The following is a 115,343-nucleotide window of genomic DNA, read 5'->3' on the forward strand; positions in this document are numbered from 1 at the left end:
TCGGGTCGCCGTCGCCGGCTAATAAGGTGGTAGCCGTAATGGTATATTGGGCCGGCGTTGCCAGGTTTGCTTTCTGGCTGAAGCAGTACGTGTATGTGCCAAGCGGCGCGATGCTGGCCGTTACGGTTTCGGTAACTACCGGGCCGCTGCCGATCTGGTAGCTTACCGGGAAATTAGATTGCGCGGCAATGCCTTTGTTGGTAATGGTCACGCAAACGTTTTCAGTTGCTGTTAACGCACAACCAGAATTCGGGGAAGTAAAAGCCGTTAATTCTAAATCTAAAGAAGGGGTTTCAATCACGGCCACATCGTCGAAAGCGAATCCCTCGTAGGTTACGCTAAAATCGGAGCCGAATGAGATGCGAAGCTTTACGTTAGCCTGGCCGCCCAAGCCTGTGAGCGCGTGTTTGGCGATTACCCAGCCCCCGCTGCCAGTTGTGCCGTTCCCGCTCCAACCCATAGACTGGGCACCCGGCGTTCCACTTATGCTGCTATTGTTGTACCAGTTATTGGGTGCGCCAACCGTGCCAACAGTCTGCCAGGTACTTCCATTATCGATAGAAGACTGCAGAACAGCACCATCCCAGCCATTTTCAGTATGCCAGAAAATTTTAGCCGAAAAAATTGGCGCTACTAGGCTTGTGAAGTTGAAGCAGGGGCTCATCACGTATGAATCTTCCTGGTCGTTATAATTTCCGCTGAGGTTGGTTACCCAGGCATTGGGAGCGGAAGGCGCCGAATTAATGGTAGCGCCGGCCGGAGCCCCTAAAGCCCACGAATTTGCTCCTACAGCTCCCGGAAGCGAGCCGCTGGTCCAGCCGCCTGCTCCGGTATCGAAGTTTTGAAAATAAGGAAAGGTGGAAATGGTGGTTGTGCAGGTTTGCCCCCAGGCTTGCCCTACGAGTATCCACATAAGCAGTGAAAAGGGTATTAGTTTTTTCATGTGCAGTAGGTTTAAAAAGTGGAGTAATGCAATGTTAGCGTGCTAATTTATAGATAAATATAGTATTATAAAATATAAACCGTTTTCTTTTGTTAATAAATTGACAAGATTGTGTTTGAAGTATGTTTTTTGATTGTGTTTTTAAGATGAATGTTTTTTTATAAGTTTCTGAAAAGCACTGAAATAATGCTTTATTTTGTTTTAAAGGTAATTGTGTTATATTGGTGCGTGTGGTGGTTTTGTACTGCTTTCTGCTTGTTGTTAACGTAATTTTTTTTAAGATGCAGAAGCTTGTTGTATGTAAATTGAAATGCAATTGTATAACATAAAAATGGTTTATATGTTTGACTGCTGGTTAAAGAATTTCATTCGTAGGTTTAAGGCAGATATTATCCGGAAATGAAGTGCAGCATTGCTGGAGTTTTGCAGCTTCCGTTTTTCATCTTTTGCAGGCAGATTTAACTACCGTTTTTAAGCCAAGTTTTGGATTAATATTCTGAAATTCCGGGCTTTGCTTTTTTTCTTTAGGAAGCACGGTGATGCATACTTTTTAAGCTTAAAACCCTACCGTTTTTCACTTGGAAACTTTTACCTGGCTGGAAACAAAAAAAAGCCCCGAAATTAATTTCGGGGCTTTTGAGTTTTGGAAGCTAAAACGATAGCGTTTTTTGCTTTAAAGTTTGCTTTATGAATTATTCCACGATCAGCTTGCGGGTCGCTACGTTTCCTTCAGAAGCGATCTTCAAGATGTAGATTCCTTTGGCCGTGCCGTTCAGGTTCAGTTGGGAAGTACCGGCGTTGTTGGTTACGGTTTGCTGTTTTACCAGTTTGCCGGTCAGGTCCATTACTTCTACCGAGTAGTTACGGGTAGTAGCCGGCACTTTCAGGTTGAATAAACCAGTAGACGGGTTCGGGAACACTACTACGTTGCTTTGCAGGATGTTCTCTTTTACGCCGGTTGGACCAGCCACTTTAAAGATCTCAATGTTGTCGATCAGGTTGGCGGTGCCGTTACCGTTCGCAAATTCTTCTTTCACGCTGCTTTCCAGCCCGATCTCGATGCTGCCCAAGTGCTTATACTGCTCCAGATTGATTTGGATAGTATCCCAGGTTGCCCCCAGCGAATCGTAGCCCCCAAAAGGAGGGGTATACGTTGGCCCTTCCTGTTTGCCGTTTACCGTAACCCGGAAGTTGGTATTCAGGTGCGAGTCTTTGTAAAGCTGCTTCAGGTTGAAGGTCAGGAATAAAGTATCCTGTGGAGCGGTGTTTGGGGTAAAGCAGAAATAAACGGCCGAAAAATGATCCGGATTGTTCGTCCAGGGATTTACGGTGCCGGCCGGAGTTGCCCATTGTGTACTGCTTACGCCCTCCATGATCATGCCATTGGCAGAACCGGAACCGTTGCTGGCGGCAGCGCCTTCGGTAATATTGGAGTTGCTTTTTGTAATTACCCGCAGCGCGCCGGTGCCATTAGCCGTTGTTTCAAAATCGAAAACAATTGGCATATTCGTTAATAAAGCGTTGCCAATGGTTGCAGAAAGGGTATCGTTTGCCGGGTTGGCGTCGGTGGCAAGGGTGGCTTGCGCAGTAATTACATAAGCGCCGCTGGTGGCCAGGTTTGCAGTCTGGGTGAAAAGGTAAGTAGCTGTTGCATTCGGCGCCAGGGTACCGGTCCAGGTGCCGGTGCCAATGGTGGTGCCGTTTACTTTATAGTTTACCGGAATGCTGGTTTGGGTAGCAGAACCAAAGTTACGGAGCGTAATGGTAATGGCTTCGGCAGTAGTCAGGTTACAGCCCGAAACCGGGCCCGAAATATTGGTAACGGCTACATCGTTGGCAGGAATAGTAAACTCGAAGGCACCCGGGTCCGGCGTAGTGGTGCTGCGGGTTGCACCCGTTATATCGGTGGTAACGGCCGGTAAAGCCTGGCCGGTATTATCGAGGGCTGCAGCGTTAGGGCGCAGGTTTCCGCCGGCGGCATTAATAAATACCGGGTCTGCGGCAATACTGGCCTGGTCGAAAGCATTGCTGTTGGCAGTTTTCCAATCGACTAAAGTAGTTTTATTGCCTGAATAGTAACCTGTGTGCGCATTGCTGAGGCCCGGCGCGATGTAAAGCACGTTGTTGTTGCTGGTAATGGCCGACGTCGTGGTGTTGAAATACAAAGCATGTTTCGTGCCGGTGGCGCCGGCGTTCAGGTTGATCACGTTGTTGATAAAACGAATGTTGCTTGCAGCAGCCGTTTGGTGGAAACCCCGTACCGAGCCGGTATTGCTGGCATTATCAAGATCGATGGTGTTGTGGTAATAATGGGAGCCATCGGAATTTGAATTGTAAATGCCGTAGATCGTGCCGGTAGAGTTGAAATTGTAGATCAGGTTGTTTTTGTAAACGTTTTCCGAACCCGCCGGTGCATCGGCACTGGTAGTGTTAATACCGTAGCTAACCGAAGTTGGGGTAAGATCGCCGCCGGCTACGTTATGGATGCGGTTTTTGCTCACTACTGTTAACTGGGAGTTATCGCCGAGCTCAATTCCGGTAAAGGTAGTAGTGGTGGCGCGGGTTGGACGGCTGATGTCGTTTCCTTCTACCAGGGTGCCTTTTGCTGCATTTATTTTAATACCATCGGCATAAAAATCTTTTATAGTGTTGTTTATGATCTGGTTATTGCTTGCGGTGGTAACTACGCTGTTTACATGAATGCCTTTGTAGCCACCAACAATGGTATTGCCGGAAATTACGTTGTTGTTACCGGTGTTTCCTGCAACCGTTACAGATGTAAGCGAATTTGAGAATATAATACCACCCGTACTTGCTTCGGTAGTGCTGGTAGAAGTAATGGTAATGGTGTTGTTGCTGATGGTGTTGTTATCGGCGCCGTTCAATAAATGGAAGCCCCAACCATACGTAGCATCGGTAGCCTCAATCTTAAAGTTATTGAAAGTGGTATGGTCCATGCCGTCTAACTGCACTACCGCGCGGTTGGCAGAACTAGGCGCAAAGGCGATCTTGTTGCCATTGCCGTTAAAGGTCAGGGTGTTGGTAGCGCTTATGCCGGTAATATTGGTAAGTATAATCTGTTCGTTGTAAGGTCCGGAGCCGGTAGCTACGTTAACTGTTACTGGCGCGGAAATGCCACGGCAAGCCAGTTCTTCAATCAGAGCCTGGAAGCTGGTAAAGTTAGTGGTTGTAGAAGCGCTGTTTTTATCGATGGTATACGTTCCTGCCAGTGGAGTAGGGTTGGTGTAAACCTGTACGCTGTTGGTGTAAGCAGTCTGGCCGCTGCAGGTTACTGCCAGGCGGTAAAAGTTGGTGGAAGTTTGCGAAGTCGTGAAATAAGGGATGGCAGCCGGCGTGCCAACCGGGGTCCAGGGAGCTGTTCCGGTAGCCGATTTTTCCCACTGGTAAGTCTGGCCAAGGCCATAAGAAGTGCCGGCTACGTTCAGGTTGAAATTCGTGTTGGAGCAGATCGAAGTTACGCTGGCCGTTGCAGTGCCGGGAGTTGGCGGCGTGGTGCAGGGCGTATTAGGCGTAATGGTAAACTGTATATTCGGGCGGTTGCTTTGTAAAAACATGGTCTGGCTTCCAAGTTCCGTAGAATTAACCCGCGACATATTCATATCAGTAGCAACGGTATATTGCCAGGTCATGTTGGCCGTTAAAGTAGTAGGGTGGTGAAAAGCGGTTATTACTTCCAGGTTGCTGGTGCCATCCCAAAGAAAAGGGGTCTGGAGGTGAATTTCATTCCAGCCGGTGCCCGTCATAAAGCTGTGGGTGGTAGAAGAATAAACCAGGATCGCATTTCCCCGATTGGTATGAAAGTCCAGCGAGGCGCCGGCCTGTGTGGTTTTAGTTACCGCTTTAATGTAAATATTCAGGTGGGCATTGCCATGGGTATATTCACCAGAGCCCTGCTTGTTCCAGGCAATTTTAAAGATATTTCCTGCACTGCCGCCGGCGGCAATAATTTCTGCAGCGGTATACAACGAGGCCGATTTAGACCACAGGTTGCTGCCCGTATTGGTAGAGAATAAAACGTTTGCTCCCGAAGCCGAGGTGCCAGTACCAATGGTTATTGGCGACTGTGCCTGGCCACTCCGGCCGAAGAGCAGAAAGACGCATAAAAGAAAAAGCGGAGTAAATTTGTTCATGTAAAAAGCGTTAGATAATGATAAAATATTTTGATGCCTTAATTTATTAATTATTCCCTGGAATTGAAAATATAACTCATTAATAGTGAGTATTTTCCCTAAAAAAAAGGCTTTTTGTACTCTGAAGTCCAATTTGTTTCGCTGTTATTTACATTTTATCAACATAAATATTTGGTTATTACAAAGAGATTTTTAGAATTGGTAAATGGTGATTTTATATGGGTGAAACTCTATATTTAGCAGGTGAGAGAAATTGGTTGATCTAAATCCGATTTTTATAAGGTCGCAAAATAAAGCCTGATAGCAAGGAGTTTTTTGCTCCTAAACCCTACCGTTTTTCATCTTTTGCAGGCAGATTTAACTACCGTTTTTAAGCCAAGTTTTGGATTAATATTCTGAAATTCCGGGCTTTGCTTTTTTTCTTTAGGAAGCACGGTGATGCATACTTTTTAAGCTTAAAACCCTACCGTTTTTCACTTGGAAACTTTTACCTGGCTGGAAACAAAAAAAAGCCCCGAAATTAATTTCGGGGCTTTTGAGTTTTGGAAGCTAAAACGATAGCGTTTTTTGCTTTAAAGTTTGCTTTATGAATTATTCCACGATCAGCTTGCGGGTCGCTACGTTTCCTTCAGAAGCGATCTTCAAGATGTAGATTCCTTTGGCCGTGCCGTTCAGGTTCAGTTGGGAAGTACCGGCGTTGTTGGTTACGGTTTGCTGTTTTACCAGTTTGCCGGTCAGGTCCATTACTTCTACCGAGTAGTTGCGGGTAGTAGCCGGCACTTTCAGGTTGAATAAACCATTAGACGGGTTCGGGAACACTACCAAGTTGCTTTGCAGGATGTTTTCGGAGATGCCAATGCCGCCCATGCGTCCTGCTATTCGCTCAACTTCAATGTTATCGATCAGGTTGGCGGTGCCGTTTCCGTTGTTATATTCTTCGCTTACGCTGCTTTCCAGTCCAATTTCTATAGTTAGGCTGTTCAGGTATTTAGAAAGATCAACTTCTACGTGGGTCCAGGGGGCTGCGCCGCCGCCATAACCGCCAAAAGGAGGATTATAGGTTGGCCCTTCCTGTTTGCCGTTTACCGTAACCCGGAAATTGGTGTTGTAGTGCGTGGTTTTATAAAGCTGCTTCAGATCGAAAGAAAGCCGTAGCGTATCGTTGGGGCCACCGGTGTGTGGGGTATAACAAAGGTACACGGCCGAGAAATGGGTCGGGTTGTTTAACCATGGATCTGTAATACCCACCGGAACCACCCAGCCTGCATTGTTTACTCCCGCCATGATCATGCCTTTGGTAGAGCCGGCGCCAGTGGCAGCATTCGTGCTTTCTGTAATGGTAGAATGGGCATTGGTAACGCTGCGCATGGCATTGGTGCCGGTTGTCGGGGTTTCGAAATTCAGGTTAACCGGGCCTTGCGGCAAAAGCGAATTGGTAATATAGATGGTGTCGGCATCGTTGCTTGGGTTAGCATCATTTGCAAGCGTTTTGCCAATGATCTGGTAAGTGCCGGCAGCAGCGAGGTTAACGCTGGTCGGGAAGGTAAACGCAGCCGTTGCATTCGGCCCTAAAGTTCCTGTCCAGGTTGCTGTAGCTGCTGGGTTTCCATTTACTACGAGGCTTACCGGAATGGTGGTTTGCGTTAAGGTGCCGTAGTTTTTAATGGTAAGCGTTATTGTTTCGCTGGCCGTAAGTCCGCAGCCGCTTGGCGGGCCGGAAATGAAAGAAACGCCCACATCGTTCGGGAATACGCTGAATTCATAAGCACCCGGATCCGGGATCGGGCCACGCGCAGCACCAGTAATATCATCGGTTACGGCGGCCAGCGGCGTGCCCATATTTTCTACCGCCACCGAAGAAGGCCGGTAATTTCCCGCGGCAGGATTCACAAAAACCGGATCGGCCGCAACGCTGTTCTGGTCGTAAATGCCCCCGTTCGCCGTCCGCCAGTTCGCCAGGGTTGGCCGGTCGGTGCTGTGAAAACCCACACTGCCCATCGTCATGTTAAATACGTTGTAGTTGCTGACAATAGCAGTAGTGGTGGTGCCCAGGTAAATGCCGTGCTTACTGCCTGATGCCCCGCCCATAGAAATAATGTTGTTATTGAATTTCAGGTTGGTAGCGGCAGTAGACTGGTAGAATGCGCGTACTGTACCGCTGTTGGTCGGATTGTTAAGATCTATGGTGTTGTTGAAAACGTAAACCCCATCGGAACCGATATTATAAATGGCGTAGATCGTGCCGTTGGTATTGATGTTGTAGATCAGGTTGTTCTTTACAATGTTTTCGGAGCCGGCGGGCGCGTCGGTGCTGGAAAAATAAATGACGTAGGCAGCGTTGGTAGTGGTAGGGTTGGCGCCGAAAGCATTATGGAAACGGTTTTTAGCGATCAGGGCATTTTTAGTTGTACCGGTAGTAAACAAGCCATAAAAAGTGCTTACAGAACTGCGGGTAGGCCGCGAAATATTATTTCGCTCTATCACCGTGCCATCGGTATTGTTCAGGTAAATGCTGTAGATATACGTGTCGCGGATCTGGTTATTGATGATCTGATTGTTTAGCGCATCTGCTCCGCCGGTACTTCCATTCAACCTGATGCCGTAGTACCCGCCGTTTATAACGTTGTTCTGGATCAGGGTATTGCTGGCATGGTTTCCGGTGGTAGAGATAGTGGTTCCCCAGCCAATGCCGTTAATATTGGAACTGGTGGACGCGGGAGGCAGGTTTATGGTGCAGTTTGAGATCGTGTTGTTATTAGCGGCATTCATTAACTGTACGCCCCAGCCCATGGTTGCAGAAGCATCCAGGTTCAGAATAAAACCATTGAACCGGGTATAATCTGTGCCATTAAGGGTAATAATGCCCAGGTTGGTTGCTCCCGGATTTACCGTAATAGTATTGCCGTTGCCGTTAAAAGTAATGGTATTGGTTGCGTTTTGGCCGTTTATTGAATTTAAGACAATCTGCTCTGTATAGGGGCCGCTGCCTGCTACCACGTTAAACGTAACCGCCCCGGTAATGCCGCAGGTATTCAGGATCTGGATGGCCGAAGCAAAGCTGGTGAAATTGGTAGCAGTTGCCGGGGCATTTTTATTGATGGTATAAGTGCCGCTTAAGGCGTTACAGGCAATAATGGTGGTGTAAGTAGTGTCGTTATACGCATTGCCGTCGGTTGCGCCGTTCGGGTTCTGGGTCCAGGCTTTCAGGGTATGGGTACCGTTCGGAAAGTTGAAAGTACCGATGTTTACCGGGTTGCTTTCGGCGAGAGAAGCCAGGTTGCCCGACCAGGAAAATGGCGTACCGGTAGTATTGCCAACTTTCCAGTTTACCTGCGTGCTGGTTAGCGGGCCGCTGCCGTAGTTCTTTATTTTAACCTGAATATTCTGGTTGCCGGGCGTAGTAGGTGAAACCGGTCCGGTAATAGCCGAAACCCCTGCATCGTTCGGCGATACTACCAGCGGGAGCGTCTGGTTCCAGGTAGAGGCAATTTCAGCCGCCGTAAGCGCCCGGTTATACAACCGGAACTCATCCAATTTTCCGCCGCTTGGTAAGCCGTTGTTCGTGCCATAACCGCCCACCAGGAAAGGCGTGGTGCCGTTTATGCTCAGGTTGGCTGGCTGGGCTACTGCGTTGTTAAATACGCCGTTCACATAAACTTTAATATCCGGAACGGTTGGATTATATACAAAGTGAATGACTACCGGCGTACCGGTGGCATCAAAAACGTTGTTGGCAAAAACGTCGGTCATGCCGGTGCTTCTTATTTCCAGGTTACCGCCGCCGGCTACTACTCCGGTGCCGGTTAAAGCCCGGAAAGTAGTACCGCTGGAACTCCCGAAAAAGTAATTGCTGCTTAAAGTGTTGGTAATGCCGCTAAACCACATCGACATTGTCCAGGGGCCGGTCAGGTTCGGATTCCAGCCGGTATTTACGGCATTGCTCCCCGAAGCGCCGCCGTTTCCGGCTAAGGCGCTGCCAAACTGGCCGGGGCTGGCAATGGTAGCGCCGCTTATGGTTGCCGGATTGGTGCCGACCGGAGTGCTGGCGCTGTTTTGTACTGTGGAACCCGGACTATCGAATTTGTAATACATCAGCTCGGGCACGTTCTGCGCACTAGCTTCAGGACTTATTATAAAACCTAAAGCGCTAATGAAGAGCAAAAGAAAATGGGGTAATCTTGTCGTCATAGTATAGATTTTAAAGGGTTGATAATATGTTTGCAATAAATATATGATTTTTTATTATATCAAAACAATTTGATAATCAGGCTTATGTAAGAATTTATCCTGATATCTGCCCTTGTAAACTGCAAAGCACTTTTTCTCCCGCAAACCCTACCGTTTTTTTTAACATTAAACCACAGCTAATAAAAATATTATGCATAAAAAAAGCCCCGAAGTATCTTCGGGGCTTTTGAGTTTTGAAAGCTAAAACGATAGCGTTTTTTGCTTTAGGTTTGATCTATGAATTATTCCACGATCAGCTTGCGGGTAGCTACGTTTCCTTCAGAAGCGATCTTCAAGATGTAGATTCCTTTGGCCGTGCCGTTCAGGTTCAGTTGGGTTGTACCGGCGTTGTTGGTTACGGTTTGCTGTTTTATCAGTTTACCGGTCAGGTCCATTACTTCTACCGAGTAGTTACGGGTAGTAGCAGGTACTTTCAGGTTGAATAAACCATTAGACGGGTTCGGGAACACTACTACGTTGCTTTGCAGGATGTTCTCTTTCACGCCGGTTGGGCCAGCCACAGTGAATACTTCAATGTTATCGATCAGGTTAGCGGTGCCGCTGCCGTTCTGATAACCTTCTTTCACGCTGCTGCCGAAGCTGATCTGGATCACGCCGGTGTTTCTGTACGGAGTCAGGTCAACTTTGATCGCTTTCCACGGAGCACCCTGGGAATCGTAACCACCGAAAGGAGGGTTCAGCGTGTTCTTCAGTTTGCCATTCTCATAAACCGGAATCTGTCTGCCATTAACCGCAATGCGGAAGTTGGTGTTGTAGTGCGTGGTTTTATACAGCTGCTTCAGGTCGAAGGTCATGATGATCGAGTCATTTCCATTAACAGCAGTATTTAAGCACATTCTGATAGCGGAGAAGAAATCCGGGTTGCTGAGCCAAGGATCAGTAATGCCTACCGGAACTTCCCAGCTCGAATGATCGATACCTTCCATGATCATGCCTTTGGTAGAACCGGTGCCTTTGCTTGCCGCAGCACCTTCCGTTATCATAGAGTATTTGTTTGTCACTACTACAGCTGCATCCAGGCCACTCAGCGGGGCTTCGAAGTTTAAGGTAACCGGCATGTTTGGCAGTAATGCGTTGGCAACGGTTAAAGTAGTAGCATTGTTGGTGTTATCCTGATCACTTGTCAGGTTGGTAGAACCTTCAATATCGTAAGTGCCACGGGCCGCTAAGTTCGCTTTGGTAGTAAAGGTATGGGTAGCGGTTGCGTTTGGAGGCAGGGTGCCGGTCCAGGTGCCGGTACCTGTTGCGGTACCATTTACTTTGTAGCTTACCGGAATGGAGGTCTGGGTGTTTGAACCGAAGTTCTTAATGGTAACAGTAACGGTTTCCTGGTTGGTCTGGCCGCAACCTGATACCGGGCCGGAAACAGCAATTACTGCTACATCATTAGGTGGTACAGAGAATTCGTAAGCCCCTGGGTCTGGAGTAGTAGTGCTGCGAACTGTGCCTACAATGTCGTTTGGAACGTTCTGGCCGCTGATGCCGGCGTTATCGATTGCTACCGAGTTAGGGCGCAGGTTACCGGTTGCCAGATTGAAGTATAACGGATCGCTGGAAACGCTGGCCTGGTCGTAAGCATTGCTGTTAACAGTTTTCCAGTCGGCTAATGTATTTCGGTTTGAAGAATAATAGCCTACGCTGCCGCCCGGTACATAATAGTTATTGCCATTGCTTACCAGGGAGATAGTAGTAGAGCCTAAGTAGATAGCATGTTTTGTACCGGTAGTGCCGGCATCGATGCTGATGATGTTGTTGGTGAACTTCACGTTGGTAGACGCAGACAGGAAGTACATGCCGCGTAACGTACCGGTGCCGGTATAATTCGGGTTGTGTAAAGCTACCGTATTATGAATGTAATGGGTGCCGTTGCCGCCGCTGTTGTAAAAGCCATAAGCAGAACCCTGGTCTGGTACAACGTTATAGATTGCGTTGTTTTTCACCACGTTTTCAGAACCAACACTAGAACCTACGGCAATATAAATGCCGTAAATGGTACCGTTCTGGGTACCTGAAACATCATTAACGTTGTGAATCCGGTTCTTGCTGATGGTGTTGCCGGTAGAGGCAGTTGAGAAATACATGCCATACATCCAGCCGCCATTGGTGCGGGTAGCACGGCTGATGTCGTTTCCTTCTATCAGGTTGTTCGCACCGTAATAGAAATACATACCATAATAGTATGGGTCTCTGATCTGGTTGTTGATATATTGGTTGTTGTTTGCCGGAGCAGCGGAGCTACCGTAATTATAAACGCCGTAGTAACCACCTTTCACAATGTTGTTCTGGAAGAGGTTGTTGGTGTTGGCACCGGTCTGTAAACGGATACCATACGAAGTGCTGGTGGTAGAAGTGCTTAGGGAAACAGTATTGCCAGTAAAGTGGTTGTTCTGCGCGCCATTCGTTAAATATAAACCAGAGCCGCTAAGAGAGTTCGGGTCAGCATTCAGAACCAGGTTGTTAAAACGCATATACTTTGTACCGTTCAGCGTGATCATAGCATCAGTGCTTGAAATGCCGCTGCTAAGAACGTTGCCATTGCCGTTAAAAGTAACGGTATTTAATGCAGTGGTGCCCGGTACGTTCCCGATGGTAATCTTCTCGTTGTAAGGGCCTGAACCAGCTACAACGTTAAAAGTTACCGGGCCAGAGATACCGCAGCTGCTAATGGCCTGAACAGCCGAAGCAAAACTGGTAAAGTTAGTGGCCGAAGAAGGTGCATTTTTATTAATGGTTAATGTACCGCTTAAAGCGTTACATGCAATAACCGAAACTACGGTAGTATCATTAAAAGGAAGTCCGTCGGCAACGCCGTTTGGTAAACGGGTCCAGGCTTTAACAGTGTAAGTACCTGCGGCAAAGTTGTTGCTGCCAATGGTAATAGGGGTAGAAGAAGCGTTAAGCGCCAGTGGCGTAGTAAAGGTATGGTTAATGGTAGTTACCGGGCCATTGCCGATGCGGAAACCAAGTGTAGCAGAAGTAAGGGGTGAAGTACCGTAATTTTTAACCGTTACTTGTACCGGGGTAGCTGCTCCTGGAGTAACAGGGGTAGCCGGGGAGTTGATCACAGTTACACCTGCATCGTTTGCCGGGGTATCGTAAATTGTGAAATCATCGAAAGCAACACCATCGTAGCTGTTTACGCTAAGGTCGGAACCGAATGCAAGGCGCAGTCTTACGTTAGCTTGTCCGCCCAAGCCGGTTAAAACGTGTTTGGCTGTTACCCAGCCGCCGCTGCTCAGGGTGCCGGAGCCGCTCCAGCCAATAGACTGCCCGCCCGGGGCACCGCTGATGCTGCTGTTGTTGTACCAGTTGTTCGGGGCACCTACCGTACCAATGGTCTGCCAGGTTGTGCCGCCGTTGGTGGAAGCCTGTAGTACAGTTCCGTCCCAGCCGTTTTCCGAATCCCACCAGATCTTCATCTGCACAATAGGAGCGATCATGGTGCTCATATTGAGGCAAGGGCTCAGCACATAGCTGTCTTCGTCGTTGTTGTAATTTCCGGTTGGGTTGGTGGTCCAGGCTTTTGTACCGGAAGCTGCGCCTGTGATCGCAGATTTTGCTGGTGTTCCGAGGGCCCAGCTATTATTCGAGCCGCCCGTTGTCCAGCCATGGTTCGCTCCCTCAAAATTTTCGAAATAAGGGAAAGTAGTGATGGTTGTGGTACAGGTTTGCCCCCAGGCAACCCCTGTCAGCATCCACAGAAAGAGTGATAGCGGTAAAAGTCTTTTCATTAAACAGAAATTAAGAAGTGATAGGAATGATTGTTCGCTCAATTTATGATTTCTATAATAATAAGCAAAACATAAGCAACTAATTTCCAAGGTTTTTTAGTGAAGAAAACATAACATAATGTTAATGTGTTTTGTGTGCGATGTTGTCATGTTAAACAGAATTTTCAGGGATATGTTTATATGTTGGCCGGTTAAAGTGCTGTATTGGTGCCGGGCTTTTGCCACTTTTTAAGTAGTTATCAGCAAGCAGGTGTACCTTCTTTTTAATTTTTATTTCCCTTTTATTTAAAGCAGCATTCAGAAAATTATTGATTTCGCTCCGGAAGCGGAAACCCGAAACGGACAGTTTATCAGCTTCTATTGAGCTGGCTAAGCTTTAAACCGGAACTTCCTTCCATACTTTTTGCGGCCAAAACCCTACCGTTTTTAATTGGAATGGTTAAAAAACGCTATCCTTTTTGGATTAAAAAGAAACCTGCCGTAACTTGCATCTGTTTATACTGAGTCTAAATAAGAATAAGCGGCTGTGCAGAAAGAAAAAAGCGTTCGGGATTTAAAGGTCGGGGAATCAGGCACTATTTGGCGGCTGAAAGATCCGGAAATGGGGTTGAAACTGCTCGAGATGGGCTGCATTCCAGGCACTACGGTTAAACTCAACAGCCGCGCCCCGCTTGGCGATCCGATCACGATTATTATAAACGATTATACGCTTTCCCTGCGTTTAGATGAAGCAGAAACCATTCTGCTGAAAGCTTAGTCTATGCCAGAAGTTCTCATTTCACCGGAAGAAAAACGGGCGAGCCAGAGTGCGCCTCAACCCCGTGTTCCCCGGATCGCGCTTATAGGTAATCCGAATTCCGGCAAAACCTCGCTTTTCAACCAGCTTACCGGCTTAAACCAGAAAGTAGGCAACTTCCCTGGCGTAACCGTCGATAAGAAAACCGGCATCAGCCAGCTTACGCCTAACCTCAAGGCCCAGATCATTGACCTTCCCGGCACGTATTCGCTTTACCCGAAGTCACTGGATGAAAAAGTGATCATCGATCTGATCCACAACAAAAGATCGGAAGCCTATCCGGATCTGATCATTGTAACGGCTGATGCTTCGAACCTGAAACGCAACCTGTTACTTTTTACCCAACTCGCTGATCTGGGTTTGCCTTTGGTGCTTGCCCTGAACATGATGGACGTGGCCGAAGAGCACGGCGTGCAAATAAACGTAGAGCAACTGCAGCAGGATCTGGGCGTGCCGGTTATTCCGATGAATGCCCGCAAAGGCATTGGCATTACGGCGCTGAAAATTCTGGCCTCGCAGCAGCTTGCCGGTTTAAACCAGCCTTTCTATCAGATTCCCGAAGAACTGCTTACCCTGGTGCGCCAGATCCGGTATTACTTCGAACTGAAAAACGATTACCTGGCGCTGCATTACGCGCACCAGTACAAAAAATTAAGCTTCCTTGCCGACGACGATAAAAGCTACATCGAAGACCTGCTGAAGGAAAATAAATTCGATTCGAACACGCTGCAGGCTACCGAAACCATTGAACGCTACACCGTTATAAACGAGTTGCTGCTCGATTCGGTGCGGGTGGTAAAAGCGGAAACGAACGAACAGTTCAGCAACAAACTCGATAAGGTACTAACCCATAAGGTTTTCGGTTATCTGATTTTCTTTGCGGTTTTGTTCCTGATGTTCCAGGCTATTTTTGCCTGGGCCAGCTATCCGATGGATCTGATCGATGCCGGTATCGGGGCTTTGAACGGCTTTATTCACGAGCGCGTTAGCGGCCCTTTGGTCGATCTTTTAACTGAAGGCATTATTGCCGGTCTAGGCGGGATTTTGATCTTTATTCCGCAGATCGCCATTTTGTTTGCCTTTATTGCCATTCTGGAAGAAACCGGTTACATGGCCCGCGTGACGTTTATGATGGACAAGATCATGCGTAAATTCGGGCTCAGCGGTAAAAGTGTGGTGCCCTTAATTTCCGGCGCTGCCTGTGCCGTGCCAGCCATTATGAGCACGCGCACCATCGATAACTGGAAAGACCGCATGATCACGATCTTCGTGACGCCGCTCATGAGTTGCTCGGCCCGCATCCCGATTTACACGGTTATCATTGCCCTGATCATTCCCGAAAAGTATTACTTCGGCTTCCTGAATTTGCAGGGCATTGTGCTTATGGGTATGTATCTGCTCGGTTTTGTGGCGGCATTGCTTTCGGCCATGGCGCTGAAATTTTTCCTGAAAACCAAAGAGCGGAGTTTCTTTATCATGGAATTCCCTACTTACAAAATGCCGCGCTGGAAAAATGTGGGTTTAACCATTGTAGAAAAAGTAAAAGCGTTCGTTTTCCAGGCGGGTAAAGTGATCCTAGCTATTTCGGTTATTCTGTGGGTACTGGCTACTTACGGCCCCGGAAACGCTATGGAAAATGCCGAAAAAACTGCCACCGCCGAAGCGCAAAAACTGAACCTGACCGAAGAAGAGACCGCTAATAAAATTGCTTCCTACAAACTCGAATCTTCCTACGCCGGAGAGTTCGGTCACTTCATTGAGCCGGCCATCCGCCCGATGGGTTACGACTGGAAAATCGGCATTGCCTTGCTGACTTCCTTTGCTGCCCGCGAGGTGTTCGTAGGAACCATGGCCACCATTTACAGCGTGGGCGCTGAGGAAGAAGAAGCCACGATCCAACAGAAATTAGCGATGGAAAAAGACGAGAACGGGGAGATGTTCTTCAACCCGGCGCGTGGTTTTTCTTTGCTGCTGTTCTACGCGTTTGCCATGCAGTGCATGAGTACCATTGCCGTAGTGTACCGCGAAACCAAAGGCTGGAAATGGCCGATCCTGCAAGCTCTCTACATGACCGGTTTAGCCTACGTTTCGGCCTGGGCAGCTTATAGCTGGCTGTCGTGACCCCACCCAGCCCTCTCCTGATTCAGGGGAGGGCTTTTTTGCTACTGCAGCAATGATTTAGCGACAGAGATTGCACACAAGGATTAAAGGTTAAAGCATGTCGCAAGTTTAGGCGCAGCCGTAACTTGTGACTTTCCTGATAGCCAGTTTAGAAAGGCGGGAGCTGCTGATCAATTATTTCAAAATTTCATAGCAGCGACTTTGATTGCCTTGCAGGCAAGGCCAGTTGCAAACTGGCCAATGATTTACGGCTGCGCCTAAACTTGCCGCATGCATGGGGCAAAACGCTATGCTTTCAGGCTTCAAAACTCAATAGCAAACTTTATTACCAACCGGATGAGATCTGGCAAGGCCGAACCTGCGGTTTCACCTCACGTCGACATGACCGGATAAAAAAAAATCCCTGCAAGTTTACCCTTTGGAGGAGTAGGAAGGGATCACTATTAGGATAAAACAAAAGCGTCTGCAGGATTTATGCCTGCAGGCGCTTTTGTTTTATCCAGCTTACAGAATTACTGAAGCTGCGCCAGGAAGTTTTCCAGTTTCGAAAGCATTTCGGAGATTTCTTCGGTTTTGCTGGTGCCTACGCTCAGGCGGTACCAGGGCGAATCGGGGCTGGCACCGAAGGCGTAGAACGGTACAAGGGCCAGTTTGGCTTCGCTTAAAAGCAGATCGGTAACCATGCCCTGGTTTTCAAGCTTTTGTCCCTGATAAGATTTGCCTACCAGATCCATCCGGATGGTGAGGTAAATGGCGGCTTGGGGAGCAACGGCATCCAGCGCATAGCCTTTCTCTTTCAGGTCGATTATGCCTTGGTAAAACGCCAGTAAACGCGCTTCAAGCCTGGCTTTAAATTCCGTCAGGAAATTATTTATGGCATCTGGCTGAAGCAGGAAATCGGCGGCGGCTTTCTGCTCCGCCATGGGTGCCCAGGCCCCGATATGGCTGAGCAGGGCTTTCATTTTGCCTATCACATTGGCCGGCCCCAGCGACCAGCCTACCCGCACCCCGGTTGCCGCAAACGCTTTCGACATGCCATCGATAAAAATGGTGTAGGCTTTCATTTCCGGCCGTAAGGAAACCGGGTTGTAGTGTTGCGTTTCGCCGTAGGTCAGGGTGAAATAGATCTGATCGAACATGACGTAAAGCTTCTTTTCTTCCGGGCTGCGGCGCGCGTTTTCTGCAAGCACCAGGTCACAAATTTTTTCCAGTTCTTCTTTGCTGAAAGTGGTGCCGGTCGGGTTTTGCGGAGTGCAGAGGCAAAGCAAGGCGGCCCCTTGCATGTGCGGTTCCAGCTGGGCGGCCGTCGGCATAAAATTGTTTTCCGGCAGGGCTTCTATTACGCAATGAGTGCCGCCGGTCATGTGCACGTAATGGTTGTTGTTCCAGGAAGGTACGGCGTAAATCACTTTGTCTCCCGGATCTACCACCGTGCGGAAAAGGGAGTAGATCAGCGGCCGGCCGCCGCTGGCGATCTGGATCTCGGATATATCGTAGGTAAGGCCTTCCCGTTCCTGAATGAATTGCACCACCGCCTGCCGGAGCTCCAGTACGCCTTCGCCGGGAGGATAATTGGTATAATGATGCTGATAACTGTCGATGATGCCGGCTTCGAGTTCTAGGGGAATGGGGAAAATGTTCGGGTCGAAATCGCCGATGGTGTAGTTGTAGATCTTTTCGCCGTTGCGGATGCGGGCGCTGATCTGGTTGCCTAAGCGGACGATTTCGGAGCCGATAAGGGTTTCGGCAAGCTGGCTTAATCTGGTCATGGTAAGAAAATAAGGGTGCTAGGAAGAGAACATAAAAAAAGCCCGCCAGTTTTGGCAAGCTTTCGGTTTATGCGGAAAAATAATTTTCTGACGTTACGCTGGCAGGATTGTCTGAACACGATTTTATGGATTGAAAAGATGAACAGGATTTCATTTCGAAAAAAAATATTCAAATTCAGGAGAAAAGCTGGCTAAGTCCATAAAGAGAAAATTGCGATCAAAGCACGGTGAAAGTTTTGAAATGAATACTAATTTTAAAGCAGGGGTTTCGGTTACCTTTTAACTTTCATTTCCTGATTACACTCTGAGGCTGAAATAATTCTTTTAGCGAAAAATCAGGTGAATCCTTTAATCCTTAAAATCGCGTTCAGACAAAAAGAACGTGGAATAATCGCAAACCAGGACTTTTCGCGCCCCAAACCCTAGCGTTTTATACGCCTTTGTAGATCAGGAAAACCGTGGGGATCTTGTGCAGGTCGGGAAGTTTTTGTTTCCATTCCGCTACGGTTTTGGTTTGCAGCAATTCGTCCGGTGCGGTAATGTTGGCGGCAACGCACAACATTGTTCCGGGGCTCAGGGTGCTCATCAGATCGGAGAGAAGCTGATTGTTGCGGTAAGGCGTTTCCATGAAAATCTGGGTCTGGTCGCGTTTCAGCATTTCCGCTTCCAGATTTCTGATGGCCTGAAACCGCAATTTTTTATCGATGGGAATGTAACCGTGAAACGCAAAACTCTGTCCGTTGAAACCCGAACCCATTAGCGCCAGCAAAATAGCCGAAGGCCCTACCAACGGCACCACTTTTATCCCGAACTGGTGCGCATATTTGGCCAGTTCCGCTCCCGGATCGGCAATGCCCGGACAACCCGCTTCGGAAATTACGCCGCCATCTTTTCCATCTAAAATCGGCTGCAGGGCTTTCTTGACTTCCGCCGGCGGCGTGTCTTTATCTACCACCGTAAACTGCAATTGCTCGATCACTTTTTCCGGCGAAATGGTTTTCACGAACCGGCGGGCCGTACGCGCGTTTTCCACCAGGAAATAATCCAGATCAGCTACGGTGTTTATAACCTGCGGCGGAATTACTGTGGCGGCCGTGTCTTCGGCGAGAACTGTGGGGATGAGGTAGAGGATGCCTTTGTTCAAGGAGTGGAGATTTTAATTTAAGTGAAGAAAAATTTATTGCGTCATTCTGAGCTTGTCGAAGAAACTTACCGGTACTACTAGGGAGCTTTAAGCGACTGAGCGATAAATTCCTGTTGCTTAAGAACTGAGATTAGTTTTCGTGCGGGTTCGGTACGCGTGAGTTCCCTCGGCTTCGCTCGGGATGACGCAATAATGTAGGAGGGTTCGACTCAATAACAAGAGTCTGGTCTTTGACTTTTCAGGCCAAAAACGCTACCGTTTTTACTCAAAAAGTCCAGATACCAAAATCCTGCTACCATCATCCAAAACCTACTTTACCAAATTCAGGAAATTCATCACGATGTCGTAGAATTTATCCGGAGCTTCGGCGTGTACCCAATGGCCCGCTTCTTCGATGGTTTCGATCTCAACGTTCGGGAACAAATGGCAGATCACGTCGAATTCGTCTTCGGGTTTAATGTAGCGCGATTTTCCGCCGCGAACGAACAAGGTTGGTTTGGTAAACGGAGCATCGGAAGCGATGGCGGCACCCAGTTTATCGATGTTTTCCTCTACCGATCTCAGGTTTACGCGCCAATCAAAAGTATTGTCTTCTTTGCGGTACAGGTTCTTGAGCAAAAACAATCGTGTATCGGCTTCCGGAACGAAAGGCTGGAGTTTTTCATCGGCTTCGGTGCGGCTTTTTAAGCTGGCTAAGTCCACCGATCTCAGGCCTTCAATGATCTGGTCGTGATGAACCGGATAAGCTTTCGGCGCAATGTCTACCACAATTAATCTTTCCAGCATATCCGGGTTTTGCAGCGCGAAATTCATGGCTGCTTTGCCGCCCATGCTGTGGCCCATGATGATCGGGTTCTGCAGGTTTTCGCTTTGCACAAATTCTTTGATATCGTCGGCCATGAGCTGGTAATCGAACTCGTGGCTGTGGTCGGAGCGGCCGTGGTTGCGCATGTCTACCAGGTAAACTTTGTGCGTTTCAGAAAAGCGGCGGCCCAGGGTTTGCCAGTTATCGGAGGTGCCGAAAAGGCCGTGCATAATTACAAATGGCTGGCCTTCGCCGATGGTGCGGAAGTGTAGTTTCATAGTTGGGTTACTTAACTTGAATGCGTTCGGTTGCACCGTTGGCGGCGGTCAGTTTGCCAAAGGCTTCTAAATGCAGGCCAAATTTCTCAAAAATTTCCAGAACTTCCTCCCGGTTATCCGGCGAAACGGCTACCAGTAAACCGCCGGAAGTTTGTGGGTCGCAGAGGTAATGTTTCTGTTCGTCGGTTAAAGGGCCTACTTTGTGACCGTAGCTGTCGAAGTTGCGGTTGGTGCCGCCGGGAATGGCTTTCTGCAAACGATATGCTTCGGCTTCTTCGATTTTCGGTACTTTGCTGAATTCAATTTCGGCGTTCAGGTTGCTGCCTTCGCACATTTCGGTTAAGTGACCTAAAAGTCCGAAACCGGTTACGTCGGTCAGGGCTTTTACACTTTTAAGTTGTCCTAATTCCGCGCCGATCTTGTTCAACTGCATCATTTGCTTTGGCGCAATCTGGATGTGTTCGGATTTTAGAATGCCTTTTTTCTGCGCGGTGGTTAAAATGCCTACGCCCAGCGGTTTGGTCAGGTAAAGTTCGCAGCCTGCGGTAGCGGTGTTGTTCTGTTTCAGGTTTTCGATCTGTACCATTCCTGTAACCGCAAGGCCAAAGATCGGCTCCGGCGAATCAATGGAATGCCCGCCGGCTAATGGAATGCCGGCCTGGTGACACAAATGCCGGCTGCCTTCAATTACTTTTCGGGCTACTTCCGGCGCTAACTTATCAATAGGCCAGCCCAACACCGCAATAGCCATCAGTGGTTTCCCGCCCATCGCATACACATCGGAGATAGCATTGGCTGAAGCAATTTGCCCGAAATCAAAGGCATCGTCTACGATCGGCATGAAAAAATCGGTGGTGCTGATAATGGCTTGTCCGTTGCCGAGGTCGTAAACCGCTGCATCGTCGCGCGAATCGTTGCCCACCAGCAGGTTTTTATCCTTCGGAATTACAATGGCGGAATGCAGGATCTGGTCAAGCACTTTCGGGGAGATCTTGCAGCCGCAACCGGCACCATGGCTGTATTGCGTTAATTTTATTTCGGCTATTTCTATATCAGACATGGGTTCTGTTTTTATTTTATTGCTCACTTAAGAAGGCTTTTCGTTTTTGATTCTTCACTTGTGGGGAGTTATAGGGTGCTTTATGTTATCAGATTTTTTTTCTAAATGTGTAAAACACCCCACCGGCTCCCCTCAAGGGGAGAGTCTCGAATAACTACTTTTTCACCTCAAAAGCATACCGTTTTTCTTCGCCACCTCCAATACAATTTCGGCATTTTCGGCAGCATTGGTAGTTTCCAGCGGTACGTTTATGATTTGAATATTTTCTTTGTGATCGAGTTCGAACTGGTAGGCTTTATCGTAGTAAACCAAAGCAATTTCTACCATTTTTTCCATGTCGCCTTCTTCGATGGCGGCTAAGGCTTCTTTGGTGGCTAAACCGCCGAGGCGTTTCTGAATTCTGGTAATTGAGTTTGCTAATACTGCTTTATCAACTTTACAGTATTCTTCAGCCAGCTTTTTCACTCTTACTTCCCGGGGAATTTCCAGTTTCAGAACGGTAGCGGCGCGCATCTGGTCGTAAAAAGGGCGTGGGATATTTACTTTGCCAATGCTGATGCTTTCATCTTCGAGCCAGGTGGTTTTGCTCAGGTCTAAAGCTGCCAGCTCCAAAGCCAGATCATTCTCAAATTGCTCGATGCTGCCTTGTGGTGGCATACCAATGGTACCAAACGCGGAGCCTTTGTGGCTGGCCAGCTTTTCCAGATCGATTACCGGTTCGTCCAGCTTTTGAAGTTCCGTTAGAATATCAGTTTTTCCGCTGCCGGTGGCGCCGCCTAAAATCAGCAGCGGATATTTCTGGGCAAAAGTTTCCAGCGCAAAATGCCGGTAACTTTTATAACCGAAATCCAGCAAATGAACATTGAAACCAGCCAGGTCCAGGAGCCAGGCTACGCTTTGACTCCGCATGCCGCCGCGCCAGCAGTGCAGCAAAACTTCCTTCTGCGGCGCCAGCTTTTTTGCCTGTTTTACCATGGCGCTCATATTCGGCCCAAAGAAATCCAAACCCATCAGCACCGCTTTTTCCTGGGAAATCTGCTTGTAAGCCGTGCCGATCTGGTGGCGTTCTTCGTCGGAGAAAAGCGGAAAACTTAACGCACCCGGAATATGACCCGCCGCAAATTCCTTCGGTGAACGAATGTCCAGCAACGGTAGGTTTTCTTTCAGGCGAAGAACTTCGGAAATGGGAATTTTATTGATCAAAATTTTCTAACTGACGCAAGTAAAGCTGAATGGTGTTTTCCAGGCCGAAATAAAGCGCATCGCAGATCAGGGCATGCCCGATGGAAACTTCCAGCAGGCCGGGTAAATTCTGATGCAAATATTTCAGGTTATCCAGATCAAGGTCGTGGCCGGCATTTAAACCGAGGCCGAGTTTTTGAGCTAAAATGGCTACCGTTTTGTAGGGCTCCAGGGCGGCTTCGCGGTTCTGGTGATAATTTTTGGCGTAGGCTTCGGTATAAAGTTCAATGCGGTCGGTACCGGTTTCTTTGGCAGCTTCTACCATTTCGGCCACCGGATCTACGAAGATGGAAACGCGCATGCCCAGATCCTGCAGTTCTTTGATGGTCAGTTTCAGGAAAGCCTGGTGTTTTACGGTGTCCCAGCCGGCGTTGGAAGTAATGGCGTCCGGGGCGTCCGGCACCAAGGTTACCTGTTCAGGTTTTACGCGTTTTACCAGTTCCAGAAAGTCCGGGGTAGGGTTGCCTTCAATATTGAATTCGGTGGTAACTACTTTTTTCAGGTCCAGCACGTCCTGGTAGCGGATGTGGCGTTCGTCGGGGCGCGGGTGCACGGTTATACCCTGCGCACCGAAACGTTCGCAATCCAAGGCCACTTTTATCAGGTCGGGGTTGCCGCCGCCGCGGGCGTTCCGGATAGTGGCAATTTTGTTTATATTTACGCTCAGTTTAGTCATTTTTTCGAATGTTAGGTGGTTCGAAGTTCGAATGATCGACAAATTGGTATGGATTATCCTGGAAAGAGTCGAATAATCGAATACCAGACGGTTGAAAAATCGAGAACAAAATTACGGTCTTTTATTCAGAACTTTTACGGCTTTCTCCGTACTTTCCAAAACGCTAGACTTTTGGGCCGGAAAAGTGCCTGAATTGTTGATTGCTAATTGTTGATTGTGAATTGAAATAAACTGACTGAAAAGGAAATTCATTTTCAAATTTCCAAATCTGCAAATTTCCAAATAATAAAAACTATGAGCTTAAAAGAAAGAATTGAAGCCGATATTAAGCAGGCGATGCTGGCCAAAGATAAAGTGCGTTTGCAGGCCCTGCGCAGCATAAAAAGCCAGATCATGCTGGCCGAAACCGAAAAAGGCGCGGCCGAAGTCCTGACGCCCGATCAGGAACTGAAGCTGCTGAACAAAGCCGCCAAACAGCGCCGGGAATCGGCGGAAGTGTATAAAAAGCAATACCGCTCCGATCTGGAAGAAGTAGAGTTGGCGGAACTGGCTATTATTGAGGAATACCTGCCCGAGCAGCTAAGCGAAGGCGACCTGCGCATTAAGATCTACGAGATCATTCAGCGCGTAGGCGCTTCCAGCCCATCGGACTTAGGTAAAGTTATGGGCGTAGCTGCCCGCGAACTGTCCGGACAAGCCGACGGAAAAGCGATCTCTAACGCCGTAAATGCGCTTTTGAACAATACCGACGTTTAATTTTTGAACCGTTTTTAAACCTCACAGGTTTTTAAAGCCTGTGAGGTTTTTTTTAGAATAGCTTATTTTTTTCTGACGTGACAACATTCGACTGGTTTCTGGCCGTGCCCATTGCCTACGGCGCATTCATGGGTTTTCGAAAAGGCTTGCTGCTGGAAATCGTTTCTTTGGTAGCTTTGATCATCGGCGTTTTGGGTGGGCTGAAACTCCTGAATGTGGCCATTCCGGTCATGAAAAGTTTTATCGGCGACGTATTTGGTTTGCTGCCGCTGCTAACATTCCTGGTAGTTTTTGTGCTTATTATTCTGGGCGTAAGAATGGTAGGCATTTTGCTCAAAAAAGTCATTGGTCTTACGCCGCTTGGTTTGTTCGATAACGTGTTGGGTGCCGGCATCGGCGCTTTGAAATGGTGCATGGCCATTGGTCTGTTGCTGTACGTTTCCCAGATGGCCGGTATCAGCATTGCCGAAAACGCCTCCCGAACTTCCGTAATTTATCCCTACGTGGTAAAAGCTACGCCGCTGGCTTTAGATATGATCGGTTTTATGTTGCCGTTTGCGAAATCGCTGCTAAGTGTTTTGAAAGGGTTGTTTTAAGGGGAGTTTAATTCTTTTGATTAACAGTATTCTTAATATTAAGTTGAGTGAGGAAAATTTTACACCTTAAACATTGGCAGATTTTTCTGGTTTTGTTCTTCTCGTCGCTGCTGTCTAACACTACAATTGAGGGCCATTCAGTTATAGACATGGCTTTAGGACTTGTTGGCTTTATACTTTTCCTCTCAATTCTAATTACATATGGACATTGTCTTTATATTCTTTTGCAAAAAAAAGTTGAGTTGAATTATTCTCTGTTTGTTATAAATGGATTTTTGGTCATTACTTCCTTTATAGTTATGTCTGTTCTGGCCGGGACCAATAAAGTAAGTTTAACTGGGGTCTATGCTTTACCAGGTTTCTATCTTATTTATGCTTTTTATTATACAATTGCTTTTCCTGCTAAAGTTTTAAAAACAATTGAATTGAATAGGGAAGCGAAGTTTGGAGAATATATTGGATTATTCTTTATGATAATTTTTTGGCCAATTTGTATTTGGTTTCTTCAGCCTAGAGTAAATAGAGTTGCTAATTTAAACTCATTCTTAGATTCATGATAAATTTTTAGGCCATTTCTTAATTTCCTCATTTTTAAATCTTCTAATCTCCAAATTAATCCTTGCTTCTCCTCCTCGATAACTTCGATTCCTTCACCTACAACCTGCGCGACTATTTCCAACAGTTGGGCCAGCAGGTTTTGGTTTTGCGCAACGATGTTTCTTTAGCCGAAATTCAAAAGCATACTTTCGAGGGGATCATCCTTTCGCCCGGTCCGGGAAAACCAGGCGAAGCCGGCGTGCTGATGGAAGTAATAAAATACTATCACGATAAACTGCCCATTTTAGGCATCTGCTTAGGGCACCAGGCCCTGGGCGAATTCTACGGGGCAAACCTGGAAAAAGCAGCCAAACCCATGCACGGCAAAATTTCCGAAATTTTTTGCCAAAACGATTCGCTTTTTTTGAATTTGCCCCCGCAGATGCCGGTAACGCGCTATCACTCGCTTTTACTCACGGATCTTCCGCAAAACCTTAAACCATTGGCTTTAACAAAAGCAGGCGAATTGATGGCTTTCCGCCACAACGAACTTCCAATCTTTGCAGTACAGTTTCACCCGGAAGCCTTGCTTACCACGTATGGTTTGGATATACTCCGAAATTGGATTAGTATTGCAAAAATTGTCGGCTAGCAGCGCGCTTTCAGCCGGCTTAAGATCATTCTCGAGATGGAACTCACGATAAAGCAGGAAGGCGAATTTCAATTCATAGACGAAGGCAGCGGCGAGGTTTTGTTGCTTTTACACGGTTTATTTGGCGCATTAAGCAACTGGGAAGGCGTAATTCAGGGCTTTGCTGGTAAATACCGCGTGGTAATTCCACTCATGCCCATATACGAAATGCCGCTGAGCAAAGCCGGGGTCTCGGGTTTGTGTAATTTTATCGAAGATTTTGTAGCGTTCAAAAACCTGGACCAGCTTACGTTATTAGGCAACTCCTTAGGCGGCCATGTAGGGCTGGTTTATACCCTGCGCAACCCCGATAAAGTAAAGCGGCTGGTGCTTACCGGCAGCTCCGGTTTGTTCGAAGATTCCATGGGCGGCACCTTTCCCAAACGCGGGAATTATGCCTACGTGGAAGAGCGCACCGCCCACACGTTTTACGACCCCAAAGTAGCTACCAAAGAACTGGTAGACGAAGTTTTCGATATTACCAACAGCAACTCCAAGTGTCTGCGCATTATTTCCATTGCCAAATCAGCGCAGCGCCACAACATGGCCAAAGATATTGCCTCTATCGAAAAACCAACCTTATTGGTCTGGGGCCTGAACGATACCATTACGCCGCCGCTGGTAGCGCACGAGTTTAACCGTTTACTCAAAAAATCGGAGCTTCACTTTATAGATAAGTGCGGCCATGCGCCTATGATGGAACATCCTCAGGAGTTTAACCGCATCTTAGCCAAATACTTAGCCGAACATCCGTAGAAAACGGTATGCTTTTAGGTGAAAAAAGTAAACTTTCCCTGCTTAGTTCCGGTATTATTCCCGACCTTTAGCTGTACGCCTTCCGTATTAAACTTATGATCGCCGAAGAACTGATAAACCCCATGATTCCCCCGCTCAAGCTTTCCGATTCCACGGAGAAAGCCGTGAAGTGGATGGAAGAATTCCGGGTAAACCAGTTGCCGGTGGTTAAAAACCGCCATTATCTGGGCCTGATCACCGAAGACGATATCATCGAGAAAGATCAGAATTACAAAAGCCTCGAAAATGTAAAATTCGGCTACGACGACGTGTACGTAATGTACAACCAGCATTTTTACCGGGTTATGGAAGTAGCCATTAAAAACAAAGTGCAGGTGGTGCCGGTCTTAGACGAACACCAGGAATTCTATGGCGTTATTACCGTAAACGATACCATTTCGGCTTTCGGGCAAATGTCGGCTTTGCAGGGGCAGGGCGGTATTCTGGTGCTTTCCATGCCCGAACGCGATTATTCCCTGAGCCAGATCAGCCGCCACATCGAAAGCAACGACGCCAAGATTCTGAGCGCTTACGTTTCGCCCGATGAGCTGGACCCGTACAAGATCAAGCTCACACTCAAAATCAATACCACCGACCTTACCCGCATCATCGCCACGCTGGAAAGGTTCGATTACCGCATTATTGCCCAGTTTCAGGAAGCCGGCGATCACCAGGCCGATAAGGACCGTTACGACCTGTTGCTGAAATACCTGAATATGTAATTTGCTTTCGTGCTGAACTGCCTGCTTGTTTTACTGCTGACTTTTTTTGCCCCACCCGATACCGTTTTCAAAAAGTTGCCGGGCAGCTTACCCGCTTCTCCCTCCAGGCTCGAGCTTTGCCCCGATACCAATTCGTTTGAAATTGCCGCCATCGCTTTTGTAGGCAACCGCAAAACCAAGGAACGCGTGCTGCGCGCCGAACTCGATTTTACCGAAGGCGAAAAAGTTACCGCCGAAGGTTTGGAAAAACGGCTGGAAGAAAACCGTTTGCGCCTTTTCAACCTCCAGCTTTTTTTATGGGTGCGTTACGAAACGGTTTGTCAGAACGGCCGCCTCACCATTATTTTCGAAATGCAGGAACGCTGGTATCTGTTTCCGGTGCCCATTTTCTCGCTTGCCGACCGCAACTTCAACGCTTGGTGGGAAAAGAAAGATTTCAACCGCATCGATTATGGTTTGCATTTGGTGCAGCAAAATTTCCGGGGAAGAAACGAACTTCTGAAAGCAAATTTCCAGCACGGCTTCAACCGCAAATACGAGCTTTTCTATACCGTTCCGTACTTCAATAAAAAGCGCGACCTGGGTTTCAGTATTGGGGGTTCCATTTACCAAAGCCATTCGGTAGATTATAATACCGTTAACAACGAGTTAGTTACGCTACGGCAGGAAGATAAATTTCCCATTCAAAAACGCTATGTTTCCGGGGCTATAATCTGGCGCGAGAATGTGCAAAAGCAAACCAGTTTTACCACGTCGTACCACCAGGAACAAATCTCCGATTCTGCCTTTACTTTAAATCCGGATTTTTTTAGCGGTCTTCAGAACCGGAAATACCTGGAATTTGAAATTATGCGGACGTTAAATTTCCGGAACACGTTTTCTTATCCGCTATCGGGGCATTTTCTGCAACTGGGTTTAGGGCAGCAGGTCGCGCTTCACGGCAACCAGCACCACACCACGGCTTTCGTCAAATTCTCCGATTATGTGCCCCTGAAAAAGAAATTCTACTACAGCTATTCGCTGGAAGGGCAAAGCCGGCTGGCTTCCAACCTGGCCTATGCCGATAATGTGGCTTTGGGTTATAAAAGCTATATCCGGGGCTACGAACTTTACGTAATAGGGGGGCAGCACTACGGGGTTTTCAAAAACGGACTTTCGAAAGAACTCCTGGATCTGAACCAGATAAAACTAAAATTTATCCGCAACCCGAAATTTAACCGTATTCCTGTTACCTTGTACCTCAATTGGTTTGCCGATGCCGGCTACACGTTTGAAAACCGTTTTGAGCAAACCAATTTTCTGACAAACCGCTTGAATATGGCCACCGGCTTAGGGCTTCACATTGTTACTTATTACGATCGCGTAATTACGCTTGAATATTCCCTGAACCGCGAAGGCGACCGGGGTTTGTTTATTCACACGGCTTTTCCGTTCTAGAAAAATGAAAATAGCAATACTCGGCAAACCTTTTAAAGACGAAATAATCCCGTTCATGCAGGGCCTTTTCGACGATCTGGCGAGCCGCCATGCCGAAATAACCATTGTAGAATATTTTAAAACGTACCTGGAAAACCGCCTCACCCTACCCGAAAATGTTGGTACGTTTTCTAGGGGAGATGATTTAAAAGGTGTAAATTTCGTCTTTAGTATTGGCGGAGACGGTACCTTGCTCGATACCGTAACTTACGTAGGAGCAAGGCAGATCCCGATCCTGGGCATTAATACCGGCCGGTTAGGTTTTTTGGCTACGGTAGCTTCCGATCAGATCCCGCTCGCGCTCGATGCTTTGTATAAAGGTCATTTTGTGATCGACGAACGTTCTTTGATCCGGGCTGATTCCGATCAGGAAGTTTTTGAAGGCGTGAATTTCGGGCTGAACGAATTTACGATCGTTAAAACGGATACTTCCTCTATGATCGTGGTGCATACTTATATAGATGGCGAGTATCTGAATTCGTATTGGGCCGATGGCCTGGTAGTTGCCACGCCTACTGGTTCCACCGGCTATTCGCTGAGTTGCGGTGGTCCGGTTGTGCTGCCACAAACAAACAATTTTGTGATATCGCCCGTATGCCCTCATAACCTGAATGTACGCCCACTGGTGGTGTCAGATAAGAGTGTCATTTCGTTTGAGGTGGAAGGCCGGAGCAATAATTTCCTGGTTTCGCTGGATTCGCGTTCTAAAATTGTGGAAACGGGTGTGCAGCTTGCTGTGCGCCGCGAAAACTTTAACGCCCGGTTGGTGAAGATTAACCAGGTGAATTTTTTATCTACACTTCGCACAAAATTAAACTGGGGTTTAGATAAACGAAACGAATAATATTACGTTAAAGAAAAATTTGCGAAAAGATTTGAATATAGTTGCTAATATTTCAGACTAAAGTCTTACTTTTGAAGGTCTTTTAACTTAGGATAGCTATATCGGGATTTATTATTATATAACTTAAAAAAAACTATGAAAAACTTTTGCTCCATCGCAGTCCTGGGAGTGCTGTTTTTTTCACTGGTGGCTACTACAGATGCTGATGCACAACGGTTCACCCGGAAAAAAACGTATAGTTCAGTTGGGGTTCATTTGAACGCTATGAATTATTTCGGAGATATTGTACCCGAAGCTGATTTCACCAGCTTGCGTTTCAAATCAACCCGACCAAACATTGGCGTATCGTATATGCGTCGTTTTACTCCCCGGATTTCCGTAAGAGCTGCCTTAGCCTGGGGACGTATTACCGGCGACGATGCTAAAAGTGCTTCTCAGAACGAGGCGGAAAACTATCCGCGCTTTGTACGTAACCTGCGTTTCCGCAACGATATTAAGGAACTAAGCGTGGTTGGAACAATTGACCTGTTCGAAAACCGCGGTACTTACCTGAAACGTCCGGACTGGTCTCCGTATGCATTTGCCGGGGTAGCTGTTTTTGCCCACAACCCGAAAGCAGAAGATAACAGCGGTAACTTTGTAGCCCTGCAACCATTGGGTACCGAAGGTCAGTTAGCAGCGGACCGCGGAGCTAAAGGCTATGAAGACCAGTATTCTAAAGTACAGATCGCCATTCCATTCGGTGCCGGGGTTCGTTATAAACTGGACAGAAACTGGGATCTTGGTTTTGAAATTGGCTGGAGAAAAACCTTTACCGATTACCTGGATGACGTAAGCTCCAACTATGTATTATCTGATGCCGACCTGCCAAGTGCAAAGGCAGTAGAAATGGCAAACCGTAGCTTTGACAGATCTGTGCATGGTCCTGGCCAGCAGCGCGGCGATAAGACCGATCAAGACTGGTACATTGTAACAGGTTTCAACCTGACTTACATTCTGCCTACCAACGTAAGAAGTCCGAAGTTCAGATAATAACGGGCTTTATAGCTTCGTTTACTACTGCATGAGATCAAAGATTATCAGCATAGCACTCCTTATTTGTTTACAAGTAGGGAGTGTTTTTTTTATGGCTCCGGCATTTGCCCAGAAAAACCAGGTTACCAGCGAACTTGGCCTTGGTTTGGGCGGCATTAATTACAAAGGCGAAATTGCGCCTAAGTACCGGTTCGGGAATAACCAGCCAGCGGTAATGGTGTTTTACCGCCGCGACATTTCGGCTCCTGTAACGTTAAGGGCCAGCGCACTTTTAGGCGGTATTGGCGGAACCGATAATTACTTTGACCTTCCTCTGAACCAGTTTCGGCAGGCCCGCATGCGCGGTACCTTGCTGGAAGTAGCTGCCGGTTTGGAATATAATTTTCTCGATTACTATGACCTGCGCCGCCGTAAACGCTGGACCCCGTATTATTTCCTGAACGTGGCCGGTTTTTATGCGTCAACCAATACCGAATCTTCAGTGCAGGCCAGCATTGCGGAAGGCTCGGTTGCTAACCTGGTAGCGGGCAATAACGCAATGCTTTCTATTGCCGTGCCAACGGGGGTAGGAATTAAATATGCGCTTTCGCACCACTGGAATTTAGGCCTGGAAATAGGTGCCCGCTTCATTTTTACTGATCTGCTCGATAACCTGGGCGATGCCACACCACTGCCGCTGGCCAATCCGCACGACAACGACTGGTACTTTTACAACGGCATCAGTATTTCCTACACATTCTACAAAATTCCTTGCCCGAAAGTGTACAGATCCAAACCAAGCCCGCTGGAATAGTAGTTTTTTGTAAGAAATTGCTACCGTTTTCCTAACTTGCGGGGAAATACTGTTTGGATGAGTCTTCGGAATAAAATAGATCAACACAATTTACCTAAACACGTTGCCGTTATCATGGACGGAAACGGCCGCTGGGCTAAACAGCGCGGCGGTATGCGTATTTTTGGTCACCAGAGTGCTATTACCGCCGTGCGCGAAACCGTAGAAGGGGCCGCCGAACTGGGGATCGAATATCTGACTTTATACGCATTTTCTACTGAAAACTGGAACCGCCCGCAATTTGAAGTGAATGCCCTCATGCAATTGCTGGTATCTACTATTGGGAAAGAAACCGCTACTTTAAAGAAAAATAACATTCGTTTACGAACCATTGGCCAAACCGAAAGCTTGCCTGGCAGTTGCCAGCGCGAACTTCAGGAAGCTATGGATGCTACCAGCCAGAATACGGGTATGACCCTGGTACTGGCTTTGAGTTATAGCGGCCGCTGGGATATTGCGCAGGCAGTAAAAAAGATCGGTCTGGAAATTCAGGCCGGAAAACTGCATCCGGAAGAAGTAAGCGAAAATACTTTTGGCAACTACCTGGCAACTGCCGGCATGCCCGACCCGGAATTACTGATCCGGACCAGCGGCGAACAGCGCATCAGTAATTTTCTGCTCTGGCAGATGGCTTACACTGAATTATACATTACCGAATTACTTTGGCCGGATTTCCGGAAAGAAAATTTGCACGAAGCGCTTATTGCTTACCAGGCCCGCGAACGACGCTTTGGCAAAACGAGTGAACAACTTACAAAATGAAAATAGTTAACAGACTTTTTGGGGTATTTTTCCTACTGTTTTTTTGCGGACCGGCGTTTGGCCAGATCCGAATGCAGGGAGGGCAAGACCTTACGCTCGATTATACGAATCCGCAGAAGTATGAAATTGGTGGTATAACCGTAAGCGGTACTAAATTTCTGGACCCGGCCACGCTTATTTCCATTACCGGTTTAAAAATAGGCGATCAGATCCAGGTTCCGGGCGAAGACCTTAGTAAAGCGATCAATAAACTTTGGGCACAGGGCATTTTAGGCAACATTGAAGTTTCGGCCAGCAAAGTAGAAGGCCGTTATATTTTCCTTGATTTTTATCTGACCGAACGGCCAAGACTTTCTAAATTCACCTTCACAGGCGTTAAAAAAGGCCATGCCGATGAACTGCGGGAGAAGATAAATCTGATCCGCGGGAAAGTAGTAACCGATGCGGTGATCAGCAATACCAAAAACATAGTGCGCAAATATTTCCTGGAAAAAGGGTATATGAATGCCAGCGTGAATATCACCCAGCAAACAGATTCGCTTTTGCCGAACAGCGTGGTGCTGAATATTGATATTGACAAAAAAGGGAAAGTTAAGATCGAGGAAATTACCTTTTCCGGGAACAATGCCATTGCCGAAAGCAAATTGCAGAAGCAAATGAAAAACACCAAGGAACGGAAATTTTACAAGATCTTTACCAGCTCTAAATTCCTGAAAACCGGCTTCGAAGACGATAAACGCGCCATTATAGAATATTATAACGGGCAGGGTTACCGCGACGCGCAAATCGTATCGGATAGCGTGGTAAAAGTATCGGAAGACCGGATCCATGTTTATTTAACGGTGGATGAAGGCCGTAAATATTATTTCCGCAATATTACCTGGACCGGCAATTACCTGTACGATGATAAATACCTGGCCGGCATTTTAGGCATCAAAAAGGGTAGCGTTTACAGCAAAGAAACTCTTGATAAACGCCTGAGCTATAACCCGAGCGGTTTGGATATTACCTCCCTTTATATGGATGACGGTTACCTGTTTTTCGGGATCGATCCGGTGGAGGTATTGGTAGAGAACGATTCTATTGATATTGAAATGCGGATATCGGAAGGTGCGCAGGCCAGAATTAAGGAAGTAACGGTAGCGGGCAATACCAAAACCAGCGATCATGTGGTGCTGCGCGAACTGCGGACTGTTCCGGGCCAGAAATTCAGTCGGGCGGATCTGATCCGTTCGCGAAACGAAATTGCGAACCTGGGTTATTTCGACCCGGAGCAAATTGGCATGAACCCGATCCCGAATCCGCAGGACGGAACGGTAGATATTAAATATACGGTAGTAGAAAAACCAAGCGATCAGTTTACCTTATCGGGTGGCTGGGGCGGTTTGCAGGGTTTTGTGGGTACGGCTGGTTTCGTATTCAATAACTTCTCGCTCCGCAAAGCCGGTAAATTCAAGCACTGGACCCCGGTTCCGGCCGGCGACGGACAACGCGTATCATTAAACGTGCAGGCCAACGGTTATCGTTACCAGTCGTACTCGCTTTCGTTTACGGAGCCCTGGTTAGGCGGCCGCAAACCAAACTCGCTTTCGGTGAGTCTGAGCCATACGGTTTCGCGGCAGTTAAGCTATGCGGTAAGCCAGAAAACAGCGAACGATCCGCTCATCAAGATCAATGGGCTTTCGGTTGGTTTAGGCCGTCGGTTAACCTGGCCGGATGACTTCTTCGTGCTTTCGCATTCCCTGGCGTATTACCAGTATAAACTGAACAACTACCAGATCACACCTGGTTTCAGCGATGGTACTTCAAACAGTATCTCCCTGACCAATACTTTGTCGCGGAATAGTTTTGATAGCCCGATCTATACCAAACGGGGTTCTTCTATCAGCTTAAGTGTGAACTTAACCCCGCCTTACTCTTTGTTCAACGAAAACCGCAAGAGCGAATTCGAGTGGATCGAGTTCCACAAGTGGATGTTCGATGCTTCGTGGTTCACGAATCTGGCAGGGAATTTGGTATTAAACACCAGAGCGCATTTCGGTTTCCTGGGAAGTTATAATAATAAAATCGGTATTGGTCCGTTCGAAAGATTTAAACTTGGAGGCAACGGTATGGGCGTAGGAACGCTGCTGGTTGGTACCGAATACGTAGGTTTACGCGGTTACGAAGATGCTGCCGTTACGCCAACGCAGGCCGGTGGGGTTGCCTTCGATAAATTTGTGATGGAACTACGCTACCCGATCACCTTGAACCCAAGCGCTACGGTTTTTGTTTTAGGATTTGCAGAAGCAGGTAATAACTTTGCCAACTACCGCGATTATAACCCTTACAAGTTATACCGTTCGGTGGGGGTAGGTGCCCGTATCTTTATGGCTGCCTTTGGTTTACTTGGCTTCGATTATGGTTATGGTCTGGATAGTTATCCGGTTACGCCGGGTAGTTCAGGAAGCCCGGCGGGCGGACGTTTCCACTTCATGATCGGACAGCAGATCAGATAAATTATTTATATTAGCCTCATGAAAAAACTATTTGGTATACTCTTCGTGCTTTTTCTGGCCGTGCCTGCCGCATACGCGCAGAAATTCGGGTATATCGATTCGGAATTCATTCTGAGTAAAATGCCGGCATATGCTTCGGCGCAGCAGGAAGTAAATACGCTTTCGGCTGCTTGGCAGAAAGACATTGAAGGCCAGTACCAGGAAGTGGAAAAACTCCGGAAAAAATTTCAGGCCGAAGAAGTGCTGCTGACCGACGACATGAAAAAGAAGCGGCTGGCGGAAATTGAACTGAAGGAAAAAGATGCCCGCGAAATGCAGAAACGTATTTTCGGGTTTGAAGGCACGCTCTTTAAAAAACGCATAGAGCTGATCCGTCCGGTGCAGGACAACTTGTTTGAAGCTGTAGAGAAAGTTTCGAAAAAGAAGGGCCTTCAGATCATGTTCGATAAATCGGGCGATATGACGATGATCTATACCAACCCGGTGCACGATTATACCGAATATGTGCTGGAAGAATTAGGCCTGGCTTCACCGGAAAAAAATCAGCCCGGAAAACGGCCGGCGGGAGCGCTGGTAGATAGCCCGGGCGATACGCCGGTACGGCAACAGGAAGGTATTCAGGAAGAAGATTCGGATCAGCCGGCTCCTGCTCCGGCAAAAAAGACTGCTCCGGTACGAACCCAACCAAAGCAAAAAAAATAGTATATAATTAACCCGAAAAAGTAAAAATGAACAAACGTAAATTATTCGCCGCGGTAGCGTTCTTCTTTGTGAGCGCTGTATCTTTTGCTCAGGCTCCCGTTAAAATTGGTTATACGAACGTAGATTACGTATTAAGCCAGATGCCGGAAAGCAAGCAAATTGAAGCCGATCTGAAAGCTTACAGCGCACAATTAGAAAACCAGTTAAAATCTAAATACCAGGAATTCGAAACCAAAGGCCAGGCCTACCAGAAAGGTGCTGCCACCATGACCGACGTAGTGAAAGCTGACAAAGAAAAAGAGCTGATGAACCTGCGTACTTCTATCGAGGAATTCCAGAAAAACGCGGACCAAAGTTTACAGAAAAAGCAACAGTCTTTAATGGAGCCTGCGCTGGATAAACTGCAGAAAGCCATTGACGATGTAGCCAAAGAAAACGGCTATACCTATGTATTCAACTCCGATGCTGGTTATGGTACCACGCCGGTTTTATTACACGGTCCGGAAGATGGCAACATTTCTGACTTAGTACTGAAGAAAATGGGCGTAACGCCGGTTAAACCAGGTGCTGCTCCGGCTGCGGAAGTAAAACCTGCTACTCCGGCCACGCCGGCTACACCAGCCACAAAATCGAAATCTAAAGCAAAGAAGAAATAATTTCTTTCAGACCATAATAAAAAAGCCGGTGCAATTGTACCGGCTTTTCTGTTTCTAACGGCTCCAAAACGGTATCATTTTCGGGCTTAAAACTTACCTTTGCATTATAATGGAAGATCTGGAAGACGAAGACCTGGTATTAGACAGCGGCGATGCCGATTCGGATGAATTGTATGAGCACCACCGCATTGTAATAGATAAAAAGCAGAGCCTGCTCCGCATCGATAAATTTCTGATGGACCGCTTGCCTCATGCTACGCGCAATAAAATTCAGAATGCAATAGATGCGCACACCATTCTGGTGAACAACAAAGCCATAAAACCGAGCTATAAAGTTAAGCCGCTCGATGTGGTTACCATTACGCTGCCCGACCCGCCGCGCGATACCGAAGTGGTGCCGGAAGATATTCCGCTGAACATTGTGTACGAAGACGAGGAATTGCTGCTGGTAAATAAACCGGCCGGCATGGTGGTGCACCCGGCCTATGGAAACTGGACAGGTACCTTGGTAAATGCGCTTTCGTATTACCTGAATAACCTCCCTACGAGCCGCAACGGCGCTATTCGTCCGGGTTTGGTGCACCGCATCGATAAAGATACTTCGGGCTTGCTCGTGATTGCGAAAACCGAGTTTGCGATGACGTATCTGGCCCGTCAGTTTTACGACCACAGCATTGAAAGAACCTATTATGCGCTGGTTTGGGGGGTGCCGAAAGAAGCGAAAGGCACCATTACCGGCCACGTGGGCAGAAGCCTGAAAGACCGGCGGGTGATGAGCGTTTACCCGAACGGAGAGCAGGGAAAACACGCCGTTACGCACTACGAAGTGATGAAGTCGTTCAAATACGTATCGCTGGTGAAATGTAACCTGGAAACGGGGCGTTCGCACCAGATCCGGGCGCACATGAAATACCTGGGTCATCCGCTTTTCAGCGATGCTACCTATGGCGGCGATAAAATTCTGAAAGGGCAACCGGTTGGTTCGTATAAAACCTTTGTAGAGAACGCTTTTAAAATTATGCCGCGGCAGGCTTTGCACGCGCAAACGCTGGGTTTTATTCACCCGAAAACGAAGGAATTCCTACAGTTTTCTACCGAGCTTCCCGAAGATTTTAAACTGGCCTTGGCTAAATGGGAATTGTACGCGGAGCAGTAACCAGTTTTTAAGGAGAAAAGCATAGCATTTTGCAAAGCACTTTTTTAGGTGAAAAGCATAGCGTTTTTATAGAGTAAAATCCTTTGTAGTCTATAGTTTCAATCTAAAGCCGATCAGATAAGAAACGACGAACGAATATTGGGTCATTCTGAGCTTGTCGAAGAAACTAACGCGTACTGCTATGAAATTTCGCGCGCGGCAAGAAATTTCTTTCCTAAGTTTGTTTTCGTGCGGGTTCGGTATGCGTTAGTTCCCTCAGAGCTGTGCTCGGTCCTTTCGACTCGCGTCTCAGGAATGCTCGGGATGACGCAATAAGTAAGGCATTGAGGTTAAGTTTACCTTCCTTAAAATGCGGTAAAAGGAAAACGCTATGGTTTGAAGGGAAAAAGTAAGGTGAGCCCAAAACAGAATAAAATAAAAAAAACGCCATTCAGTAATGAATGGCGTTTTTTTTATTTTATTAAGCGATGAAGCTTATTTCTTCGTTTTGGTTTTGCTTTTCACTTTACCGTTTACCACATCCGATAAGGTTTTAGCCTGCACGTTTCCTGGTTCCAGGGCCAGCACTTCTTTCAGGTGTTGGTTGGCTTTGGTATTATCCTTTTTCAGGTAGTTGTAGTAGGCTAAATAATAGTGCGCTTCAACCAGACCGGATTTGTTTTTATCTTTTTCGGCGGAAGCCAGTTCGATGTATTTATCGTAATGCGGCTTGGCTAAACCGGCTTTCGATTCCGGGTCTAAGTTCGCATTGGAGCGGGCACGCCATAAATAAGCCTGCGCATACGTTGGGTTATTGGTCGTGATCAGGGCATATAAGCTATCGGCCGATTTGTAATTTTTAGACTGATCGTAAAGATTGCCTAAATAATAATAATCGGTATTGGTAGGTTTGCTGCGGTTCATTTTATCGCGGTACAAAGCAATTGCTTTCGGGAAATTGTTTTGCTTCACGTAGATCTGGGCAATGTCGTTACGTAGGTCGGCGCGGCTAGAATCCATACTCAGGGCCTTATTGAAGCTGTTCAAGGCTTCGTCAGATTTATTGGCGCGGGCATAGATCTTTCCCTGGTATTCGTAATCCGAAGCCAGTAATTTATCGGCCGGCGTAGTTTTAAAATAATCCTGAATGGCGGCCAGGGCTTTGTCGTCCTGTTTGGCTTCGTAGTACGAATAAGCCAGCAAGCGTTTCATTACCACGTTATCCGGGTCGCGTTTCAGCACTTCTTCGGCTTCTTTAATAGTACCAGCATAATCTTTGGTCAGGTACAGGAAAGAAGCATAAACGGCACGGGTTTCCGGGGTGTTTTCCGACATGGCCACGTACTTTTTATAGTTATCCAGGGCCAGGTCGTATTTGCCGGCGAAGTAATAAAGTTCACCCAGATCGCGGTAGGCCGGTGCATAATTCGGGTCCATGTTGATTACGGCCTGGTAAGCGTTCTGCGCTTCGTTGTAGTTACGCGAACGCACGCTTAACTGGCCTTTACGCAGGTGTGCCAAAGCGTATTTGCTGTCGGCTGCAATCGCGTTTTCGTAAGCCGTCATGGCTTCGCCGCCGCGTTTCAGCTCCAGCTGGGCATCGCCGAGCATTACGTAAGCAGCCGCGTTTTTATTGTCGGCTTTCACCGCTTTGCTCAGATAATCTACGGCTTTGTTATAATCTTTGGCAGTAAGATAAGCATAACCAATGGTGGTCAGTACGCCGGAATCTTTCGATTTAGAGCGTTTCAGCGCATCGGCAAACTGCTTTTCAGCTTCGGCGGTATTGTTTTTTACCAGGGCAGCTTTACCGGCCGCCGCCATTCCCAGCGCCGATTTTTTATTCATACCGGCGGCAATATTGTAATACATTACAGCCGAATCCGGCTGACCGGCTTTCAGATAGGCATCGCCGAGAATGATATTGTTAATCTCGTTGTTCTGGTTCTTTACTACTTTCGAAAGGGTTTTCTTTGCTTCCCCGTAGCGTTCCATTTCTATCAGCCGCTGGCCATCCTTAACGGTTTGGCCGATTGCCGACGAGAAGGAAAAAAGGCCCGCTATTAAGAGCGCATACTTCCAGTTCTTTGTCATGGGTGTTGTTTTTATAAGATTGAATTGAGAAAAATGGTATTACGTTTAGAAAATAAAGTAGTTATTATTTCACTTCTACCAGTCTCACCACCCCGCGGGCGGGAGCCAGACCAGCTTTGAGCACAATACGCTGCCCTTTATCTCCGGCCGAGAACGAAACAAACCCCGTGCCAAGTCCGGCGCGGGCCTCGCGGCTGATGATATACACCTCGCGGAATAAAGGATAAGATTTCTGCACCAGGTAAGCCTGGTAGGGTTGCACGTAACTATCAGGATTGGCAGGATTATGCTCCCGGCTTACCGCTACCACTTTCACTTTATTAATAAAGCCAACGGCGGTGCTGTCGTCGAAATCGCTGATCCAGTTCGCTCCGATCACGCCAATGGCATTTTTGTTTTCCGTTACATAATCTATTACCGCCGGAATGGATTTTGAAGCGTAAGCCGTTGCCGGTAATGGGGCTTTATTGGTAATGGAATCGCGCACAAAACGGGCCGTGCTGGAATTGGCGTTATCGAAAACAATGGCAATATTACCCAGTTTGGAAGCCGGATTTACCTGTTTCCAGGAAGCGGCTTTGCCGCTGAAAATTTCGCGCAACTGCGGCAGCGAAAGCAAGGTATCGGTGTTTTCCGGGTGCAGAATTAAAGCAATGCCATCGGTCGCAATTTTGGTTACACGCGGGGTGATCTGCGCTTTTTCAAAAACCTGGGTTTCGGAAGGAGTAAGGGTCCGGGATACAATGGCCAACCGGGCGCTGTCCTGCAAAAGCGCTTTTATGGCTTCGCTTTCGGCAGCGTACGTAGCATTGATCTTCGCATTTTTGTAAAGCTTATGAAAAACGTTCAGCTGCGTTTCTATTATCGGCTTAAAGGTTTCGTCTACGCTTATCTTAATGGAGCCGGAAGTTGGCGTATCGGAAGGGCCTTTATTACCCGATTGGTTGCAACTGCTCAACAATACGGTAAATAGACCGCCGGTAAGCAACAAAGCGCGGATTGCTTTTATGTTTTTCATGTTCCTGAAACGTGAATTCTGCAAGGTTGATGGCACAAATCTAACAATTCTCTTAATAAGACAGCAGCGCCGGCCGCATTGTTTTTCTGCTTCCGGCGCTGCCGTTTACTTTTATCTTGTTCTTATAACGCTGGTTTATTTAAATTATTCTTCGCGGTGGTTACGGTTCCGGGTTTTAAAATGTTCCTGGTAAACCCTTACCATCCGGATAATGCCATATATGACCAGCACTGCACCCAAAATTTTTTTCGTAGTGTCGTCTAAACGAACCTGGTCGGGCCGGGAAAAGAACAGGAATACGCCAATGGCCGGATATACCAGCGTCATGACGAGTGAAAAATATTTTACAAATTTGGTGTAGGTGCTTTCCGGCTGGTTGCGTGGATTTCTGGGTTCAAACATAAAACGTAGTTTTTAGTCCTGAAAAGATACGGTTTTTGGGGAGGAAAGTCGGGATGTGGGTTTAATTTTTGTGTTTTGCTTTTTTTGCGGAAGCATTGCTGAAAGTTACCGGTACATAAAAAGGCACAGCCACTTTACGTTCACCAAAGCGGGCTGGTTCCCAGGCTGGCATTTCGTTTATGATGCGCAAGGCTTCTGCATCTAAAGCTGGGTCAATTGATTTCATAATGATGGGATTTTGCAAAGCGCCGGTTTCAGTAACTTGAAATTTTACTACCACGGTGCCTTCAATGCCTTTTTTGCGGAGCGCCTTGGGATACTTCAGGTTCTCGGTCAGGAATCTCTCCATTGCTTCCTGCCCGCCCGGAAATTCCGGATTTTTGGTAACGGTTGCATAACCTTTGGTTATCGTTGGGGCATTTCTTAACCGAACTTGTTTATCTTCTAAAGTAAACCGCAGTGGGAGGGTAAATTTCACCCGAACAATCCGGCCGTTTATTTTACCAGGAATCCACAAAGGCATGGCTTTAAGCATACGCAAACCTTCCTGGTCAAGCGCTTCGCCAACTGGTTTCAACACGGTTAAATCACTCAAACTGCCATCTTTATTCACCACAAAAGAATAAACGCCCAGACCTTGCAGTTCCTGCTTTATAGCTGCTTCCGGGTAAATAAAGCTTTTCTGTAAATGTTGCTGCAATTCCAGGTCACCACCCGGAAACTGGGGTAGTTGTTCTACCATCTGGTAAATTCCATTGTCCTGATCTTGCGCCCAGGACGGAAAAAACGCTATCAAAAAAGCGGTAAAAAGTAAAAGTTGTTTCATGCTAGAATCTAAGTTCGGAAACGCAAAGCTACGGTTTTGTAACAATTATTGAAAGATGAAAAGATGTACAAAACGCTATGCTTTTAAAGCAAAAAACTCCGGAGCTTTCTTTGCTCCGGAGTTTTCTAAAGCTATGGTTTTAAAGTGAACCGGATGGGTAACGTATAGCGCACTTTCACGGCTTTGCCGTTTTGCATACCCGGTTTCCAGGCCGGCATGTTCCGGATCACGCGCGTGGCTTCTTCGTCGGTGCCGCCGCCCAGGTTTTTGAGAATGGTTAAACCAGTAATACGGCCTTCTTCGTTCACCACAAACTGCACCACTACCAAACCCTGCAACCGGTTGCGTTCGGCTAAAGATGGGTAACGGATATTTTCGCTCAGGTATTTCATCATGGCCGTTTCGCCGCCCGGAAATTCGGGGTTTACTTCCACAAAATCGAATATCTTGTTTTCCGGCACTATTATTTCCCCGCCAGTGGTTCCGGTGCCCGTATTCGGGATCACGCTGGTACCGCCGTTGCCCTCGCTGGTAGTTTTTCCGGGTTCTATGCCCGGCGGCAGGTTCACATCTATCAGGGTTTTATTGCCGTTGGTAGTAACTACCGGGTCTATTAATTCCTGGGTGGCGCCGGAGGCCGGCGTGGCTTCCTGGGGCGGTTTTACGTCGGCAGGCGTAGGTGGGGGCGTAAGGTCTTCCGGAATAGGCGGAATGTAAATATCCTCAATAATCATGGGCCCATTCGTTGGAATGGACGGTGCATCTACAAATTCCTTCGGAAAGAGCTTGTTAATGATGATCGGCAGACTCAGTAAAAGCATAAACAACATAATTGCCGTGACGAGGCCACGGTATAAGTTGCGGGTGTAGATCTTCCGGAGCAGGTAAGCACCATACTCGCGGTTTCTTCCTTCAAAAACAATGTCGTCGAAGGTGGTTTGGGTGGCAAAATTGCTACTTGTCATAAAACGGACCGGTTAAAAGTGAATATGAATAATTGAAAAGGTCACGCAATGAGCCCGCAAAAAATGTATGTGGGAAGTAGAATTTTATGCCATAGAAGATCGGTTAAAAATGAAACGTTGGAAGGGGATTAATATATAGAGAAACGCTATGCTATAATTTATGTTGTGCATTTATGCAGACTTTTTTTGCCCGAAATCCTAGCGTTTTTTTCAGCCGACTTCCAACTGTAAATCTTTGCAATAATAAAAACCTCCCAGGTTTAGAAACCTGGGAGGTTTACGTGAAAACGGTAGGGTTTTAAACGAAAAAACTCCGGACTATTAAGCCCGGAGTTTTTATGTAAGTAGTATTTCTTACTAATTATTTAATGCTGAAGAGCACCGGCAGGGTGAATTTAACTTTTACCGCACGGCCGTTCTGTTTACCAGGGCGCCATTTCGGCATTGTTTTCACTACCCGGATCGCTTCTTCGTCGGTACCGCCGCCCAGTGGCTTCAGAATTTTAATGTCTGAAATTTCACCGTTCTGGTCTACTACGAAAGAAAGGATAACCCGGCCTTCCAGACCATTACGCTGCGCTACCGATGGGTAACGAATGTTCTGGCCTAAGAATTTCATCATGGCTTCCTGCCCGCCCGGGAATTCCGGCTGCTGTTCCACGAATTCGAAAACTTTGTCTTCTACCACATCGGCTACTGCTGCATCTCCGGTTCCTTCCAGGCCCGAAAGATCTGGCTTGGTGGTAGTACCTTCCTGCGTTTTCACGTCTACGGCAGCTTCTTTCAGCTCTTCCACGTCCGGCACCTCTTCCTTCCGCACTTCCTCATCCTTTTTAATTACCGGTGGCGTAAACTTAATGGTTTTCTGTACCGGTGGTGGTGGTGGCTCTGCGGGTGGTGGCGGTGGCGGCGGTGGCGTAGTTTTATCAATTGGCGGTGGCTCTGCCAACGTGTTTACGTCTACCACGGCTACGTGCTCTTCTACGGCTTCTTCCGGGAAAATATACTTGGAAAGTACCGGAGCCGCCAAAAAGATCATGAAAAGCGCAATGGCAATAAATAAGCCGCGGGTTACGTGTTTGTTGTAAACCTTACGGAGCATGTAGGCACCGTACTCGCGGTTGCGGCCCTCAAAAACAATGTCGTCGAGGGTGGCGTTGGCATAATTCTTATTTTCCATCAGGCGCGCCGGTTACAGTTTCCAATAATTTCGTATCAAGGTCGGTCATTTCTACCAGGGCGTAACGGCGGGTATTGGTAATATTCATTTCATCCAGAATATCTACCACGTTCTTGTAACGTGCCGTTTTTACCGGCTTTATCAGCACGGTAAGTTTAGGAATGGTACGACCCAGATCCAGTAAAACCTGACGGATTCCTTTATCGGAAAAGTCGGTGCTTTTTAGTTCCGGTTGCGATTTACCGTCGTTCAATCCCTGGTAATAATAAACTTTATCGTTCTTGCCTAAGATCACGGTCAAGGCCTCAGAAGCTTTCAACTCGGTTTGTTCAACCGGGTCTTTCGCTTTCACAGGCATGTTTATTTCCATGGTCTGTGGCTTGTTGAAGGTGGTGGTGAGCATGAAAAAGGTAAGCAAAAGGAATGCTAAGTCTACCATAGGCGTCATGTCGATCTTGGTCGACATTTTCTTAGCCCGCTTCTTCCCGCCTTTACCGCCACCGTCACCTTTTGGTTGTATTTCAGCCATCTTCTTATCTCGGTTTGTAGTTAGAAGGTTTCATTTCCATGTCGGTAATCAGGTTGAACCGGTTTACCTTTTTCTCCTGCAACACTTCAATAATCCGCTGAATGGTTGGAACATCCGTGCTTTGGTCGCCTTTAATGGCCACTACCACATCCGGATTAGTAAGCCGGGTTTGAAGCACCCAGTCGCCCAATTCATTTTTAACCGAATCGAAAGGAATTCCGGGTTGGGTTATTTTTTTGCGCTGTTCCGGGGCCATTGCCAGATACGATTTCAAACCAGCCATCGGCATGCCGAAGCTGTTGGTTAATTCGAACGTTCTTCTTTCTTCTTCAGAAAAGGAAACGTTGTATTTGGCGCCCATCTTATCGAGGAGACTGAGTCTGGTTGGTTGGCCATCTACGCCGTAAAAAACGCGGTTGTCACTTCCAATTGTTATCGTAATAACGTCTTTTTCGGGAAGCTTAATTTCCGAAATAGAAGAAGGGGTATCGACAATCAACTTTTCTTCCTGCGAAGGTGTAGCGGTAAGCATAAAGAATGTTACCAGCAAGAACGCCAAGTCAACCATGGGAGTCATATCCAGTGAAGGACTGGTCCGATGTACTTTAACTTTAGGCATATTTAAAAATCTGCAGTTTTAGAAATTAAGCGTTGTAAGGCGCTTTTGTAGTTGTGTTGCCTTCCTGCGAAGCGAACGTTTGGATGATAGAGAAACCAGCCTCGTCGATAGAGTAGGTTAATTCATCAATTTTGCTGGTAAAGAAGTTATAAGCAATAATCGCGATAGCAGAACCGGTAATACCCAGAGCCGTGTTGATCAAAGCTTCCGAGATACCGTTTGCCAGACCTACTGCATCAGGAGCGCCACCAGCGGAGAGAGCCGAGAACGCCTTGATCATACCAAGTACCGTACCGATCAGACCTACCAGGGTTGCAATAGAAGCGATGGTTGAAATAATAACCAGGTTTTTCTCCAGCATTGGTAACTCAAGGGCAGTGGTTTCTTCAATTTCTTTCTGAATAGCCAGTACTTTCTGATCTTTAGGCAGGTTAGTGTCGGCTACCATTTCTTTGTATTTGTGCAGACCAGCTTTTACTACGTTGGCAACAGAACCTTTCTGGGCATCGCAGGCAGCCATAGCGCCGTTCACATCGTGCTGGTTCAGTTTCATGCGGATAGTACGTACGAAACCTTCCATGCCTTTAGAACCTTTTGCTTTGCTGATGGTTAAGAAACGCTCGATAGAGAAAGCTAATACCATGATCAAAAGCGCGATCAGGATTGGTACGATGAAACCACCTTTGTAGATGATACCCAGTACGTTGCCTGGTAGCGGGTGATTGTTTGGATCGCCACCTTCAAAGTTAGCCGGGTTACCTAAAATAAATATATGTATAACAATAGCAGCTAAAATTGATATAGGAATAGCCAGCGTTGCGAACATAGAGCTGGATTTGCCGCTGTCAGTAGTGCTCTGGGTTGCATCTTTGTTTACTGCAATCTTTTTTTCCATTGTGGTTTAAAATTAAATGTTAATTGTTTTGGGTTGTTTTAGTTGTTTGTTTTACTTTTTTGGTTTGCACAGATAGCATTTGGTTAAAATCGTGCCCTAGTTATGGGTTTTAATTCTTTAAAACGGCTATTCGTAACGTACAAACCTAATCAAATTCAGAGTTTCTGCCAAATTCAATTCTTTATTTAGCGGTAAAGCTATAAAATTTAAGATTAATTTAACAATTAGGCATGCATACTAAATAAAAATTCGGTTTGCGGCCTTTAAATTTTCACAGTTCGGAATGGGTAGTTTGGAAGGAAAAAAGGATACCGTTTTTCCCGGCGGCGGTTTTGCTGACAAATAGCAATTGCTTTAACAGACAGTAAAACAGCTAAATAAGTTTATTTTTAACCGGTACTTTTTTTAATTCCGGTGCGTTTGTTTGGCTTTATTCCAGTATTCGTCCATTTCGGCCAGGGTCATGTTCCGCAGTTCTTTGCCGTCTTTGGCCGCTTCGGTCTCTAAATACTGAAAACGCTGGATGAATTTTAAATTGGTTCTTTCCAGGGCTTCTTCCGGATTAATATCGATGAAGCGCGCAAAGTTTACCAATGAAAATAAAAGGTCGCCAAACTCGCCGGTGGCTTTTTCAAGATCTGTTTTTCCCGGCTCGCTTAAATTGAATTCTGCTTTGAATTCGGAGAGTTCTTCTTCAACTTTTTCCCATACCTGCTCTTTTTTCTCCCAATCGAAACCGGCGCCCCGCGCTTTTTCCTGAATGCGCATGGCTTTAACAAGAGCCGGTAACGAAACAGGAACGCCGCCCAATACCGATTTATTGCCTTCCTTTAATTTTAATTGCTCCCAGTTTTGCTTTACCTGTTCTTCGGTTTCGGCCACGGTATCGCCGTAAATATGCGGGTGCCGGAAAATAAGTTTCTCGCACAAACCGTTCAAAACGTCGGCCAGGTCGAAGATGTTGGTTTCGGAGGCGATCTTGGCGTAAAAAACCATGTGCAGCATAATATCGCCGATCTCTTTCTTGAGTTCGGGCATATCGTTGCGCATAATGGCATCCGAAAGTTCGTAGGTTTCTTCTATGGTGAGGTGGCGCAGGCTTTGCAGGGTTTGTTTTTTATCCCAGGGGCATTTTTCGCGCAGCTCATCTAAAACGTCTAGCAAACGGTTAAAAGCACTTAGCTGGCGGCCACGGGCCGAGTCGGCAAAAACAGTATTTTCCATAAGGCAAATATACAAAGGTTTTGCGGGAGCATGCGGTTTGCAAAACGCTATCCTTTTTTACCTGAAAACTATAGCGTTTGAAAACAGCTATATAGCGGGCTGAATGCGCGCCAAAGCTTTTATAGGCTAAAACCTATGTTTAATATAAAACGGAACTAAAAAGAGCTTGCAAATTTCTTATTGCTTTCAGCTTGAATTCATTACTTTTGCAGTTGATAAAAAAAGATAATTCGTGGCATTAATAAAATCAATTTCAGGAATCAGAGGAACAATTGGCGGCAAGGCAGGCGATGCTTTAACGCCCGTTGATGTAGTGAAATACGCCGCTGCTTTCGGGGCGTGGGTATTGCAAACCACCCAGAACAATACGATTATTATTGGGCGCGATGCCCGGCTTTCCGGCGAAATGGTGAGCAAACTGGTGGCAGCAACGCTGCAGGGCATGGGCATAAACGTAATAGACTTAGGCTTAAGCACTACCCCAACCGTAGAAATGGCCGTTCCGGCTAAAAAAGCGGGCGGCGGCATTATTCTTACCGCCAGCCACAACCCCAAACAGTGGAACGCTTTAAAACTGCTCAACGATAAAGGCGAATTCATTAACGACGAAGAAGGCAAACTGGTGCTGGAAATTGGCGAAAGCGAGAATTTTGAATTTGCGCAGGTAACCAAACTCGGTAAATATTCTACCGCCGATTACCTGAAAAAGCATATTAAAGCTATTACGAGCCTGCCCTTGGTAGACGTGGAAGCTATAAAAGCCAAGAACTTTAAAGTGGTGGTAGATGCGGTAAACTCCAGTGGAGGCTTTGCGGTACCCATGCTTTTAGAAGCCTTAGGCGTAACCCAGATCGAAAAACTTTACTGCGAGCCGGACGGCAATTTTGCCCACAACCCGGAGCCGCTGCCTGAGAATTTACGCGATATTTCCCGGATCTTAGAAAAAGGAAAATTCGACCTGGGTATTGTGGTTGACCCGGATGTAGACCGTTTGGCGCTGATTTGCGAAGACGGCAGCATGTTTGGCGAAGAATATACGCTAGTAGCAGTAGCCGATTACGTGTTGAAAAACACTCCCGGTAATACGGTTTCCAACCTTTCTTCTACCCGGGCACTGCGCGACGTTACCGAAAAAGCCGGCGGGCAGTATTTTGCCTCGGCAGTAGGCGAGGTGAACGTGGTGAAAATGATGAAAGAACAAAGCGCAGTTATTGGCGGCGAAGGCAACGGCGGTATTATTTACCCGGAGCTGCACTACGGCCGCGATGCGCTGGTGGGCATTGCTTTGTTCCTGACGCATTTAGCAAAATCGGACCTGAGAATGACGCGCCTGCGGGCTTCTTACCCGAACTATTATATCTCGAAAAACAAGATCGAATTAACGCCGGAAATTAACGTAGACGATGTGCTGGTGCAGATGCAGGATCGCTACAAAAAGCAACCGGTAAACACGATAGATGGGGTAAAGATCGAATTCGACAAAGAGTGGGTGCACCTGCGCAAATCCAACACCGAGCCGATCATCCGTATCTACGCCGAATCTGATTCTAACGCTACGGCTGAGCATTTAGCCAACAAGATCATTGCCGATATCAAGGAAATTATTTCGGTAAAAGTGTAGTCTTTTAATTAGAAATTACGCATTAGAAATTGAAAAAGTCTGTGGCAGAAATGCTTCAGACTTTTTTGCTTTAAAAACATAGCGTTTTAGTTTCTTATCTGAAGCTTTTACCGCGTGGCCATAAACTGCTGACGGAAAAAAATAGCCGTTTGCTAAAAGTTACAAATCTGAGATGGAACCATTTAGGCCCGAAACCCTTATATTTGTAAATCTTTCGGTTTGAATTTCCGATCCGGCCTGGCTGATCTGAGAATTTCTGATTCGTGATTTCTAATTTTTAATTCATAAAAAGTATGCGTGTTTACCTCGACAATGCGGCGACCACACCCTTAGACAAGGAAGTTTTTGATGCCATGGCGCCCTTTATGCTCGAACATTTCGGTAATCCTTCGTCTATTCACTGGCACGGGCGGCAGGTTCGTTCGGCTATTGAAGGAGCACGCCGTACGGTAGCCAACCTGTTGCACGCATCGCCTTCGGAAATTTTCTTTACCAGCTGCGGCACCGAAGCCGACAATACTGCCATTATCAGCACTTCGCGCAGCCTGGGCATTAAACACGTAATTACTACTAAAATGGAACACCACGCGGTGCTGCACTCGGTAGAATGCCTGGAGAAAAACGATGGCGTAACGGTTCATTATTTAAAACTCGATGAACGCGGCAACTTAGATCTGAACCACCTGGAAGAATTACTGGCCGCTAATCCGCGCACCTTGGTTTCGATCATGCATGCCAACAACGAGATCGGCAACCTGAACGATATTCAAACCATTGGCGAGATCTGTAAAAAATACGATGCCGTTTTCCATTCCGATACGGTACAAACCATGGGCCATTACCAGCACGATCTGCAAACCTTGCCCATTAATTTCCTGGTTGGTTCGGCGCATAAATTTCATGGTCCGAAAGGCATAGGCTTTTTATACGTGAACGGCGACGTTAAAATCCAGCCGTTTATGCACGGTGGTTCGCAGGAACGCAACATGCGCGGCGGCACCGAAAACGTGTACGGCATTATTGGCCTGGCCAAAGCCCTGGAGATAGCTTACCGCGACATGGAAGCCCATCAGAAACACATTCAAAGCCTGAAAGACCGCATGATCGGCCAGCTGAAAGCCCAGATGGAAGACGTGCGTTTCAACGGAAATTCTGAGTTTGCCGATAAGAGTTTGTACACGGTTCTGAACATCAGTCTGCCGCCTTCGGATATGAACGAAATGCTGTTGTTCAACCTCGATATCAATAAAATTTCCGCTTCCGGCGGCAGCGCCTGCACTTCTGGTGCTAACGCGGGTTCGCATGTGTTGCAGGCTTTAGGTGCCGATCCGGCGCGCGGCGCGGTTCGTTTTTCGTTCAGCAAAAACAACACCGTAGAAGAAATTGATTACGCGGCCGCTACGCTGGCCAAATTGTACCAGAACGTGCCGGCCTAAAACGGTAGGGTTTTGACCAGAAAAAGTCCCGGTTTCTATAGAAATTCATAGATACCGGGACTTTTTTGTGCATTTTCGGTACCGTTTTCCTGCGCCGGAGCATTGCTATTGAGAAACATCTTTTGCCGGAAAAGAAAATTTGCCGTTACTTCGCAAGCTTCCGGTTTCCGGAAACGTCCGCAATTACTTTTAATGCTCTTGCTAAACAAACTTCAGAACTTCAGTAAAAATGAACCCTTGCTGGCCAGGCTGGCTTTGCTGGTGGGTTGCGTTTTTACCGTTTTATATTTCTTTTTCGCGCACGAAGGTTCGTATTTCAACGACGACTGGGCCTACAGCCGCTACGCGCACGAAGTTTTAACCGGCGATTTTGCGTTTGAATATATGCCGTTTTCGCACCGGTTCTTTGCTTATTTGCCGGTTTCCATATTGTATGCCACCATCGGGGTTTCGCCTTACATTACCACGGTCTGGCCCATGCTTTGCACCGCCGGCACGCTGGTGCTCATTTTTGGTTTGCTGCGGAAGAACTATCCGGGCGCAGCCATGTGGGCCGTTATTTTACTTGGTTTCAATTTTCACACGCTTTTCCTTTCCAATTACCTGTACCCGGATAATGTGGTGATGCTGCTGGCGCTGGCTATCCTGGGAATGCTACTTCATTACCGGCAGGTGCAGAACAATCCGATCAGGTTTGGGTTGGCGTTTGCCGTGCTGAATTTCCTGGGCATGCTCACGAAAGAAACGATCATTTATATTGCGCCTGTTTACCTCTACGTTTTCGTGCTGGATCTTATCCGGAAAGAAAACCTGAAGTTCTGGCTTTGGTCGGCAGTTTTCGGGGCCATTTTGCTAGCGTTTTATTTTGCGGCTTACGAAATTTTTACGGGGCACTGGCTCAACCGTTTTTTAATGACCTCGGAAATTGTGAATGAGTTCAAGCCGGGTTACCTGCAAAACAAAACCGCCTATTATTTCAACCGCCTGACTTACGAACCGATCCTGTTTTTTATTGGCAGCGGCATCATCGTACCCATCATTTTTGCTTTTTCGGCCCCCGGCGTTACGCTTAAGAACCTGGTAAAACTGGAAAATACGCGGAGTTACTGGTTGCTGGCTACGATCTTAATTTTGCTGACTTTCTGGTTCGGCAGCACTTCTTACACGCATTATAAACCCATGGTACTGGTGCCGCGCATGATCACGGTTCTCATGCCGCCGCTTTGCATTTCGGCAGGCTTTGCGCTGGCGAATAATTTTCATAAGCCGCGTTTCCAGCTGATAGTAGGTGTTTTTTTTCTTGCTGCGGCTGTCATTTCCAGGTCGAACCTGGCGGTAATTTATGTGCCAGTCGGGTTATTCTTTCTGTTTGTGCGCTTCGTTCCGAAATTCGCGCTTCCGGTTTTCGGGTTGCTGGTGATTATGTTTTCACTGGCCATTCGGCCGTTGCATTTTATGGTAAAACCTACCGGCACCGATTATTTTGTAACCCAAGAACTCATGACCGAACGCCTGAACCATAAAGCCGGCCGCTACCAGGTTTTTACCAATTATTATCTGGCGCAGCAATACTGTTCCTTCTACGGTTACCAACCCAATCCGAATTATGAATACCTGAATTATGATAAAACCCGCCAGGTTTCTGCTTCCGCCGATACTGCGTATTTGCTGGTAAACCAAGCCATGATCCGGAATCCGGAATTAATGTTGCGTTTGCAAGCCGATAGCGTCTATAAACTTTTTCCAAAACGCGAATTACTGTGGCAGAAGGGCAATGTACAATTATTCATGCTTCCGAAGATAAAGGAATAAGGTTGAGTTTTTTTGTATGAAAACGGTAGCGTTTTGGCATAAAAAAGTCCCGGCTATGGAAGAGCCCGGGACTTTTGAATTTAAAATATTATACTTTTAAGCTGAAAAACTAACTCCGCAACACCATATCCTTCAGCGTATCGATCCAGATCGGGTGCGTATTCAAACTTTCCGCTAATTGCCAGTGCTCGCCACCGGCTTCCTCAAAAATCTCTTTGAACTCGCGGCCCACTTCCACGGTCGTTTCCAGGCAATCGGCCACAAATGCCGGACTGAACGCCAAAACGCGTTTGATGCCGTTTTTCGGCATTTCGGCAATTACTTCGTCGGTGTATGGTTTTATCCACGGGTCTTTCAGACGCGCCTGTAAACGGGATTGGAAAGCAACGGTGTATTGATCTTCGCGCAAACCAAGTTCTTTGGCCACTAAACGCGTGGTTTCGTAGCATTGCGCGCGGTAGCAGTAGCGGTTTTTCTTGTTGTAAGTCGCGCAACACTTATCGGAAAGCTGGCAATACCCGCCGTTCGAAGCTTTCAGAATTTGCCTTTCCGGAATGCCGTGGTAGCTGAAAACGTAATGATCGAATTTTTCTTTTTCCATGTAACTGCGGCCAATGGCAGCAATGGTCTTGATAAAACCCGGCTCGTCGGCAAAACGGTTAATGAACGAAATGCTCGGAATTACTTCCCACTTGCTCACCAGGTCCATCACTTTCTGAGTAGAAGTGCCGGTGCTCGCCGAAGCATATTGGGGGTAAAGTGAGATCACGATGATCTTATCTACATCTTTCTTCCGGAGTTCTTCCAACGCACTTTCTATGCTCGGGTTCTGGTAGCGCATGCCCAGGGCCACATAATAATCCTTGCCCAGTTTTTCCTGCAACAATTTCTGCTGATCCTGACTGTAGTAAAGCAGCGGTGAGCCGCGTTCGTCCCAGAGTTCTTTGTAAACCTTCGAAGATTTCGGGGCGCGGAACGGCGCAATAACGCCGTTTACGAGCATGAAACGTTGAGGCGCCGGCATATCAATTACGCGGCCGTCCATTAAAAATTCACGCAGGTATTTGCGCACATCCGGCACTTCGGGAGAATCGGGCGTGCCCAGGTTTATCAGTAAAACGCCGGTAAGCGGTGTAGAAGCCATATTTTCTTTTTCGGAATTAAACTGTAAAGATAGCTATTTAGTTTTTGGTTGTTCGTTGCTGGTTGTTGGTTTGAGTTTTGAAGGTTAAAACAGTAGTGTTTTTTCTGCAGGAGTATAAAATTGTCTGAACACGATTTTCAGGATTTAAGAGATTTACAAGATTTGCTCAGGAGGGAATACCTATTCCTGAACTCGCCCTTGAAAAGGCGGGAAGCTTTTTGTTCGTGCTTGCTTTGACTTTTTGTGCTTTAAAGCATAGCGTTTTTAATGGCAGAAATCTTGAATTCAGCAGTGCAGTAACTGCCCTCCTTAGCAAGGAGGGGCAGGGGTGGTTGGCAACTTATGCAGATAAATCATAGCAATCCTGTTAATCCATCAAATCCTGAAAATCGTGTTCAGACAAAAAACTTCCCACTCGAAAAAACCAACAACCAGCAACGAACAACCAACAATTAAAAAATCGTATCTTTGCAAGTTCAAACTTAATTCATTACTATTTTGGAAACGCCACACAAAGCCGGATTCGTCAGCATTATCGGGAAACCCAACGTCGGGAAATCGACCCTGATGAACGTGATGGTGGGCGAACGCCTCTCCATTATTACCAGCAAAGCCCAGACCACGCGCCACCGCATTATGGGCATTCTGAACGGCGACGATTTCCAGATCGTGTATTCCGATACGCCCGGCATTATTCAGCCCAAATACGAACTGCACGAAAGCATGATGGAATTTGTGCGCAGCTCTTTAGAAGATGCCGACGTGGTTTTGTTTGTAACCGATATCTACGAAAAGTACGATGAAGACGACGTGATCAAACGCCTGGAGAAATCCAGCGCCAAGATCTTGTTGCTCATAAATAAAACCGACCAGGCTACGCAGGACGAAGTGCTGGAGAAAATAAATTACTGGAAAGATAAAGTGCAGGCCGCCGAAATTATTCCTATTTCGGCGCTGAAGCAGAAGAATACCGACCGGGTTTTTGAAATGATCCTGAAGTATTTGCCCGAGCACCCGGCTTATTTCCCGAAAGATGAACTAACCGACAAGCCCGAGCGTTTCTTCGCAGCCGAGATGATCCGGGAAAAGATCTTCCTGACTTATAAAAAAGAAATTCCCTACAGCTGCGAAGTTACGGTAGAAGAATTCAAAGAAGAAGATAATATCATCCGGATGCGCGCCGAAATAATCGTGGAACGCCGGAGCCAGAAAGGCATCATCATCGGGCACGGCGGCGAAATGCTGAAACGCGTTGGTTCGTTGGCAAGAGTGGATCTGGAAGAATTTTTTCAGAAAAAAGTGTTCCTGGAGATCTTCGTGAAAGTAAAAGAAAACTGGCGCTCCGACCCGAAATCGTTATCGCGGTTTGGGTATAAGGGAAGTTGAGGTTTTAGTTTTAATTTGATCTTATGACTCAGGGTTATTTAGAATTTAAAGCCAATTGGTATGAATGGGATGAGGAATTCTATTTTGAAATAACTGCTTCTAATCAAGTTTTTAAGGTTACCCATAATGCATTTTATGGAGAAGAAAGTTGGTTTCAAGATTTCGCGAAGCAGTTAGTTGATTTCCCTAAATCACAGGATCAAGTTGTTAAGTTTGAGGCAGGCAAGGAAAATGAAAAAGGTTGGTTGAATCATTTTATGATTAAAGTTTTTTGCTTTGATCCGAATGGTCATTGTGCAATAGAAATTTTGAGTGAAGATAATTCGGAACCACCTTCAAACTATAGAATTAACTTCAGCTTAAATTCTGAAGCGGCAGCTATAAATAGACTAGGGAAAGCGCTTCTAGATTGGAACCCAAAGGAAACAGAAACATTGCTTTGGGAAAATACGACAAATTGAGAATTATAAAACGCTAGGCTTTCAGGCCTAAAAAGTCTGAATTTGGATTCGCCAGATTTATGGATTATTGGATTTTAAAATTTCTAATCTGATTAATCCCCAAATCCGATAAATCCTAATTCAGACAAAAACATATTACCGGGCCTAAAAACCCAAACTTGGTTCTGTTGTGAATTTCAGGCAACAGGATTACCATTTTAATTAATTCGGATACTCCTACGAAGAATGAGGGGCTGAAACATTACCAAATTTTTTACCACAATGGCAAACATTGTAGCAATTGTTGGCCGGCCTAACGTCGGCAAATCAACCTTTTTTAACCGTTTAGTTGGCTCCCGCAAAGCCATCATGGACGATGAAAGCGGCGTAACCCGCGACCGCCACTACGGCTATTCCGAGTGGATCGGCAAAAACTTTACCGTGGTAGATACCGGCGGTTACGTGCACGGCTCCGACGATATTTTCGAAGAATCGATCCGCAAGCAGGTAGAACTGGCCATTAACGAAGCCACCGTAATTCTTTTCATGGTAGACGTAGAAGCCGGCGTTACCGGCCTCGACGAAGAATTCGCCAACGTACTGCGCCGCTCTAAAAAACCAATTTACATCGTAGCCAACAAAGCCGATACGTTTCAGCGCGGTCACCAGGCCGGTGAGTTTTACGCACTAGGCATTGGCGAAGAAGTTTTCCCGATCTCGAGCCAGCACGGTTCCGGCACCGGCGATCTGCTGGACGAAGTAGTAAAGCATTTCGAAACCGAAGACGAAGAAAACCCGGACGAAGGCATTCCGAAAATTGCCATCATGGGCCGCCCGAACGTAGGTAAATCTTCGTTCGTGAACCTGCTTTTAGGCGAAGAAAGAAACATCGTAACCGACATTGCCGGCACCACCCGCGATTCCATTCATTCGCGTTACAAAGCGTTCGGCAAAGAGTTTATTCTGATCGATACGGCCGGTCTGCGCCGCAAAAGCAAAGTGCACGAAGATATCGAGTTCTATTCCGTAATGCGCTCTATCCGGGCGCTGGAAGAAGCCGACGTGTGCGTGGTGATGATCGATGCGACGCGCGGCATTGAAGCGCAGGATGTGAACATTATTGGCCTGGCCGATAAAAATAAAAAAGGCATCGTGATCTTGGTAAACAAGTGGGACCTGATCGAGAACAAGGAAACCAACTCGGTGAAAGAATTCGAAGAAATGATCTATGAAAAGCTGGGTTCCAACACCTATATGCCGATCATTTTCACTTCAGTTTTAACGAAGCAGCGCGTACACAAGGCCATTGAAAAAGTGATAGAAGTGTACGAGAACAAGCGGATGAAAATCCCGACCTCGAAACTGAACGAAGTGCTGCTGGAAGAGATCGAGCGTTATCCGCCGCCGTCCATTAAAGGTAAATTCGTGAAGATCAAATACGTTACCCAGATCCCGACGCACAACCCCACTTTCGCGTTTTTCTGCAATTTGCCGCAGTATATCCGGGAGAGTTACGTACGTTTTCTGGAGAATAAGATCCGCAAACATTTTGGTTTTGAGGGCGTTCCGATCAACGTGATCTTCAAGAAAAAATAATTTTTCAGGATGTTGTTTGGTTTAGAAAAGTTGCATTACCTTTGCGACTCTAAAATCTAAAATCATTTACAAAACTTTCATCATGAAAAAAGTATTATCTCTTGTAGCAGTTGCTGGTATGTTCGCTTTCGTTTCTTGCGAGTCTAAGAAAGTAGAAGAAACTACTACCACTACTGAAGTAGCTCCAACAGAAGAAGTAACTGTTGATACAGCTGCTGTAACGGTAGACACTACTGCTACTACAACTACTACTACTGACACTACTGTAGTTAAGTAATTTCAGTTTAGTAAAAGCCATTAGAAACCGGCGCTTGGCTGGTTTTGGCACAAAAAAGCCCCGAAGCAATTCGGGGCTTTTTTTTATTGGAGAATGGTTTGCTTTTTAGTTAAAATAAGCGTGAAACAGCACTGAGAAAAATTTTTATTTTTTTTCTGAAACGCCGGGTTACCTAAAGCGGGTTGCAGTATTAATCCTCGTCCGCCGATTTTTTTTTCAGGCTTGCTGAGTTCAGGAAGCGGATAAAGCAGTTTTAAAAAAAAGAAAAGTTAACAATTAAACTAAATCAAAAAAATGAAAAAAGTATTATCTCTTGTAGCCGTTGCCGGTATGTTTGCTTTCGCTTCTTGCGAGTCTAAAAAAACTGAAGAAACTACAACTACAACTGAAGAAACAACAGTAACCGAAGATATGGGTACTGACGAAACCATTACTACTGACACTACTGGTACTACTACTACCGGTACTGAAGGTACAACTACAACCGGTACTGAAGGCACTACTACTACTGGTACTACCACAACTGGTACAACAGGTACAACTACAACTGGTACTACCACTACTGGTACTACTTCAGGTACAACCGGCACTACAACTGCTCAGTAATCCGAGTAAAAAGCTGGTGCTTTAAATAACAGATAAAAGGGCTTCCGGTTAAAGAAGCCCTTTTATTTTTTTATTACGGGTTACCTTTTTCAGAAACCTGTATAAACCACGAATGTTGGCGGCAAATTCGTTTGGCGCGCATTCAGAATACAAATATTTCACCTTAAACACATTACCCCGATGAAAAAAGTATTGTTCTTAGCCCTTGCCGCTGGTATGTTCACGTTTGCATCTTGCGATTCTAAACAAGAAAATGCCGCTGAGCAGCAGGCTGAGCAAGTAGAAGAAGGTGCAGAAGCACAGTCTGATGCTATGGAAGATGCTGGCAACGAAGCTGGTGCTGACGCAGTAGAAGATGCCGGCGAAGTGAAAGCTGACAGCATTGAAAACGCGCAATAATTATTGTAATGTTTTGTTAGAAAAAAGGCGCCGTTTACGGTGCCTTTTTTTGTGCCCGTACTTTTAATGTGTTCGGGCTAGTATTTTAAAAACAGTTTTTATCCTGCAAAGCCTACCGTTTTTGCCTGGTTTTTAATTCGGTACAATTACGTTTTTGATCAGATCAATCTTTTTTGAATAAGCTTATCTACGCGCTGGTAAAGCTGGCGCGGGTCTAAGGTCCGCCACGGAATTTCTTCCAGGCTGCCGCCAAAATTTACGTAAGAATCGAGGTTGAAATGCTGCATTTCGCGCAATACAAATTCCTGGAAATTAATGGCTGCGATCCAGCCTTCTTCCACATCTTCAAACCACTCTTCGTAATAGCTGTCGTCGGAGCCATGAAAGTTGAAAACGTTTTCCCCGATCAGGATAAAATATTTAATGCCTTCCTGAATTAACGGATCGATGATGTTGCGTTTCAGGTGCATGATATCGTTGTGCAGCGCATCGTTCCATTCGCCAATAAATTCAATTATAGCAAAGCCCTCGTCGTAATCAGCAAACAGGATCTTGATAAACAGGGTTTCCGAACCGATCGGATCCCACTGCGGATGGATGTAATAACCGTAAATATCGTGGGTATAATTATTCAGGTCGTTTTCAGTTTCGAAAAGCGGTGAACGCGGGTCTTCGGAAGCAGAATAAATTTCGATCCAGTTATAAAAAGGCTCAATGGTGTGCATGCAGAAGGAGGGTGGTTTTTGTAGTTTTTTGCTTACTGTTTTTTAATGAGATTGGTTTTTGAAAGAAGCATTTTCTGGTTTATCGTTTTGCTGGTTTGTTTCCTTCCAGGTGGGTTAGAGGCAACGTGAACTTACAGGTGTAGCTCAGCAAGGATTCGTTGGCTTTCAGTAGTTTTTAAGCTTTAAAGAATACCGTTTATTTTTGTCATCCCGACGATAGGAGAGATCTATTACAGTTGGTACTTTCATTTTCAACTGACTTTTGAAGCCTGAAACGATACCGTTTTTCATAGCTGGCTTTGTTCCTTTTATTAAAGGCTAAAGCTGTTTCATAGCTCACTTCTGTGTTCTTTTTGTCCCCGAAAGGGTTCGGGATGTTCCACTTGATACAAAAAGAACCAACGAAAGTCAAGCGGCAAGTCCCGAAGCATTTCGGGAGCAAGTGCAAACTTCCCGCAAGCCTGCGGGACAGGCGCTGACGGCTCAAACAACGCTTTGACAAATGGCCACCGTGATACTTTCCTTTTTCGTAGCGAACTGAACAGTGCCTGGATAGTAAGCTTCTCTGCTTTGGCAAGCGGCAGAATTTGTTGCCGTAAGCGCAAATTATGCTTACTCTTCATCGCTTTCGTTGATCGTACTCCGCTGGCGCGTTTGAGGGAAGTACTCAGAATTTTTGAATCCTTTAATCCCTTAATCCGACAAATCCCAATTCAGACAGTAATCCTGGCAATCTTTAAATCCTGAAAATCGTGTTCAACTTCAGTTGCCGATAATTATGCAGATAAAATGTTCGTTCCTGATGTAGCTATTAGGTGGGGTCAAACTCAGTTTTTAAATGCCTCGATGGCTGCACGTACGTTGCCGTGTTTTTCCAGCAGTGCCGAAGCATCTTCGTGCGAGATCTGCAGCTCTTCCATGAGCATTCTCGCGCCGCGGTCTACCAGTTTCAGGTTGCTGAGTTGCATATCCACCATTTTATTGCCTTTTACCCGGCCCAGTTTTATCATGGTGCTGGTAGTAAGCATGTTCAGAACCAGTTTCTGGGCAGTGCCGGCTTTCATGCGGGTGCTGCCGGTTACAAACTCAGGGCCGGTAATTACTTCCACCGGAAATTGCGCCGTTTCAGCAACTTTGGAATTGGCGTTGCACACCACGCAACCGGTAGCAATGCCGCGTTCGTTGCAAGCCTGTAAGCCGCCAATTACGTACGGCGTGCGCCCGGAAGCGGCAATGCCTACCACCACATCTTTTTCGGTAATGCCGGCTTTTTGCAGATCTTTCCAGGCTTGTTCGAAGTCGTCTTCGGCAAATTCTACGGCTTTGCGGATCGCGCCGTCGCCACCGGCAATTATGCCTTGTATCAGGTCAAAAGGCACACCATACGTTGGCGGACATTCCGACGCATCTACAATTCCCAGACGCCCGCTGGTGCCTGCACCGATGTAAAACAAATGCCCGCCGTCGCCGAGTTTCTTTACAATCACTTCCACTAATTTTTCGATCTGCGGAATAGCTTTTTCTACTGCCAGGGGTACCGTTTTATCTTCGTTATTGATATTGGTCAGCAATTCATGCACCGACATTTTTTCGAGGTGATCGTAATGCGAAGCCGTTTCGGTAGTGGACATTTTAATGTGCTAATTATTTAATGTGCTGATGTGTTAATTTTTGAATGATTAAATGAGTGAATGATTGAATTCGGTAAATTTGGTAATGCGATGATTTGCATATGTGTTAAAGGAAAACTTTAGGCTGATATTTGAAGCTCTTCTTTCATTCAATCATTCTTCAATTCCACCATTCAATCATTTACTTATTCAAAACTCAGGTATGATACGCGATCAAACCTTCCATAGGGGTTTTAATGATCCGGCCGATGCTTACGTTATGGCTGGCAGCGATGGCTTTTAACTCGGCGTTAAAATGGTAGGCAATGGAGCCCAAAAAGTGCACCGGCAGTTTTTGATGGTCCTGATAGCGGGTAATATTCTTCAAAAAGAAATCGTTGATGCCCGTGTGAATGAGTTTAGCCAGGAAAGGATCTTCGCGGTTCTCGCCCAGGAATTTGGCAAAGGTGGCCAGGTAGCGGTTCGGGAACGGTTTGGTGTAAACGGTATGAATAATTTCTTCGTGGCTTAAATTATAAGCACCTTTGAATTTTTCGTGCAGTTGGCCAGGTAGTTCCAGGTTTAAAAATGCCTGAATCAGACGTTTGCCCAAATAACCGCCGCTGCCTTCATCGCCTAAAATGAAACCGAGGTTAGGTACGTTGTAGGCAATCTTTCCGTCTTTGAAATGGCAGGAATTGGAACCCGTGCCCAGAATGCAGGCAATGCCTTCTTCGCGCCCGCAAAGCGCCCGCGCTGCCGCGATCAAATCATGGTCTACCGCAATCTCAGTTTCCGGGAAAGCTTCGCGCAGCCCTTTTGTTACAATTGCCTTGCTCTTATCGGAGCTGCAGCCGGTGCCGTAAAAGAAAATTTCAGCCGGGATAACTTCCCCTAATTGCGGTAATAATTCCGCTTTTACGGTTGCCGCAATTTCTTCTGAAGTTTGGTAATGCGGACTTATACCCTGCGTTTTAATGCTTGTTTCCGTACCTTTTTTATCAAGCAGACACCAGTCGGTTTTGGTAGCGCCACTGTCGGCAATTAAGATCATTTCGTTTAATTGTTTAATTGTTCGAGGGCTAAATTGTTGTTTTACTTTTTAAGTTGAAAACCATAGCGTTTTTCAACCATTCAGCAATTTAACCATGCAACCATTTAAGTTATTTTATTCTGCCGATCGCTTCAAATTTATCGAAAACGTAATCGGTATGCGGGGCGTCTTTCAGTTCTTCGGTTAAGTCCTGGCCAGCCCAGTGTTCGTAGTGGTTGCCGCGGCTCCAGAGTCTCGATTTTTTTACGTCGTAGATAATGCCTTTGTAGCCCACCCAGATCTCATCGCGGTCCTGACCATTGCGGAGCGCGAGTTGGTTTTTGGTGTATTCCGGTAAATGCAGGTATTCGGTTTCCAAAAATTCTTAATTATTAAGTTTGTGAATGATTAAATGGTTGAATGAGGATAGGAACAGGAAATTTTTCTTTCAAATTATATACCCATCCAATAATTAACAATCAACAATTCAGCCATTTAACCATTCAATCATTTCTTAAAAACCTGTTTCTCCGAAAGCTGCCCGGTTTGCAGGTTAATGCGGTTTACATTTACGGTCTGGCCGCCATTCGGCGAAGTGCTGATGATCCAGTCGCGGCCGTCGGTTTCGATGAAATAATCTACATGGTTGGTGATCACGTTGTTGGCACGCGCAATTTGCAGCGCCTTTTCTTTGGTAATAATAAACCCGCAATCAGGCTTGCCGTTGCATTCCGGCACGTTGGTCGGGAAGGTGGTTTTCAGTGAATTATCGGGCTGTAAACTAAACGTGAATTTAAGCGGAACAACCTCGTAATTGAAGCGCATGTAACCGGTTTGGTGCGGATTTTCGAGGTTGGGCAATTGCAGGAAATAGGTGAGGTGAAATTCGTTGCTGTTGGCCGGGTTTATTTCGAAGCTGCTCAGCATCAGGTCGGTGTACTTGCAGTAAACATAGCGGCCCAGTTTGCCAAGTAAAAAAGCCTGCGCCTGGTTGTAAGCCGTTGTAAAATCAATGCCGCGGGTGTTGTCGTAGAAATACATTTTCCAGTCTTCCGACTCGATCTGCGTAGGTTTTCCGGTGCGCCATTCAAAATCTTTCTTTACAAAATTCACCAAAGAATCGGCCGAAACCTGCAACGGATACCGGCACGGAATCTCAACCTGCGCGCTAACTTCAGCAGCAAAAAATGGTAGGGAAAACAGGATAAAAAGTATGCGGTAAAATTTCATTCTGCAATTTGAAAATTTGAAGGTGTGGAAATTTGAAAATTATCCGGCATCAACATTATTTATTCTCTAATTCACTCATTCAACATTCTAAAACCCCATCCGGCTTTGCGTCAGAATCCAGCGGTTTGGCACTTCGCCGTTCGTAGCCAACAGATAATCTTCGTAAGTGCAGGGCACAATGTGGTTGTCTTTTTCGGACGTCAGGTTTTCAACTTCCATCCACCATTTGTCGCTCAGGTTGCTTTTGTAGAACGCCATTTTATTCGGATTATCGTGGAAGGCCACCACGTACTTCGTGAATTTTTTGCCCGTAAAATCGAGTTCGTTTTTGCGCTGGTAAAAGCCTTCTATAAAATACCACACCATGGTAGCCAGCAGAAAAGCGCCCTGGCGCTGCGGGTCGTAAGCCGGCTCATATTCGTAAAGCCCGAAAGACGTAAGCTGGTCGTTTTGCCCTCCGTACCAGGTCAGTTGGCAAGCTTCTTCGCCGCTTAAACCAAACGGATTGGCTGGCGCGTATCCCGGCATTTCCTGAAATTTAATGGCCGAAACGTCGAAACTCAGTAGGTCGGCGTGGCGGATAAGCGGCTCGGTTCTGGTAATGTCTTTGTGCACTTCACCAATCCGGATCGTTTCGAAATGCAGTTTTTCCAGCACATTCATCATTTCCGGCTCCGTTAAATAACTCTGGTGTGCGAGTTGGCTAAAACTGAAAAGGTAATTGGGTTCGTGCATTAAAATTTTATGCAGATGTTGCCGGTTTTCAGGCGCTGCAGCATCTTCGGTCATATCCAAAGCGCTGTCTACAGTTACCAGGTTTACCGGCCGGCCCCAGCTTTCGTAGGCCAAAAACTGCCCGTAATCAAGGTCGTGGCTGCTGCCTAAAATTACCGGAATAGTATGGTTGGCTACCAGCGTTTCTACCACTTCTCTTATCCGGAAATGCGTTTCTTCCAGCGTAATGCCCGGGCGCAGGTTTCCCAGATCGGCAATGCGGTAGCGGCCGGTGCCTTTTTTCAGGCTGTAAAAGCGGCGGCGAATGGCATTGGCCGGATTTTCGTCCGAAACTGATACCGTTTTGCCTCGGTTATCCAGCACGCCAAAAATGGCAATGTCGGCTTCCTGCCAGTCGGGGAATTTATAGTGAAAAGCATCGGTATGCGCCGCCACGCTTTTCAGGTCTTGGGCCGCAAATTTTTCAAACTCCTCGGGTAACGCTTCGAACAGGATTCCTAAATTCATAATCTTACTGGTGCCAGCTTCAAAATTAAGAAATTTAAACCGGAATGCCCGTTTTAGCCGTAAGGCAGAAAAAACGGCGTTAATTTGGTTTTATTCGCCGGAAATCGCTTTATTTAAGAAAAGAAAGAGCCCAACGCTAAATCAAACTTCCCATGGATTTTACCCGCGCCTTCGATATTCTGACCTACCAGCAAAAAAAATACCCGCAGCCCGATTGCATGGCCGCTAAAATTGACGGTGAATGGCAGAAATACAGCACCCAGGATACCATTGATAAAGCCAACCAGGTGAGTTTGGGTTTGCTCAAACTCGGGGTTAAAAAAGGCGATAAAGTCGCTATCGTTTCCATGAACCGGCCGGAATGGGTTTTTGCAGATTATGGCATTCAGCAGATCGGGGCCGTGGGCGTGCCCATGTATCCTACCATTACCGAAGAAGATTACCGCTACATTTTCAACGATGCCGAAGTAAAAGTTATTTTCGTTTCGGACCGTAGCTTGTATAATAAAGTAATGGCTGCTACCTCCAATATTTCCGGCATTCAGGAAATTTATACGTTCGATGAGGTGCACGGCGCCAGATGCTGGACCGAACTTTTAAAGCTGGCCGAAGGCGAAGATCCAAAACAACTGGAACCGCTGAAAGCCGCTATCACCCCCGATGACCTGTTAACGATCATTTATACGTCCGGCACCACTGGTAACCCCAAAGGCGTAATGCTTACGCACAACAATATTGTCAGCAACGTGAAAGGTGCCGGCCCCTACGTACCCGTAAACGAAAATCACCGGGCCCTGAGTTTTTTGCCGCTTTGCCACATCTACGAGCGCATGCTGCTGTATTTATACATGGGTTTCGGGGTTTCTATTTACTACGCCGAAGGCATGGAAACCATTGCCGATAACCTGAAAGAAGTAAAGCCGCACGTATTTACTACTGTGCCCCGTTTGCTCGAAAAAGTATACGACAAGATCGTAGCCAAAGGCCTGGAACTGGAAGGGATAAAACGCAAGCTCTTTTTCTGGGCGTTGGAACTGGGCCTGAAATACGATACCCGCAAAGACCAGGGCTTCTTTTACAACATGCAACTTGCTTTGGCTAATAAGCTCATCTTTAATAAATGGCGCGAAGCACTGGGCGGAAACGTAATTGCCATTGTATCCGGCGGCGCCGCTTTGCAACCGCGTCTGGCCCGGGTTTTCTGGTCGGCCAATATCCGGGTTATGGAAGGTTACGGATTAACTGAAACCAGTCCCGTAATTGCTGTAAACCGCCACGAGCCGGAAAATAACGTGATCGGAACGGTTGGTCCGCCGATTGATGGTGTGGAAGTGAAAATTGCCGCCGATGGCGAGATCCTGACCCGCGGGCCGGGCGTAATGAAAGGCTATTACAAGAAACCAGAATTGACAGCCGAAGTGATAGATGCCGATGGGTGGTTCCATACCGGCGATATCGGCCACCTGGAAGAAGGAAAATATCTGAAGATCACCGACCGCAAAAAAGAAATGTTCAAGACTTCGGGCGGAAAATACGTGGCCCCGCAGCAGATCGAAAACAAGCTGAAAGAAAGTCTGGTAATAGAGCAGGCCATGGTGGTAGGCGAAGGCCAGAAGTTTCCGGCTGCGCTCATCGTGCCTTCTTATGCCGGCCTGGAAGACTGGTGCAAAATTCACAATATACCATATACTTCCGATGCTGAAATGATCCGCAAACCGGAAGTAATCGAGAAATTTAAAAAGGAAATTGCCGGTTTCAACGAAGGTTTTGCGCAATACGAGCAGATCAAGAAATTTGAACTGGTGCTGAATCCCTGGACCATTGAAAGCGGGGAGCTTACCCCGTCGCTGAAAGTGAAACGCAAAGTGATCAGCAAGAATTACGAAGCCCAGATAAACGGTATGTATTCGTAACGCAAAACCCGGCCGCTCTGTGCGCCGGGTTTTTTGTTTGTCGGGATTTGGATCCGCCAGGTTTAGGGATTTTTTGTCAGCATTAGGATTTATTGGATCCAAGGATTAACGGATTCTAATTTTGAACATCCTTTAATCCCTAAACCTGGCGGATCCTGATTCAGGCGGAAAAATATTTTTAAAAATTTAGTATGCAAGCATAATAAATTTCGTTATATTTGGTTTAACCTATAGACGCTAACCTTTACGATTACTATGAAACCAGAAGAAACCGTAGATTATAATATAAAAGTATGTTGGCACGCCATTTCCCGCATGTACAACGTGCAGGCCGCGCAACACGATATTACTACTTCCATCGGGTTTGTGCTGCTCAATATCGATTCTACGGAAGGAACGCCGGCTACTAAAATTGCGCCGTTACTGGGTCTGGAAGCGCGCAGTTTAACGCGCATTTTAAAAAGCATGGAAGAAAAAGGCCTGATCTATAAAATGGCCGACGAAAAAGATAAACGTTCCGTAAGAATAATGCTTACCGAACTGGGCCTGAAAAAGAAAGAAGTGTCGCGGCAAACGGTACGGAAATTCAATCAAAAAGTGCGCGAAACCATTCCGCAGGAAGACCTCGATAGTTTTTTCAGCGTGATAAGCCGCATCAACGGCCTGATCGAAAGCAAAAGCGTTTATTAATGTGTTAACGGTTTAATGTGAAAAGGTGCTGTTAAGGAAATGTGAAAATGAGGTAAAGCGAAAAATCGTGGGAGCGTCTTCTTTCCCTGTCTTCCTTCGCTCACGTTCAGGATGGCAGTATGTGAAAAAATGGTAGGCTTTTGCCCTTAAAACCAAAAGCTTCAGAAACAGTTAGAAGTATTCCCACCTTTCATCATGCTCGCATTCAAGAAAATAAAAGAGTCTAATATCTAACATCCAGATACTAAAATCTTACCAATGAAAAGAAACATCAACAAAGTAGCGGTGCTCGGCTCCGGCGTAATGGGTTCGCGGATCGCGGCGCATTTTGCCAACATCGGCGTGCAGGTGCTGCTCTTAGACATTGCCCCCAACGAACTCTCACCCGAAGAACAGGCGAAAGGCCTGGCTTTAGAAAACCCGCAGGTGCGCAACCGCATTGTGAATACCGCGTTGCAAACCGCCATTGCTTCCAATCCGGCGCCGCTGTACAAAAAGGACTTCGCCAAACGCATTACCACCGGCAACTTCACCGACAACATGAAGGACATTGCCACCGCCGACTGGATCATTGAGGTGGTGGTAGAAAACCTGAAAATTAAGCAGCAGGTTTTTGCGCAGGTAGAAGAATTCCGGAAACCGGGAACACTCATCACTTCCAACACCTCCGGCATTCCGATCCATTTCATGCTTGAAGGCCGTTCCGAAGATTTTCAAAAGCATTTCTGCGGCACGCACTTTTTCAACCCGCCGCGCTATTTAAAACTGCTGGAAATTATTCCTACTCCGAAAACTGATCCGGAAGTGGTAAAATTCTTAATGCACTACGGCGATCTGTATTTAGGCAAAACCACGGTGTTGGCAAAAGATACGCCGGCTTTTATTGCGAACCGCGTGGGCATTTACGCCATCATGCAGGGTTTACAGGTAATGAACAAACTCGGCCTGAACGTAGATGAAATTGATCGCATTACCGGTCCGGCCATTGGTCGCCCGAAATCGGCTACGTTTAGAACTTTAGATGTAGTTGGTTTGGATACGTTGGCGAAAGTTGCCCAAGGGTTATACCAGACCGGCGAAAAAGACGAAAGCCGCGACCTGTTTCAGCTGCCGGGTTACATTCAGAAAATGGTAGAAAATAACTGGCTCGGCGATAAATCGAAACAGGGCTTCTACAAGAAAACCAAAACTGAAAGCGGTGCTACCGAAATTCTGACCTTAGACCTGAATACGCTGGAATACGGTCCGAAGAACAAGGTGAAATTCCAGAGTATGGAAACCATCAAGCCGATCGAAGACCTGCGTGCCCGTTTAAAAGCCTTCGCTTCCGCGTCCGACAAAGCGGCTGACTTTTTCCGCGAAACTTCCTACGGTTTGTTCCAATATTCCTCGAACCGCATACCAGAGATCTCCGACGAACTTTACAGGATCGACGATGCCATGAAAGCCGGCTTCGGCTGGGATCTTGGTCCGTTCGAAGTCTGGGATGCTTTAGGCGTAAAAGAAACCGTAGCCAACATGGAAAAAGCCGGTTACAAGCCAGCCGCCTGGGTTTCCGAAATGCTGCAAAACGGCGCTGAAACCTTCTATAAAAGTGAAGCCGGAAAACGCCTGTATTACGACATTCCTTCAAAAACCTACAAGCAAATTCCGGGTACCGAGAACTTCATTATTCTGGACAATTACCGCAGCAACAACGTGGTCTGGAAAAACAAAGGCGCTACGCTGCACGACATCGGCGACGGCATTCTGAACCTGGAATTCCACACCAAAATGAATACCATGGGCTCCGAAGTGGTGCAGGGCATTCACAAAGCCATTGACTTGGCCGAGAAAGATTTCCGTGGATTGGTTATTGGTAACAATGCTCCGAATTTCTCCGCCGGCGCGAACCTGGCTTTGCTGTACATGAACGCGCTGGAACAGGAATACGATGAGATAAACCTCATGATCAAACAGTTCCAGAATACCATGATGCGGGTGCGTTATTCGGCTATTCCGGTTGTAGTGGCGCCGCACGGTTTAACGCTGGGCGGCGGCTGCGAAATCACCCTCCACGCCGATCACGTCCAAGCCGCCGCCGAAACCTACATTGGCTTAGTTGAATTTGGCGTAGGCTTAATTCCGGCCGGTGGCGGTACCAAAGAAATGACCTTGCGCACCGCAGCCGCTTTTGAAGAAGGCGACCCGGAACTGAACCGTTTGCGCAACGCTTTCATGAACATCGGTATGGCCAAAGTTGCCACTTCTGCGCACGAAGCCCGTGACATGAATTACCTGCGCCCCGGCGACGAAATCTCGATCAATCAGAACCGTTTGATCGCCGATGCCAAAGCGGCTGCTATACGTTTAGCTGAAACCGGTTACACCAAGCCAACGCAGAAAACCAACATTAAAGTGGAAGGCAAAAGCGGTTTAGGCATGTTCCTGACCGGCGCCCACGCCATGTACGAAGGCGGTTACATTTCGCAGCACGATAAAAAGATCACCGAAAAACTGGCTTACATCATGTGCGGCGGTGACCTCTCAGCTCCAACCGAAGTTTCCGAGCAATACCTGTTGGACCTGGAACGCGAAGCTTTCCTGTCGCTGACCGGCGAACGCAAAACGCTGGAACGCATTCAAAGCATTCTGACGACTGGCAAACCGCTCCGGAATTAATAAAATTAAATGGTTAAATGGCTGTCTTGTTAAATGATTAAAAAACGCTAGGGTTTTCGATCAAAAAACTCAAACCCCAATTAACAAGCAGCAATCAACAATTAACAATTAAGAAAAATGAACCAAGCATATATCGTTACCGGATTTCGGACGGCCGTTGGCAAAGCAACCCGCGGTGGTTTCCGGTTTACCCGCCCCGATGACCTGGCTGCCGATGTGATCAAACATTTGCTCGCTTCGGTACCTTCTTTAGACCCCGCCCGGGTAGATGATCTGATCGTAGGCAACGCTGTTCCGGAAGCGGAGCAGGGCTTACAAATTGGCCGGATGATCTCCTTATTGTCGCTGCCAATCAACGTTTCCGGGCAGACCGTGAACAGGTATTGCGGCTCCGGCATCGAAACCATTTCCATGGCGGTAGCTAAAATTACGGCGGGTATGGCCGATTGTATTATTGCTGGTGGCACCGAATCGATGTCTCTGGTACCAACCGTAGGCTGGAAAACCGTGCCGAATTACAATATTTCGGTAAAGCATCCGGAGTATTATCTAGGCATGGGTTTAACCGCCGAAGCGGTAGCGAAAGATTACAATATCAGCCGTGAAGATCAGGATCAGTTTGCCTATAATTCCCACCAGAAAGCTATCAACGCCATTCAGAACGGGTATTTCAAAGATCAGATCGTACCGATAAATGTGGAGGAAACCTACCTCAATGAAGCTGGTAAAAAGAAAACCCGCAGCTACGTGGTTGATACCGACGAGGGCCCAAGAGCTGATACATCAGTAGAGAAACTTAGCAAACTGAAGCCGGTTTTTGCTCAAAACGGTAGCGTTACGGCGGGAAATTCCTCCCAAACCTCCGATGGGGCTTCGTTTGTTTTGGTTATGTCGGAACGCATGATCAAGGAACTGAACCTGGAGCCGATTGCCCGGATGGTAACGTATACTACCGAAGGAATTGATCCGCGAATTATGGGCATGGGGCCGGTAAAAGCTATTCCGAAAGCGCTGAAAATGGCCGGCATGAAACTCGAAGATCTGGACCTGATTGAACTGAACGAAGCGTTTGCTTCTCAATCTATAGCCGTGATGCGGGAATTAAACATCGATCCGGAAAAAGTGAATGTAAACGGTGGGGCCATTGCTTTAGGTCACCCGCTGGGCTGCTCCGGTTCCAAATTATCAGTTCAGCTTTTCTCAGAACTTCGCAGAAGAAATAAAAAGTACGGGATGGTTACGGCCTGCGTTGGCGGCGGACAAGGCGTAGCGGGGATTTACGAATTATTGAAATAGTTATTAGTTTTTAAGATACTACCATGGAAACTACAGATAAAAAGATTCTAAAAGGTGGCGAATTCCTGATCAAGGAAACCCAGGCTGCCGATATTTTTACCCCGGAAGATTTCAACGAAGAACAGAAAATGATGGCGGAAACCACCCATCAGTTCGTAGATTCGGAAGTTACCCCGGTGTTGGACCGCCTCGATAACCACGAGGAAGGCCTGATGGAAAGCCTGATGAAAAAAGCCGGTGAGCTGGGTTTATTCGGCATTTCCATTCCGGAAGAATACGGCGGCTTCGATAAGGATTTCAATACCTCGCTGCTGGTAACCGAAGCAGCCGGTGGCGGACATTCGTTTCCGGTGGCATTTGCGGCACATACCGGCATTGGAACCTTGCCAATTTTGTACTTCGGGAACAAGGAACAAAAACTGAAATACCTGCCGAAATTAGCTTCCGGCGAATGGATGGCTTCTTACTGCTTAACCGAGCCGGAATCTGGATCAGATGCGCTGGCGGCCAAAACCAAAGCGGTACTGGAAGGCGATCATTACGTGCTGAACGGCCAGAAAATGTGGATAACGAACGCGGGTTTTGCCGACGTGTTCATCGTTTTTGCGCAGGTAAACGGCGATAAATTTACCGGCTTCATTGTAGAGAAAGGCACGCCGGGTTTAAGTTTAGGACCGGAAGAGCATAAAATGGGCATTAAAGGTTCGTCTACCCGGCAGGTGTTTTTAACCGATTGCAAAGTGCCGAAAGAAAATGTGCTGGGCGAAATTGGCAAGGGGCACTTGATTGCTTTCAACATTCTGAACCTGGGCCGGATTAAACTGGCAGCAGCAACCTTAGGCGCGGCCAAAAAAGTGTCGAACCTTTCGGTGCAGTATGCCAACGAACGCATTCAGTTCAAAATTCCGATCGCGAAATTCGGTGCCATCCGGCATAAACTGGCCGAGCAGGCTATTAAAATTTATGCCCTGGAATCGGCCCTGTACCGTTGCGGCAACGATATTTTCTTAAAAGAAGAAGAACTGAAAGCGGCCGGACAAGGCTACAACGAAGCATTATTGGGTGCGGCCAAAGAGTTTGCCGTGGAAGCCGCTATTCTGAAAGTGGAAGGTTCTGAAGTGCTCGATTACGTAACCGACGAAGGCGTGCAGATCTACGGTGGTTACGGTTTTTCGGCCGATTACCCGATGGACCGCGCTTACCGAGATTCGCGCATCAACCGCATTTTTGAAGGTACGAACGAAATTAACCGCATGCTCACCGTGGATATGTTGCTGAAACGAGCCATGAAAGGCGAACTCGATCTGATGAGTCCGGCCAAAGCCGTTCAAGACGAACTGATGAGCATTCCGGATTTCGGCGACGAAGAAGAAACGCTATTCTCTCAGGAGAAAAAAGTCATTAAAAACCTGAAAAAAGCGATCCTGATGACGGCTGGCACGGCGGTGCAAAAGTTCATGATGAGCCTGGCCAAAGAACAGGAAGTGCTCATGAATATTGCTGACATGGCCATTAAAACCTATGTAGCCGAATCGCTATTGCTACGGGTGGAAAAACTGGTTCAGAATCAGGGCGAAGAAGCGGCGGCGTTACAAATGGACATGCTGCGCGTGTACCTGGAAGAAGCCATCAATACCACCTACCTGGCCGGCAAAGAAGCCATCGGTGCCATGGCGGAAGGCGACGAGCAGAAAATGCTGTTCATTGGCCTGAAGCGCTTCACCAAAACGTCGGAATTATTCAACGCTAAAGAAGCAAGAAGAAGAGTTGCGGCTAAACTGATCAGCGAAAATCGCTATGCTTTTTAAGTAAAAAAGTCTTTGGGTTTAAAATAGGAAAGCCGGTTTGTGAAAGCAGCCGGCTTTTTGTTTTGGAGCTTAGTTGTTTAGTAAGTAGAATGTTATAAATTTACTTTTTCACACCTGAATCTGCTTCTATGAAAAGACTTTTACTGCCGTTTTTGATAGCGCTTTTCTGTCTGAATTTCTCCGGAAGATTGAAAGCACAACCAACGCTTACGGCGGTAGATCTTGCTAAGCAGGCTGGAGAGCAATATTTAATGGCTCAGTTTAATGAGCCGCCTTTCCCTCAATCTTCTTATTCTTATATGTTTTTTAGCTCGCCCGTGGTCGGACCAAATCAGACCTGGAATTACAGTGCTTTTACGCCGGCAAATAGCTATACTATAAGTGTTTTGAACCGGAATACAGCACCTTTTTCAAACGCATTTCCGGCTGCAACGATGGTTGAGAAAAAAGGAGGAAGGTATGAATATTTGCAAAATGCAGGAAACCGGATTACAAACCTGGGTGCTGTATCAATTACTCCTTACGATACTTCTAAATGGGAATATGATATTCCTTACGATGAAATGCGATTTCCGGTAACTACCACCACTACTTATACTGATAGTTTTTCATACAAAGTGCCTGGCTACTACAATAATGTGTGCACGGCAATTAACTATTTTACTTTTGAAACGGTGGGCTATGGTACGTTAATAACGCCACTTGGTACATTCAATTCTGCTGTTCTGGTCAAAACTATCAGGCAATTGAAACCTGATACCTGTGGGCCCTTATTTGGACATTCAAAAACTACGGAATATAAATGGTATGCACCTGGTTTTCATCAGCCATTAGTTTGTTTTACGAAGGCAGAAGCGCTATTGGGCGAATTTTTTTCCGGGTACTACCTGCAAGCGAATATAACCGGAAGACGCGAAGAGCAAATTGCAAATGCTCTTCTCCAAACCTTCCCCAACCCGGCCACTTCAGAAGTTACCATCCAATACCATTTAAACACACTTTCTGAAACAAGTTTGACTGTAACCGATGCTCTGGGAAAAGATATGCTACTCAGAGAGGAAGGAACCCGGGCGCCCGGCAATTATTCCCATAAATTCGATGTAAGGAATCTGCCGAAAGGTGTTTATCTTGTACGCTTAAAAACTGCTGATCAGGTAGCCGTAAAAAAGCTGCTGGTACAATAAATTTATTCCAAACATTCCAAAAAAACTCAGAGCTCCAATTATGAAAAGACTTTTACTCCCGGTTTGTATAGCGTTTTTTAGCGCTGCCGGTAACCAGTTAGCAGCCCAACCTTCGCTTACGGCTGCCAGCAACAACCTCCAGATCGGCGACCGGTTCCATGCCCACCAGACGATAATAGGCGCTCCGGAAATGACGACCGGTGCCTTGGCCGGAGCCAACCAGACCTGGAATTTCAGTACGCTTACCTCGGCAGGAGTGCAGCAGGCCGAAGTGCTGGGTCGGGCCGCTGCGCCCAAACCTACCGACTACCCGGCAGCCAACATGGTAGTAAAGATCGGCAACGAATACGCCTATCTCGAAAATAATGGCACCGTGTTGAAGGAGCATGCCTTATTTGAATCCGTGCAGAGTTATACTCTGGAAAATACCGATCCGGCCGAAAAACTAAAATTCCCGCTGGCGTTTAACGATACCTTCACCGATACGTATGCCGGAACCGTGGTTTTGGCCGGTAATACCATTCCGCGTATCGGCAACGTAACCGTAACCGCCGAAGGGTATGGCACCCTGGTCTTGCCGTCGGGAACCACCCAGAACGTGCTGAAACTGAAAACCGAAGAAATTTCCAATGCCGGTACCATGTTTTCCGAAAACACCGTTACCTACGACTGGTTTCAGCCCGGCATCCATTTTCCGCTGCTGCGCATGACCCGCCGCGTTTCTTTAATGGGCACCATCTTTTCCGGCGTTTACCTCGATCTGAAAAAACTGGGTGCTAAAGAAGATCTGGCGGCCCAAATAAACCTGCAACTATTCCCGAATCCGACCTCCAACGTAGCCCATATTCAGTTCGAACTTAAAAAAGTGGGGGCCGCAAAACTGACAATCACCAACTTATTAGGTCAGGAAGTTGCAGTTTTAGCGCTCGATAAAGCGGAAGCCGGTTTACAAAACCATACTTTAGATGTTGCAGGATATGCCAAAGGAATTTACCTGGTGCAGCTCGAAATGGAAGGAAAAGTAGCGGTAAAAAGGCTCGTAGTGCAATAAGACAATTCTAAAAAACGCTTCTGGTTTTCAGCCTGAAAACCAGAAGCGCAGAAGCATAAAAAAGTCCCGACCTCTTTTATAGAAGCCGGGACTTTTTTTATGCGAAAACGCTAGGGTTTTGCTATTGAAAACTCACGTTCGAGAAAGTGCCGTTGGTTACCGTTTTGGTGCCGGAAGCATTCGGATCGGCAGGCGTAGCTATAAAGCTGAACGTGCCCGAAACCTGCTTGTTATTGCTATCGAAGCGGGAAATATTTACAAGGCACTGCCCCATGCTGGAGTTCCAGTTCTGCATGTTGCCCGATAACGAAACCGAGGTGAAGGTTGCGCTGGCATCGGCAGGGCCGGAATATACGCCGGTACCGGCAAAATCAGGCAGCATAAGCGTAATGATCTCGGTGTTGCCATTCAGGTTTACCTGCGTGCCCGTTACGATCAGGCTGTTGCTGTTCAGGGTGCCCAGCGGCAGCGGAGAATTCCAGCTGCTGCCGTTAAGCGTAGCCGAAAACGAACCGGTATCCACTACTTTTTCAATGGCAATAGTACCAAGGTCGGTTTGGTTGTTGGCCGTTATTTCGGCCAGGCGCTTAGCAGGCTCTCTATAGTTTGGGTTGGTCTGAAACGAAACCGTGTACTGGCCCGGAGGCAGGTTTCCGATCACGAAAGAATTGTCAGCTTCGGGCAGGGCTGTGTAGATGGTGCCGCCCGCCGTAACGCTCATGGATTTTACCGCACCGGCCGGGCTTACAACGCAGCGCACACTGCCTACGAGTGGCTTGGGATCTTTGTCTTTATCTTTGCAGCTAACCAACAATAAGCCGAATACCGCAAATACGAGCAAATAAATGTTTTTCATGGAAGTTGAATTATACCGCAAAGATACAAAACGATTCCGGCTGAAAAGCAAGCGCTTACTTAAAAATTATTCTGTTAAGCTGCAAAGATGCTGATTTTTTGCTTGGCCGGCTCACCACTACCAACGTCCGGTCGTTGAGCCAGGCGGTGAAATCTTTGATGTAAGCCACATTTTTGTCGTTGGCTACGTTCAGGCCAATGGCTTTCGGGTTTTCGCCGGCGCCGTTGTGCGCGTTTATGCGACGATTATAGAGGTCGGTTTTGCCGTTTATGGTTTCCAGCGTAAGGATATGCAGCGCACCGTTTACGTAATTGGCCAGGTAAGAAATGCCACTGAAGCCTTCGTCGGGCGGCGAAACCTGGTTTTTCATGAGAATGGAGCGCCAAGCCAGGTTCAGGTATTCGTCGTAAGTAAAAAGGTGCAATTCTTTGGCCACGTAATTCGAGTTTTCGGAGCCTTCGGTATAGCGTTTTTCGGCGATCAGCACCACATCTTTTTCGGGCGTAATTACCATTTGCGAAAGCTCAATGTCTTCCAGGCGTTTTACCGGTTTATCGGAAGGGTAATATTTGTTCAGGCTGTCGATGTATTCCTGGGTGAATTTGAATTCCGGTGCAAAGGCCATTTCACTGGCGGCAAAATCGAATTTCACCAGTTTCAGGCTATGATAATCGGAAGTGTTGCGGTCTAAAGTAAGGGCGGCGGCGTAAAGCAAACCGTTCTGCTGCAACTGGTACTGGGTCTGGAAAACGTAAACCTGCCGGCCCGAAAACATGCCGCCTAATTGTACCGACATCACTTTTACTTCGTCCGAAGCATTGGTGTATTTGCGCACGGTAAGTTTGGTGGCGTTATCGGAAAGCAGACACAAAAACTGGTCGCCGCGGTTGTCTATTTTCAGGCTGGCCGAAATGTTGGTGGCAATGTCGCGGAGGTTGTAATTCTGATCTTTGAGTTTCTGAAACCGGCTGTCGAAAATACCGGCCTGGATGGCTTTGATCTTTGCTTCCTGCATTAAATACTGGAAAGCCGCAATTTTGCTGCCGTCTTCGGAAATGCTCACGGCAATTTTCCGGCTTTTGGCGGGCGCTTCAAACAGTTTTTTGGTTTCCAGTTTGCTTCCGTTCTTCAGATCGAACAAATGCCCGGTTAAGGTCTGGGAGCCCACTTCCTCGTTCGTGCGGTGGGTAAGCACACTCACGCCGGCTTCACTTTTAGAAAAAGCTTCCACGGTTTCGCCGCTGGTTAAAGGCAGCACCGCGCTCCAGGTTTTTTCGAGGCGTTCGTTGTAGCGTTCCACGGCAAATTCGGTATCGGTTTTCTTGCTCAATATCACAAAATCGGTTTCGCTCACGGGCAGGGTTTTGTGTTTCAGGCGCTGGTTGTAGCGGTCGTCGGAAGCATCGGGGCGGTAGGCAAAAGGCACCGATTTAATTTTGGATTGGGCCTGTAAATCAGCGGCCGAAATAACCAGAAACGGTAGGGAAAAAAGCAGAAAAAGTATGTGCTTGTTCACGGAGGAAATTTTTAAATGATAACGGTGGTAACCTTACCGGCAGGCAAATATAAAAGTTTCAAAACTGAAAAAACCGGTCCGGCCGCGGTTTGTTGTATATTCAAAATCATGCCGTTTTTAAGTGTTTTACGCTCTTTCCGGTGCAAAATTAAATAGGCCCAACGCATGTTTGTTTTTAGTGAATGGTTAAAAATGAACGGCGAAGCCCGCGTAATGTGTTGTTAATAAATAAATTATATAAACTTAATATAAAAAAGGGTCATATATTTGCTTGCCGACGTAACTTTGAGACGGTTTATCAGTATAGTTCTCTGTTGCCTTTTCCAGAAAAGAATTAATTGCTATGAAATTTGTACTGAAAGTTTTAGTGTTAGTGTGTTTGATCGTAATGAGTAAGCTTGCTAAAGATGAAGCCATAACCCTTCAGGCGCCGGTTGCCACCACGGCGGATACGCAAGAATCGGACGCTTTTTTTACCTCCAATGTCGAGCGTTCACCAATAGCTGAAAGACAGCATTCGCCGGTTTCGGTTAAATTCGAGAAAGGCTCACTGCAACTCAATTAATACTTTTTCCTTCCGAAAACCTACCGTTTTCCCCTACCTTATCCGGTGTTGCTTTTTTGTATTCTTTACCAGAATGCTAAAGCGTGGCCGGATTTTTTGCGTTCCGGGCTTTCAGGTAAAAAACGCTATGGTTTAGCCGCTGAAAAGTCTGAAACTCGGAGGTTTAATTGTTTGATCTTCAGTTGTTAATAGGTTGGTTTTTGTTGCAATTGAAGTCTGAAGAACTGAAAACCTGCCTTGTTAAAGTCTGTTATTCGCAGTAAATAGCCTGAAACTAATTTCAACTGTTTATTCTTAAAGCTCTTATGTGGAACTACCTGGCTTTTCTTTGCGGATTTTTGATTTTGCTTTTCTGTTCCTGCGAACGCTTAGATGGGGAAACGGTGGTGGAAGGAAAAGTTGTTGACCGGCATACCGGAGACGCAATTCCAAATGCTACGGTTGTAGTTCATTCTGGAAAAATCAGCAATGGCTTTACTGGCGGTGCTTACAATACTTTTGAGTTTGAAAAGCAGGCTGATAATAAAGGGAATTTTGCTTTTAGGTTTGAAGGCAAAGGCGACCGAAACTATGTTTTGCGGGCTTTTAAAGACCCCGGTTACTATACAGCCTTCGATGATGCAGCATATTTAGAAGAAGGCCGTAACAATAAAAAGCTGAAAATTAAAATGCAGGCCCCGGCTTGGGTACGGGTGAAATTGGTGAATACACCGCCAAAGGATGTAGTTCAAGTTTTTTATATGCAGGGTTTTTCAGATATGATTAATGGAGAACAAGGCTCTATTTTCTACAGATTGCATCGAGATACAATATTTGTAAGAATGGTAATGGGAAATAGAGAAACTACTTTTTTAGTGGATATAGATACCGTTGGAAATAGTCAAGTTGAAAATATGATTCGGTTAAATCCCTTAGCCTATTTCCCGGCTTTAGATACAACGAACTTAGTAATTCATTACTAAGACTTGTTATTTTTACAGCCCAAACCCTACCGTTTTTCTAACTAATCCGGCTCCAGTTTACCGTATGCTTGCTTAGCGAACGGATGTGCTGCCGGATATTTTCGTTTTCCGGTTTTTCCATTTTTGGGTCTTCTTCCAGCAACTGCATGGCGGCATAACGCGCTTCCTGCAGAATTTTAGCGTCTTTCGAAAGGTCGGAAATCAGTAAGTCTAAAACCCCGCTTTGCTGCGTTCCCATCAAGTCTCCCGGGCCGCGCAGCTTCAGATCGATATCCGCAATCTCGAAACCGTTGTTGGTACGCACCATGGTTTCTATGCGGATCTTGGTGTCTTTGCCGAGTTTGTAATCCGTCATCAGAATGCAGTAGCTTTGTTCGGCGCCCCGGCCCACGCGGCCGCGTAACTGGTGCAACTGGCTCAAACCAAACCGTTCGGCACTTTCAATTACCATCACGCTGGCATTCGGCACGTTCACGCCCACTTCAATTACGGTAGTTGCCACCATGATCTGCGTTTCATTCCGTACAAAGCGCTGCATTTCGAAATCTTTATCGGCAGGTTTCATTCTGCCGTGCACGATGCTGATCTCGAATTCCGGGAAGGCCCGTTTGATGCTTTCGTAACCGTCGGTCAGGTCTTTGTAATCCATCGTTTCCGATTCTTCGATGAGCGGATACACAATGTAAACCTGGCGGCCCAGCTTAATTTGTTCGCGCATAAATCCGAAAACCCGCAGCCGTTTGCTATCGAAGCGGTGCACCGTTACAATTTCTTTCCGGCCAGCCGGCATTTCATCGATCACCGAAACATCCAGGTCGCCGTAAAGCGTCATCGCCAACGTGCGCGGAATTGGCGTAGCGGTCATTACCAAAACGTGTGGAATTACCCGTGGATTTTTCTGCCACAGTTTAGAACGTTGCGCCACGCCAAAACGGTGCTGTTCGTCCACAATGCAAAGCCCTAGATTCTGGAACTGCACCACGTCTTCGAGCAAAGCATGCGTACCCACGATCATTTTCATTTCGCCGTTCTGCAGCTGCTCGTGAATTACTTTGCGTTCCGATTTTTTAGTGGAGCCGGTCAGTTTCCCCAGGTTGATTCCGAGCTTATCGGCAAATTCCTTCAGACCGGTATAATGCTGTTCGGCCAGAATTTCAGTCGGAGCCATTAAACACGCCTGCGCGCCATTGTCTACCGCCATCAGCATAGAAATGAACGCCACAATGGTTTTTCCCGAACCTACGTCGCCCTGCAACAGCCGGTTCATTTGCTTGCCCGAGGTAACGTCTTTGTAAATTTCCTTGATCACCCGTTTCTGCGCGCCGGTCAGGTCGAAGACCATGTGGTTCTGGTAGAATTCGGTAATGGTGGCGGTGTTTTTGAAAACCTGTCCGAAAAGATCGGCTTTGCGCACTACTTTCTGGCGCAGCAATTTCAGCTGCACGTAAAACAGCTCTTCAAACTTCAACCGGAAACGCGCTGCCTGTAATTTTTCGGCACTTTCCGGGAAATGGATGTTCACCAGCGCTTCCTGCTTCGACACCAGTTTGTACTGATCGATGAGGTGTTTTGGCAGCGTTTCCTGGATGTGCGGCTTGGCCATGTTCACCAAAACCTGCGTGATCCGGCTGAAAGCTTTACTATCGAGCCGATGTACTTTCATTTTTTCGGAAGTGTGGTAAACGGGCTGCAGAAAGCCGGTTTCCGTTTTGAGTTCGGCCGTGTCTTCCATTTCTGGATGCGCCATATTCAGGCTGCTGTTGAACAAGGTCGGTTTGCCGAAAGCCAAATATTCCGTGAAATTCTTGAGCGTTTTATCGAGCCATTTTACGCCTTTGAACCACACCAGTTCTATTTCGCCGGTATCATCCACCAACACCGCGGAAAGTCTTTGTTTGCGGCCTTCGCCTAAGAGTTGCTTGCGTTTTAAAATGCCTTTGATCTGCACCATCGGCAAATCTTCGTGCAGATCACCGATCTTGTAAACCTGGGTGCGGTCTAAATACCGGAAAGGATAATGCTGAATGAGGTCGCCGTAGGTGAAAATGCCAAGTTCGGTTTGCAGCAAAGCCGCGCGTTGTGGACCTACGCCTTTCAGAAATTCGATCTTGGTATGGAAGAAATTAGACGACAAGGTTGCTGAAAACGCTATGGATTTGGGCCGAAAAAGTGCTTTTCGGCTTTCCGGATTCTAAGGTAAAATTACGGAATTCCGGACAGGTTTTCAAGCTGAAACACCTGGCGCGCTTACAGATCACTTAACTCCCGTTGCAGGTTTTTCCGGGCCGCTTCTTCATATAGTTGGTAAAAGCTGTCGGTTTTGTAAATACGGGGTTGGTCTAAAAGCTGCTGCAGGATCTTTTTCCGGCCGGGTTTATAAAGAAGATCCGGAAAAAGACTGTATTCTTTTCGGATCTGCTGGCGGTATTGGTCGTATTTTTCCCAGTCCGAAGCCAGGATATGGAGGTCCAGATCCATGAGCAGGTTTATATCAGAATCGGAATGCTGTTCGTGTTTCTTGGTGGCCAGAATGGCTTCGGTAATAAAATGGAGTTGCTGCCGGTTCAGGTCAAGATCTTCCAGAGACAGCACCGCCAGGTGTGCACTTTTTTCTTCGTTGTTGGTGCTGTTCGGGTCGTAAATGGCATCGTGGTAAAAGATCGCAAACCGGATCTCGTCATAGAGGCTGAATTTATCCCGGTTTTCGGCGGCCAGCTGCAGCAGTTCCTGAATATGGTCCAGATTGTGGTAATGGCGGTCAGGGCTGGAGTAATAGACTTCCAGGTCATGCCAGAGCCTGCGAACCAGGTTCAGGTTTTTGGTAAAGCGGCCAGCCAGTTCCTTCCATTCTTGTTTCGGGTTCAGTTCAGGGTTTTTCATGGTTCAGGAATTTTGCTAGGTCTGCTGTTCGTTCTTTACGGTAAGGGGTTAAATGGTTTTCGTGGCTAGCGGCCGGGAAGGTTTTTTAGGTTTTAATCGGCTCAGCAAAAAGTTGTTGGGGAAAACATTAATTACGACGAGATAACAGCCGCCAATCAATTATGAGTTTAAAAACAGGTGTCTATTGGATTGTTATTTTTGTTTTCTGTTGAGCCGTATTGATAAGCGCAACTGTTTAGCATCCACTTGTATATTGTTTTTAGTTTTGAATAAACCAATTCTGAATCATTTATTAAAATTGTTTGATAAGCATTATGAAGATTTATCTTGCTAAAAAATTTGATCTTTCCATCCTCAGGAATTACACCATAGACCCGATGGCAAACATCTAATTCATATTGGTTATCTGCGGTTTTCCGAACTTCTCCATAAACCAAAATGGAACTTTTATTAATGACTGGATCTAATTCTGATCGAATCAATTTTCCTGTTTTAATATCAAAGTTAAGTTTTCTGAATTCGAAAGAATGAAAGCTCCACTGGTCTTTGTGTGCTAAAAAATCCGAATCTGAAAACCATTTGAAATGACTGGCAGAAGTTGATATATTCTTAGCTGAGCATAGGAGTTGCCCCAAAGAATAGGAAATAGTAGGTTTACCTTCCGTAAAAAACTCTAAAACAACTAAACTGTCAGTAGGAGAAGCTTCGCTATAATCATCAACAACAATTATGTACTTACCATTATTGGAAATTAAGGCTGTTTTGGAAGTAAAGTCTCCTTTAAAATTATATAGTTGTTTATTAGTTTGTGAATTGAAAAGTCCCCAGGTAGTTTCTAAAACGATCTCATATTCCCATCCGGATTCATCTTTCCTTTTTTCTGACTTTTGGTCAATAATGCGAAATTCATATTTCCCATTATTACTTTTGAAGCTACTTCGGTAAATACCTTGGTCGGCAAAGCCATAAGGGGTAAGCCAAAAAAACAGGAATATAAGAATTAGGAAATTTTTCAATGCTAATTTATCTCAAAGAAGGTTGAAAAAAAAGACGCAGCATGCTGCGGCTCTACATTTACTTCTTCGTTTTCCCCAGCGTTTCGCCCGTTTTCATATCCGTCCATTCGAGTGTATTGAGCAAATGCACCACATCTTTTTTAATGTATTCAATAACCGGGGCTAAAGAATCGTTGGCCGTGGCAGTGCGGAAATAAAGCGCGCCGCGCAGAAAATGCTGCGTAGAATCGGAAACGTAGAACTGGAACTGGCTGGGTACTTCGCCGCTCAGTTCGAAAACGAAAGCCGTATTGCCGTTGGGCGTTTTGATCTGAGCTTCGTCTATAGAATATGCTTTTATCTGGTGCTTCGAGGTTAGTTTACGGGCATCTTCCACCAGGCTGTTAAACGTTTTCGGGTCGTTATTCAGGGCTTTGTAGGTTAACTGCACGTTGGCTTTGTGGGCCGGGTAATACACGTTTATCCAGTGCGGTTCGCTCAGGCGGCTCGAATCGCGCAAAATTTTAGCGTAAGCCGAATACTCGAATTTGTAAGGATGCTTTTCGGTTAAAGGCCGGTATTTAGCCGGCATCAGATCGATGCGGTTATAGCCTTTGGGTTTGGGTGTATATTCCGGCTCGCAGCCAACTAAAAACGGTACCAGAAACAGGCAGAAAAGTCGGTTTAGCGGGGAGTTATAAAATGTTGTTTTCAGGATTGACATGCACTTTTACGGTTATCACTTTTTTGCTGTCGGCGGCTTCAATTTTGAAACGGTACGGAGCCAGGGTAGTTTCGGCGCCGGTGCGCGGAATGCGGGAAAATAATTCGAGCATCAGGCCGGCCAGCGTTTCGTTTTCGCCTTTCACTTCTTCCAGTTTTTCGTATTGGGTTCCGGTAATTTTGCAGAAGTTATGCAGCGAGGTTTTGGCATCAAAGATATAGGTATTTTCGTCGGGTTGCGAATAAACCAGCTCGTCTTCGTCGTCGAACTCGTCTTTAATGTCGCCCACAATCTCCTCAATAATATCTTCCAGCGTTACCAGGCCCGACGTGCCGCCATACTCATCCACCACAATGGCCATGTGCACGTGCATCTCCTGGAAATCTTTCAGCAGATCGCCCACTTTCTTGCTTTCCGGCACAAAGAACGGCGACCGCAGCAAGCTTTGCCACTTAAAATCCGCTCCGGCATCGAGGTGCGGCAACAGATCTTTCATGTACAGAATGCCTTCAATGGTATCAATATCTTCCAGGAAAACGGGCACCCGCGAATAATTATTTTCCTCGATCAGGGGAATAAGTTCGGGCAAGGTAAGCTGATAGTCGAAGGCAACAATATTGGTGCGGGAACGCATGATCTGCTTGGCCGAAAAGGAACCGAACGCCACAATGCCGCGCAGAATTTCTTTTTCTTCGCTAGTAGTTTCTTCGCTGATCGTCGCATCAAGGGCTTCCTGCAGATCTTCGATCGGGCTCTGGTTCATTTTCAGGTTAAATTTGCGGCTTACGGCGGTTTCAGTAGCTAAAAACAAACCGGTAAAGGGGCTCAGTATTTTCTGAAAAAAATTCAGGAAAGGGGCCAGGCTGCGGGCCAGTCCTTCCGGGTGGTGCGTGTAGTAAACTTTCGGCAGAATTTCGGCCAGGAAAACAAGGGCCAGGAAAAGCAGAAAAGCTACAAAAACAGTAAAGCTGTCGTTTTCGGGGGTTGTGTTAAAAGCTTGCCAGCTGAACCAGAAAACCAGGCACAGCATAAGTGCATAAGCAAAACTCTTGGCAAAGAAAATGGTAGATAAGGTGCGCCGCGGGTTTTCCAGTAGTTTCCAGACGCGGGTATCGGTTTTGTTGCTGCTGTGCCGGTAATGTTCCAGCATTTCGTCGGGCAGCGAAAAATAAGCCTTTTCGGCCCCGGAAAGCAGGGCCGAAAAGAATAATAAAAACGGTATTAAAAGATAGGAAAAAACCTGAATGGTATCGGCCTGCAAAAACAAAGCACTGAGGTTGTTCCAACTATAGGGGTCTGGTTCCAAAATGTAATGGTTACGTATAACTTAGATTAAAAAGGAAGGTCGTCTGGTTCTTCCTCGTAAGCCGGCGGCGTGTGCCCTACCGGTGCGGCGGCGTTTTGCGCAGCAGTGCTTTGCGTGCCGGCGTTAGAGGTGTTGCCTCCCTGGCTGCCATCCGGACGTGCGCCTAACATGGTCATTTCATCGGCTACAATTTCGGTGGTGTAGCGGGTCTGGCCTTCTTTATCCTGGTAGCTGCGGTTGCGGATCTTGCCTTCAATGTACACCATCTGGCCTTTTTTCAGGTATTTCTCTGCCACATCGGCCAAGCCGCGCCACATTACAATGTTGTGCCACTCGGTTTTATCTACGCGCTGGCCGTTTTTGTCTTTATAGCTTTCAGAAGTTGCCAGTGAAAAAGTGGCTACGGCTACATTATTTTCTAAATGGCGTACTTCCGGGTCTTTGCCCAGGTTGCCCACTAATATTACTTTGTTAATTCCTGCCATGTTTTTTAATTAGAAATTAAAAATTACGAATTAGAAATTGAAATATAAGAATTAAAATCTGAATGAAAAACTTAGTTTTTCAACTTAAAAGCCTACCGTTTTTTAGCCGGATCAATTCCAGATCATCAGGTTTTTGAACCTTCAAATTTACTTAAAGATCGCGTCTTTCAGGTAATTGTTTATCAGCACCGGCTTGGGCAGTGCTTCTATTTCAGATTTCGAATAAAACGACAAGCCTGTGCTATTTGTTACATTTTGGCTTAAAGGAGATTCCAGCAAGATGTGGTAAAAAGCAGCAAAAACCTTCTGATGGCTCAATACATGTTTGTAGGCCGGCGAAGGCATTTTAATGTTCGGCATGGGCACGTCCTGTTGTAGAATTCCCAGCTCCGCGATCATTTCATCTAAACTCAGCGCCTTCGTGTCCGATTCCAGCAAATGAAAATCGTAAAGGCCCTGCCAGATATCGCCGGGCAAACGCTTTTTCAGGTAAAAATCTTCGCCGAACTGGAATACGAAATAATGAAAATGACGTACGCGCGGGGCCTTGGCTTTGCTTTTGTGCGGCAATACGGTTACCAAACCGTGTTTAAAAGCATAGCAATGGTCCTGGAGCGGGCAGAAAAGGCAGTCAGGCATAACCGGCGTGCATTGAATGGCTCCGAACTCCATGATAGCCTGGTTGTAGGTATCTGGTTCATTTGCAGGCACCAGTTTGTTGGCCAGATCCTGAAACGTTCGCTTGCCCAGCGGGCTCAGAATATCGTCGGAAATACCGAAAACCCGGGAAAGTACCCGAAAAACGTTGCCGTCTAAAACCGCCACCTGTTCTTTAAAAGCAAAGCTGGCAATGGCCGCCGCCGTGTACGTTCCCACGCCTTTCAATTTCAGCAAATCGGTATAGTTTTCGGGGAAAAAACCGCCCAGTTCTTCGCTTACAAATTTGGCCGTCTGGTGCAGGTTACGGGCACGGGAATAGTACCCTAAACCCTGCCAGTGGCGCAATACTTCGTCTTCGGGTGCGTTAGCTAGATCGTGAACGGTAGGGTAGGCGGTTAAAAAAGTATGGTAGTAGGGCAGGCCCTGGTTTACCCGGGTTTGTTGCAGAATAATTTCAGAAAGCCAGATCGCATAAGGGTTGGTCGTTTCGCGCCAGGGCAGCGGACGGAAATGCTTTTTGTACCAGTTTAAAAGTGTTTCGGCAAAAAAAGCGGGTTCGGGAGGCAGCATTTACAAGTAATTTGAACGCAAAAATACAGATAAGCGCTTTATAATGAAGTAAAAAGGTAATATGAAATTTTAGGGGCAATAGTTTTTATATTAAAAATAAGACTTACCTTTGTGCCCCGATTTGCACGGATTGGATGTTAAAAGGCAGGTTCGGGCAGCTCAAAAAAGAGAAAACTAACTTAAACGAATAAATAAAGTGACAAAAGCAGAAGTAATATCAGAAATTGCTGACAAGACCGGAATTGAGAAATCTGATGTGCAGGCGACCGTAGAAGCGTTTTTCAAAGTGGTGAAAGATTCTATGGCAGACGGGAACAATATTTACGTAAGAGGCTTCGGCAGCTTTGTCAATAAAAAAAGAGCTCGTAAAGTAGCGCGTAACATCTCTAAAAACACCTCTATTATCATCGACGAGCATTTTATTCCAAGCTTTAAGCCGTCTAAAACCTTCGTACAGAAGATAAAAAACAGCAAAAAGATCAAGGAAGCGGTAGCAGCCTAAGGAATTTTGCGTATTTTTGCGCTTTCAATTGATTTTTAACCAATTAAACGCCGGAGGAAAGTAACCGAAATGTCAAGATCCCAGATTGTTGTAATAGTTGTTGCATTAGTGCTGGTTATTGGGATGTTCTTTCTGCCGAAGGTGGTTATAAATAAAGAAGATCAGAAAGCCGACCTTACGGGCGCAACTGCCAACCGTGATAAAGCTGCTGCTACTGAAGAAGAAGATCATTCCGGCCACGATCATGCGCCGGGCGAACACCCTTCCGATGAACCGGTAGCGCACACGGCTGTTTCGCCGGGCCAGCTGAAAGTAATTGCAGACCTGCGCAAACAATTTGAGAACGCTCCGAGTGCTGCCAGAAAAACAGAACTCGCTGCCGAGCTTGGTCAGAAATACCAGCAGATCAGTAAGTTCGATAGTGCCGGTTATTACTACGAAACCGTAGCCAATGCCAAACCTACCGAAAAGAACTTCGAGAAAGCCGGAAATCAATATTTTGAAGCGTTCAGCTTTGCGGCAACCGAGGAACGGACGAAGTTTTTAAGTGAAAAAGTACAGGCCATGTACGATAAAGTGCTTAAAACCAACCCCGATAACCTGGATGCCAAAACCAATCTGGCTATGACCTACATTGCCGGTCCGAACCCGATGCAGGGCGTTGCTTTGCTGCGGGAAGTGCTGGAAAAAGACCCGAACAACGAGAAAGCGATCTATAATATGGGTTACTTATCGTTGCAGAGCCGCCAGTACGACAAAGCGGCCGAACGTTTTCGAAAGCTGGTGGAAGTTAACCCGAAAAGCGTGAACGGTAATTTTTACCTGGGCGTTTCTTTAGCCGAAACCGGCAAAAATGCGGAAGCCATTGAAGTATTCAAAAAGGTGAAAACCCTGAAAAACGACCCGGAGCTGCACGCTTCGGTAGATGAATACCTGAAAAAGCTTCAGTAGTAAAAATTTTGAGTAAACTTATTTTAATCATTTAAATAACCTAATACTATGCCTTGCGGAAAAAAGAGAAAAAGACATAAGATTTCAACTCACAAGAGAAAGAAACGCCTTAGAAAAAACCGTCATAAGAAGAAGTAATTAACCGCTTCTTTTATAAAGCCCACCTTGCTTGAGCAGGGTGGGCTTTGGTACATTTGTTCATTCCTAAATCCTAAACACATTGAGTAACGAATTAATCATCAATTCTACTCAGGATGGAGAACGCATTGCCTTATTGCAGGATAAACGCCTGGTTGAATATCATTACGAAAAGAATGATACCAACTACACCGTAGGAGATATTTTCCTGGGTTCTGTAAAAAAAGTAATGCCGGGGCTGAACGCTGCTTTTATCGATATCGGGTACCAGAAAGATGCCTTTCTGCACTACCACGACCTGGGCGTACAAATTCGTTCGCTCAATAAATACGTAAAGCAGACGCAAAGCCAGAAAAGTGCAACTGCAAAACTAAACGGGTTCAAATTCGAGCCGGAAATAGATAAACTCGGCAAAATGGCCGACGTTCTGAAAAAAGGCCAGCAGGTTTTGGTTCAGATCGTAAAAGAACCTATTTCCACCAAAGGCCCGCGTTTATCCTGTGAGATTTCCCTTGCCGGTCGTTATTTAGTGCTCGTGCCGTTTTCAAACACGGTAAGCGTTTCTAAAAAGATCGTCAGCAAAGAAGAGCGCCAGCGCCTGAAAAGGTTAATTACGTCTATAAAGCCTGAAAACTTTGGCGTGATCATCCGCACAGTAGCTGAAGGCCGTGATGTGGCCGAGCTCGACAAAGACCTTCGCAGCATGGTTGCGAACTGGGAAGAAGGTTTTAAAGTTCTCCGGACAGCCAAAGACCGCGATAAAATTATCGGCGAGCTTGGTCGTTCGTCCTCCATATTGAGAGACATTCTAAACGAAAGTTTTGACAGCATCATCGTCGATAATGCAGAGATGCACGACGAAATTAAGGCGTACCTTGAGAAAATTGCGCCCGACAAATTAAAGATCCTGAAGCACTATACCGGGAAGGTAAAAACGTTTGAGCATTTCGGGATCGAGAAACAATTGAAGGCCCTGTTCGGCAAAACGGTAACCATTCCGGGCGGCGGCTATTTAGTGATAGAGCATACCGAAGCCCTGCACGTAATAGACGTGAACAGTGGCAATAAATCGAATTCGGAAAGCGACCAGGAAGGAACGGCGCTGAACGTAAACACGATGGCGGCGAAAGAAATTGCCCGGCAGCTGCGTTTGCGCGATATCGGCGGCATTATTGTCTGCGATTTTATTGATATGAAATCGGCTGAGCACCGCAACCGGGTTTTTGAGGTGATGAAAGAAGAAATGAAGTACGACCGTTCGAAGTACACCATTCTTCCCATTTCAAAATTCGGTTTAATGCAGATCACGCGGCAACGCGTGCGCCCGGAACAGAATATTGCCACCGGCGAAGTTTGCCCGACCTGCCACGGAACCGGTAAAATTTCGGCCAGTATCCTGGTTACCGACGAGATCGACAACACGATCGATGACTTGCTCACGAACCAGAACCAGCGCGGCATTACGCTTTTTGTGCATCCGTTTTTACACGCGTATTACACAAAAGGCTTTATTTCGCGCCAGATGAAGTGGTACACCCGTTACCTGAAATGGGTAAAAGTGATGAAAGACACATCGCTGGGTTTAACCGACTTTAAAGTGGTAGACGAACGCGGCGAAGAAATTGAACTGCACTCCAGCGCTACCGAAGTAAATTCGATGCAGGATAAGCATGTTCACGCTGACGTAGATTAGAAACCGGTAGCTTATCAGCACTAAAAACGCTTGCGTAAACCTCACAGATTTTTAAAACCTGTGAGGTTTTTTTGCACCTGAAAGGTTTGAAAACGCTAGGGTTTCGGGGCGAAAAAGTCTGAAAAACTAAAAGCCACGGCTCATTGCTGAACCGTGGCTTTTAGTTTTTCCGGTAAAAAGGCTACCGTTTAAGCAATTAAAACTTCAGGCCGAGGTCTAAAGCAAAGGTGTTGTTGCGGATCGCGATCTTTTTATCATTGAGGGCTTTTTCGTAATAACGGTCTATGTCAATTAAACCGCGGTGATAAGAAAGTCCGCCGAAGACTTTGGTGTTGGTACCTAACTGCCACTCGGCACCTGCACCAATAATGGCATCGGCTTCGAAGAAATTATAGCGTTTGTTGGCTTTAATTTCATCGTTATTATTGCCATAAAAGTTATCGCCGTTAATCTTTGAAGAAATGCGGAAGTTTAGGGACGTGCCTAAATTAAAGTAAATACGTGTATCAGTGGCTACTTCATTTGTGTAAAGCTTGATGCCGAGTGGAATGGCGAGGTATTGAATATTCAGCTCATCGGTTGTTTTTGCCTCGGCAGTTGAGTCGGTAGCCTGGCTGGATACGTACGTTATTTTTCCGCCTTTTACGCTGTATTCCAGACCCGTATTAAAAGCATAGTTCTTTCCGAAAAAATAATCGAGCACCAGACCAAAGCTGCCACGGAGTTTTGCATTTTCGTTTTCAAATTTAAACCGGGAAGGCGCCTGGAAACGGTTCGTAGCAATGGCCGGCGATACTTTCAGGCCAATTTCCAGACCGGTATCCGATTCCATGTCCTGGGCCTGGGAAAAGAAAGCAGCAAAAACAAAGGAAGCCAACAGCGTGAGCTTTTTCATAGTAGATATTTAATAAGGATTAATAAGTTAGTCTTCGTAAATTCGTTTCTAATTTGCGCTAAAGATAGAAAATAATGCGAATTCCTGTTAGATTATTGTTGTGCTGTACGCTATTGGCGTTTTTTGGATGTCAGAAAAACAAATGCGAAATACCTTCCGAAATTGCTGATATAGAGGTTGATTTTAAGGCGCAACGCCTGGAAAAGGAATTGTTCAGTGTAAAATCAAAAGAAGAGGTTTCGGCATTTCTGAATAAACACCCGCTCTTTGCCGACCGTTTTCTGCAACGCAAACGTTACCAGACTGAAGAGGAACTGGTAAACAACTTGTATGGCATGGCTACCGAGCCCAACCTGAAACAACTGGCCGCCGAAGCCGACGAGCGTTTTAAAGATATGGATGGGTTGGAAACAGATCTGGAAACGGCTTTTAAGCACCTGAAACATTATTACCCGGAAACCAAAATTCCCCAACTGGCTACGTTTGTAACCGGCATGGGCCAGGACCTTTATTTAGACGATAGTCTGGTAGTTTGGGGCCTCGATTTTTTCATCGGTCCGAAAGCAAAATACCGTCCCCCGTTCCCGAAATACATTCTTTACCGTTACGATAAGCCTTATGTAGTGCCTACTACCCTTCTGCTGCTTTCTGATAAATACAACAAGACCGATCCGGATAACAGTACCATGCTCGGGGAAATGATCGCCAACGGCAAGTCGTTGTATTTTACCCAAAAAATGCTGCCCTGCACGCCCGATTCGCTCATTATTGGCTACACCAACCAGCAAATTGCCGATGTGTATTACAACCAGGAACGCATCTGGGGCCACTTTGTAGAAAAAGGTTTATTGTTTGAAACAGACCAGTTCAAGATAAAGAAATACGTAGGCGAACGCCCGAATGTGCCGGAAATAGGGAAGCAATGCCCGGGCCGGATCGGGGCTTGGGTAGGCTGGCAGATCGTGCGCAAGTACATGGAAGAGCATCCGGAGGTAACGCTCCAGCAACTCATGGAAGAAACCAACGCGCAAAAGATCCTGACGCAGTCGAAGTATAAACCGAAGAAAAGGTAAAAGCGTTGGTTGATTCTTCGTAGTTTTTCAGCAACGAAGGGTACTTTTTTTGTTTCGTCATTCTGAGCATAAGCGAAGAATCTCGTTGGCGGGCAGTAGTTTTTAAACTACGAAGGATGCTGTTTTTTCGTCATCCCGACGATAGGAGGGATTTCATACGGTTAGTAGTGAAGTTTGCTATTGACTTTTGAAACTCAAAATGATACCGTTTTTCCCGCAGTTGTTGGTGTTTTCATCAACAACTATACTTTTTTACCTCTAAAGGATACCGTTTTCATCTTTATCTCATTGATCAATTGCCTCAGTAGTTCTTCTCTTACTTTAGTGTTCTTTTTGTCCCCGAAATGCTTCGGGATGTTCCACTTGATACAAACAGAACCAACGAAAATCAAGCGGCACGTCCCGAAGCATTTCGGGAGCAAGCGCAAACTTCCCGCAAGCCTGCGGGACAGGCGCTGACCGCTCAAACAGTGCGCTTGACAAAAGCGCACCCTGATAACTTTCTGCATTTCATAGCAAAATGAACAGTGCCTAAATAGTAGACTTCAGTGGCTGTGTAAACGGTCAAATCTTTCGCTGGTAGCGAAGATTTGACTTGTAGTTCTTCGTCTTTTCGTTGATCGTACTCCGCTTCGCGTTCGAAGCATTTTGTTTTGTATAAAAGTTACTGATTGACTTTGATTGAATTGTTTTCAAACATTGCTACGAATTTCCGGCTGAGTTTTTCGCGTGAAAATTCCCGTTCCGCCAGTTCGCGGGCATTACGCTGGCAGGTTTTTAAAAGTGTGGGGTCGGTTAAATATGGCAGCAATTTCTGCACAAAAGCTGTTGGTTGATTCGGGTCGGCGTAAAAACCGCAGTTATTTTTCTCCACCAGATCCTGCAACCAGCCTTTGGTGTTTACCAGGCAAAGTTTTCCGGCGGCCAGGCTGTCGAAGAATTTGTTCGGGCTGTTGGTTTCCAGCACCGGAAATTTAGCGAAAGAAGTGTAGGTTGCTGCCGAGCGGTTCAGCAATTCCTGTACCTGATGGCGGTTGAAATGTCCGGTAAAGGTTACGTTGTGCAGGTTTAGTTTTTGTGCTTTTTGTTTCAGATGTCTGCTTTCGGCACCGCTGCCGGCAATCAGGAATTTTACCTGGTGCAGGTTCATTTCCTGGCATAATTTAGCAATATCGAGCAGGAAATCTACCCGGTTGGCCCGGCCCAACGTACCCAGGTAACTGATCACGAAAGGCGTTGAGGCAGAAACCTTTTCAGTAAAAACCGGCTGGTAAAACCGGCAATCAGCAATGTTGGGAATTAGAAAAACCGGTACCGGAAGTTTGTATTTTTTTACGCCCGCAACCATTCCTGGCGAAAGCGCCACGATTTTAGTTGCATTCCGGTAAAGCAGTTTTTCGAACCAGAACAATACCGTTTTTAACAATTCATTCCGGATAAAACCCAGTTGCACCGGCGCTTCCGGCCAGAGATCACGCACTTCAAAAAAATAAGGCGTGCCCCGGAATTTCTTCAGCAATAAAGCCGGAATGCCGATGGTAAGCGGGGTGGAGGTGGCAAAGCAAACATCAACGTTTTTTAGTTTAAAAGCCAGCCGCGTGCTTTGCCAGCTGAATTTCAAGAATGCTTTAATGCGTGCCGGAAAGCCATAGCGGTTATCGTACGCCACCGGAAGGTAATGCACTTTAACGCCCGCAATAATTTCGGTTTTGTAGGTTTTGCCGTTGTAGGCCGTTACCAGTTCTACCTCGTGGCCGGCTTTGGCCAGGGCCGTGCTGAGGTAATACGAACGCAAGGCGCCGCCTTCCGAGGGTTTCCGGAAATACTGGTGCAGGTACAGAATTCTCATGCGCCGAAATGTTTTTCGAGCCAGAAAGCCAATGTGATCAAAGCCCAAAGCTCTACGCTGAAATCGTGTTTGCCCCGTTGATTTTTATAACGCAATTGTTGCACGGCATCGAAATCGAGGTACAGAAAAATCTGGCTTTTACGGTTTTGCAGCGGTTCAAGCAGCCACTGGTTATTCGGTTTGCGCAGCCAAAGCCCCAGCGGCATCCCAAAACCTTCTTTTGGCCGGCTATTAAACATGTCGCCTTCCTGTTGCCGAAGCAAGGCTTTCAGGATCCATTTCTGACCGTGCTGAAAAAGCAGATCGGGGCGCAGGCTGCTGGTAAACGCATGCAGATCGTTATCCAGGTAAGGCAAACGCACTTCCAGGCTGTTGTGCATGGAAGTCTGGTCAGTTAAAGCCAATATGTCGGAAATTAAATATTCGTGCTGATCCAGCGTAAGCGCCCAGTTAAGCCAGTCGTTTTTGTGCTTGAAATCGGTAGGGTTTTCGGCCGGAAAAGTCTTATTCCGGTTTTTCAGGCAGTATCTCAATTCGGCATCCATGGCGGTAAAAAGCCGGAACGTTTTACCGGGATCGTGCTTTAATTTAACCGCCATTTTTTTCAACAACCGGAATTGTTTGCGCCACGGATGTGCCATTCCGGTGGGCAAAGTAGGTGCGATCATCCGCAGAAAAGGCTTAGCCAGCAACAGCAAAGAGCGGTTTTGCAGGTACGAATAAAATGCCCGGTGCCGGTTGTAGCCGCCAAAAAGCTCGTCGGCACCCGCTCCAGACAATGCCACTTTTACCTGCGTACGCGCTTTTTTTGCCAGGAAATCGGTAAGCAAAGTAGCCCCGTCGGCAATGGGTTGGTCCAGGCAGTCGATAAGCGGCAGAAATCCCTGGAAAATTGAATCGTCGATCTCAAAAACGGTGTGACGTGCGCCGTATTGCTGGGCAGCCTGGCGGGCAAAATGAAAATCGTCGGAACCAAAAGAACGTTCTGAAGCTTGATTAGCTACCGAAAAAGCCGGAAAATTAGCGTGACCAGCCTGCGCCAGCAAGGCTAAAAGCAAGGTAGAATCGATGCCGCCACTCAGAAATAAACCCAGGGGAACATCGCTTTGTAATTGCCGCGAAAGCGAACCTTGTAACAGTTCTTCGGTGCGCGCTACAATTTTTGCGGGTTCCAAAGTGGTAGCTTTTTCCGGCGGAAAAGTGCTTAGGTAAGATCTTGTTTCGAACCCGTTTTCGGAGTAGATTCCGTATTTGCCTTCTTCCAGCTCCTGAATATGCCGGAAAAAAGTTTCGGGTTTGCGGGCGTGTTTATAGGTTAAATAATGCGCTAACTGGCTTTCGTTCAGTTCTTTTTTAATCAAACCTGAAGCCTGAATGCCTTTTATTTCTGACGAAAGCAAGAAAAAATCTTCGGTCTGGGCGTAGTAAAGAGGTTTCTGGCCGAAACGGTCGCGGGCAATGAGCAGCTCGTTGGTGTGCAGATCAAAGAAAGCCAGCGCAAACATGCCGTTCAGTTTTTCCACACCGGCGGCGCCCTGCTGAATAAGCAGCTTTAAAACCACTTCCGTATCCGATTCGGTACGAAAGGTATAACCGGCCGTTTTCAGGTCGCGGCGAAGGTCGCGGTAATTGTAAATTTCGCCGTTGTAAAGCAGCAGGTAACGTTCGTTAACCGAAAAAAGAGGCTGGTTGGCGGCGTCGGAACAGTCTATTATTTTAAGGCGGTTGTGCCCGAAGAAGTAGGTTTTTCCGTGGGACCGGTGTACGTAAAGCCCGGTATTATCCGGCCCGCGGTGCTGGGTAGCGCGGTTCATCCGCAAGATCAGCTCCGGCGATAAATTGCTTTTTTTATCAAGAATTACGTTCAGTCCGCACATGCTGGAAGTTTCGGGCTACAAAAACGGTATCAAAAACGCGATAAAAACCCAGACCACCAAACGCTACAACCGGTTTTCCGGATCGTCGGGGATATTCGGCCAGTTTTTCTGGTAAAAAGCGCAGAAATGGGTAAGCGGGCAAATTTCACACTTCGGCCGGCGCGCCACGCAAATGTAACGCCCGTGCAAAATCAGCCAATGGTGCGCCTTCGGAACCAGCTCGAGCGGAATATGTTTCATTAGTTCATTTTCCACTTCCAGCGGCGTTTTAGCTTCTTTCGCAACCAGCCCCAACCGTTTGGAAACCCGGAAAACGTGCGTATCTACTGCCATGGCCGGCAGATTATAAATAACCGAAGCAATAACGTTGGCGGTTTTTCTGCCAACGCCCGGCAGTTTCTGTAAATCGTCTATGCTGCTGGGTACTTCGGAATTAAAATCGGAAACCAGCTTTTTGCCCAAACCCGAAAGGTGTTTGGCTTTGTTGTTGGGGTACGAAATGCTTTTAATGTAGGGGAAAATCTCATCCGATGAAGCGGCCGCTAAATGTTCCGGTGTCGGGAATTGCCTTAAAAGCTCCGGCGTAACCATATTCACGCGCTTATCGGTGCATTGCGCGCTGAGCACCACGGCCACTAAAAGTTCGTAGGCGTTGGTGTAGTGCAGCTCGGTTTCGGCTTCCGGAAAGTTGGTGGTAAAATACTGGATTAAGTGCTTGTAGCGTTCGGTTTTGCGCATAATGTTTGTTCCCAGCCCAAAATTACGGCAATACCCGCAGAAAGGCTAATGCCCGGATTAAAAAGGTTTTTGCTAAATAATTGCGCCTTTCTTCGGGATTTGAGGCTTTGTTGCGTAACTTTGCGGGCTAAAATCAGGCCCAGGGAAACTGACTATTTTACCTATAACATGGACGCTTCAGAAAGAAAAAAATTGGAAGAACAAATTAAAACCGATCAGTATTTTATTGAGAAAATGCTTAGCAAAGGCGAAAAATTCTGCAGTTACCCGCTCATAATAGATGCCATGCGCGATGCCGAAGACCGCATAAAAGCTAATAAAGCCGCCCTGGAAACACAGGAATAAGCTTAAAAAAACAGTTTTTAGCCTTAAAAGTATACCGTTTTTCCGCCTTTGCTTTGGTTGCCTGTAGCAGCCAGGGCAGAGGCGTTTTGGTTTCCGGCCGTTTCCACAGGTGCTTGCTTTCTGGAACCAACAGCTAAAAAAAATGCAGTCCCGGGGTCAGGACTGCATGTTAAAGGTTTTCGAATAAAGCAGAATGTTGCTGATGCAGCTTTGGCGCGGGCCTTTGCTTACTCTTTCCAGACTGCGTTTCGAGATCAGCAGTTCGGCGCATTCTTCGGCCAGGTCATCGTCGGTTTGCAGCGCGCATTCCAGGTTGGTTTTTACATCATTCGGCAGTTCGTCATATACGTACTGAATGAGTTCATTGTGTGTAAAGGTTTTGATCATATACTTTCGGTTGGTTGCTCATTTTCTTCCGAAGATTGATCAACGCATAGCGCATTCTTCCCAGCGCCGTGTTGATGCTCACCCCGGTTGCGTCAGCAATTTCCTGAAAGCTCATGTCTGCGTAGTGGCGCATGATAAGCACCTCTTTTTGGTTTTCGGGCAATAATTCGATCATTGCTTTTAACCGGGCAAACGTTTCTTCCCGAATCTGCAGCGCTTCCGCGGAATCTTCTGCATAGCTTAACGAGTTGAACGCTTTGATATTGTCTTCCAGCTGAATGGTCGGATTTCTTTTTTCTTTCCGGAAGTGGTCGATGGCCAGGTTATGGGCAATGCGGCTGATCCAGGAAGAGAACTTGCCTTCCTCGTTATAGCGCCCGCCTTTCATGGTGTGAATTGCTTTAATAAAAGAATCCTGCAAAAGATCTTCGGCCACATCTTCGTCTTTCACAATTAGCATAATGCTTGTGAAAACGCGGTTTTTGTGGCGGTTAACCAGTATTTCGAATGCTTTTTCGTTACCCGTGATGTACAGCGATACCAATTCGGAGTCGCTTCTCTGCGAAATATTCATATAAACGTACAAGATAAAAGTAATGTAGCCGTTTATATCATAAGCAAGAGTTTGGGTTTTAGGTGAATTGGTATAAAAGTGATATATCAAATATAAGCTTCTTTTTTTCGAAAGTCAAGCCTTGAACTGATATTTTGCATTTTTTTTCATGATAAAGATCAGCTGCTTCGTTTCGGTGCTGCCAGGCCATATTTTAGACCCGAATCTTACCGTTTGGTTTAATTGAAAAGCCTCGTTTCCGGAGGTTTTTTTACCCGACCCGGAAATTATTTTGTTTCTACGGTCCGGATGGTGTCGTAAACCGCTTTGCGGCCGGTGCTATCGTTAATGATCAGGCGGGTTTTTTCGGTTATAGTAACTGATGTTTCATCTTTTCCGGTTACTTCTTTCTGGTGTTTGCGTATTTTTTCCGGGGCGATCATATCATCCATCAGGATCACCTTTTCGCCTTGCTTGTTTATCGCGTAGCCTTCGGGAAGTTTCTCTTTGGTGCCATCTGCATAATGCACCATCCCACTGTTGCTGACTTTGGTGCCACCCGCTGAGTAAGCACCGCGCAACGGCATTTCTTTACCGTTTTTAAACTCCACCATCTTCCCGAATTTCCGGGCCACACCATCGCGCATAGTTTGCTTAGGGGCGCCTTTGCGGGGCATGGTGGCTTGGGCTTGTGCCTCTACACCCAAAAAAGTCAGCGCCAGAAAGAAACAAAGTTTGGTTAGTATTTTCATATAAAAGTAAAACTGAAATTGAAAAGCCATTTGTATTAAAGGCTTTGCAGTTTTATACGGCCTTCTTTCCAAACCGGTAACACTTTTTCAGGGAATTTTAAAATTGCTTTCGCGAAAGAATTATAAAGCAAAGTAAAACGCTATGGTTTCCAGTCTTAAAACTCCCTGCCGCCTGAGCATGATTTGGATGATTATTGCCTGAATCAGGATTTACTGAAACGAAGTTCTGCTTATCTAATTTGAGAATTTACAGAATTGTTTAGACGGTGATTGGTGATTCTTTTGATCCCTGTGGTTTTTGTCTGAACACGATTTTAAGGATTAAAAGATGGACAGGATTATTTTCACATTTCCATTTCACGCACCTCGCCAGCGCAGCGTACCCTGAAAATTACGCTATCTGAGAAACTAACTAAAAAGAAGTTCGCTACGAAGGAGCATGACACCAGTTTCTGTGAGAGCGGCCTCCAAGACTTCCGGTGCCGAGGCACGAGGCAGCCCGCAAGGGCAGGAAGGGTTGCAGCCGCGAACGCAGAAACGAAGCCGCCCGGCTTGAGGGAGAAAGCTTCATTGAAAGTTAAGAGCTAATAGTTAGGAACGAAAAGCAAGCTATAAAAACGGTATCGTTTTGAGCTTACAAACTGCTTGCCGACGACGAGATCCTTCACTAACGTTCAGGATGACAAGGTGTAAAACGCTATACTTTCAAACTCAAAAACTCAATTGCAACCTTTCTAATTAGCTTAAATAGATCCCTCTTTATCGTCTGGATGACGGAAACAGTCGGGATAATTACAAAGCGCTATCCTTAGTAACAGAAAAACTACTTTAAACCACAACAGATTCCCGTACCTTTGCCACCCTTAAATTTCCCCCATGCAAGAACCTTCTTTTGAAATAAAACACGACCCCTACGCTGCCCTCAAGATCCCTGAATTCCGGCTATATGTAGCGGCGCGTTTCTGCATTACCATTGCTTTGCAGATCCAGGCGGTAATTGTGGGCTGGCAAATTTACCAGATCACCAAAGATCCGCTTTCGCTGGGCTTAATTGGTCTTGCCGAAGCGCTGCCCTCTATTTTTGTGGCTTTGTATGCCGGTTATGTAGCCGATAGTTATAACCGCAAAGCCATAATTGTAAGTGCCGTGAGCGTGCTGGTGGTTTGTTCGTCGGCGCTTTGGTTTTTTACCATAGATACCGGCGCTTTTGTGTTGCATAACGGCGTGCTGCCAATTTATGCGGTTATTTTCCTGAGCGGCATTGCCCGGGGTTTTATGGGACCGGCCACGTTTTCGTTTATGCCCCAGCTCATGCCCGACCGGAAGTTTTACGCCAATGCCATCACCTGGAGCAGTACCACCTGGCAGGCTGCTTCCGTAGCCGGACCTGCAATTGGCGGTCTGCTTTTTGGTTTTTTTGGTATTTCTGCCGCGTATGCCATAGATGCTTTACTTACCGTTTTTGCCTTCGTATTTTACTTCCTGATCAAAGCTAAACCGCTGCCGCCTACCACCGAAGCAAAACAAAGTATGAAAGAAAGCCTGCTTTCCGGTTTTCGGTTCGTGTTTAGCAACCAGATCATTTTAGGGGCTATCTCTTTAGATCTTTTTGCCGTGCTTTTTGGCGGAGCCGTAGCCTTGCTGCCGGTTTTTGCTTCCGAAATCCTGGAGGCTGGTCCGCAGGGGTTAGGTTTCCTGCGTGCCGCGCCTGCCGTAGGTTCCGTGCTCATGGCCATTTACCTGGCGCACCGGCCGGTAAGCGTAAATGCCGGCAAAAAAATGCTGTTGTGCGTAGCTGGTTTCGGGGTTTGTATCATCCTGTTCGGGCTTTCCAGAAGTTTCTGGTTTTCGCTGGTTTTGCTGGCGCTCAGCGGGGTTTTCGATTCCATCAGCGTCATCATCCGTTCTACGCTTATTCACACCTTTACGCCCGAACACATGAAAGGCAGGGTTTCGGCGGTGAATAATATTTTTGTGGGTTCTTCCAACGAGATCGGGGCATTTGAATCAGGTTTTGCGGCCAGGATCATGGGGGTGGTTCCATCGGTAGTTTTCGGCGGCGCCATGACTTTGCTGGTGGTTGGCATTACCGCTTTCAAAGCTAAAAAACTCCGCGATCTGCAACTTTAGGTTCGATTGTTCGAATGTCAAATTTTCGATTATCCGAAGAACAGGTGGTTGGAATCTGAAGTACTTTTCCAGGCCAAAACCCTATCGTTTTTTCTGACTTCCTGCAAACGCAACACAATTTTATATCTAATAGGAAGAAATTAAAAATCGAAAATTCGAACCATCGAAAAAAACGCTATGGTTTTCAGGCTGAAAAGTCAGCATATATGCGAAGGGTTACGAAAAAAAAATCCCGGTAGAATCTACCGGGATTTTTTTTTGAAAAAGGATGTTTAATTTCGGTTTTTACTGGATGATCACTTTCTGGTGCGCGGCATACTTGCCGTTTTTAGCCGAGAGAATGTAAACCCCGCCGCCGGTATCCAGTCTAGGCAATTGAAATGAACTTTGGTCGCCCGGGATCTGCTTGCTGAAAATGGTTCGTCCGGCCAGATCCTGCAATTCTATGGTGATCGGAGCGCTGGTATCGGTGGCCTGTAAGCGGACGCTGCAATTTTCGCCGTGGCAAGGGTTTGGTACCAGCATCACAGCCAGCGATTTTGCTTTTCCGCCCTCATTGTTTACCGTAATGATCCGGGAATATTCGTGGGCGCCGTTAAAGTCAACTTGTTTCAGGCGGTAGTAATTCATGCTCTTAGGCGCGCTGGCATCCAGGTAACCGTAGTTAATGGCGCTGCTGGAACTACCGTTGCCTTTTACGGTGGCTATTCTTTCAAAATTACGGCCGTTAACGCTGCGTTCTATTTCAAACCGGTCGTTGTCTTTTTCCGAAACCGTGGTCCAGTTCAGGGAAATTCCTTCCGGCGAGGCTTTACCGGCAAATTTAGAAAGCTCCACTGGTAAAGGATTGATACCGCAATTAGGGTCGGTGTTCAGCAGATCGAAGGTTTGCGAATAGGTGCCGCCAGTGGTGGTTATGGTTACGGTTACCAGGTTGCCGCCGGCCGCGGTAACCGCGCTTTCCGGTAGTAAATAAGCAAAGTCGTCGAATTCACCTACCGAGTCAAAATCGGCAGTGGTAGCAGTGAATGTGAGCAACGTGCTGGTTACGCTGGTGGTGTAGGCATAAGTGCTGGCAAACGGATCGAGGGCAGCTTGCTGTTCAGGGCTTAAGTTAGGCAGCGAAAAACTTACCGAAGTAACCTGCTGACCGCAAATTTCGGTTAACGTAAAGTCTGGCCGGAATTGGCCCGGGCCTGCGCCAATCTGGGTGCCGTTCAGCTGGTAACCAAAGCAGCAATCTTCTTTGTAGCAGGTTTCATTTACTACGGTTGGGCATTGTTCACCCTGGCAAACATCGAAATCGAAATTAACGGTACCGGTGCGCTGCAGCTGCCATGGCCGGCCGGCTTTGGCGGTTACCTGGGCTTTGCGGCCATAAGGCGCATTCAGATCGGCGTTATTAACGATATAGTAATACACTTCAAACCCACCGTAGCTGAAAGTACCGGCATTAATGGCATTAAAAGCGATCAGCGAATCGTTGAATTTGTTAATGACGCTGTGGTTATACCGGTTCCGGAAAACGGAAGTTGGCGAAACGGCTGCCGGGGTAGAAGCACCTTGTCCGGGTAATTCGAAAGTAGCCTGTTTAAAAGTAGATTCACTGTAATTGGTGATTTTGTACTTCAGGGCGCTGGTTCCGTTGCCCAGGTCTTTCGGGGCGTAAAAGTCAAAACGGAAACAATCGTCGTATAACGTACAGATCGGTTCTTCCTGGCATCCAGGCGGCACGTTGCAGATGGCTAATATAGTATTATCGAGTTTCTGGCTGTAAGCAGGAAAAGAGAAGAATAATAGTACAATAGCGAGCTTCGAAAGTAAAATTATGTTTTTCATAATAATGTGATGATTAAATTTGAATGCTGCGATTCAGTAATTAAAAACTAAGTTTGTTTTAATAGGTCAAGAAGCTGTGAGGAAAGGAAAATCAACAGATATGCCTTTCCGGCTTACCAGATCAGTTTTTACTGTCCGGCGGGGAAGCAGAAGGGAAAAAAAGGATATAGAAATTCCGTTACCGTAACGTGCTGATATTGGGTTTAAATATTACTATTCCAATATGGCAAGCACGCGGCCTGCACAAATAAGACATGATCGGTACGGGTAAATTCGAAAGGAAAGTACTTTGTTTTCATAGCAGGTAAAGAGTAGCCTTGGGTTGAATTACAATCAAGCATCAGGATCGACACCGGTTTAGCCGGGTACAGCGGTGTAATTCGGAAGGGGGAAAATCAGGTTGTAATAATAAATCTGGAGGTTATTATTACGCTAGAGCAAGGTGAATTTACAGTTTTAAAAATCTGCCGTTAAAAATTTGGTTGCCGGTGATGCATGCGGTATGTCGGCTTTTACTAAATTTTTTAACAGATCTTCTTTCTGTAATTCTTATTGTATTTAACGATTGCTTGAAAAAATGGGTAAGCGTAGAAATTGAATTATGCTGATATGAAAAGAAGAACTCTTCCAAATGATATGGATTTATTCCTAAAGTGCAATTCGTTGCCTTGCTAAGCACCCCCATCCCTGTTGCGGGAGCTAAATTACAAAGTGTTACAAGCAACTGATCTCTACTGCTTCAGTTGATAGTTAGGGGAAGCGAGGGGAGGTGAATAAACTTTTCAGATTCCCAACCCTTATCCGTAATTTTACCAAACCTTTCCGGTCACAATCGGTAATTCCAAAACGGTATGCTTTCAGGCGAAAAAACTGCTGGCAAAACGCTAGGCTTTTCCCCTGAAAAAGTCCCGTAAAAACGCTAGGCAAATTGCCCGAAAAAGTCAGCGCTAAAACGCTATGCTTTCGGCACGAAAAAGTACCCGGAAACGTTAAGAACAACTATGGCAAAAGCAAAAACTTCAGCTCAAGAAAAAGCTGCTAAAAATACTCCCGCAAAAACCAAAACTGCCACTTCCAAAACCGATATTACTTCGCCGGAGGTAATGGAAGAAATGGATGGCATAGACGCTTTGAACCCGCGGGAATACATTATTATAAAAGGTGCGCGCGTGCACAACCTCAAAAACCTGAGCGTAGCACTGCCCCGCAATAAATTCATCGTGATCACTGGCCTTTCCGGCTCCGGCAAATCTTCCCTGGCATTCGACACGCTTTATGCGGAAGGCCAGCGGATGTACGTTGAAAGCTTAAGTTCCTACGCCCGTCAGTTCCTGGGTAGAATGGACAAGCCCGATGTAGACTATATTAAAGGCATCAGCCCGGCCATTGCCATCGAGCAGAAAGTAAACATAAAGAACAACCGCTCTACCGTTGGCACCAGCACCGAAATTTACGATTACCTGAAACTGCTTTACGCCCGCATCGGCCAGACCTTTTCGCCGGTTTCCGGCAAGCAGGTGCGTAAAGATTCCGTTTCCGATGTAGTAGATTTTATCTTCAGTTTGCCCGAAGGCAGCCGCGTAATGATCTTAGCGCCTTTGCCTTTGGACCGCCAGCGCGATATGAAACGCGAACTGGAATTGCTTCTGCAGAAAGGTTATACCAGAATTGTGGTAGACGAAGAAGTGCTTTTCATTGAAGAAGCCCTGGAAAACGCTATCCCGAAAGCCGGAAAAAACCTATACATATTAGTGGATCGCGCCATTGTGCAGCCCAACGACGAAGACCTGCAATTCCGCATTGCCGACTCCGTACAGACCGCTTTCTTCGAAGGCCATTCCGAATGCCACGTGCGCACCGACGAAAAGAACCACGTTTTCTCCGACCGTTTCGAACTGGACGGCATTGTTTTCGAAGAACCGAACGTAAATTTCTTCAGCTTCAACAACTCCTACGGCGCCTGCCCAAGATGTGAAGGTTTTGGCAGTGTGCTGGGCATTGACGAAGACCTGGTAATTCCGGATAAAAGCCTGACGGTTTACGAAGGCGCGATTGCCCCGTGGCGTTCCGATAAAATGAACGAGGAATTCCAGCAGCCGCTCATCAAGAACGGCATTCGTTTCGATTTCCCAATTCACCGGCCCTACAACGAACTTTCCGAAAAAGAACAGCAACTCCTCTGGACCGGCAACAAGTATTTCAAAGGCCTCGACGCGTTTTTCAAGTTCGTTGAAGCGCAGAGCTATAAAATTCAGTACCGCGTAATGATGAGCCGTTACCGCGGCCGCACCGTTTGCCCCGATTGTCGTGGAACGCGCCTGCGTAAAGATGCCGGCTACGTAAAAATAAACGGCGTAAACATTATGGACCTGGTGCTGAAACCGATAACTGAAACCCTCGATTTCTTCGAAAATATTCAGCTTACCCAGCACGAAACCAGCATTGCCGAACGCCTGGTGCTGGAAGTTACCAACCGCCTCAATTATTTAAAGCGCGTTGGCCTAGGCTACCTCACCTTGAACCGCTTATCTAACACGCTTTCCGGCGGCGAAAGCCAGCGCATTAACCTGGCTACTTCGCTGGGTTCGGCGTTAGTGGGTTCGATGTACATTCTGGATGAGCCAAGCATCGGCCTGCACCCGCGCGACGGCGAACAATTAATTGGCGTACTGAAATCCCTGCAAAAGTTGGGGAACACGGTAATTGTGGTGGAGCACGACGAAAAAATGATGGAAATTGCCGACCAGATAATCGATATTGGCCCGGAAGCGGGGACCGGCGGCGGAAACCTGATGTTCCAGGGCAAGTATGCCGAGATCCTAAAAGACAATACTACCTATACCGGCAAATACCTGAGCGGGAAAATGGGCGTGCCCGTACCGCCAACCCGCCGCAAAGCCCGCAACTTTATAGAAGTGAGTGGCGCGCGCGAAAACAACCTGAAAAACGTTAGCGTGAATTTCCCGCTGGGCGTAATGACGGTGGTAACGGGCGTAAGCGGTTCCGGAAAATCGACTTTAATTAAGCGCATCCTGCACCCGGCCTTGCAGAAACATCTCGGCGGCCATTCCGATGCTACCGGCAAGTTCGACAAGATAGGAGGGGCTACGAACAAGATTTCGCACGTAGAATTTGTGGACCAGAACCCGATTGGGAAGTCGTCGCGCTCCAACCCGGTAACTTACGTGAAAGCCTACGACGCCATCCGGACCCTTTTTTCCGACCAACCGCTGGCCAAAGCCCGCGGTTTTAAGCCGTCGCATTTCTCTTTTAATATTGAAGGGGGCCGCTGCGAAGTGTGCCAGGGCGAAGGTCAGGTGAAGATCGAGATGCAGTTTATGGCCGATATTTACCTGACCTGCGAAAGCTGCAACGGCCAGAAATTCAAGCAGGACATTCTGGACGTAAAATTCCAGGATAAAAGCATTGCCGAAGTGCTGGATATGACCATTTCCGACAGCATCGAGTTCTTTAAAGACCAGCCGAAAGTAGCCGAAAAAATGAAGCCGCTCGATGACGTTGGGTTGGGTTACATCCGGTTGGGGCAATCGAGCAACACGCTTTCCGGCGGCGAGGCGCAGCGCGTAAAACTGGCTTCCTTCCTCACCAAAGGCGCCACCACGCACAACGAAAACGTGCTCTTCATCTTCGACGAACCCAGCACCGGCCTCCACTTCCACGACATCAGCAAACTGCTCTCCGCCATCAACGCCCTCATCGACAAAGGCAATTCCGTGGTCATCATCGAGCACAATATGGATATCGTAAAATGCGCCGACTGGATCATCGATATGGGCCCCGAAGGCGGCATCAACGGCGGATATTTATTGTTTGAAGGCACCCCGGAAGATATGGTAAAGCTGGATGATAATTACACCGCGCAGTATTTGAAGGAGAAGTTGTAGGGAGGGAAATATTATTTGGTAGAAATGAAAAACTTTGGTGATAATGATCTAATTGAAGGATATATTTATAGAGAAAGGACTTGGTATTGATGAAAAATTAAGAATATGTTGTTTGCGATTTAATCATTATCAAAAACATAACAGCTAGGGCAAGGATTAGCTTCTAAATTTTCAATGACTTTTTTAGAAACTATGATCATTTCCATTTCCTCTAGGTTTATAAAATCTCTAACTTGGTTAGCATTCTTGATATAATCGCAGAATTGACCTTTACTTAAGACTTTATGAAAAACAACCCCTTTGGTTTCACGTGGTATCATGAAGTGTTTTTTATCAAAACGCTGGATATATACTAGAGAGAATACGCATATTAAGCAGAAGACCCAAAATAAAAATTCTATCAAAACTCCATTATTAAAGATAAAACCTAAGTTGTCAATATTTTCAGACACAACAATTGAACTCCGAGCTATTAAGAAGACTGCTGCGAAGCTTGCAATGTAAGGTAATAGATCCATTAATAAACCAGACAAAACTCGGGCATATTTCATAAATGTATCTTTTGGTATTTTTAATGAATGAACTATTTATTTTGAAATTTAATTAAAATTAATGGTAGCAATAAATAATAAAAAAACCTCTCAATTGAGAGGTTTTTTTATTGCCATTTGCGCAATCAAAGTACTTAATCCGTGAATGGAAGTAGGCTTGGCTTTCCATTCATCATTTGAAAATTCAACAATAAAAGGATTAGCCCCTGTTTTTTCGTTAATTGGTAGGGTGAAATTAACCTCATTAACTACCGCTGAAAATTCTATAAATGCAACTTCCTTAGTAGTGTCCGGTTTAACTACCGTAGTATTAGGCAAGGACACAACTTTTCCTTGGTCATCAATAATATAATCAAAATAGCCTTTGGCTTTAAGCCCATTTTTAACTTCAATATGCTTTGAAGTTAGATCATAAGTAATTTGTACAAAATTTGCCATAGTTAAATTTTTTTGGTTTTAAGAATTGTTTAATCAATAATGAAACCAATATGCCCAAAATTTTGGAAAATAATACGTTATCCGACATATATTCAGGAACTTGCGATATAAGCGCAAGAACTTGCGATTATATCGCAATGACAAAATAATCAATGTTAATTAATTGTATATTTTGTCATGATATATTTTGTTAGAAGATCTGAGTTTTTAATAATTGATTATAAAACTTGAAACGAATAATTTCCCTTTTTAACATTAAGTTTATTATGCAAGAACTCCTGCAAGAGCAGCAAACCTTCGAAAAGCTCGATTATTCCGAAAAGAAACTCAACGGACGGGAGTTCATAGACTGCACATTTAAGCACTGCAATTTCGCCAATGCCGACCTGTCGCGCAACGAGTTCACCGACTGCCTTTTCGAAGACTGTAACCTCAGTATGGCCAAATTTGCCAATGCCAAACTCAACAACGTTCGGTTCCTGAACTGCAAACTGATCGGGGTAAGCTTTACCGCTTGCAACGATTTTCTCTTCGAGGTCGGCTTCGAAAAATGCGCCTTAGACCTTACCGACTTCTTCAAAAAGAAACTAAAGAAAACCATTTTCCAGGATTGCAGCATCAAAGAAGCCAACTTCGCCGAAGCCGACCTCACCGAAGCCAAATTCCTCAACTGCGACCTCTTCCAAACCACCTTCGATCGTACCAACCTCGAAAAAGCCGACTTTCTCACCGCTTATAATTATACCATAGATCCCGAACTCAACCGCCTGAAAAAAGCGAAGTTCTCTACTAATGGCTTGGCTGGCTTGCTGGGAAAATACGGTATCGATATCCGGTAAAAAAGTGCTTTAGAAATGAAAGACGAAAACGCAAAAACCACCATTTCCTGTTTCCACTGCGGGGCGGTATTAGTTTGTGGCGCCATTAATGGCGATGCAATCTGCTGGTGCGATAGTTTGCCGAATCTTATGCCGTTGAACGAGAAAACTACCAGTTGCTATTGTCAGGAATGTCTGGAAAAGGAGCTTCAAAAATCAATCAAAAATTAATGACAATTATCACCTCTTTTTATTTGGACTAATTCTAAATTGAACTTATATTTGCAGCAGATTCGTTTTTAAAGCTACCTCACCGCTTACAAACTATGGGAACCGCTGCCAATACTTTATCAGAAATTTTCCGGACCGAATACGGCGCTGTGTTTCAATGCAACCGCTATAACGTGTACTGGATCGAGTTCGCCGGTGGATTTTCTTCCTTTAAATTCAACGATTTCTTTCATTTAAAGCAGACCTTAGAAACCATCGATGTAAAAGAAATGGCCCAGAACCCGGCGCGTTTTGCCGATGTAGTGGTGTTGAATCCGCTTTGCTCAGACCGTTGCTTTGTACTGACGCTGACCGATGTGCTGAATTTCCGGGAACTGTTGCAGGGGGCTAAAGCCATGATGGAACTGAATAGCATTATCTATGAAAGTCTGCATGCCATGGCGGTTTAATTCAGACACAAGTAGCAAGATTTAAGTATCAAGATTCAGGCCTGCATGCGCAGGCTTTTTTTATTGCGCACTTTTTAGCCGAAAAAGTATACCGTTTTTCACTCGCTGCCATCCTGCGCACAAGTGAGCGCTACCTCGCGCTCACTTGTGCGCAGGATGGCAGGCAAGGAATATCCATTTTCAAATTCCCTCATTTTCTCATAAGGTGTTTTTCACATTCTTCATTAGCACATTTCCACCTTAACCCATTTGCACATTAATTTAGACCAATTCCGTATTAAGCTCATTTCGGCTCTGCGGGTAACCAATTCTGAAAATATCAGTTAAATTTAAGTCAGGGAATATACTTCATTCCTGACTTTTTATATTAAAAACGATACAGTTATGAAAGACTTACTCCGGCTTAAAACTTCGCTTACCGAAGAAATAGAAACACTCTTAAACGAACAGATAAAAGTAGAAGCGCATTCCTCGGCCGTTTACCTGGCCATGTCGTCGTGGTGCGATCGCAACGGTTTTGACTGCAGCGCCAAGTATTTTCAGAAGCAATCCGGCGAAGAGCGCGAGCACATGCTCAAGCTTTTCAATTACGTAAGCGATTTGGGTGGCCGCGCCGTTTCGCCGGAAATAACCAACATTCCGCAGGAATTCGAGTCGTTCCGGAGCGTGTTTGAGCAGGCTTTGCAGCAGGAAATTTACGTGACCCAGCAGTTCAACCGCATGGCCGCCCGCTGCATGAAAGCCAGCGATTTTGTTACCTTCCAGTTCATTCAGTGGTTCCTGGAAGAGCAGATCGAAGAAGAATACGTGGCCCGCAGAGCGCTCGAGTTATTCGATGTAATTGGCGAAGAAGGCACCGGCCGCTACGAAATAGACAAACGTGTGCCGAAGATCAAATACCATAAGTAATCGATTTGGAAATTTGAAGATGTGGAAATTTGAAAATGATTTCCGCAGAAAGCAAAAAAGGTAGCGCAGGATTTAAACCCAGTGCTACCTTTTTTTATTTTAGCGCTACCATTTTTATTTTCAAAACGCTTTAATTTATCCGGTCATCCCGAGCTTGTCGAGGGAACTAATGCGTACCGAACCCGCAAGATTTCCAACCCGCAAGAAGGATAGGATGGGGCTACGCCGAACTTCGTTTATCGCTCAGCGCTCAAAATGCCATAATAGTACCAAATATTTCTTCGACAAGCTCAGAATGACCAGCTAATCTGAATTCGCTGTTTCCTTTTATTGTTTTACGCCGTTATTGGTGTTTTTTACCAATAATTCAACTTTATTTTTCAGAATTCGAACCGGAAGGATTTTGGCTTTTCCCGGCATTAAGAATATGCTGCTGAAAAAGGTGTTGCACTTTGTGTTCGTTTACTTCATAAAGCCACAGGTTCTGCGGCTGAATGCAGATGACCGGCGCGAGTTTGCAGCGGTCGGTGCAGTCGGTTTTAATGATTTCCACGTCGTTTTTCAACCCGTAACTTTTACACAATTCCCGGAAGGCTTTGCCTGCATCTTTGCCGCCGCGCTTTTTGCATTTGTCGCCGGTGCACACGTAAATTACCTGTTTCGGGATCTTGTATTCTCTGCTCATTTCGGGTTTATGAATTTGAATCTTTTCTACGCACAAACGCAAATATAGCTGCCTTAGTATTAGCAGAATTTGGTTTCAGCAGACTTTTAGGGACGAAAAGCCTACCGTTTTGCGGGCCGTTTCAGGTTTTAAAGCAAGGTAATAATTGGCTATTTATGGTTTGGTTTCGTGGCAGGAGAGAAGGATTTAAGCGGGTAAACTAGGCTTTCCGGCGCAAAATTCTTAACTATGCAGGCAAACTAAAAACGCTATCAAAATTCAACTATAAAACGCATGAGAAGACAAATTGTAGCCGGAAACTGGAAAATGAACAAAACGTATCCGGAGGCTTTAGCCTTGGTAAACGAACTTGCGACCGATCTGCAAAACAACCCGGTTAGCAACGTGGAAGTAATTGTGGCCCCGCCGTTCCCTTACTTAGCTGCTTTATCCGATAAAAAAGGCGATGCTATCCAGCTTTCCGCACAAAATTGTCATCAGAAAGATAGCGGCGCGTTTACCGGCGAAGTTTCGGCAACGATGTTAGCTTCAGTGGGTTGCGAATACGTGATCCTGGGCCACAGCGAGCGCCGTCAGTATTTTCAGGAAGACAGTATGCTGCTGGAGCAGAAACTGAAAGCTGCGCTGGCGGCCGGTTTAAAGCCAATTTTCTGCTGCGGCGAAAGCCTGGAGCAGCGGGAGCAAGAGATCCATTTCGATTTTGTGGCCCAGCAGCTAAAAGATGGATTATTCCATTTAAGCAACGAAGAATTCGATAAAGTAATTATTGCCTACGAACCGATCTGGGCCATTGGCACCGGTCGCACCGCAAGCTCAGAACAGGCCCAGGAAATGCACGAATTCATCCGCGAGCAGGTTTCCCGCGCTTACGATGCTGAAGCTGCCCTGAAAACGCCAATTCTGTACGGTGGTAGCTGCAACGCCCAGAACGCCAAAGAGTTATTCGCCTGCAAAGACGTAGACGGCGGCCTGATTGGCGGCGCGGCATTAAAATCAGCCGATTTCCTGACCATTATCCGCTCGTTCCAGCAATAAAACGGTAGGGTTTCAGCCTGAAAAAGTACCCCACCCAACCCTCCCCTAAAAACAGGGGAGGGCTTTTTTTTTGATCAGGATTTTCAGGATAATTGTCTGAACGGTAATTCTATTGATTCATGTGAAGTTTGTCTGAACACGATTTTAAGGATTAAAAGATGAACAGGATTTTAACACCTGATTTCACTATATCGCCAGCGCAGCGTAACCTGAAATCAAGGACTGAAGAAAAGTAAACTAAAAAGAAGCGAGCTACGAAGGGAACTGACACCAGTTTCTGTGCGAGCGGCCTCCAAGACTTCCGGTGCCACAGGCAGCCCGCAAGGGCAGGAAGGGTTGCAGCCGCGAACGCAGAAACGAAGCCGCCCGGCTTGAGGGAGAAAGCTTCATTGAAAGTATAATACTTGTAGCTAAGAACAGAAGCAAACTATGAAAACGGTATCCTTTCAGGTATAAAAAGTCAATTCTGCAACCTTTCTACCAACTTGATGCGATCTCTCCTGACGTCGAAATGACGAAAAAACGCTATACTTTCACCGTTAAAAAGGCAGCGAAATCCATGCAGACTACCTGCCATTAAAAATTAAACCTATCAAAACAAAACCAACCGGCTGATTTATATTATTTTCCCGCAGATTTTCGTTAATTTTAAGGTTTAAGACTGCTAAATGCGAATACTTTTTATATTAACTTTCCTGCTTTGGGTATTTCCGGCGAAGTTTGTTTCGGCAGAAACGACTTTTTTGCCTGAAAAACCTACCGTGTTGCCGCCCGATTTCTGCCGCATTTACGGCTCGGTTTATTTTGAGCGCGACCCGCGCAAGCAGGCCGGTACGCAGTTTACCATTTACGAAGAAACCGAGGAAGCTTTTGCCAACCTGGTGGTTTATAAAGAAGATAACAAACTTTTTGCCGATGCCCCCGGCTTGTGGTATCCCGCGCCGAACCGCGACTTTGCCGATTTCGTAGTGTTCGTTTCGCCTAACCGCAACCTGGCCGATTTCGGCGTTTATTTTACCAAGATCCGGTCTTTTGCCGGTTGTAAAGAATAGATTTTTAAATGGATTTTATTGAAGTTGCCGTACAGGCGCCCCAGGATTTTGCCGATATTTTAACCGCCGAACTCAGCGAGATAGGTTACGATACGTTCATGGATACCGAAAGCGGTTTCAACGCCTACATTACCGAAGATATTTTCAGTGAACCGGAATTGCAGGAAGTAGTAGAAAAATATGCGGCCATGGCTCAGATCTCTTACGCCACCAGCAAAATTGCCAAACAGAACTGGAACGAAGAATGGGAAAAGAATTTCGAACCCCTCATTATTGGTAACCAGGTTTCCGTGCGCGCTTCCTTTCATCCGAAACCGGAAAGCGTGCAATACGACATTGTGATCAACCCGAAAATGACTTTCGGCACCGGCCACCACGAAACCACCACGCTCATGATCGAAAACCAGCTCACGGTAGATCATAAAAACAAGCGTGTGCTGGATATGGGCACCGGCACCGGCATTCTGGCTATTATGGCCTGCAAACTGGGTGCTTCCGAAGTAGTTGGCGTAGAAGTAGAAGACTGGAGCGTGGAAAACGCGCGGGAAAATGCCGAACTGAACCAATGCCCGAACATTGTGGTGCATTTCGGCGACGTAACGGCCGTAGAAAGCGACCAGCCTTACGACGTGGTGCTGGCCAATATTAACCGCAACGTGTTGCTGGCCGATATGGCGGCTTATACCAAACTGCTGAAAAATGGCGGACCGTTGGTTTTAAGCGGTTTTTACACCGAAGATCTGGCTGTGCTGCAAGAAGAAGCAACCCGTTGCGGCCTGATTTTTGAGTCCAGCCGTGAAAAGAACAACTGGGTTTCGGCAATTTTCCGGAAACCGCTTATGTAATCTGAATTTCCCCTTTTTATGAGGTCTTTTTTACTTTTTTGTTTTTTCTGTTTCAGCTTTGTAACTGCGTTTGCGCAGGTGCCTAAGTTTTCTGAAGATCCGGATCTTTTTATCGGGGAAGTACAGACGATGATGGCGCCTACCCGGAACGAACGGGCTGTGCAGGTTGCTTCCATGCTCGATATGGCCTGGAAAAGCGGCCTCATCAGCCCCGATCAGAAAACCCGCGTCATAAAGTTTGCCAAGGGCCTGCAGGCTAAAAAGTATAAGGCTTACCCGCACTTCGTAAATTATTTCGGAGCCATTGGCAGCGCCGTAAACGTGCACAGCATCACCGGCAAAGAGCTCGATAAGATCATGAACGTGATCGACGAGACTTACCAGAAAGAAGACCCGAAATCGGTAGAAACGTTTATGGCTACGGCCTACCGGTTTTTAGATACCAAAGCCCTTTACCGTACTAAAACCAATGCCCTGCGCGTGATCGGGGGCACTTTCTCTTTCGAATACCGCTATGGCAACGAAGTAGATGAACCGGAACCGGTAAAAACGGTACCTAAACCAGCCCCAAAACCCAAAGCTGAACCGAAGAAGACCGCTAAAAAGACCGAGAAAAAGAAAAGCAACGACGGCTGGGACGACTGGTCGGGCTGGGATGATGCTGAAACCACTGCCAAAACTGAAGACGATGGCTGGGGAACTGCTCCGGAACCGGAAGTGGTGCCCGAAGAAAGCAGCATGCGTGCCAGTTATTTAACCGAAGAAGTGCCCATTATTAAAGGCCCGGCCATTGTCATAAAAGACGCCGATATTTATATGGTAAGCCAGTTCGATTCGGTTACCATTTATAAAACCAGCGGGGTAGCATCCTTGCTATCAAACAAATTTGTGGGCAAAGGCGGCCATTTCGATTGGGATATCAATGGCAACCCGGCTTCGGTAGAACTCAAAAAATACAATTTCGACGTTACCAAGTCCGAGTTTAAAGCGGAAGGCGCTACGCTGACTTACAACGCCATTCTGGAAGAACCCATAGAAGGGGTGTTTGAATACAAAGCCAAACGCCGCGTGATCAATGTAGATTACGGCTACCCGCGGTTTGCGTCTTTTACCAACAATGCCAAGCTTAAGAATTTAGGCGAGAATTTAGCGTACCGCGGCGGTTTTTCGTTGCAGGGCGCTAAAATTATGAGTGCGGCTTTAGATAACAGCTTTTCTTACCTGGTAGCCAAATATAACGGCGAACGGAAATTCAAATCGTATTCGCGCAACTACATCCTCGGCGATACTTTAATTTCGGCGGAGCGCGCGGGTATTACCATTTTCCAGGAAAAAGATTCCATTATCCACCCGGGCATGGAATTCAAGTTTTCGCGGGAGCGGAACCTGCTGAAAATGATGGAGAATAATAACAGCGCACTAAAAGAGATTCCCTTTCTCGATTCGTACCATAAAATGGAGATCACCGCCGATCTGCTGATCTGGAGCCTGGCAGAACCACAAATGGTATTCTCCATTATTACGGCCAAAGAAATGGTGCCGGCCCAGATCGAATCTGCCGATTATTTCTCCGACAAGCGTTACCAGCAACTAAAAGGCATTTCCAGCTTCCACCCGCTGCAGATGCTGGTGGGCTATTCGCAACGCAAGAAAACCGATAAATTCTATGCCATAGATGTGGCCCAGGATGTAAAAATTAAAGAAGCCACGTTGAAGAAATCGATGGCGGCCATGGCGCGGCTGGGGTATATTGAATACAACAGCGTTACCGGTTATATCATTCTCAAGCCCAAAGCGATTCACTACGTTAATGCGCACCGCGATAAAAAAGACTTCGACCATATTTCTATAAAGTCGTATTCCGGCGCCGGTAAAAATGCTACGCTCAATATGGCCAGCAAAGAACTGGTGCTGCGCGGCGTAAAACAATTTGCCTTTAATGCCGATTCCGGGGCTATTATTGCCGTGCCCGATAGCGGCATTGTGCGCGTAAGAAAGAACCGCGATATGGAATTTGCCGGCCGGGTTACCACCCCGAATTTTATCTTCAAAGGTTCCGGTTTCAAATTCAGCTACAACGATTACTGGATCGATATGACCAAAATCGACTCGCTGATCTTCCGGACCAAAAAAGGCAAAAAAGGCGCGAAGGAAAAACTGGATATTAAAGGCGCTGATCTGGCCAATGCTGGCAACGCCAAAACTGCGGAAGATAGAGCCCGGGCCACCGCCGATTCCTTAGCCCTGGTTTCTGCACCCGATGATTTTCCGGAAGACGATTCGGTGCGGATCCAGAAATTGCAGGCGGCCAAAGCGGCTAAGAAACTGGCGAAGCAGAAAAAGAAAGAAGAAAAGAAAAAAGCCCGCGAAATAGCTAAAGCTAAAAAAGCCAAAAAGAAAAAACCGCAGCTCGATGAATGGGGTGACCCGATCATTGAAGAAGAAGCCGTGGCCGATGAAACGACCGGCGAACCGAAACCGGTTGTAAAAAAGAAACCGAAAGTAAGTACCGAAAAAGCCCTGACCGGCCTGAACGGCAAGCTCTACCTGAATAAACCGAACAACAAATCGGGTCGCAAGAAAATACCGGGCTACCCGATGTTCGATGCTTCTACCGGGGCGGTGGTTTATTTTAACAAGCCCGATGTGCTCGACGGCGCTTACGACAGCAGTGTTTACTTTACCATTCCGCCGTTCAAATTAGACAGCATCAGCAGCTCGAGCCAGAGCGCCGTTAACTTTAAAGGTACCTTCCATTCCGGCAATATTTTCCCGCCAATAGAAACGCGCCTTACCGTTATGCCGGATCAGAGTCTGGGTTTTGAGTACGAAATGCCGAAGGAAGGCCTGGCGCTTTATGGTGGGAAAGGCAAAGCAACCGGTAAGATCACGCTGAACGAAAACGGCCTTCAGACCAACGGCTCTATTAACTACCTGACCTCCACGCTCAAATCCGATACGTTTACGTTATACCTCGATTCGGTAATGACCAAGCGCGGAATTTCGGGGGCCATTGCGGCCGGCAGCGGCAACCTTTTCCCGGATGCTGAAATTGGGCATTACGAGATGAAGTGGCACGTAAGTGCTGACAGCCTGGCGCTGAACAAACCGGATTCGCTCTTTAACGAGAAATACATGGACCCGATAAAGCTTTACAACGGGCAGTTTGCTTATAAAGGCCGGGCCGTGATCACGCCTGATGGCCTGAAAGGAAACGGTATGGTGGAGAGCAATGAAACTAAAATAAAGTCGCCGTATTTCAATTTCCAGG

Annotated in this window: 96 protein-coding genes and 1 pseudogene (1 of these 97 running past the window's edge); 50 read left to right on the forward strand and 47 right to left on the reverse strand. The window is 46.5% G+C overall.

Translation table 11 applies throughout. The features are described 5' to 3' along the window. From I5M27_RS15385 to I5M27_RS15400, 4 genes and pseudogenes are all read right to left on the reverse strand, one after another. A pseudogene (locus tag I5M27_RS15385) lies at positions 1–913 on the reverse strand (immune inhibitor A); the annotation flags it as partial. Positions 914–1,635: 722 nt separating this feature from the next. Further along, positions 1,636–5,094 (reverse strand): T9SS type A sorting domain-containing protein, encoded by a 3,459-nt coding sequence (locus tag I5M27_RS15390; RefSeq protein WP_200507222.1) that lies wholly within the window; start codon positions 5,092–5,094, stop codon positions 1,636–1,638. A 591-nt stretch (positions 5,095–5,685) separates the two neighbouring features. Continuing rightward, complete coding sequence (locus I5M27_RS15395; RefSeq protein WP_200507223.1) at positions 5,686–9,282, reverse strand: T9SS type A sorting domain-containing protein; 3,597 nt, start codon at positions 9,280–9,282, stop codon at positions 5,686–5,688. A 281-nt stretch (positions 9,283–9,563) separates the two neighbouring features. Further along, complete coding sequence (locus I5M27_RS15400; RefSeq protein WP_200507224.1) at positions 9,564–13,073, reverse strand: T9SS type A sorting domain-containing protein; 3,510 nt, start codon at positions 13,071–13,073, stop codon at positions 9,564–9,566. A 526-nt stretch (positions 13,074–13,599) separates the two neighbouring features. Between I5M27_RS15400 and I5M27_RS15405 the strand changes: the two genes are divergently transcribed. Together I5M27_RS15405 and feoB are read left to right on the forward strand one after the other, a co-directional pair. Next, positions 13,600–13,830 carry a FeoA family protein gene (locus tag I5M27_RS15405; protein WP_200507225.1) on the forward strand — a complete coding sequence of 77 codons (231 nt, stop codon included), beginning with the start codon at positions 13,600–13,602 and terminating at the stop codon, positions 13,828–13,830. A gap of 3 nt (positions 13,831–13,833) precedes the next feature. Next, positions 13,834–15,990 carry a ferrous iron transport protein B gene (gene feoB / locus I5M27_RS15410; RefSeq protein WP_200507226.1) on the forward strand — a complete coding sequence of 719 codons (2,157 nt, stop codon included), beginning with the start codon at positions 13,834–13,836 and terminating at the stop codon, positions 15,988–15,990. A 512-nt stretch (positions 15,991–16,502) separates the two neighbouring features. Here feoB and I5M27_RS15415 read toward each other — a convergent pair. The 6 genes from I5M27_RS15415 to I5M27_RS15440 form a co-directional block, all read right to left on the reverse strand. Then, positions 16,503–17,759 carry a pyridoxal phosphate-dependent aminotransferase gene (locus tag I5M27_RS15415; RefSeq protein WP_200507227.1) on the reverse strand — a complete coding sequence of 419 codons (1,257 nt, stop codon included), beginning with the start codon at positions 17,757–17,759 and terminating at the stop codon, positions 16,503–16,505. A gap of 430 nt (positions 17,760–18,189) precedes the next feature. Continuing rightward, on the reverse strand, positions 18,190–18,903 hold the full coding sequence (locus I5M27_RS15420) for an SAM-dependent methyltransferase (protein WP_200507228.1): 714 nt from the start codon (positions 18,901–18,903) through the stop codon (positions 18,190–18,192). Between the two features lie 309 nt (positions 18,904–19,212). Continuing rightward, positions 19,213–19,986, reverse strand: coding sequence for an alpha/beta fold hydrolase (locus I5M27_RS15425; RefSeq protein WP_200507229.1), 774 nt, complete (start codon positions 19,984–19,986; stop codon positions 19,213–19,215). A 7-nt stretch (positions 19,987–19,993) separates the two neighbouring features. Beyond that, on the reverse strand, positions 19,994–21,046 hold the full coding sequence (selD, locus tag I5M27_RS15430; protein WP_200507230.1) for a selenide, water dikinase SelD: 1,053 nt from the start codon (positions 21,044–21,046) through the stop codon (positions 19,994–19,996). A gap of 162 nt (positions 21,047–21,208) precedes the next feature. After that, a complete protein-coding gene (gene mnmH / locus I5M27_RS15435; RefSeq protein WP_200507231.1) occupies positions 21,209–22,249 on the reverse strand; it encodes a tRNA 2-selenouridine(34) synthase MnmH in 1,041 nt (346 codons plus the stop codon). Next, positions 22,239–22,964: a pyridoxine 5'-phosphate synthase gene (locus tag I5M27_RS15440; protein WP_200507232.1), complete on the reverse strand. Its 726-nt coding sequence runs from the start codon at positions 22,962–22,964 to the stop codon at positions 22,239–22,241. The genes mnmH and I5M27_RS15440 overlap by 11 nt, the downstream gene beginning before the upstream one ends. Positions 22,965–23,258: 294 nt before the next feature. On the opposite strand from I5M27_RS15440, the gene I5M27_RS15445 reads away from it, so the two are divergent. The 15 genes from I5M27_RS15445 (at position 23,259) to I5M27_RS15515 (ending at position 37,022) form a co-directional block, all read left to right on the forward strand. Continuing rightward, on the forward strand, positions 23,259–23,720 hold the full coding sequence (locus I5M27_RS15445) for a GatB/YqeY domain-containing protein (RefSeq protein ID WP_200507233.1): 462 nt from the start codon (positions 23,259–23,261) through the stop codon (positions 23,718–23,720). A gap of 77 nt (positions 23,721–23,797) precedes the next feature. Further along, complete coding sequence (locus tag I5M27_RS15450) at positions 23,798–24,316, forward strand: CvpA family protein (protein WP_200507234.1); 519 nt, start codon at positions 23,798–23,800, stop codon at positions 24,314–24,316. Positions 24,317–24,465: 149 nt separating this feature from the next. Continuing rightward, positions 24,466–24,873: a hypothetical protein gene (locus tag I5M27_RS15455; protein ID WP_200507235.1), complete on the forward strand. Its 408-nt coding sequence runs from the start codon at positions 24,466–24,468 to the stop codon at positions 24,871–24,873. A 62-nt stretch (positions 24,874–24,935) separates the two neighbouring features. Next, the gene (locus tag I5M27_RS15460; protein WP_200507236.1) at positions 24,936–25,505 is read left to right on the forward strand and encodes an anthranilate synthase component II; all 570 of its coding nucleotides are present in this window, start codon (positions 24,936–24,938) and stop codon (positions 25,503–25,505) included. A gap of 36 nt (positions 25,506–25,541) precedes the next feature. Continuing rightward, entirely contained in the window at positions 25,542–26,300 is a 759-nt protein-coding gene (locus I5M27_RS15465) for an alpha/beta fold hydrolase (protein ID WP_200507237.1), read from the forward strand. 95 nt (positions 26,301–26,395) lie between these two features. Then, positions 26,396–27,061: a CBS domain-containing protein gene (locus tag I5M27_RS15470; RefSeq protein ID WP_200507238.1), complete on the forward strand. Its 666-nt coding sequence runs from the start codon at positions 26,396–26,398 to the stop codon at positions 27,059–27,061. Positions 27,062–27,070: 9 nt separating this feature from the next. After that, on the forward strand, positions 27,071–28,498 hold the full coding sequence (locus I5M27_RS15475; protein WP_200507239.1) for a POTRA domain-containing protein: 1,428 nt from the start codon (positions 27,071–27,073) through the stop codon (positions 28,496–28,498). Positions 28,499–28,502: 4 nt separating this feature from the next. After that, complete coding sequence (locus I5M27_RS15480) at positions 28,503–29,381, forward strand: NAD kinase (RefSeq protein ID WP_200507240.1); 879 nt, start codon at positions 28,503–28,505, stop codon at positions 29,379–29,381. 135 nt (positions 29,382–29,516) lie between these two features. After that, on the forward strand, positions 29,517–30,413 hold the full coding sequence (locus tag I5M27_RS15485; RefSeq protein ID WP_200507241.1) for a DUF6089 family protein: 897 nt from the start codon (positions 29,517–29,519) through the stop codon (positions 30,411–30,413). Positions 30,414–30,507: 94 nt separating this feature from the next. Beyond that, positions 30,508–31,209: a type IX secretion system protein PorG gene (porG, locus tag I5M27_RS15490; RefSeq protein WP_234462551.1), complete on the forward strand. Its 702-nt coding sequence runs from the start codon at positions 30,508–30,510 to the stop codon at positions 31,207–31,209. A 114-nt stretch (positions 31,210–31,323) separates the two neighbouring features. Beyond that, positions 31,324–32,010, forward strand: a complete 687-nt coding sequence (locus tag I5M27_RS15495; protein ID WP_394369091.1) for an isoprenyl transferase — start codon at positions 31,324–31,326, stop codon at positions 32,008–32,010. 71 nt (positions 32,011–32,081) lie between these two features. After that, positions 32,082–34,508 (forward strand): outer membrane protein assembly factor BamA, encoded by a 2,427-nt coding sequence (gene bamA / locus I5M27_RS15500; protein ID WP_234462552.1) that lies wholly within the window; start codon positions 32,082–32,084, stop codon positions 34,506–34,508. An 18-nt stretch (positions 34,509–34,526) separates the two neighbouring features. Next, complete coding sequence (locus I5M27_RS15505) at positions 34,527–35,210, forward strand: OmpH family outer membrane protein (RefSeq protein ID WP_200507245.1); 684 nt, start codon at positions 34,527–34,529, stop codon at positions 35,208–35,210. A 26-nt stretch (positions 35,211–35,236) separates the two neighbouring features. After that, positions 35,237–35,866 (forward strand): OmpH family outer membrane protein, encoded by a 630-nt coding sequence (locus I5M27_RS15510; protein WP_200507246.1) that lies wholly within the window; start codon positions 35,237–35,239, stop codon positions 35,864–35,866. A 109-nt stretch (positions 35,867–35,975) separates the two neighbouring features. Continuing rightward, positions 35,976–37,022 (forward strand): RluA family pseudouridine synthase, encoded by a 1,047-nt coding sequence (locus tag I5M27_RS15515; RefSeq protein ID WP_200507247.1) that lies wholly within the window; start codon positions 35,976–35,978, stop codon positions 37,020–37,022. A gap of 474 nt (positions 37,023–37,496) precedes the next feature. Here the strand turns inward: I5M27_RS15515 and I5M27_RS15520 are convergent, their stop codons facing one another. The 10 genes from I5M27_RS15520 to mazG all read right to left on the reverse strand — a co-directional run bounded on the left by I5M27_RS15520 (position 37,497) and on the right by mazG (position 46,753). Further along, positions 37,497–39,095 carry a tetratricopeptide repeat protein gene (locus tag I5M27_RS15520; RefSeq protein ID WP_200507248.1) on the reverse strand — a complete coding sequence of 533 codons (1,599 nt, stop codon included), beginning with the start codon at positions 39,093–39,095 and terminating at the stop codon, positions 37,497–37,499. 64 nt (positions 39,096–39,159) lie between these two features. Further along, on the reverse strand, positions 39,160–40,113 hold the full coding sequence (locus I5M27_RS15525; RefSeq protein ID WP_200507249.1) for a PstS family phosphate ABC transporter substrate-binding protein: 954 nt from the start codon (positions 40,111–40,113) through the stop codon (positions 39,160–39,162). A gap of 144 nt (positions 40,114–40,257) precedes the next feature. Further along, positions 40,258–40,515: a hypothetical protein gene (locus I5M27_RS15530; protein WP_200507250.1), complete on the reverse strand. Its 258-nt coding sequence runs from the start codon at positions 40,513–40,515 to the stop codon at positions 40,258–40,260. A 61-nt stretch (positions 40,516–40,576) separates the two neighbouring features. Next, positions 40,577–41,341 carry an energy transducer TonB gene (locus tag I5M27_RS15535; protein ID WP_200507251.1) on the reverse strand — a complete coding sequence of 255 codons (765 nt, stop codon included), beginning with the start codon at positions 41,339–41,341 and terminating at the stop codon, positions 40,577–40,579. 131 nt (positions 41,342–41,472) lie between these two features. Beyond that, positions 41,473–42,306: an energy transducer TonB gene (locus I5M27_RS15540; protein ID WP_200507252.1), complete on the reverse strand. Its 834-nt coding sequence runs from the start codon at positions 42,304–42,306 to the stop codon at positions 41,473–41,475. Between the two features lie 361 nt (positions 42,307–42,667). Then, positions 42,668–43,486, reverse strand: coding sequence for an energy transducer TonB (locus I5M27_RS15545; protein WP_200507253.1), 819 nt, complete (start codon positions 43,484–43,486; stop codon positions 42,668–42,670). Then, a complete protein-coding gene (locus tag I5M27_RS15550) occupies positions 43,476–44,015 on the reverse strand; it encodes an ExbD/TolR family protein (protein WP_200507254.1) in 540 nt (179 codons plus the stop codon). The genes I5M27_RS15545 and I5M27_RS15550 overlap by 11 nt, the downstream gene beginning before the upstream one ends. A gap of 4 nt (positions 44,016–44,019) precedes the next feature. Beyond that, complete coding sequence (locus tag I5M27_RS15555; RefSeq protein WP_200507255.1) at positions 44,020–44,634, reverse strand: ExbD/TolR family protein; 615 nt, start codon at positions 44,632–44,634, stop codon at positions 44,020–44,022. A gap of 25 nt (positions 44,635–44,659) precedes the next feature. After that, positions 44,660–45,529 (reverse strand): MotA/TolQ/ExbB proton channel family protein, encoded by an 870-nt coding sequence (locus I5M27_RS15560; RefSeq protein WP_200507256.1) that lies wholly within the window; start codon positions 45,527–45,529, stop codon positions 44,660–44,662. Positions 45,530–45,934: 405 nt separating this feature from the next. Further along, complete coding sequence (gene mazG, locus I5M27_RS15565) at positions 45,935–46,753, reverse strand: nucleoside triphosphate pyrophosphohydrolase (protein ID WP_200507257.1); 819 nt, start codon at positions 46,751–46,753, stop codon at positions 45,935–45,937. A gap of 232 nt (positions 46,754–46,985) precedes the next feature. On the opposite strand from mazG, the gene glmM reads away from it, so the two are divergent. The 3 genes from glmM to I5M27_RS15580 all read left to right on the forward strand — a co-directional run bounded on the left by glmM (position 46,986) and on the right by I5M27_RS15580 (position 51,622). After that, positions 46,986–48,374: a phosphoglucosamine mutase gene (gene glmM / locus I5M27_RS15570; protein WP_200507258.1), complete on the forward strand. Its 1,389-nt coding sequence runs from the start codon at positions 46,986–46,988 to the stop codon at positions 48,372–48,374. A 293-nt stretch (positions 48,375–48,667) separates the two neighbouring features. Further along, positions 48,668–49,810, forward strand: a complete 1,143-nt coding sequence (locus tag I5M27_RS15575) for a cysteine desulfurase family protein (RefSeq protein WP_200507259.1) — start codon at positions 48,668–48,670, stop codon at positions 49,808–49,810. 108 nt (positions 49,811–49,918) lie between these two features. After that, positions 49,919–51,622, forward strand: coding sequence for an ArnT family glycosyltransferase (locus I5M27_RS15580; protein ID WP_200507260.1), 1,704 nt, complete (start codon positions 49,919–49,921; stop codon positions 51,620–51,622). Positions 51,623–51,731: 109 nt separating this feature from the next. On the opposite strand, the gene hemH is transcribed toward I5M27_RS15580, so the two are convergent. Beyond that, positions 51,732–52,766: a ferrochelatase gene (hemH, locus tag I5M27_RS15585; protein WP_200507261.1), complete on the reverse strand. Its 1,035-nt coding sequence runs from the start codon at positions 52,764–52,766 to the stop codon at positions 51,732–51,734. A 495-nt stretch (positions 52,767–53,261) separates the two neighbouring features. Here hemH and era point away from each other — a divergent pair, with 495 nt between their 5' ends. From era to I5M27_RS15615, 6 genes are all read left to right on the forward strand, one after another. Next, the gene (gene era / locus I5M27_RS15590) at positions 53,262–54,152 is read left to right on the forward strand and encodes a GTPase Era (RefSeq protein ID WP_200507391.1); all 891 of its coding nucleotides are present in this window, start codon (positions 53,262–53,264) and stop codon (positions 54,150–54,152) included. A 23-nt stretch (positions 54,153–54,175) separates the two neighbouring features. Beyond that, the gene (locus I5M27_RS15595) at positions 54,176–54,613 is read left to right on the forward strand and encodes a hypothetical protein (RefSeq protein ID WP_200507262.1); all 438 of its coding nucleotides are present in this window, start codon (positions 54,176–54,178) and stop codon (positions 54,611–54,613) included. Between the two features lie 261 nt (positions 54,614–54,874). After that, positions 54,875–56,188 (forward strand): ribosome biogenesis GTPase Der, encoded by a 1,314-nt coding sequence (der, locus tag I5M27_RS15600; protein WP_200507263.1) that lies wholly within the window; start codon positions 54,875–54,877, stop codon positions 56,186–56,188. A 118-nt stretch (positions 56,189–56,306) separates the two neighbouring features. Next, the gene (locus I5M27_RS15605; protein ID WP_234462554.1) at positions 56,307–56,465 is read left to right on the forward strand and encodes a hypothetical protein; all 159 of its coding nucleotides are present in this window, start codon (positions 56,307–56,309) and stop codon (positions 56,463–56,465) included. A 294-nt stretch (positions 56,466–56,759) separates the two neighbouring features. Then, positions 56,760–57,071, forward strand: a complete 312-nt coding sequence (locus tag I5M27_RS15610; protein ID WP_200507265.1) for a hypothetical protein — start codon at positions 56,760–56,762, stop codon at positions 57,069–57,071. Between the two features lie 180 nt (positions 57,072–57,251). Further along, complete coding sequence (locus I5M27_RS15615; protein WP_200507266.1) at positions 57,252–57,470, forward strand: hypothetical protein; 219 nt, start codon at positions 57,252–57,254, stop codon at positions 57,468–57,470. Positions 57,471–57,628: 158 nt separating this feature from the next. On the opposite strand, the gene I5M27_RS15620 is transcribed toward I5M27_RS15615, so the two are convergent. The 6 genes from I5M27_RS15620 to I5M27_RS15645 all read right to left on the reverse strand — a co-directional run bounded on the left by I5M27_RS15620 (position 57,629) and on the right by I5M27_RS15645 (position 63,310). Then, positions 57,629–58,195, reverse strand: a complete 567-nt coding sequence (locus I5M27_RS15620; RefSeq protein ID WP_200507267.1) for a hypothetical protein — start codon at positions 58,193–58,195, stop codon at positions 57,629–57,631. Positions 58,196–59,022: 827 nt separating this feature from the next. After that, positions 59,023–59,826 (reverse strand): N-acetylmuramic acid 6-phosphate etherase, encoded by an 804-nt coding sequence (gene murQ / locus I5M27_RS15625; protein ID WP_200507268.1) that lies wholly within the window; start codon positions 59,824–59,826, stop codon positions 59,023–59,025. A gap of 196 nt (positions 59,827–60,022) precedes the next feature. Next, positions 60,023–60,859: a BadF/BadG/BcrA/BcrD ATPase family protein gene (locus tag I5M27_RS15630; protein WP_200507269.1), complete on the reverse strand. Its 837-nt coding sequence runs from the start codon at positions 60,857–60,859 to the stop codon at positions 60,023–60,025. Positions 60,860–60,968: 109 nt separating this feature from the next. Beyond that, positions 60,969–61,217, reverse strand: coding sequence for a cytochrome b5 domain-containing protein (locus I5M27_RS15635; protein WP_200507270.1), 249 nt, complete (start codon positions 61,215–61,217; stop codon positions 60,969–60,971). A gap of 128 nt (positions 61,218–61,345) precedes the next feature. Then, positions 61,346–62,068 carry a PASTA domain-containing protein gene (locus tag I5M27_RS15640; RefSeq protein ID WP_200507271.1) on the reverse strand — a complete coding sequence of 241 codons (723 nt, stop codon included), beginning with the start codon at positions 62,066–62,068 and terminating at the stop codon, positions 61,346–61,348. Between the two features lie 87 nt (positions 62,069–62,155). Then, positions 62,156–63,310: a formimidoylglutamase gene (locus I5M27_RS15645; RefSeq protein ID WP_200507272.1), complete on the reverse strand. Its 1,155-nt coding sequence runs from the start codon at positions 63,308–63,310 to the stop codon at positions 62,156–62,158. Between the two features lie 152 nt (positions 63,311–63,462). Here I5M27_RS15645 and I5M27_RS15650 point away from each other — a divergent pair, with 152 nt between their 5' ends. The 7 genes from I5M27_RS15650 to I5M27_RS15680 all read left to right on the forward strand — a co-directional run bounded on the left by I5M27_RS15650 (position 63,463) and on the right by I5M27_RS15680 (position 73,913). Continuing rightward, positions 63,463–65,223, forward strand: coding sequence for an AMP-dependent synthetase/ligase (locus tag I5M27_RS15650; RefSeq protein ID WP_200507273.1), 1,761 nt, complete (start codon positions 63,463–63,465; stop codon positions 65,221–65,223). A gap of 255 nt (positions 65,224–65,478) precedes the next feature. Further along, positions 65,479–65,913: a MarR family winged helix-turn-helix transcriptional regulator gene (locus I5M27_RS15655; RefSeq protein ID WP_200507274.1), complete on the forward strand. Its 435-nt coding sequence runs from the start codon at positions 65,479–65,481 to the stop codon at positions 65,911–65,913. A 258-nt stretch (positions 65,914–66,171) separates the two neighbouring features. Then, positions 66,172–68,574, forward strand: coding sequence for a 3-hydroxyacyl-CoA dehydrogenase/enoyl-CoA hydratase family protein (locus I5M27_RS15660; RefSeq protein WP_200507275.1), 2,403 nt, complete (start codon positions 66,172–66,174; stop codon positions 68,572–68,574). Between the two features lie 117 nt (positions 68,575–68,691). Continuing rightward, a complete protein-coding gene (locus tag I5M27_RS15665; protein ID WP_200507276.1) occupies positions 68,692–69,870 on the forward strand; it encodes a thiolase family protein in 1,179 nt (392 codons plus the stop codon). A 23-nt stretch (positions 69,871–69,893) separates the two neighbouring features. Continuing rightward, positions 69,894–71,678: an acyl-CoA dehydrogenase family protein gene (locus I5M27_RS15670; protein ID WP_200507277.1), complete on the forward strand. Its 1,785-nt coding sequence runs from the start codon at positions 69,894–69,896 to the stop codon at positions 71,676–71,678. 128 nt (positions 71,679–71,806) lie between these two features. Further along, positions 71,807–72,862: a T9SS type A sorting domain-containing protein gene (locus tag I5M27_RS15675; protein ID WP_200507278.1), complete on the forward strand. Its 1,056-nt coding sequence runs from the start codon at positions 71,807–71,809 to the stop codon at positions 72,860–72,862. A gap of 40 nt (positions 72,863–72,902) precedes the next feature. Beyond that, positions 72,903–73,913, forward strand: a complete 1,011-nt coding sequence (locus I5M27_RS15680) for a T9SS type A sorting domain-containing protein (RefSeq protein ID WP_200507279.1) — start codon at positions 72,903–72,905, stop codon at positions 73,911–73,913. A gap of 121 nt (positions 73,914–74,034) precedes the next feature. Here I5M27_RS15680 and I5M27_RS15685 read toward each other — a convergent pair whose 3' ends face one another. Both I5M27_RS15685 and I5M27_RS15690 read right to left on the reverse strand, forming a co-directional pair. Further along, a complete protein-coding gene (locus I5M27_RS15685; RefSeq protein WP_200507280.1) occupies positions 74,035–74,769 on the reverse strand; it encodes a DUF6252 family protein in 735 nt (244 codons plus the stop codon). Positions 74,770–74,824: 55 nt separating this feature from the next. After that, the gene (locus I5M27_RS15690) at positions 74,825–76,285 is read right to left on the reverse strand and encodes a hypothetical protein (RefSeq protein WP_200507281.1); all 1,461 of its coding nucleotides are present in this window, start codon (positions 76,283–76,285) and stop codon (positions 74,825–74,827) included. Between the two features lie 343 nt (positions 76,286–76,628). On the opposite strand from I5M27_RS15690, the gene I5M27_RS15695 reads away from it, so the two are divergent. Both I5M27_RS15695 and I5M27_RS15700 read left to right on the forward strand, forming a co-directional pair. Further along, positions 76,629–76,850, forward strand: a complete 222-nt coding sequence (locus I5M27_RS15695) for a hypothetical protein (protein ID WP_200507282.1) — start codon at positions 76,629–76,631, stop codon at positions 76,848–76,850. 305 nt (positions 76,851–77,155) lie between these two features. After that, positions 77,156–77,812, forward strand: coding sequence for a carboxypeptidase-like regulatory domain-containing protein (locus I5M27_RS15700; RefSeq protein ID WP_200507283.1), 657 nt, complete (start codon positions 77,156–77,158; stop codon positions 77,810–77,812). Between the two features lie 37 nt (positions 77,813–77,849). On the opposite strand, the gene recG is transcribed toward I5M27_RS15700, so the two are convergent. The 7 genes from recG to mutY form a co-directional block, all read right to left on the reverse strand. Next, the gene (recG, locus tag I5M27_RS15705) at positions 77,850–79,946 is read right to left on the reverse strand and encodes an ATP-dependent DNA helicase RecG (protein ID WP_200507284.1); all 2,097 of its coding nucleotides are present in this window, start codon (positions 79,944–79,946) and stop codon (positions 77,850–77,852) included. A 113-nt stretch (positions 79,947–80,059) separates the two neighbouring features. Further along, a complete protein-coding gene (locus I5M27_RS15710; protein WP_200507285.1) occupies positions 80,060–80,692 on the reverse strand; it encodes an HD domain-containing protein in 633 nt (210 codons plus the stop codon). Positions 80,693–80,859: 167 nt separating this feature from the next. Further along, positions 80,860–81,708, reverse strand: a complete 849-nt coding sequence (locus tag I5M27_RS15715) for a hypothetical protein (protein ID WP_200507286.1) — start codon at positions 81,706–81,708, stop codon at positions 80,860–80,862. 58 nt (positions 81,709–81,766) lie between these two features. After that, positions 81,767–82,411 (reverse strand): gliding motility lipoprotein GldD, encoded by a 645-nt coding sequence (gene gldD / locus I5M27_RS15720; RefSeq protein ID WP_200507287.1) that lies wholly within the window; start codon positions 82,409–82,411, stop codon positions 81,767–81,769. Further along, positions 82,383–83,717 carry a gliding motility-associated protein GldE gene (gene gldE, locus I5M27_RS15725; protein WP_200507288.1) on the reverse strand — a complete coding sequence of 445 codons (1,335 nt, stop codon included), beginning with the start codon at positions 83,715–83,717 and terminating at the stop codon, positions 82,383–82,385. The genes gldD and gldE overlap by 29 nt, the downstream gene beginning before the upstream one ends. A gap of 26 nt (positions 83,718–83,743) precedes the next feature. Next, the gene (locus I5M27_RS15730) at positions 83,744–84,202 is read right to left on the reverse strand and encodes a single-stranded DNA-binding protein (protein ID WP_200507289.1); all 459 of its coding nucleotides are present in this window, start codon (positions 84,200–84,202) and stop codon (positions 83,744–83,746) included. A 147-nt stretch (positions 84,203–84,349) separates the two neighbouring features. Continuing rightward, the gene (gene mutY, locus I5M27_RS15735; RefSeq protein WP_200507290.1) at positions 84,350–85,432 is read right to left on the reverse strand and encodes an A/G-specific adenine glycosylase; all 1,083 of its coding nucleotides are present in this window, start codon (positions 85,430–85,432) and stop codon (positions 84,350–84,352) included. A gap of 196 nt (positions 85,433–85,628) precedes the next feature. Here mutY and I5M27_RS15740 point away from each other — a divergent pair, with 196 nt between their 5' ends. The 3 genes from I5M27_RS15740 to I5M27_RS15750 all read left to right on the forward strand — a co-directional run bounded on the left by I5M27_RS15740 (position 85,629) and on the right by I5M27_RS15750 (position 88,716). Beyond that, on the forward strand, positions 85,629–85,934 hold the full coding sequence (locus I5M27_RS15740) for an HU family DNA-binding protein (protein ID WP_200507291.1): 306 nt from the start codon (positions 85,629–85,631) through the stop codon (positions 85,932–85,934). Positions 85,935–86,003: 69 nt separating this feature from the next. Next, positions 86,004–86,885: a tetratricopeptide repeat protein gene (locus I5M27_RS15745; RefSeq protein WP_234462555.1), complete on the forward strand. Its 882-nt coding sequence runs from the start codon at positions 86,004–86,006 to the stop codon at positions 86,883–86,885. Between the two features lie 220 nt (positions 86,886–87,105). Beyond that, positions 87,106–88,716 carry an Rne/Rng family ribonuclease gene (locus tag I5M27_RS15750; protein WP_200507292.1) on the forward strand — a complete coding sequence of 537 codons (1,611 nt, stop codon included), beginning with the start codon at positions 87,106–87,108 and terminating at the stop codon, positions 88,714–88,716. A 196-nt stretch (positions 88,717–88,912) separates the two neighbouring features. On the opposite strand, the gene I5M27_RS15755 is transcribed toward I5M27_RS15750, so the two are convergent. Continuing rightward, positions 88,913–89,611 carry a porin family protein gene (locus tag I5M27_RS15755; RefSeq protein ID WP_200507293.1) on the reverse strand — a complete coding sequence of 233 codons (699 nt, stop codon included), beginning with the start codon at positions 89,609–89,611 and terminating at the stop codon, positions 88,913–88,915. Positions 89,612–89,685: 74 nt separating this feature from the next. On the opposite strand from I5M27_RS15755, the gene gldB reads away from it, so the two are divergent. Then, entirely contained in the window at positions 89,686–90,684 is a 999-nt protein-coding gene (gene gldB / locus I5M27_RS15760; protein WP_200507294.1) for a gliding motility lipoprotein GldB, read from the forward strand. A gap of 664 nt (positions 90,685–91,348) precedes the next feature. Here the strand turns inward: gldB and I5M27_RS15765 are convergent. The 3 genes from I5M27_RS15765 to nth form a co-directional block, all read right to left on the reverse strand. Then, positions 91,349–92,533 carry a glycosyltransferase family 4 protein gene (locus I5M27_RS15765; RefSeq protein WP_200507295.1) on the reverse strand — a complete coding sequence of 395 codons (1,185 nt, stop codon included), beginning with the start codon at positions 92,531–92,533 and terminating at the stop codon, positions 91,349–91,351. Continuing rightward, a complete protein-coding gene (gene asnB / locus I5M27_RS15770) occupies positions 92,530–94,410 on the reverse strand; it encodes an asparagine synthase (glutamine-hydrolyzing) (protein WP_200507296.1) in 1,881 nt (626 codons plus the stop codon). Before asnB ends, I5M27_RS15765 begins: the two co-directional genes overlap by 4 nt. 63 nt (positions 94,411–94,473) lie before the next feature. Continuing rightward, positions 94,474–95,148: an endonuclease III gene (gene nth, locus I5M27_RS15775; RefSeq protein WP_200507297.1), complete on the reverse strand. Its 675-nt coding sequence runs from the start codon at positions 95,146–95,148 to the stop codon at positions 94,474–94,476. Positions 95,149–95,340: 192 nt separating this feature from the next. Between nth and I5M27_RS15780 the strand changes: the two genes are divergently transcribed. Then, a complete protein-coding gene (locus I5M27_RS15780; RefSeq protein WP_200507298.1) occupies positions 95,341–95,493 on the forward strand; it encodes a hypothetical protein in 153 nt (50 codons plus the stop codon). Positions 95,494–95,649: 156 nt separating this feature from the next. Here I5M27_RS15780 and I5M27_RS15785 read toward each other — a convergent pair whose 3' ends face one another. The 3 genes from I5M27_RS15785 to I5M27_RS15795 form a co-directional block, all read right to left on the reverse strand. Further along, positions 95,650–95,880, reverse strand: coding sequence for a hypothetical protein (locus tag I5M27_RS15785; protein ID WP_200507299.1), 231 nt, complete (start codon positions 95,878–95,880; stop codon positions 95,650–95,652). Further along, positions 95,855–96,454, reverse strand: a complete 600-nt coding sequence (locus I5M27_RS15790; RefSeq protein ID WP_200507300.1) for an RNA polymerase sigma factor — start codon at positions 96,452–96,454, stop codon at positions 95,855–95,857. The genes I5M27_RS15785 and I5M27_RS15790 overlap by 26 nt, the downstream gene beginning before the upstream one ends. Before the next feature lie 266 nt (positions 96,455–96,720). Next, complete coding sequence (locus I5M27_RS15795) at positions 96,721–97,185, reverse strand: DUF6799 domain-containing protein (RefSeq protein ID WP_200507301.1); 465 nt, start codon at positions 97,183–97,185, stop codon at positions 96,721–96,723. Positions 97,186–98,061: 876 nt separating this feature from the next. On the opposite strand from I5M27_RS15795, the gene I5M27_RS15800 reads away from it, so the two are divergent. Further along, complete coding sequence (locus I5M27_RS15800; RefSeq protein ID WP_200507302.1) at positions 98,062–99,315, forward strand: MFS transporter; 1,254 nt, start codon at positions 98,062–98,064, stop codon at positions 99,313–99,315. A 285-nt stretch (positions 99,316–99,600) separates the two neighbouring features. Here the strand turns inward: I5M27_RS15800 and I5M27_RS15805 are convergent, their stop codons facing one another. Next, the gene (locus tag I5M27_RS15805; protein ID WP_200507303.1) at positions 99,601–101,154 is read right to left on the reverse strand and encodes a T9SS type A sorting domain-containing protein; all 1,554 of its coding nucleotides are present in this window, start codon (positions 101,152–101,154) and stop codon (positions 99,601–99,603) included. A 1,103-nt stretch (positions 101,155–102,257) separates the two neighbouring features. Between I5M27_RS15805 and uvrA the strand changes: the two genes are divergently transcribed. Further along, positions 102,258–105,059, forward strand: coding sequence for an excinuclease ABC subunit UvrA (uvrA, locus tag I5M27_RS15810; RefSeq protein WP_200507393.1), 2,802 nt, complete (start codon positions 102,258–102,260; stop codon positions 105,057–105,059). Positions 105,060–105,178: 119 nt separating this feature from the next. Here the strand turns inward: uvrA and I5M27_RS15815 are convergent, their stop codons facing one another. Together I5M27_RS15815 and I5M27_RS15820 are read right to left on the reverse strand one after the other, a co-directional pair. Beyond that, complete coding sequence (locus I5M27_RS15815) at positions 105,179–105,610, reverse strand: hypothetical protein (protein ID WP_200507304.1); 432 nt, start codon at positions 105,608–105,610, stop codon at positions 105,179–105,181. Between the two features lie 90 nt (positions 105,611–105,700). Further along, a complete protein-coding gene (locus I5M27_RS15820) occupies positions 105,701–106,048 on the reverse strand; it encodes a hypothetical protein (protein WP_200507305.1) in 348 nt (115 codons plus the stop codon). Between the two features lie 227 nt (positions 106,049–106,275). Between I5M27_RS15820 and I5M27_RS15825 the strand changes: the two genes are divergently transcribed. From I5M27_RS15825 to I5M27_RS15840, 4 genes are all read left to right on the forward strand, one after another. After that, positions 106,276–106,887 carry a pentapeptide repeat-containing protein gene (locus I5M27_RS15825; protein WP_449500871.1) on the forward strand — a complete coding sequence of 204 codons (612 nt, stop codon included), beginning with the start codon at positions 106,276–106,278 and terminating at the stop codon, positions 106,885–106,887. Positions 106,888–106,902: 15 nt separating this feature from the next. Then, a complete protein-coding gene (locus I5M27_RS15830) occupies positions 106,903–107,097 on the forward strand; it encodes a cysteine-rich CWC family protein (RefSeq protein WP_200507307.1) in 195 nt (64 codons plus the stop codon). Positions 107,098–107,192: 95 nt separating this feature from the next. Beyond that, the gene (locus tag I5M27_RS15835) at positions 107,193–107,546 is read left to right on the forward strand and encodes a hypothetical protein (RefSeq protein WP_200507308.1); all 354 of its coding nucleotides are present in this window, start codon (positions 107,193–107,195) and stop codon (positions 107,544–107,546) included. A 384-nt stretch (positions 107,547–107,930) separates the two neighbouring features. Further along, positions 107,931–108,455 carry a ferritin gene (locus I5M27_RS15840; RefSeq protein WP_200507309.1) on the forward strand — a complete coding sequence of 175 codons (525 nt, stop codon included), beginning with the start codon at positions 107,931–107,933 and terminating at the stop codon, positions 108,453–108,455. 373 nt (positions 108,456–108,828) lie between these two features. On the opposite strand, the gene I5M27_RS15845 is transcribed toward I5M27_RS15840, so the two are convergent. After that, positions 108,829–109,140: a (2Fe-2S) ferredoxin domain-containing protein gene (locus I5M27_RS15845; protein ID WP_200507310.1), complete on the reverse strand. Its 312-nt coding sequence runs from the start codon at positions 109,138–109,140 to the stop codon at positions 108,829–108,831. Positions 109,141–109,413: 273 nt separating this feature from the next. Here I5M27_RS15845 and tpiA point away from each other — a divergent pair, with 273 nt between their 5' ends. The 4 genes from tpiA to I5M27_RS15865 all read left to right on the forward strand — a co-directional run. Further along, positions 109,414–110,175, forward strand: coding sequence for a triose-phosphate isomerase (gene tpiA, locus I5M27_RS15850; RefSeq protein WP_200507311.1), 762 nt, complete (start codon positions 109,414–109,416; stop codon positions 110,173–110,175). 668 nt (positions 110,176–110,843) lie between these two features. After that, positions 110,844–111,227, forward strand: coding sequence for a DUF6150 family protein (locus tag I5M27_RS15855; protein ID WP_234462556.1), 384 nt, complete (start codon positions 110,844–110,846; stop codon positions 111,225–111,227). A gap of 8 nt (positions 111,228–111,235) precedes the next feature. Further along, positions 111,236–112,072 (forward strand): 50S ribosomal protein L11 methyltransferase, encoded by an 837-nt coding sequence (prmA, locus tag I5M27_RS15860; protein ID WP_200507312.1) that lies wholly within the window; start codon positions 111,236–111,238, stop codon positions 112,070–112,072. A gap of 78 nt (positions 112,073–112,150) precedes the next feature. Beyond that, positions 112,151–115,343: the 5' portion of a hypothetical protein gene (locus tag I5M27_RS15865; RefSeq protein ID WP_200507313.1), read on the forward strand. 2,330 nt of this gene lie beyond the right edge of the window; the window shows 3,193 of its 5,523 coding nt (coding positions 1–3,193); its start codon is at positions 112,151–112,153; its stop codon lies off the right edge, out of view.

Origin of the sequence: Adhaeribacter terrigena (assembly GCF_016623615.1) — a bacterium.
Classification (GTDB): domain Bacteria; phylum Bacteroidota; class Bacteroidia; order Cytophagales; family Hymenobacteraceae; genus Adhaeribacter_A; species Adhaeribacter_A terrigena.

What these genes read in the sequence shown, in the direction of transcription:
- I5M27_RS15390 (WP_200507222.1), bottom strand. Translation starts at nt 5,094, where the DNA reads ATGAACAAATTTACTCCGCTTTTTCTTTTATGCGTCTTTCTGCTCTTC.
- I5M27_RS15395 (WP_200507223.1), bottom strand. Translation starts at nt 9,282, where the DNA reads ATGACGACAAGATTACCCCATTTTCTTTTGCTCTTCATTAGCGCTTTA.
- I5M27_RS15400 (WP_200507224.1), bottom strand. Translation starts at nt 13,073, where the DNA reads ATGAAAAGACTTTTACCGCTATCACTCTTTCTGTGGATGCTGACAGGG.
- feoB (WP_200507226.1), top strand. Translation starts at nt 13,834, where the DNA reads ATGCCAGAAGTTCTCATTTCACCGGAAGAAAAACGGGCGAGCCAGAGT.
- I5M27_RS15415 (WP_200507227.1), bottom strand. Translation starts at nt 17,759, where the DNA reads ATGACCAGATTAAGCCAGCTTGCCGAAACCCTTATCGGCTCCGAAATC.
- I5M27_RS15425 (WP_200507229.1), bottom strand. Translation starts at nt 19,986, where the DNA reads ATGAAACTACACTTCCGCACCATCGGCGAAGGCCAGCCATTTGTAATT.
- selD (WP_200507230.1), bottom strand. Translation starts at nt 21,046, where the DNA reads ATGTCTGATATAGAAATAGCCGAAATAAAATTAACGCAATACAGCCAT.
- I5M27_RS15440 (WP_200507232.1), bottom strand. Translation starts at nt 22,964, where the DNA reads ATGACTAAACTGAGCGTAAATATAAACAAAATTGCCACTATCCGGAAC.
- I5M27_RS15445 (WP_200507233.1), top strand. Translation starts at nt 23,259, where the DNA reads ATGAGCTTAAAAGAAAGAATTGAAGCCGATATTAAGCAGGCGATGCTG.
- I5M27_RS15455 (WP_200507235.1), top strand. Translation starts at nt 24,466, where the DNA reads ATGGCTTTAGGACTTGTTGGCTTTATACTTTTCCTCTCAATTCTAATT.
- I5M27_RS15465 (WP_200507237.1), top strand. Translation starts at nt 25,542, where the DNA reads ATGGAACTCACGATAAAGCAGGAAGGCGAATTTCAATTCATAGACGAA.
- I5M27_RS15470 (WP_200507238.1), top strand. Translation starts at nt 26,396, where the DNA reads ATGATCGCCGAAGAACTGATAAACCCCATGATTCCCCCGCTCAAGCTT.
- I5M27_RS15480 (WP_200507240.1), top strand. Translation starts at nt 28,503, where the DNA reads ATGAAAATAGCAATACTCGGCAAACCTTTTAAAGACGAAATAATCCCG.
- I5M27_RS15485 (WP_200507241.1), top strand. Translation starts at nt 29,517, where the DNA reads ATGAAAAACTTTTGCTCCATCGCAGTCCTGGGAGTGCTGTTTTTTTCA.
- porG (WP_234462551.1), top strand. Translation starts at nt 30,508, where the DNA reads ATGGCTCCGGCATTTGCCCAGAAAAACCAGGTTACCAGCGAACTTGGC.
- I5M27_RS15495 (WP_394369091.1), top strand. Translation starts at nt 31,324, where the DNA reads ATGGACGGAAACGGCCGCTGGGCTAAACAGCGCGGCGGTATGCGTATT.
- bamA (WP_234462552.1), top strand. Translation starts at nt 32,082, where the DNA reads ATGCAGGGAGGGCAAGACCTTACGCTCGATTATACGAATCCGCAGAAG.
- I5M27_RS15505 (WP_200507245.1), top strand. Translation starts at nt 34,527, where the DNA reads ATGAAAAAACTATTTGGTATACTCTTCGTGCTTTTTCTGGCCGTGCCT.
- I5M27_RS15510 (WP_200507246.1), top strand. Translation starts at nt 35,237, where the DNA reads ATGAACAAACGTAAATTATTCGCCGCGGTAGCGTTCTTCTTTGTGAGC.
- I5M27_RS15515 (WP_200507247.1), top strand. Translation starts at nt 35,976, where the DNA reads ATGGAAGATCTGGAAGACGAAGACCTGGTATTAGACAGCGGCGATGCC.
- I5M27_RS15520 (WP_200507248.1), bottom strand. Translation starts at nt 39,095, where the DNA reads ATGACAAAGAACTGGAAGTATGCGCTCTTAATAGCGGGCCTTTTTTCC.
- I5M27_RS15525 (WP_200507249.1), bottom strand. Translation starts at nt 40,113, where the DNA reads ATGAAAAACATAAAAGCAATCCGCGCTTTGTTGCTTACCGGCGGTCTA.
- I5M27_RS15530 (WP_200507250.1), bottom strand. Translation starts at nt 40,515, where the DNA reads ATGTTTGAACCCAGAAATCCACGCAACCAGCCGGAAAGCACCTACACC.
- I5M27_RS15535 (WP_200507251.1), bottom strand. Translation starts at nt 41,341, where the DNA reads ATGAAACAACTTTTACTTTTTACCGCTTTTTTGATAGCGTTTTTTCCG.
- I5M27_RS15540 (WP_200507252.1), bottom strand. Translation starts at nt 42,306, where the DNA reads ATGACAAGTAGCAATTTTGCCACCCAAACCACCTTCGACGACATTGTT.
- I5M27_RS15545 (WP_200507253.1), bottom strand. Translation starts at nt 43,486, where the DNA reads ATGGAAAATAAGAATTATGCCAACGCCACCCTCGACGACATTGTTTTT.
- I5M27_RS15550 (WP_200507254.1), bottom strand. Translation starts at nt 44,015, where the DNA reads ATGGCTGAAATACAACCAAAAGGTGACGGTGGCGGTAAAGGCGGGAAG.
- I5M27_RS15555 (WP_200507255.1), bottom strand. Translation starts at nt 44,634, where the DNA reads ATGCCTAAAGTTAAAGTACATCGGACCAGTCCTTCACTGGATATGACT.
- I5M27_RS15560 (WP_200507256.1), bottom strand. Translation starts at nt 45,529, where the DNA reads ATGGAAAAAAAGATTGCAGTAAACAAAGATGCAACCCAGAGCACTACT.
- mazG (WP_200507257.1), bottom strand. Translation starts at nt 46,753, where the DNA reads ATGGAAAATACTGTTTTTGCCGACTCGGCCCGTGGCCGCCAGCTAAGT.
- I5M27_RS15575 (WP_200507259.1), top strand. Translation starts at nt 48,668, where the DNA reads ATGCGTGTTTACCTCGACAATGCGGCGACCACACCCTTAGACAAGGAA.
- hemH (WP_200507261.1), bottom strand. Translation starts at nt 52,766, where the DNA reads ATGGCTTCTACACCGCTTACCGGCGTTTTACTGATAAACCTGGGCACG.
- I5M27_RS15595 (WP_200507262.1), top strand. Translation starts at nt 54,176, where the DNA reads ATGACTCAGGGTTATTTAGAATTTAAAGCCAATTGGTATGAATGGGAT.
- der (WP_200507263.1), top strand. Translation starts at nt 54,875, where the DNA reads ATGGCAAACATTGTAGCAATTGTTGGCCGGCCTAACGTCGGCAAATCA.
- I5M27_RS15605 (WP_234462554.1), top strand. Translation starts at nt 56,307, where the DNA reads ATGTTCGCTTTCGTTTCTTGCGAGTCTAAGAAAGTAGAAGAAACTACT.
- I5M27_RS15610 (WP_200507265.1), top strand. Translation starts at nt 56,760, where the DNA reads ATGAAAAAAGTATTATCTCTTGTAGCCGTTGCCGGTATGTTTGCTTTC.
- I5M27_RS15615 (WP_200507266.1), top strand. Translation starts at nt 57,252, where the DNA reads ATGAAAAAAGTATTGTTCTTAGCCCTTGCCGCTGGTATGTTCACGTTT.
- I5M27_RS15620 (WP_200507267.1), bottom strand. Translation starts at nt 58,195, where the DNA reads ATGCACACCATTGAGCCTTTTTATAACTGGATCGAAATTTATTCTGCT.
- murQ (WP_200507268.1), bottom strand. Translation starts at nt 59,826, where the DNA reads ATGTCCACTACCGAAACGGCTTCGCATTACGATCACCTCGAAAAAATG.
- I5M27_RS15630 (WP_200507269.1), bottom strand. Translation starts at nt 60,859, where the DNA reads ATGATCTTAATTGCCGACAGTGGCGCTACCAAAACCGACTGGTGTCTG.
- I5M27_RS15640 (WP_200507271.1), bottom strand. Translation starts at nt 62,068, where the DNA reads ATGAAATTTTACCGCATACTTTTTATCCTGTTTTCCCTACCATTTTTT.
- I5M27_RS15645 (WP_200507272.1), bottom strand. Translation starts at nt 63,310, where the DNA reads ATGAATTTAGGAATCCTGTTCGAAGCGTTACCCGAGGAGTTTGAAAAA.
- I5M27_RS15650 (WP_200507273.1), top strand. Translation starts at nt 63,463, where the DNA reads ATGGATTTTACCCGCGCCTTCGATATTCTGACCTACCAGCAAAAAAAA.
- I5M27_RS15655 (WP_200507274.1), top strand. Translation starts at nt 65,479, where the DNA reads ATGAAACCAGAAGAAACCGTAGATTATAATATAAAAGTATGTTGGCAC.
- I5M27_RS15660 (WP_200507275.1), top strand. Translation starts at nt 66,172, where the DNA reads ATGAAAAGAAACATCAACAAAGTAGCGGTGCTCGGCTCCGGCGTAATG.
- I5M27_RS15665 (WP_200507276.1), top strand. Translation starts at nt 68,692, where the DNA reads ATGAACCAAGCATATATCGTTACCGGATTTCGGACGGCCGTTGGCAAA.
- I5M27_RS15670 (WP_200507277.1), top strand. Translation starts at nt 69,894, where the DNA reads ATGGAAACTACAGATAAAAAGATTCTAAAAGGTGGCGAATTCCTGATC.
- I5M27_RS15675 (WP_200507278.1), top strand. Translation starts at nt 71,807, where the DNA reads ATGAAAAGACTTTTACTGCCGTTTTTGATAGCGCTTTTCTGTCTGAAT.
- I5M27_RS15680 (WP_200507279.1), top strand. Translation starts at nt 72,903, where the DNA reads ATGAAAAGACTTTTACTCCCGGTTTGTATAGCGTTTTTTAGCGCTGCC.
- I5M27_RS15685 (WP_200507280.1), bottom strand. Translation starts at nt 74,769, where the DNA reads ATGAAAAACATTTATTTGCTCGTATTTGCGGTATTCGGCTTATTGTTG.
- I5M27_RS15695 (WP_200507282.1), top strand. Translation starts at nt 76,629, where the DNA reads ATGAAATTTGTACTGAAAGTTTTAGTGTTAGTGTGTTTGATCGTAATG.
- I5M27_RS15700 (WP_200507283.1), top strand. Translation starts at nt 77,156, where the DNA reads ATGTGGAACTACCTGGCTTTTCTTTGCGGATTTTTGATTTTGCTTTTC.
- I5M27_RS15710 (WP_200507285.1), bottom strand. Translation starts at nt 80,692, where the DNA reads ATGAAAAACCCTGAACTGAACCCGAAACAAGAATGGAAGGAACTGGCT.
- gldD (WP_200507287.1), bottom strand. Translation starts at nt 82,411, where the DNA reads ATGTCAATCCTGAAAACAACATTTTATAACTCCCCGCTAAACCGACTT.
- I5M27_RS15730 (WP_200507289.1), bottom strand. Translation starts at nt 84,202, where the DNA reads ATGGCAGGAATTAACAAAGTAATATTAGTGGGCAACCTGGGCAAAGAC.
- mutY (WP_200507290.1), bottom strand. Translation starts at nt 85,432, where the DNA reads ATGCTGCCTCCCGAACCCGCTTTTTTTGCCGAAACACTTTTAAACTGG.
- I5M27_RS15745 (WP_234462555.1), top strand. Translation starts at nt 86,004, where the DNA reads ATGTCAAGATCCCAGATTGTTGTAATAGTTGTTGCATTAGTGCTGGTT.
- I5M27_RS15755 (WP_200507293.1), bottom strand. Translation starts at nt 89,611, where the DNA reads ATGAAAAAGCTCACGCTGTTGGCTTCCTTTGTTTTTGCTGCTTTCTTT.
- gldB (WP_200507294.1), top strand. Translation starts at nt 89,686, where the DNA reads ATGCGAATTCCTGTTAGATTATTGTTGTGCTGTACGCTATTGGCGTTT.
- I5M27_RS15765 (WP_200507295.1), bottom strand. Translation starts at nt 92,533, where the DNA reads ATGAGAATTCTGTACCTGCACCAGTATTTCCGGAAACCCTCGGAAGGC.
- asnB (WP_200507296.1), bottom strand. Translation starts at nt 94,410, where the DNA reads ATGTGCGGACTGAACGTAATTCTTGATAAAAAAAGCAATTTATCGCCG.
- nth (WP_200507297.1), bottom strand. Translation starts at nt 95,148, where the DNA reads ATGCGCAAAACCGAACGCTACAAGCACTTAATCCAGTATTTTACCACC.
- I5M27_RS15785 (WP_200507299.1), bottom strand. Translation starts at nt 95,880, where the DNA reads ATGATCAAAACCTTTACACACAATGAACTCATTCAGTACGTATATGAC.
- I5M27_RS15790 (WP_200507300.1), bottom strand. Translation starts at nt 96,454, where the DNA reads ATGAATATTTCGCAGAGAAGCGACTCCGAATTGGTATCGCTGTACATC.
- I5M27_RS15795 (WP_200507301.1), bottom strand. Translation starts at nt 97,185, where the DNA reads ATGAAAATACTAACCAAACTTTGTTTCTTTCTGGCGCTGACTTTTTTG.
- I5M27_RS15800 (WP_200507302.1), top strand. Translation starts at nt 98,062, where the DNA reads ATGCAAGAACCTTCTTTTGAAATAAAACACGACCCCTACGCTGCCCTC.
- I5M27_RS15805 (WP_200507303.1), bottom strand. Translation starts at nt 101,154, where the DNA reads ATGAAAAACATAATTTTACTTTCGAAGCTCGCTATTGTACTATTATTC.
- uvrA (WP_200507393.1), top strand. Translation starts at nt 102,258, where the DNA reads ATGGAAGAAATGGATGGCATAGACGCTTTGAACCCGCGGGAATACATT.
- I5M27_RS15815 (WP_200507304.1), bottom strand. Translation starts at nt 105,610, where the DNA reads ATGAAATATGCCCGAGTTTTGTCTGGTTTATTAATGGATCTATTACCT.
- I5M27_RS15820 (WP_200507305.1), bottom strand. Translation starts at nt 106,048, where the DNA reads ATGGCAAATTTTGTACAAATTACTTATGATCTAACTTCAAAGCATATT.
- I5M27_RS15830 (WP_200507307.1), top strand. Translation starts at nt 106,903, where the DNA reads ATGAAAGACGAAAACGCAAAAACCACCATTTCCTGTTTCCACTGCGGG.
- I5M27_RS15835 (WP_200507308.1), top strand. Translation starts at nt 107,193, where the DNA reads ATGGGAACCGCTGCCAATACTTTATCAGAAATTTTCCGGACCGAATAC.
- I5M27_RS15840 (WP_200507309.1), top strand. Translation starts at nt 107,931, where the DNA reads ATGAAAGACTTACTCCGGCTTAAAACTTCGCTTACCGAAGAAATAGAA.
- I5M27_RS15845 (WP_200507310.1), bottom strand. Translation starts at nt 109,140, where the DNA reads ATGAGCAGAGAATACAAGATCCCGAAACAGGTAATTTACGTGTGCACC.
- tpiA (WP_200507311.1), top strand. Translation starts at nt 109,414, where the DNA reads ATGAGAAGACAAATTGTAGCCGGAAACTGGAAAATGAACAAAACGTAT.
- I5M27_RS15855 (WP_234462556.1), top strand. Translation starts at nt 110,844, where the DNA reads ATGCGAATACTTTTTATATTAACTTTCCTGCTTTGGGTATTTCCGGCG.
- prmA (WP_200507312.1), top strand. Translation starts at nt 111,236, where the DNA reads ATGGATTTTATTGAAGTTGCCGTACAGGCGCCCCAGGATTTTGCCGAT.